Source organism: Microbacterium hominis (genome assembly GCF_013282805.1).
GTDB classification, from domain to species: domain Bacteria; phylum Actinomycetota; class Actinomycetes; order Actinomycetales; family Microbacteriaceae; genus Microbacterium; species Microbacterium hominis_B.
In genome coordinates, this window is the sequence record NZ_CP054038.1 from 3,266,998 (window position 1) to 3,382,340 (window position 115,343).

General features: G+C 68.1%; 95 protein-coding genes, 2 tRNA genes and 1 pseudogene (2 of these 98 only partly in view). 29 read left to right on the plus strand and 69 right to left on the minus strand.

Translation table 11 applies throughout. From position 1 onward, the window contains the following. From HQM25_RS14775 to HQM25_RS14795, 5 genes are all read left to right on the plus strand, one after another. A protein-coding gene (locus HQM25_RS14775; RefSeq protein WP_172990918.1) for a purine-cytosine permease family protein crosses the window boundary here: on the plus strand, positions 1–839 show its 3' portion. Its footprint begins 577 nt before the window's first position; the window shows 839 of its 1,416 coding nt (coding positions 578–1,416); its start codon lies beyond the left edge, outside the window; the stop codon is at positions 837–839. A gap of 71 nt (positions 840–910) precedes the next feature. Further along, complete coding sequence (locus tag HQM25_RS14780; protein WP_172990919.1) at positions 911–1,558, plus strand: IMPACT family protein; 648 nt, start codon at positions 911–913, stop codon at positions 1,556–1,558. A gap of 71 nt (positions 1,559–1,629) precedes the next feature. Continuing rightward, complete coding sequence (locus HQM25_RS14785) at positions 1,630–2,580, plus strand: hypothetical protein (protein WP_172990920.1); 951 nt, start codon at positions 1,630–1,632, stop codon at positions 2,578–2,580. Between the two features lie 118 nt (positions 2,581–2,698). Continuing rightward, a complete protein-coding gene (locus HQM25_RS14790; protein WP_172990921.1) occupies positions 2,699–2,869 on the plus strand; it encodes a CsbD family protein in 171 nt (56 codons plus the stop codon). A 219-nt stretch (positions 2,870–3,088) separates the two neighbouring features. Then, positions 3,089–4,570, plus strand: coding sequence for a DUF1254 domain-containing protein (locus HQM25_RS14795; protein ID WP_172990922.1), 1,482 nt, complete (start codon positions 3,089–3,091; stop codon positions 4,568–4,570). A 331-nt stretch (positions 4,571–4,901) separates the two neighbouring features. Here the strand turns inward: HQM25_RS14795 and HQM25_RS14800 are convergent, their stop codons facing one another. The 7 genes from HQM25_RS14800 to HQM25_RS14830 all read right to left on the minus strand — a co-directional run bounded on the left by HQM25_RS14800 (position 4,902) and on the right by HQM25_RS14830 (position 13,108). After that, positions 4,902–6,353 (minus strand): glycoside hydrolase family 32 protein, encoded by a 1,452-nt coding sequence (locus tag HQM25_RS14800; protein ID WP_172990923.1) that lies wholly within the window; start codon positions 6,351–6,353, stop codon positions 4,902–4,904. Beyond that, on the minus strand, positions 6,350–7,387 hold the full coding sequence (locus tag HQM25_RS14805) for an ATP-binding cassette domain-containing protein (protein WP_172990924.1): 1,038 nt from the start codon (positions 7,385–7,387) through the stop codon (positions 6,350–6,352). Before HQM25_RS14805 ends, HQM25_RS14800 begins: the two co-directional genes overlap by 4 nt. Beyond that, on the minus strand, positions 7,384–8,301 hold the full coding sequence (locus HQM25_RS14810) for an ABC transporter ATP-binding protein (RefSeq protein WP_172990925.1): 918 nt from the start codon (positions 8,299–8,301) through the stop codon (positions 7,384–7,386). The genes HQM25_RS14805 and HQM25_RS14810 overlap by 4 nt, the downstream gene beginning before the upstream one ends. After that, positions 8,298–9,281: an ABC transporter permease gene (locus tag HQM25_RS14815; RefSeq protein ID WP_172991694.1), complete on the minus strand. Its 984-nt coding sequence runs from the start codon at positions 9,279–9,281 to the stop codon at positions 8,298–8,300. The genes HQM25_RS14810 and HQM25_RS14815 overlap by 4 nt, the downstream gene beginning before the upstream one ends. A gap of 41 nt (positions 9,282–9,322) precedes the next feature. Beyond that, positions 9,323–10,300, minus strand: a complete 978-nt coding sequence (locus HQM25_RS14820; protein ID WP_172990926.1) for an ABC transporter permease — start codon at positions 10,298–10,300, stop codon at positions 9,323–9,325. Positions 10,301–10,362: 62 nt separating this feature from the next. Further along, on the minus strand, positions 10,363–12,036 hold the full coding sequence (locus HQM25_RS14825; RefSeq protein ID WP_172990927.1) for an ABC transporter substrate-binding protein: 1,674 nt from the start codon (positions 12,034–12,036) through the stop codon (positions 10,363–10,365). 64 nt (positions 12,037–12,100) lie between these two features. Next, positions 12,101–13,108, minus strand: coding sequence for a LacI family DNA-binding transcriptional regulator (locus tag HQM25_RS14830; RefSeq protein WP_217275155.1), 1,008 nt, complete (start codon positions 13,106–13,108; stop codon positions 12,101–12,103). Between the two features lie 124 nt (positions 13,109–13,232). Here HQM25_RS14830 and mmuM point away from each other — a divergent pair, with 124 nt between their 5' ends. Beyond that, complete coding sequence (gene mmuM, locus HQM25_RS14835) at positions 13,233–14,144, plus strand: homocysteine S-methyltransferase (RefSeq protein ID WP_172990928.1); 912 nt, start codon at positions 13,233–13,235, stop codon at positions 14,142–14,144. 684 nt (positions 14,145–14,828) lie between these two features. Here the strand turns inward: mmuM and HQM25_RS14840 are convergent. The 9 genes from HQM25_RS14840 to HQM25_RS14880 all read right to left on the minus strand — a co-directional run bounded on the left by HQM25_RS14840 (position 14,829) and on the right by HQM25_RS14880 (position 32,395). After that, entirely contained in the window at positions 14,829–17,399 is a 2,571-nt protein-coding gene (locus HQM25_RS14840) for a family 78 glycoside hydrolase catalytic domain (RefSeq protein WP_172990929.1), read from the minus strand. Beyond that, positions 17,396–19,843 carry a glycoside hydrolase family 3 N-terminal domain-containing protein gene (locus HQM25_RS14845; protein WP_172990930.1) on the minus strand — a complete coding sequence of 816 codons (2,448 nt, stop codon included), beginning with the start codon at positions 19,841–19,843 and terminating at the stop codon, positions 17,396–17,398. The genes HQM25_RS14840 and HQM25_RS14845 overlap by 4 nt, the downstream gene beginning before the upstream one ends. After that, on the minus strand, positions 19,843–21,120 hold the full coding sequence (locus HQM25_RS14850) for an MFS transporter (protein WP_172990931.1): 1,278 nt from the start codon (positions 21,118–21,120) through the stop codon (positions 19,843–19,845). Before HQM25_RS14850 ends, HQM25_RS14845 begins: the two co-directional genes overlap by 1 nt. 111 nt (positions 21,121–21,231) lie before the next feature. Then, the gene (locus HQM25_RS14855; protein WP_172990932.1) at positions 21,232–22,218 is read right to left on the minus strand and encodes a LacI family DNA-binding transcriptional regulator; all 987 of its coding nucleotides are present in this window, start codon (positions 22,216–22,218) and stop codon (positions 21,232–21,234) included. 315 nt (positions 22,219–22,533) lie between these two features. Next, the gene (locus tag HQM25_RS14860; RefSeq protein ID WP_172990933.1) at positions 22,534–24,954 is read right to left on the minus strand and encodes a hypothetical protein; all 2,421 of its coding nucleotides are present in this window, start codon (positions 24,952–24,954) and stop codon (positions 22,534–22,536) included. Further along, positions 24,951–27,182: a glycoside hydrolase family 3 C-terminal domain-containing protein gene (locus tag HQM25_RS14865; protein WP_254359386.1), complete on the minus strand. Its 2,232-nt coding sequence runs from the start codon at positions 27,180–27,182 to the stop codon at positions 24,951–24,953. Before HQM25_RS14865 ends, HQM25_RS14860 begins: the two co-directional genes overlap by 4 nt. Before the next feature lie 20 nt (positions 27,183–27,202). Further along, positions 27,203–29,635, minus strand: coding sequence for a glycoside hydrolase family 2 TIM barrel-domain containing protein (locus tag HQM25_RS14870; RefSeq protein ID WP_172990934.1), 2,433 nt, complete (start codon positions 29,633–29,635; stop codon positions 27,203–27,205). 3 nt (positions 29,636–29,638) lie between these two features. Continuing rightward, positions 29,639–30,880, minus strand: a complete 1,242-nt coding sequence (locus tag HQM25_RS14875) for a glycoside hydrolase family 1 protein (protein WP_172990935.1) — start codon at positions 30,878–30,880, stop codon at positions 29,639–29,641. 72 nt (positions 30,881–30,952) lie between these two features. Further along, on the minus strand, positions 30,953–32,395 hold the full coding sequence (locus HQM25_RS14880) for an MFS transporter (protein WP_172990936.1): 1,443 nt from the start codon (positions 32,393–32,395) through the stop codon (positions 30,953–30,955). A 133-nt stretch (positions 32,396–32,528) separates the two neighbouring features. On the opposite strand from HQM25_RS14880, the gene HQM25_RS14885 reads away from it, so the two are divergent. Then, entirely contained in the window at positions 32,529–33,485 is a 957-nt protein-coding gene (locus HQM25_RS14885; RefSeq protein ID WP_172990937.1) for a LacI family DNA-binding transcriptional regulator, read from the plus strand. 120 nt (positions 33,486–33,605) lie between these two features. On the opposite strand, the gene HQM25_RS14890 is transcribed toward HQM25_RS14885, so the two are convergent. After that, complete coding sequence (locus HQM25_RS14890; protein WP_172990938.1) at positions 33,606–33,968, minus strand: DUF2255 family protein; 363 nt, start codon at positions 33,966–33,968, stop codon at positions 33,606–33,608. 428 nt (positions 33,969–34,396) lie between these two features. Between HQM25_RS14890 and HQM25_RS14895 the strand changes: the two genes are divergently transcribed. Continuing rightward, the gene (locus tag HQM25_RS14895; protein WP_172990939.1) at positions 34,397–35,650 is read left to right on the plus strand and encodes a DUF6880 family protein; all 1,254 of its coding nucleotides are present in this window, start codon (positions 34,397–34,399) and stop codon (positions 35,648–35,650) included. A gap of 69 nt (positions 35,651–35,719) precedes the next feature. Here HQM25_RS14895 and HQM25_RS14900 read toward each other — a convergent pair whose 3' ends face one another. From HQM25_RS14900 to HQM25_RS14920, 6 genes and pseudogenes are all read right to left on the minus strand, one after another. Further along, positions 35,720–37,384: a family 78 glycoside hydrolase catalytic domain gene (locus HQM25_RS14900; RefSeq protein ID WP_367948301.1), complete on the minus strand. Its 1,665-nt coding sequence runs from the start codon at positions 37,382–37,384 to the stop codon at positions 35,720–35,722. A gap of 48 nt (positions 37,385–37,432) precedes the next feature. Then, positions 37,433–37,866 (minus strand): annotated as a pseudogene (locus tag HQM25_RS18060) (alpha-L-rhamnosidase N-terminal domain-containing protein); the annotation flags it as partial. Between the two features lie 113 nt (positions 37,867–37,979). After that, a complete protein-coding gene (locus tag HQM25_RS14905; RefSeq protein WP_172990940.1) occupies positions 37,980–40,379 on the minus strand; it encodes a glycoside hydrolase family 3 protein in 2,400 nt (799 codons plus the stop codon). 7 nt (positions 40,380–40,386) lie between these two features. Then, on the minus strand, positions 40,387–41,217 hold the full coding sequence (locus HQM25_RS14910; protein ID WP_172990941.1) for a carbohydrate ABC transporter permease: 831 nt from the start codon (positions 41,215–41,217) through the stop codon (positions 40,387–40,389). Continuing rightward, complete coding sequence (locus HQM25_RS14915) at positions 41,214–42,245, minus strand: carbohydrate ABC transporter permease (RefSeq protein ID WP_438803605.1); 1,032 nt, start codon at positions 42,243–42,245, stop codon at positions 41,214–41,216. The genes HQM25_RS14910 and HQM25_RS14915 overlap by 4 nt, the downstream gene beginning before the upstream one ends. A 3-nt stretch (positions 42,246–42,248) precedes the next feature. Continuing rightward, the gene (locus HQM25_RS14920) at positions 42,249–43,568 is read right to left on the minus strand and encodes an ABC transporter substrate-binding protein (protein ID WP_172990942.1); all 1,320 of its coding nucleotides are present in this window, start codon (positions 43,566–43,568) and stop codon (positions 42,249–42,251) included. Between the two features lie 211 nt (positions 43,569–43,779). On the opposite strand from HQM25_RS14920, the gene HQM25_RS14925 reads away from it, so the two are divergent. Next, positions 43,780–45,912, plus strand: a complete 2,133-nt coding sequence (locus HQM25_RS14925) for an alpha-L-rhamnosidase C-terminal domain-containing protein (protein ID WP_172990943.1) — start codon at positions 43,780–43,782, stop codon at positions 45,910–45,912. Between the two features lie 29 nt (positions 45,913–45,941). On the opposite strand, the gene HQM25_RS14930 is transcribed toward HQM25_RS14925, so the two are convergent. The 8 genes from HQM25_RS14930 to HQM25_RS14965 form a co-directional block, all read right to left on the minus strand. After that, entirely contained in the window at positions 45,942–46,967 is a 1,026-nt protein-coding gene (locus HQM25_RS14930; protein WP_172990944.1) for a LacI family DNA-binding transcriptional regulator, read from the minus strand. Between the two features lie 212 nt (positions 46,968–47,179). Further along, complete coding sequence (locus HQM25_RS14935) at positions 47,180–49,435, minus strand: beta-glucosidase (protein ID WP_172990945.1); 2,256 nt, start codon at positions 49,433–49,435, stop codon at positions 47,180–47,182. A 410-nt stretch (positions 49,436–49,845) separates the two neighbouring features. Next, on the minus strand, positions 49,846–50,199 hold the full coding sequence (locus HQM25_RS14940) for a hypothetical protein (protein ID WP_172990946.1): 354 nt from the start codon (positions 50,197–50,199) through the stop codon (positions 49,846–49,848). Positions 50,200–50,305: 106 nt separating this feature from the next. Next, complete coding sequence (locus HQM25_RS14945) at positions 50,306–50,746, minus strand: hypothetical protein (RefSeq protein ID WP_217275156.1); 441 nt, start codon at positions 50,744–50,746, stop codon at positions 50,306–50,308. 105 nt (positions 50,747–50,851) lie between these two features. Continuing rightward, positions 50,852–51,670, minus strand: a complete 819-nt coding sequence (locus HQM25_RS14950; protein WP_172990948.1) for a CPBP family intramembrane glutamic endopeptidase — start codon at positions 51,668–51,670, stop codon at positions 50,852–50,854. Between the two features lie 175 nt (positions 51,671–51,845). Continuing rightward, positions 51,846–52,673 (minus strand): MarR family transcriptional regulator, encoded by an 828-nt coding sequence (locus HQM25_RS14955; protein WP_302182820.1) that lies wholly within the window; start codon positions 52,671–52,673, stop codon positions 51,846–51,848. 600 nt (positions 52,674–53,273) lie between these two features. Then, positions 53,274–54,071: a hypothetical protein gene (locus tag HQM25_RS14960; RefSeq protein ID WP_172990950.1), complete on the minus strand. Its 798-nt coding sequence runs from the start codon at positions 54,069–54,071 to the stop codon at positions 53,274–53,276. Continuing rightward, complete coding sequence (locus tag HQM25_RS14965; RefSeq protein WP_172991698.1) at positions 54,068–55,000, minus strand: ABC transporter ATP-binding protein; 933 nt, start codon at positions 54,998–55,000, stop codon at positions 54,068–54,070. The genes HQM25_RS14960 and HQM25_RS14965 overlap by 4 nt, the downstream gene beginning before the upstream one ends. Positions 55,001–55,142: 142 nt before the next feature. Between HQM25_RS14965 and HQM25_RS14970 the strand changes: the two genes are divergently transcribed. Beyond that, positions 55,143–55,352 (plus strand): hypothetical protein, encoded by a 210-nt coding sequence (locus HQM25_RS14970; protein WP_172990951.1) that lies wholly within the window; start codon positions 55,143–55,145, stop codon positions 55,350–55,352. A gap of 27 nt (positions 55,353–55,379) precedes the next feature. Here HQM25_RS14970 and HQM25_RS14975 read toward each other — a convergent pair whose 3' ends face one another. After that, complete coding sequence (locus HQM25_RS14975) at positions 55,380–55,796, minus strand: hypothetical protein (RefSeq protein WP_172990952.1); 417 nt, start codon at positions 55,794–55,796, stop codon at positions 55,380–55,382. Positions 55,797–56,115: 319 nt separating this feature from the next. Between HQM25_RS14975 and HQM25_RS14980 the strand changes: the two genes are divergently transcribed. Both HQM25_RS14980 and HQM25_RS17890 read left to right on the plus strand, forming a co-directional pair. Then, complete coding sequence (locus HQM25_RS14980) at positions 56,116–56,472, plus strand: hypothetical protein (protein ID WP_172990953.1); 357 nt, start codon at positions 56,116–56,118, stop codon at positions 56,470–56,472. An 869-nt stretch (positions 56,473–57,341) separates the two neighbouring features. Next, complete coding sequence (locus HQM25_RS17890; RefSeq protein WP_302182848.1) at positions 57,342–57,551, plus strand: response regulator transcription factor; 210 nt, start codon at positions 57,342–57,344, stop codon at positions 57,549–57,551. An 85-nt stretch (positions 57,552–57,636) separates the two neighbouring features. Here HQM25_RS17890 and HQM25_RS14990 read toward each other — a convergent pair whose 3' ends face one another. The 5 genes from HQM25_RS14990 to HQM25_RS15010 all read right to left on the minus strand — a co-directional run bounded on the left by HQM25_RS14990 (position 57,637) and on the right by HQM25_RS15010 (position 63,813). Then, positions 57,637–58,419 (minus strand): SDR family NAD(P)-dependent oxidoreductase, encoded by a 783-nt coding sequence (locus HQM25_RS14990; protein ID WP_172990954.1) that lies wholly within the window; start codon positions 58,417–58,419, stop codon positions 57,637–57,639. Position 58,420: 1 nt separating this feature from the next. Further along, on the minus strand, positions 58,421–59,389 hold the full coding sequence (locus HQM25_RS14995) for an aldo/keto reductase (protein WP_172990955.1): 969 nt from the start codon (positions 59,387–59,389) through the stop codon (positions 58,421–58,423). Positions 59,390–59,486: 97 nt separating this feature from the next. Then, the gene (locus HQM25_RS15000; RefSeq protein ID WP_172990956.1) at positions 59,487–61,415 is read right to left on the minus strand and encodes an adenylyl cyclase; all 1,929 of its coding nucleotides are present in this window, start codon (positions 61,413–61,415) and stop codon (positions 59,487–59,489) included. A 176-nt stretch (positions 61,416–61,591) separates the two neighbouring features. Next, a complete protein-coding gene (locus HQM25_RS15005; RefSeq protein WP_172990957.1) occupies positions 61,592–62,806 on the minus strand; it encodes a cytochrome P450 in 1,215 nt (404 codons plus the stop codon). Between the two features lie 38 nt (positions 62,807–62,844). Continuing rightward, the gene (locus tag HQM25_RS15010) at positions 62,845–63,813 is read right to left on the minus strand and encodes a PDR/VanB family oxidoreductase (RefSeq protein WP_172990958.1); all 969 of its coding nucleotides are present in this window, start codon (positions 63,811–63,813) and stop codon (positions 62,845–62,847) included. Between the two features lie 67 nt (positions 63,814–63,880). Between HQM25_RS15010 and HQM25_RS15015 the strand changes: the two genes are divergently transcribed. After that, positions 63,881–64,168 carry a DUF2470 domain-containing protein gene (locus HQM25_RS15015; protein WP_172990959.1) on the plus strand — a complete coding sequence of 96 codons (288 nt, stop codon included), beginning with the start codon at positions 63,881–63,883 and terminating at the stop codon, positions 64,166–64,168. 18 nt (positions 64,169–64,186) lie between these two features. Here the strand turns inward: HQM25_RS15015 and HQM25_RS15020 are convergent, their stop codons facing one another. The 7 genes from HQM25_RS15020 to HQM25_RS15050 form a co-directional block, all read right to left on the minus strand. Beyond that, the gene (locus HQM25_RS15020; protein WP_172990960.1) at positions 64,187–64,891 is read right to left on the minus strand and encodes a TetR/AcrR family transcriptional regulator; all 705 of its coding nucleotides are present in this window, start codon (positions 64,889–64,891) and stop codon (positions 64,187–64,189) included. A 4-nt stretch (positions 64,892–64,895) separates the two neighbouring features. Continuing rightward, positions 64,896–66,050 (minus strand): alpha/beta hydrolase family protein, encoded by a 1,155-nt coding sequence (locus HQM25_RS15025; RefSeq protein WP_254359706.1) that lies wholly within the window; start codon positions 66,048–66,050, stop codon positions 64,896–64,898. A gap of 14 nt (positions 66,051–66,064) precedes the next feature. Continuing rightward, positions 66,065–66,814 carry an SDR family NAD(P)-dependent oxidoreductase gene (locus HQM25_RS15030; RefSeq protein ID WP_254359388.1) on the minus strand — a complete coding sequence of 250 codons (750 nt, stop codon included), beginning with the start codon at positions 66,812–66,814 and terminating at the stop codon, positions 66,065–66,067. A 35-nt stretch (positions 66,815–66,849) separates the two neighbouring features. Further along, the gene (locus HQM25_RS15035; RefSeq protein WP_172990962.1) at positions 66,850–67,827 is read right to left on the minus strand and encodes a fumarylacetoacetate hydrolase family protein; all 978 of its coding nucleotides are present in this window, start codon (positions 67,825–67,827) and stop codon (positions 66,850–66,852) included. Position 67,828: 1 nt separating this feature from the next. Further along, positions 67,829–68,983, minus strand: a complete 1,155-nt coding sequence (locus tag HQM25_RS15040; protein WP_172990963.1) for an FAD-dependent monooxygenase — start codon at positions 68,981–68,983, stop codon at positions 67,829–67,831. Between the two features lie 33 nt (positions 68,984–69,016). After that, complete coding sequence (locus HQM25_RS15045; RefSeq protein WP_254359389.1) at positions 69,017–70,024, minus strand: cyclase family protein; 1,008 nt, start codon at positions 70,022–70,024, stop codon at positions 69,017–69,019. 105 nt (positions 70,025–70,129) lie between these two features. Beyond that, complete coding sequence (locus tag HQM25_RS15050; protein WP_172990964.1) at positions 70,130–71,149, minus strand: VOC family protein; 1,020 nt, start codon at positions 71,147–71,149, stop codon at positions 70,130–70,132. Positions 71,150–71,323: 174 nt separating this feature from the next. Here HQM25_RS15050 and HQM25_RS15055 point away from each other — a divergent pair, with 174 nt between their 5' ends. Continuing rightward, the gene (locus HQM25_RS15055; protein ID WP_172990965.1) at positions 71,324–71,665 is read left to right on the plus strand and encodes a non-heme iron oxygenase ferredoxin subunit; all 342 of its coding nucleotides are present in this window, start codon (positions 71,324–71,326) and stop codon (positions 71,663–71,665) included. A gap of 59 nt (positions 71,666–71,724) precedes the next feature. Here HQM25_RS15055 and HQM25_RS15060 read toward each other — a convergent pair whose 3' ends face one another. Further along, the gene (locus tag HQM25_RS15060; protein ID WP_172990966.1) at positions 71,725–72,654 is read right to left on the minus strand and encodes a LysR family transcriptional regulator; all 930 of its coding nucleotides are present in this window, start codon (positions 72,652–72,654) and stop codon (positions 71,725–71,727) included. A 167-nt stretch (positions 72,655–72,821) separates the two neighbouring features. Here HQM25_RS15060 and HQM25_RS15065 point away from each other — a divergent pair, with 167 nt between their 5' ends. The 6 genes from HQM25_RS15065 (at position 72,822) to HQM25_RS15090 (ending at position 78,670) form a co-directional block, all read left to right on the plus strand. Continuing rightward, positions 72,822–73,988, plus strand: coding sequence for a substrate-binding domain-containing protein (locus HQM25_RS15065; RefSeq protein WP_217275157.1), 1,167 nt, complete (start codon positions 72,822–72,824; stop codon positions 73,986–73,988). 176 nt (positions 73,989–74,164) lie between these two features. After that, a complete protein-coding gene (locus HQM25_RS15070; RefSeq protein WP_172990968.1) occupies positions 74,165–75,742 on the plus strand; it encodes a sugar ABC transporter ATP-binding protein in 1,578 nt (525 codons plus the stop codon). Continuing rightward, positions 75,739–76,764 carry an ABC transporter permease gene (locus HQM25_RS15075; protein WP_172990969.1) on the plus strand — a complete coding sequence of 342 codons (1,026 nt, stop codon included), beginning with the start codon at positions 75,739–75,741 and terminating at the stop codon, positions 76,762–76,764. The genes HQM25_RS15070 and HQM25_RS15075 overlap by 4 nt, the downstream gene beginning before the upstream one ends. Before the next feature lie 37 nt (positions 76,765–76,801). After that, the gene (locus tag HQM25_RS15080; RefSeq protein ID WP_172990970.1) at positions 76,802–77,296 is read left to right on the plus strand and encodes a hypothetical protein; all 495 of its coding nucleotides are present in this window, start codon (positions 76,802–76,804) and stop codon (positions 77,294–77,296) included. Further along, entirely contained in the window at positions 77,289–77,543 is a 255-nt protein-coding gene (locus HQM25_RS15085) for a hypothetical protein (RefSeq protein WP_172990971.1), read from the plus strand. The genes HQM25_RS15080 and HQM25_RS15085 overlap by 8 nt, the downstream gene beginning before the upstream one ends. Next, the gene (locus HQM25_RS15090; protein WP_172990972.1) at positions 77,540–78,670 is read left to right on the plus strand and encodes a tyrosine-type recombinase/integrase; all 1,131 of its coding nucleotides are present in this window, start codon (positions 77,540–77,542) and stop codon (positions 78,668–78,670) included. The genes HQM25_RS15085 and HQM25_RS15090 overlap by 4 nt, the downstream gene beginning before the upstream one ends. 40 nt (positions 78,671–78,710) lie before the next feature. Here the strand turns inward: HQM25_RS15090 and HQM25_RS15095 are convergent. From HQM25_RS15095 to serS, 5 genes are all read right to left on the minus strand, one after another. Next, positions 78,711–78,799 (minus strand) — tRNA-Ser (locus HQM25_RS15095). A gap of 110 nt (positions 78,800–78,909) precedes the next feature. Beyond that, positions 78,910–80,103: an LCP family glycopolymer transferase gene (locus HQM25_RS15100; RefSeq protein WP_254359390.1), complete on the minus strand. Its 1,194-nt coding sequence runs from the start codon at positions 80,101–80,103 to the stop codon at positions 78,910–78,912. Between the two features lie 147 nt (positions 80,104–80,250). Next, positions 80,251–80,335 (minus strand) — tRNA-Ser (locus tag HQM25_RS15105). 152 nt (positions 80,336–80,487) lie between these two features. Next, the gene (locus HQM25_RS15110; protein ID WP_172990974.1) at positions 80,488–81,396 is read right to left on the minus strand and encodes an HAD family hydrolase; all 909 of its coding nucleotides are present in this window, start codon (positions 81,394–81,396) and stop codon (positions 80,488–80,490) included. Beyond that, positions 81,393–82,667 carry a serine--tRNA ligase gene (serS, locus tag HQM25_RS15115; RefSeq protein ID WP_172990975.1) on the minus strand — a complete coding sequence of 425 codons (1,275 nt, stop codon included), beginning with the start codon at positions 82,665–82,667 and terminating at the stop codon, positions 81,393–81,395. Before serS ends, HQM25_RS15110 begins: the two co-directional genes overlap by 4 nt. A gap of 71 nt (positions 82,668–82,738) precedes the next feature. Here serS and HQM25_RS15120 point away from each other — a divergent pair, with 71 nt between their 5' ends. Beyond that, positions 82,739–83,773 (plus strand): diacylglycerol/lipid kinase family protein, encoded by a 1,035-nt coding sequence (locus tag HQM25_RS15120; RefSeq protein WP_172990976.1) that lies wholly within the window; start codon positions 82,739–82,741, stop codon positions 83,771–83,773. Positions 83,774–83,858: 85 nt separating this feature from the next. Here HQM25_RS15120 and HQM25_RS15125 read toward each other — a convergent pair whose 3' ends face one another. The 5 genes from HQM25_RS15125 to HQM25_RS15145 all read right to left on the minus strand — a co-directional run bounded on the left by HQM25_RS15125 (position 83,859) and on the right by HQM25_RS15145 (position 90,473). Next, positions 83,859–84,842 carry a carbohydrate ABC transporter permease gene (locus tag HQM25_RS15125; RefSeq protein WP_217275158.1) on the minus strand — a complete coding sequence of 328 codons (984 nt, stop codon included), beginning with the start codon at positions 84,840–84,842 and terminating at the stop codon, positions 83,859–83,861. Beyond that, positions 84,839–85,804 (minus strand): carbohydrate ABC transporter permease, encoded by a 966-nt coding sequence (locus HQM25_RS15130; protein ID WP_172990977.1) that lies wholly within the window; start codon positions 85,802–85,804, stop codon positions 84,839–84,841. The genes HQM25_RS15125 and HQM25_RS15130 overlap by 4 nt, the downstream gene beginning before the upstream one ends. Beyond that, the gene (locus HQM25_RS15135) at positions 85,801–87,174 is read right to left on the minus strand and encodes an ABC transporter substrate-binding protein (RefSeq protein WP_172990978.1); all 1,374 of its coding nucleotides are present in this window, start codon (positions 87,172–87,174) and stop codon (positions 85,801–85,803) included. The genes HQM25_RS15130 and HQM25_RS15135 overlap by 4 nt, the downstream gene beginning before the upstream one ends. Before the next feature lie 31 nt (positions 87,175–87,205). Then, a complete protein-coding gene (locus tag HQM25_RS15140) occupies positions 87,206–88,981 on the minus strand; it encodes a glycoside hydrolase family 13 protein (RefSeq protein ID WP_172990979.1) in 1,776 nt (591 codons plus the stop codon). Between the two features lie 484 nt (positions 88,982–89,465). Then, positions 89,466–90,473: a LacI family DNA-binding transcriptional regulator gene (locus HQM25_RS15145; protein WP_172990980.1), complete on the minus strand. Its 1,008-nt coding sequence runs from the start codon at positions 90,471–90,473 to the stop codon at positions 89,466–89,468. Positions 90,474–90,697: 224 nt separating this feature from the next. On the opposite strand from HQM25_RS15145, the gene HQM25_RS15150 reads away from it, so the two are divergent. Both HQM25_RS15150 and HQM25_RS15155 read left to right on the plus strand, forming a co-directional pair. Continuing rightward, positions 90,698–92,065: a cryptochrome/photolyase family protein gene (locus HQM25_RS15150; RefSeq protein ID WP_172990981.1), complete on the plus strand. Its 1,368-nt coding sequence runs from the start codon at positions 90,698–90,700 to the stop codon at positions 92,063–92,065. 68 nt (positions 92,066–92,133) lie between these two features. Continuing rightward, complete coding sequence (locus tag HQM25_RS15155) at positions 92,134–93,222, plus strand: LLM class flavin-dependent oxidoreductase (RefSeq protein ID WP_172990982.1); 1,089 nt, start codon at positions 92,134–92,136, stop codon at positions 93,220–93,222. Between the two features lie 3 nt (positions 93,223–93,225). On the opposite strand, the gene HQM25_RS15160 is transcribed toward HQM25_RS15155, so the two are convergent. From HQM25_RS15160 to HQM25_RS15170, 3 genes are read right to left on the minus strand one after another with little or no spacing between them, the layout of a single operon-like run. Then, complete coding sequence (locus HQM25_RS15160; RefSeq protein ID WP_172990983.1) at positions 93,226–93,672, minus strand: pyridoxamine 5'-phosphate oxidase family protein; 447 nt, start codon at positions 93,670–93,672, stop codon at positions 93,226–93,228. A gap of 1 nt (position 93,673) precedes the next feature. Further along, positions 93,674–94,633, minus strand: a complete 960-nt coding sequence (gene pheA, locus HQM25_RS15165) for a prephenate dehydratase (protein ID WP_172990984.1) — start codon at positions 94,631–94,633, stop codon at positions 93,674–93,676. Between the two features lie 39 nt (positions 94,634–94,672). Then, positions 94,673–95,059: an Ig-like domain-containing protein gene (locus HQM25_RS15170; protein ID WP_172990985.1), complete on the minus strand. Its 387-nt coding sequence runs from the start codon at positions 95,057–95,059 to the stop codon at positions 94,673–94,675. A gap of 180 nt (positions 95,060–95,239) precedes the next feature. Between HQM25_RS15170 and pgm the strand changes: the two genes are divergently transcribed. Both pgm and HQM25_RS15180 read left to right on the plus strand, forming a co-directional pair. Further along, positions 95,240–96,883 carry a phosphoglucomutase (alpha-D-glucose-1,6-bisphosphate-dependent) gene (gene pgm, locus HQM25_RS15175; protein ID WP_172990986.1) on the plus strand — a complete coding sequence of 548 codons (1,644 nt, stop codon included), beginning with the start codon at positions 95,240–95,242 and terminating at the stop codon, positions 96,881–96,883. A 457-nt stretch (positions 96,884–97,340) separates the two neighbouring features. Then, positions 97,341–98,243, plus strand: a complete 903-nt coding sequence (locus HQM25_RS15180; RefSeq protein WP_172990987.1) for a PmoA family protein — start codon at positions 97,341–97,343, stop codon at positions 98,241–98,243. A gap of 490 nt (positions 98,244–98,733) precedes the next feature. Here the strand turns inward: HQM25_RS15180 and HQM25_RS15185 are convergent, their stop codons facing one another. From HQM25_RS15185 to HQM25_RS15200, 4 genes are read right to left on the minus strand one after another with little or no spacing between them, the layout of a single operon-like run. Continuing rightward, the gene (locus tag HQM25_RS15185) at positions 98,734–99,465 is read right to left on the minus strand and encodes an anti-sigma factor (protein WP_172990988.1); all 732 of its coding nucleotides are present in this window, start codon (positions 99,463–99,465) and stop codon (positions 98,734–98,736) included. After that, positions 99,452–100,006 carry an RNA polymerase sigma factor gene (locus tag HQM25_RS15190; RefSeq protein WP_172990989.1) on the minus strand — a complete coding sequence of 185 codons (555 nt, stop codon included), beginning with the start codon at positions 100,004–100,006 and terminating at the stop codon, positions 99,452–99,454. The genes HQM25_RS15185 and HQM25_RS15190 overlap by 14 nt, the downstream gene beginning before the upstream one ends. Before the next feature lie 22 nt (positions 100,007–100,028). Beyond that, a complete protein-coding gene (locus tag HQM25_RS15195) occupies positions 100,029–100,709 on the minus strand; it encodes a class F sortase (RefSeq protein WP_172990990.1) in 681 nt (226 codons plus the stop codon). Then, positions 100,706–101,539: a DUF4397 domain-containing protein gene (locus HQM25_RS15200; RefSeq protein WP_172990991.1), complete on the minus strand. Its 834-nt coding sequence runs from the start codon at positions 101,537–101,539 to the stop codon at positions 100,706–100,708. The genes HQM25_RS15195 and HQM25_RS15200 overlap by 4 nt, the downstream gene beginning before the upstream one ends. 210 nt (positions 101,540–101,749) lie before the next feature. Here HQM25_RS15200 and HQM25_RS15205 point away from each other — a divergent pair, with 210 nt between their 5' ends. Continuing rightward, positions 101,750–102,343, plus strand: a complete 594-nt coding sequence (locus tag HQM25_RS15205) for a fasciclin domain-containing protein (RefSeq protein ID WP_172990992.1) — start codon at positions 101,750–101,752, stop codon at positions 102,341–102,343. A gap of 95 nt (positions 102,344–102,438) precedes the next feature. On the opposite strand, the gene HQM25_RS15210 is transcribed toward HQM25_RS15205, so the two are convergent. Next, positions 102,439–103,389, minus strand: coding sequence for a phytanoyl-CoA dioxygenase family protein (locus HQM25_RS15210; RefSeq protein WP_172990993.1), 951 nt, complete (start codon positions 103,387–103,389; stop codon positions 102,439–102,441). Between the two features lie 129 nt (positions 103,390–103,518). Between HQM25_RS15210 and HQM25_RS15215 the strand changes: the two genes are divergently transcribed. After that, positions 103,519–104,259, plus strand: a complete 741-nt coding sequence (locus tag HQM25_RS15215; RefSeq protein WP_172990994.1) for a helix-turn-helix domain-containing protein — start codon at positions 103,519–103,521, stop codon at positions 104,257–104,259. A 34-nt stretch (positions 104,260–104,293) separates the two neighbouring features. On the opposite strand, the gene HQM25_RS15220 is transcribed toward HQM25_RS15215, so the two are convergent. Genes HQM25_RS15220 through HQM25_RS15240 form a run of 5 tightly spaced genes read right to left on the minus strand, consistent with a single transcriptional unit; the run spans position 104,294 to position 111,671 of the window. Further along, positions 104,294–106,414: an alpha-galactosidase gene (locus HQM25_RS15220; protein ID WP_254359392.1), complete on the minus strand. Its 2,121-nt coding sequence runs from the start codon at positions 106,412–106,414 to the stop codon at positions 104,294–104,296. A 7-nt stretch (positions 106,415–106,421) separates the two neighbouring features. Beyond that, positions 106,422–107,750, minus strand: a complete 1,329-nt coding sequence (locus HQM25_RS15225) for an ABC transporter substrate-binding protein (protein WP_172990996.1) — start codon at positions 107,748–107,750, stop codon at positions 106,422–106,424. 56 nt (positions 107,751–107,806) lie between these two features. Next, on the minus strand, positions 107,807–108,718 hold the full coding sequence (locus tag HQM25_RS15230) for a carbohydrate ABC transporter permease (protein WP_172990997.1): 912 nt from the start codon (positions 108,716–108,718) through the stop codon (positions 107,807–107,809). Further along, positions 108,715–109,620 (minus strand): carbohydrate ABC transporter permease, encoded by a 906-nt coding sequence (locus HQM25_RS15235; protein WP_172990998.1) that lies wholly within the window; start codon positions 109,618–109,620, stop codon positions 108,715–108,717. The genes HQM25_RS15230 and HQM25_RS15235 overlap by 4 nt, the downstream gene beginning before the upstream one ends. Then, positions 109,617–111,671, minus strand: a complete 2,055-nt coding sequence (locus tag HQM25_RS15240) for a beta-galactosidase (protein ID WP_172991703.1) — start codon at positions 111,669–111,671, stop codon at positions 109,617–109,619. Before HQM25_RS15240 ends, HQM25_RS15235 begins: the two co-directional genes overlap by 4 nt. Positions 111,672–111,836: 165 nt before the next feature. On the opposite strand from HQM25_RS15240, the gene HQM25_RS15245 reads away from it, so the two are divergent. Both HQM25_RS15245 and HQM25_RS15250 read left to right on the plus strand, forming a co-directional pair. Further along, the gene (locus tag HQM25_RS15245) at positions 111,837–112,859 is read left to right on the plus strand and encodes a LacI family DNA-binding transcriptional regulator (protein WP_172990999.1); all 1,023 of its coding nucleotides are present in this window, start codon (positions 111,837–111,839) and stop codon (positions 112,857–112,859) included. 181 nt (positions 112,860–113,040) lie between these two features. Continuing rightward, positions 113,041–114,030, plus strand: a complete 990-nt coding sequence (locus tag HQM25_RS15250) for an NADP-dependent oxidoreductase (RefSeq protein WP_172991000.1) — start codon at positions 113,041–113,043, stop codon at positions 114,028–114,030. Between the two features lie 117 nt (positions 114,031–114,147). Here the strand turns inward: HQM25_RS15250 and HQM25_RS15255 are convergent, their stop codons facing one another. Next, positions 114,148–115,343, minus strand: the final stretch of a protein-coding gene (locus tag HQM25_RS15255; protein ID WP_254359394.1) for a fibronectin type III domain-containing protein. The gene runs 5,143 nt beyond the window's last position; only the last 1,196 of its 6,339 coding nucleotides appear in the window; its start codon lies beyond the right edge, outside the window; it ends in the stop codon at positions 114,148–114,150.

Below are 115,343 nucleotides of genomic sequence, written 5' to 3' on the forward strand. Positions count from 1 at the left end.
CCACCCCGAACCCCGAGGCCGGCTTCACCGTCGCCGGCTTCTTCGGGATGCTGGCGATCGGCGTCGTCTGGCAGCTCGCGTACGCCCCGTACGTGTCGGACTACTCGCGCTACCTGCCGAAGGACACCGGCCCCAAGCAGGCGTTCTGGGCGACCTACCTGGGCCTCGTGCTCAGCTCCGTGTTCGTGATGGTCCTCGGAGTGCTGCTCGGTGCCGCCGACCCGGCGAACCCGCTCGGCGCGATGGGCTCGCTGCTCGGCGGCTTCGGCGTCGTCGGACTGCTCGTCTTCGCCTTCAGCGCGGCGATGATCAACGCGGCCGAGCTCTACTCCGGCGTCATGTGCGCACTGACCGCGGTGAACTCCACCGTGCGCTCGGCCACGATCACCACCCGCACGCGTGTGCTCACCACGATCGTGTGCGGCGCGATCGCGACCGCTGCGGCCCTCGCCGGCGAGAGCGACTTCGTGACGATGTTCCAGAACTTCGTCACGATCCTCCTGTACGTGCTCATCCCGTGGTCGGCCATCAATCTGGTCGACTACTTCCTGATCCGCAAGGGCGATTACGCCGTGGAGGAGCTGTTCCAGCGCGACGGCGGCCGCTACGGGCGCTGGAACGCCATCGGCCTGTCCACCTACGGGATCGGCCTCGCGGTGCAGGTGCCGTTCATGGTGACCCCGATGTTCACCGGACCGCTCGCCGAGCCGCTCGGCTTCATCGACATCGCCTGGATCCTCGGGTTCCTCGTGAGCGGGGCCGTGTACCTGGCGCTGACGCGGGCATCCGCGGCGAAGGACAGCGGGGCCACCGCGGCCGTGGAGACCAGCGTCCGCTGAGCGCGGCCGATCACCGCCCGGACCCTGCCACCCTCGAGTTCTGTCACCCCTCGGCGTTCTATCGTCGAGGGGTGACCCGCGTCTACCCCGCCACCCTCGCCGCCGGCGTGGAGCGCGAGCTCGTCGTGCGCAAGTCCCGGTTCATCGCCCGCATCGAGCCGGTGCGATCGGTCGCGGAGGCGGAGACGGTGATCGCCGCCGTCCGCAGGCAGCACTGGGACGCACGGCACAACTGCACCGCCATGGTCACCGGGCTCCACGGCGATCAGGCGCGCTCGTCCGACGACGGGGAGCCGTCGGGGACGGCGGGCATGCCGATGCTCGAGGTGCTGCGCCGGCGCGAGCTCACGGATCTCGTCGCCGTCGTCACCCGCTATTTCGGCGGCGTGAAGCTGGGTGCGGGCGGACTCGTGCGCGCGTACTCGACCTCGGTGTCGGAGGCGCTCGACGAGGCGCGCCTCCTGCGGCGGGTCGAACTCACGCAGGTGCTCCTCGACGTGCCCCACGCCGACGCCGGCCGCTTCGAGAATCTGCTCCGCGACTGGGCCCACCGCTCGGGAGCGACCTTGGGCGGCACGGCGTACGGGGCGACCGCCACGCTGGAGGTCTGGGCGCCGGGCGACGCCCTCCTCCGGCTCCACGAGGAGATCGCGTCGGCGTCCGCCGGCACGGTCTCCGCCGCAGAGGGCGAGACGCGGGTCGTCGATGTGCGCGACTGAGCGGCATCCATCTCGGTGCGAGATCGAAATCCATACTTTTTCGCTAGCTAAACTAGCGATATAGTCGGGGCATGGATCCGGACTCAGCCTGCATCGGCACCCTCGAGCGCCCCGCCGCGACGCTTTCGACCGCAGAGCTGAGGCGGTTCGCAGCCCGCGCCGAGGCGATGATCTCGCCCGCGTCGGTGGCCGCCCTGTACGGTCGCGCCGAGATGCTCGAGCGACTGCCCCTCGCCGTGCAGCGTTGGATCGTGTCGCGCGCGCGCACCGACGACGATATGGGCTTCGTGGTCGACCCGTACTGCACCTTCCTCGCGTACGAGATCACCGACCAGGTCGCTGCGAGCCGGCTGCTGCCCGCGGGGTACCGTCTGGTGCCGACGTCGATGTTCGGCGACGGAGAGCCGCGGCTGTGTGCGATCCTCGGCGCCTTCGCGGTGCGCGCCTCGTTCATGAGCGGGGTGCGGGTCGAGCTGTACCTCATCGCGGAGAACATCCGCACCGGCATGCTCACCTGGGTGATCTGCGACTACGAGTCCAACACCATCAATTTCGACCCGGGCCAGGGGTTCTCCGCCGCGACCACGAGCCGTGCGATGGTGACGACGTCGCACGCCGGCGAGGTGCTGGTCGATGTGCGCAGCACGCATCGCCCCAACGAGGTGACGTTCACCGCGGCGGTCGGCGAGGGCGTTTTCCGGCCGCTCGACCAGCGGCTGTGGATCGACGGCAACCTCAGCGTCGATTACGGCGGCCGGCTCGCCCACGACGGCTCCGACCCGTTCGGGCTCATCTTCGACCCGGGCGAGATGACCCGCGCTCTCGACCTCCCGCTCGAGAGCGTCGAGGTGCGCACGAACACCTTCGGCGCCGGCTTCCTGAGCGATCGCCCCTTCGAGGCCGCGTGCTTCCCGTATGCGCAGCACTTCATCACGACCAGCTATCCGCAGGCGAGTGCGATCCGCGACCAGACCGCGCTCGTCGACGCCGCGCGGGAGCGCGGCGCGGCGGTGACCGAGTAGCCCCGAGTCCCCTTGTAGTCAACCCCATCGCCCCACACGCCGCACCGACCTACCGTCGATACACCGGCGATTCATCGCCGCGACGTCAAGGGACGTCAACAGTGTGAGGAGTACCGCGATGGGCATGGACGACAAGGTCAAGAACGCCGCCGAGGAGATGGGCGGCAAGGTGAAGGAGACCACCGGAAAGGTCACCGACGACGAGCGCCTCGAAGCCGAGGGCAAGGCGGATCAGGCCAAGGCGAACCTGAAGCAGGCCGGCGAGAACGTGAAGGATGCCTTCAAGTGACGCGTCGGCTCGCCTGACGAGAAGTCGCCTGTCGACCCGCGATGAGTGCTCGGCATTCATCGCGGGTCGCGTCACGCCCACCGGAGCCGGGCGCTGACCCCTCTCGCGACAGCGGGACAGCGTCACTACGATTCAGACCAGACGCCCGCTCGCCGCAGCGAACGGGACCATCGAGCGGCTCCGACCATCTCGCGGCCGCGACAGATCGCTGAGGCGGCCATGGACGCGAACGGCACTACCGGCTACAAAACGCCGATCCCGGAGTCGATCACCACCCCGGATCAGGTGCCTTCTCCGATCGGCGAACTCTCCTTCGCAGACGGGGTCCCCACCCCGGAGACGACCGAGAAGCTGTTCGATCATCTCGATTTCCTGCGCGGCGTCGAGGTGTTCCTGAACTGCATTCCGGCGGCGTCGCTGGAGGGAATCCGGCGCGGCATGCTCGATCTGGGCTGTGCGGACTGTCATCAGGCGGTCATCGCCGACGAGCTGCTCGACTCGAATCCGCTGTTCCTCACCGGCAACACCGACACCGTCTACGCGCTCGCGATGCTCGACATCGACCGCGACGGCCCCACCGTCATCGAGGTGCCGCCGGGCTCCGGCCCCGGCACGGTCGACGACGCATGGTTCCGCTTCGTCGTGGACCTCGGAGCGCCCGGCCCCGACCGCGGCGCCGGCGGCACCTACCTCATCGTCCCGCCCGGCTACGCGGGCGAGCGGCCGGAGGGCTGGTTCATCGCGGAATCCCCGAGCGCCGTGAACCTCGTCGTGCTCCGCGGATTCCTCGTCGATTCGAAGCCCGACCACGCGGTCCGGATGTTCCAGGAGGGAGTGCGGGTCTATCCCCTCTCCGCCCGTTCGGCCCCTCCCACCATGGAGTGGACGTCTCTGTCGGGGGCCGTGGTCAACACCGTGCACGCGAGCGACTCGACGTTCTACGAGGAGGTCGCCCAGGTCATCGCCAAGGAGCCGGTCGAGCTCATCGACCCGGAGACCCGTGGTCTGCTCGCCTCGATCGGCATCCGCAAGGACGCACCGTTCGCGCCCGACGAGCGCATGCGACGGATTCTCGCCGATGCGGCCGCTGTCGGAAACGGCACGGCCCGTGCGATGTCCTTCCGCCCGCGGCATCCGGAGTTCTTCCTGTATCCCGACCGCCGCTGGGTCAATCCGTTTCCCGGTGGCGACTACCGGTTCCTCCATGTCGGCGGCAGCGCCGGCCGTTTCCTGGATGCCCGCACCACGTTCTTCTACCTCGCGACGGTGAACACTCCGGCGATGGCGTTCAAGATGGTCGGGAAGGGTTCGCAGTACGCGCTCGCGACCACGGACGTCGACGGCGAGCCCCTCGATGGCGGCACGGCCTACCGGCTCCGCATCCCGGCTGACGTGCCCGCGGCTGACTTCTGGTCGGTCGTGGTCTACGATCCGCAGACACGATCCGAGCTTCAGACCGGCCAGCCGTTCCCGAGCGTCAACAGCAAGCGCGACCCGCTCGAGCAGAACGCAGACGGGTCGGTCGATGTGATCTTCGGACCCGACCGGCCGCAGCGGCTGGCGTCGAACTGGGTGCAGACGATTCCCGAGAAAGGATGGTTCGTGCTGCTCCGCTTGTACGGGCCCCTCGAGAGCTGGTTCGACGGGACGTGGAAGCCCGGCGATGTCGAGCCCGACTCCGGCACCACGTCTCGCGGGTGAGCCCCGCCCCCAGGTGACTCCCGTCCCCCAGCGACGGAGGCCACCCGCACCCGGGAAGGATCAGCCTCGTCGGATCGGTCGCTCTGGGCAGCGGGTGATGATCGGCGCGGGGATCTTCGCGCGCGTGGGGCAGGTCGCCGGGCTCCGTCGGCGTCGCCGGAGCCTGACCCATGCATGACCGATGCGTGGCGATCATGACCGGGGCGGCCGCCGCCTGAATCCGTCGGGTCGCTTCTCCACAGGAGATACGGCGGCCCGTTCAGTCACCGAGGCTGACCCCGGTCACGGGACGGATGCCGCTCCCTCCCCGCCTGGGAGGGAGCGGCCTCGATCACCTCGCGGTCGCCATGGGCCACGCGCGCAGCGCGGCGCGCCCGCGGTCGAGTGCGACGGAGACGCCGGTTGCATCGACCCGCGTCGGGTAGACCCGGGCAGCAAGCGGCACGCCGTTCGCGAACGCTTCGACTGCCGAGTGATCGACGATGATGCGCAGCCGCACCGCGCCGCCGCCCTCGAGCGGGATCGCGCCCCCGAGCGGCTGGGCGTCGGTCGTCTCGTCGAGGCTCGACGCCACTCGGTCGAGCGTGAGGTGCGCGGCGTCGCCGTCGCGGCTGAGCCGGTACACTGTGCGCTCTTCCCGGTCGGGGGTGGCGAGCACCGTGACTTCGACGGACCCGCCGTCTTCGAGCCGCACCTCCAGGTCGAGGTCGAGCTGATCGCCATCGACCCGGTCGCCGACGAGCGCCGCGTCGCCGTCGAACAGTGCGGCTCCCCGGAGCACATCGAGCTCGGGCACCGGCGCCTGGTGCAGCGTGCCGTCGGCACGCGCCGTCACGACGCGAGGGAGCGACATGGCTCCCGACCACCCCGCGTCGAGGGTCGCGGCATCCGTTCGCCCCTCCTGCATCCAGCCGAACATGATGCGCCGACCCGCCTCGTCGCGGAACGACTGCGGTGCGTAGAAGAAGCGCCCGCCGAGGTCGAGGCGGTGGAGTGAGCGCGGCTCGAACCTGTCGCCGCGGTAGTCGCCCACCCAGTACAGCGGGTGGTTCGTGACGCCGTCGTCCCACGACGAGAAGACGAGCGCGTGGTTGTCGCCGACAGGGAACAGGTCGACGCACTCCCACATCGTGCCCTCCCAGTCAGCCGCGGTCCGGTCCTGTCGCGTGTGATCGCCGACGAGGAGGGGACCGACGTACCGCCATGAGCGCAGGTCGTCGGAGTCGTACAGAAGGGCGGCGCCGCCGACGTCGCGGATCCCGGAGCCGATGATCTGACGCCAGCGGCCGTCTTCGCGCCACACGCAGTGGTCTCGGAAGGCGACGACATCGAGATCGGCGGGGGGTGCGACGAGCACGGGGTTCGCGGCATCCTTCCTCCACTCCACGAGTTCGCTGTCACCGGTGGCGACGCACGGCAGCTCGATGCCGTCGTGACGCCCCGAGTACACCAGGGTCGGCGTCCCGTCGTCGTCGACGAGGACGCCCGACCAGCAGCCCTCGCCGTCGGGTCCGGGACTCGGCGCGAGCGCGATGGGCAGGTGCTCCCAGTGCACGAGGTCGGTGCTGCGCGCGTGCCCCCAGTGGATTGCGTGGTGCACCGGCGCGTGCGGGTTGTGCTGGTAGAAGAGGTGGTACCAGCCGCCGTGCTGCGTGAGGCCGTTCGGATCGTTGAGCCACCCCGCCGGCGCGACGAAGTGGAATGCAGGACGATGCCGATCCTGCTCCACTCGGTCGAGGAGCGCGGAAGGGATCGTCACAGTGGTCAGCGGGTGCGCGGTCATGCGGCGCCTTTCTCGTGGTCGGGAAGCTCCAGCGCGGTGCCCGGCGCGTCGGCCGGCGGAGCGTACCTCCCGCATCGCACCCAGTGCTCGGGTTGGTCGCTCACGTGGTGGAAGACGGCCTTCTCCGCAGAGCAGGGCACGTCCCCCGTCTCAGCCCACGCGCACGTGGTCGGGTTCAGCACCTCACGGCGCAGCTGGGCACGCTCGACCGGGTCGAACGGCGCCGTGCGCTTCGGGTCGGGAACCGCCGAGATCAGCAGGCGCGTGTAGGGATGCGCAGGGTTCGCGAGCAGCTCCATCGCGTCGCCGCCCTCGACGAACTCGCCTGCGAACATCACGACGATGCGGTCGGCGATGTAGCGCGCGGATGCCAGGTCGTGCGTGATGTAGAGCATCGAGATGCCCTGCTCCTCGCAGAGCGACCGCATCAGATTGAGCACGCCGATGCGCACCGAGACGTCGAGCATCGACGTGGGCTCGTCGGCGAGGATGAGTCGCGGGTTCACGGCGAGCGCGCGGGCGATCGCGATGCGCTGGCGCTGGCCGCCGGACAGCTCGTGCGGGTAGCGTTCGAGCATCTCGGCCGGGAGGCCCACCTTCTCCAGGAGGCGGAGCTTGGCGCGCTCGAGCTCGGCGCGTCCGGCGGCAGCGCCGTGGATGCGCAGCGGACGCTCGAGGAAGTGGCCGATGCGGTGCACGGGGTTCAGCGACCCGAACGGGTCTTGGAAGATCATCTGCACCGCCGAGCGGTATTCTCGCGTCGCGCGCCGCTTCGAGGTCGCCATGATGTCTTGCCCCTCGAAGTGGAACGTGCCGCCCGAGGGCTGTTCGAGTCGCGCGATGCAGCGCGCGAGCGTCGACTTTCCGCTGCCCGACTCGCCCACGAGCGCCACGATCTCGCCGTGGGCGATGTCGAGGTCGACTCCGCCGAGCGCTCGCACGCGTGAGCGTGACAGCGCGCCGCCGATCATGAACGTCTTCTCCAGACCCCGGGTCGAGAGCACCGGGGTCGCGGGGGTGGTGTGCTCGCTCATGAGATCGCCTCCGTGATCAGAGAGCCGTCGCCACTCGGGGCGACCCAGTGCGTCGGTGCGACCTCCACGAGGTCGGGGATGTCGCGGAACCGCACGCCCTCGCCGAGACCTCTCAGCCGCGTGCGCGGACCCGACATGGGTGGGAAGGCGTTCATCAGGGCGCGCGTGTACGGGTGTCTCGGCGCGTCGAAGATCCCGTGCGCCGGAGCGGTCTCGACGAAACGCCCCGCATACATCACCGCCATGCGGTCCGACAGTTCGACCATGAGCGACATGTCGTGCGTGATGAAGAGGATCGCGAAGCCGAGCTCCTGCTGGAGTTCCTTGATTTGCGCCATGATCTCCTGCTGCACGACCACGTCCAGCGCGGTCGTGGGCTCGTCCATGATGAGCAGCGGCGGCCGCAGGGCCGTGGCCATCGCGATCACGACGCGCTGGCGCATCCCGCCCGACAGCTGATGCGGGTAGGAGCGCAGTCGGTCGCGGGGAATGCCCACGAGGTCGAGCAGCTCCCCGGCGCGGCCGAGCGCGGCTTTCTTCGACAGGCCCTCGTGGGTGGTGAAGATGTCGCCGATCTGATCGCCGATCGTCATGACCGGGTTGAGCGAGTTCATGGCGCTCTGGAACACCATCGCGACCTGACGCCACCGGAATGCGCGGAGCTCCTCGGCGCTCAGCCCGAGAACGTCGGTGCCGGCGAAGCGGATCGAGCCTCCCGCGATGAGGGCGGGGTCGCGCAGCAGCCGCAGGATCGCGTTCGCAATGGTCGACTTGCCGCATCCCGATTCACCGGCGAGTCCGAATACTTCGCGCTCGGCGATGGAGAACGAGACGCGGTCGACGGCGCGCACGGTGCGCGCCTCCGTCACGTACTCGACGGTGAGGTCTTCGACCTCGAGCAGTGGAGCGCTCATCGCGATGCCTCCTCGCGGGTGCGGTCGGCGACGCGCGTGGGCGCGTCAGGCGTGGTGCGACGGCGCGGCCGGCGCAGGCGTGGGTTGGTGGTCTCGTCGACCCCGTAATTGACGAGTGCGAGAGCGAAGGCGACCAGCGCGATGCAGACGCCGGGAGGGACGAACGCCCACCACGCTCCGGTGAGCAGGGCGCCGTCGTTGCTGGCCCAATAGAGGTTCGTGCCCCAGCTGACGGTGCTGATGTCGCCGAGACCCAGGAACTCGAGGCCGGCCTGCGCGCCGATGCCGAAGATCACACACGCGAGGAACGTGCTCATGACGATCGACGCCATATTCGGCAGCATCTCGCGGAACATGATGCGCAGGCCGCTCTCACCGGTCACCTGGGATGCTGCGACGAAGTCCTTACCGCGGATCGACATCGCCTGCGATCGCAGCACTCGGGCCGATCCCGCCCAGCCGGTGATGACCAGCACCAGGATGACGGTGCCGAGGCCCTGCGGCAGGAATGCGGCGAGGATCACCAGCAGCGGGAGCCCGGGAAGGAGCAGGAACACGTTGGTCACGAGCGACAGCAGGTTGTCGACGGTGCGGCCGAGATACGCCGAGCCGAGCCCGACGAGCAGGCCCACGAACGTCGAGAGGATGCCGACCGTGAAGCCGACGAACAGCGACGAGCGCGCACCCCACACGTTGAGGGCCAAGACGTCCTGGCCCTTTGCGGTCGTGCCCAGCCAGTGCTCGGACGACGGCGGCTGCGATCCGATGCCCTGGATGAGGGTGGGGTCGCCGGGTGCGATGACCGGAGCGAGGAGTGCCACCAGGATGAACACGGTGAGGATGACCATGCCGGACACGGCCTTGGCATTGCCCAGAAGTCCGCGTACGAGTCCTCCGCCGCCGCGACGTCGGCGCGGTGGCGGCACGGCGACAACGTGCCCGTCGGGGTCCGGGGGCGAGCCGAGGCCGATCTCGGCCATGGTCCGGGGATCTTGTGCGAGTGACATCTCACACCCTCCGTTCAGCTCACGCGCACGCGCGGATCGAGCCGCACGTACACGATGTCGACGAGGAAGTTCGCGATCAGCACGGCGGTGGTGATCGTGAGGAACAGCCCCTGCATGAGGGGATAGTCGAGGTTCTGCACTGCGGCGAGCAGCGTGTAGCCGACCCCCGGGTAGGCGAAGACGACCTCGGTGAGCAGGGCACCGCCGACGACGAAGCCGAGCGACATGCCGAATGCGGTCACGGAGGGCAGCAGCGCGTTGCGCGCCGCGTACTGCATCATCACGCGGTTGGGGCGGAGACCTTTCGCCTCGGCCATGACGATGTAGTCCTCGGCGTTGGTCGCGATCATCGTGTTGCGCATTCCCAGCATCCAGCCGCCGATCGAGACGAGAACGATCGAGGTGGCCGGCAGGATCAGGTGGTACGCGACGTCGCCGATGAAGGCGAACGAGAACTCCGGCATCGTGCCCACCGCGTACGCATGACGCAACGGCGCCCACCCCAGCGTCACGCCGAAGAGATAGAGCAGCCCCATCGCGAGCCAGAAGTACGGGAACGACCCGATGAAGATCAGCACGGGCGGGACAACGGAATCGAGAATCCCGCCGCGCCGCCAGGCTGCCAGGATGCCGAGCACGTTGCCGATCACGACCGCGATGATCAGGGACACGAAGCCGAGCAGCAGTGTCCAGCCGAGCACACCCGAGATCACGTCGAGCACCGGGGCCGGGAACCGCGAGACCGAGAACCCCAGATCGCCGCTGAAGATCCCACCCAGGTAGCGCAGGTACTGCTCCCACAGCGGGGCGTCGCTGAGCCCGAAGGTCTCCTTCAACGCCTCGATCTGGTCGGGGCGGATCTGTCCCTGCAGTCGAGCGACCATGCGCGACACGGGGTCGCCGGGCATGAAGCGCGGAAGGAAGAAGTTGAGGGTGATCGACACCCAGAACGCGACGAGATAGAACCCGAGCCGTCGCAGTATGTAGCCCATGATGCGTCTCCTCGGTCGTCCTGCTGCGCCACGCGGGCGGCGCAGCAGGACGACGCGATCGGTCAGTCGTTTACGACCGGCTCGAGCGTGGTGAGCACGAGCACCGTCGTCCGCGAGCGCGTCGAGAGCGTCGCGTAGGGGTTGTCTTCGGCAGGCCACCCGGTGAACCGCGCGGTGCTGGCCGCACCCCACTCCGGACCGGGGAACAGGGGCGCCACCGGCGCGGCCTCGGCGAAGAGCGCCTGCAGCTCGTCCATGACGTCGTGCTGGCTCTGCTCGTCGGATGCCGCCGCGAATTCCGCGAGCAGTGCGTCCGCCTCCGGGCTGCCGAATCGGTGGTAGTTGTCGAACGTCTGCTCTCCCACCGGCTTGACCGTCTCAGCCGACATCACGCCGCGGTAGAACTGGTACGGCGTGGGTGCGTTGGCGCTCCACACGATGCCGGAGTCGAAGGTGCCGTTCTCGTACCCGGCGACGACGTCGCCCCAGTCCTTCGCCGCGACGGTCACGGTCACGCCGAGCTCGGCGAGATTCTGCGCGATGACGTTCCCGACCGACACCCAGTCGCTCGAGGTCGAGCCGACCGAGAAGTCGAAGGCGAACGGCGTGCCGTCGGGCAGCACCCGTTCGCCGTCGACTCCGAGAGTGATGCCCGCGGCATCCAGCAGCTCCCCCGCGCCTTCGAGATCGCGCTCGGTCCACGTGCACGACTCGGCGACGGAGTCGTCGCGCCACGTGTCGTACCCGCCGCTCAGTCCGGTGCAGTCGCCAGGCGTCGTGTACCCCTGCATGCCGATCTGGGTGACCTGCTCGCGGTCGACGGCCATCGACAGCGCCTTGCGCACGTCGGGGTCGTCGAACGGCGCCTTGGTGGTGTTGAACTGCCAGTTGATCATCGACCCCGTCGGGGGGAACCAGTAGAACCGGTGCTCGGGATCCTTCTCGACGTAGGCCTTGTCGATGTTCGGGATGAACTGCGGCGCCCAGTCGACGTCGCCGTTGGCCGCGGCGAGGTTGGCACCGTCGTTGCCCGAGAACGCGAGCACCCGGATGCCCTCGATGCTCTGCTTCTCGGGCTGCCAGTACTCGGGGTTCTTGCCCAGATCGAAGGACTGCGTCTGGAAGCTGGTGATCTCGGTGTACGGCCCGGTCCCCACCGGGTCCTCGTTGGCGAACGTGGTCGGGTCGTCGACGTCGTTCCAGATGTGGGCGGGGGCGATCACCTGCTGGCCGATGTCGAGCAGTGCCGGCGAGAACGGCTCGCTGAAGTCGAACTGCACCGTGAGCGGGTCGACGGCGGTCACGGACTCGATGTAGTCGAACCCACCGCGAACCTCGCGCTGCAGGTCGAACGACACGACGACGTCGTCGGCGACGAACGGCTCGCCGTCGGACCAGGTGACGCCCTCGCGCAGGTGATAGGTGATGGCCGTGCTGTCGGGGGCCACCTCCCAGTCGGTCGCGAGCCACGGGGTCGTGGAGCCGTCGGCGGGGTTGTAGACGAGCATCGACTCGTAGATGGCCTGGTGGGTCATCGGGAAGTCGGGGTTCGCGAACGGGTTGAAGTTCCGATCGAACGTCCCCATGTCTTCACGCGGGATCGTCAGCAGCTGACTGCCATCGAGCGACCCCGTGGTGGTGCTGGTGCTTCCACCGGCGCTGCAGCCCGTCAGCGCGAGGGCCGCCGAAGCCGCGAGCGCGACCGCAGCGAACACCGCTTTGCTGGGAAATGTCATGATGAGGATGTTCCTTTCTTCTTCGTTGAAGCCGAAGGGGCTGCGCGTCGGACGAGATGTCCAGTCACACCGACGCGCGTTCGAGGAGCGGGCAGTCGATCGTCACGGTTCCCGTGGCGGTCGACTGGCCCGCGATGATGGCGGCGAGGAGTTCCACGCCGCGAGTGCCCATCTGTTCGAAGGGCAGTGCGACCGTCGTCAGGCCCGGCCTCAGGTAGCGCGCAATGAGCTCCTGGTTGTCGAAGCCGACAACGGCAACGTCGTGAGGGATGCGCAGTCCGCGCTCCTTGATCGCGTCATACGCCCCCATCGCCATGCGGTCGTTCGCGCAGAAGATCGCGGTCGGAGGCTCGGTGAGATCGAGCAGGGTGGATGCCGCGGCGTACCCGCCGTCTGCGGTCGCGTGACCCGACACCTCGAGCTCGTCGTCGAACGGGATCCCCGCTTCGGCGAGCACCTCGTGGTAGCCGCTGAGCCGCAGGACGGCGGCAGGAATGTCCGGATCCAGATTGATCAGGCCGATCCTGCGGTGACCGGCCGCCAGGAGCCGCTCCGTCGCCCGGCGTCCCCCCATTCGCTCATCCGGGACGATCGCCGGGTAACGGCCTTCTGCATCGAAGCAGTTGACAAGAACCGTCGGGACTTCTCGCGCGATCTCCGGCAGCACCACCGCGCGATGCCACGTCGCCGCATAGATGAGGCCTTCGACCCGCTGTTCCAGCAGTCGCTCGATCGCTGCCGTCTCCGCAGCCGGGTCGGACTCGGTCGACGCGATCAGCAGGTACTTGTCGCTCTCGCGGGCTCGGTCCTGCGCACCCTTGATGATGTCGACGGCGAACGGCGCGGTCACGATCTCGGTGACCAGCCCGTACCAGTCGCTCTGCTTCTTCGCGAGCGCGCGGGCTCCGGCATTCGGCCGGTACCCCAGTTCTGCCGCTGCAGCGAGCACGCGATCCCGGGTCTCATCGGAGAGCCCCATCGACGTCCGGTCGTTCAGCACGAACGACACCGCGGATCGCGACACTCCCGCCTTCTCGGCGACGTCCTTCATTGTGACGGCTCGACTGACCATGGCCTAGTTCCTTGCGCTCCCTTGAGCAAACTAACTCGCGTTAGAACCGCGATGGTTATCATCTAACCCGCGTTAGGAACGCTTGTCAACTTCCGTCGCGTCGCGGCGATGCCACGATGGTTCCATGGTCCCTTCATCCACGGTCACGGTGCTCGACGGTGGACTGTCCACGGCGCTCGAGCAGCAGGGCGTCGAGGTGGGCGGAGCGCTCTGGACGGCGAGCCTCCTCGCCGAGGCGCCCGAGCGCATCCGTCGCGCACACCGCTCGTACTTCGATGCAGGTGCCGACGTCGCCACCGCGGCGACCTACCAGGCCAGCGAGGAGGGCTTCCGGGAGGCCGGCTTCGATGAGGACGAGGCGCGGCGCCTCATCGCCCGCGGTGTCGCGCTGGCCATCGAGGCCCGCGATCAGTGCGACGCACCGGCTGGCCGGCTCGTCGCGGCGTCGGTCGGCCCGTACGGCGCGGTGCTCGCCGACGGCTCGGAGTACCGCGGCAGATATGGCGTCTCGGCGGAGCGGCTGCGGGACTTCCACGCCCCCCGCCTCGAGCTCCTCGCTGCCGCAGGCCCCGACCTGCTCGCCGTCGAGACCATCCCGGATGTCGACGAGGCTGTCGTCATCGCGGATCTTCTCGACGAGATCGGGCTGCCAGCGTGGGTGAGCTACTCGATCCGCGGACCCGAGACGTGCGCCGGTCAGCCTTTGCGTGAAGCGTACGCGGCGCTCGCGGACTGCTCCGTGCTGGTCGCCGCCGGCGTGAACTGCTCGGCCGAGGGCGATGTGCTCGACGCGGTCCGCATCGCGGTCGAGGAGACCGGCCTGCCGGCCGTCGCCTACCCGAACCGTGGCGGGCAGTGGGACCCGAGCACCAAGTGCTGGAGCCGCGATCAGCCGTTCGACGTCGATCTCATCGATGCCTGGATCGCAGCCGGAGCGACCTACATCGGCGGATGCTGCGGGTCCGGCCCGTCCGACATCGAGAAGCTGGCCAGGCGGGTCGCCCTCAGCGAGCCACCCGCACCGCCGGGGGCGTGACCAGCCGGCTCGACACCGGCATCACTCGGTCTCCGCGCCGATCGCGCGCGGCCGCGGATTCGTGACATCAACCCTCGGTCGGGTTCGCCTTGAGGCTACGACCTTCTGGGCGTCGAAGCTGTGGGCTGTCGCGGACACCAGACGTGTGCTGCACGTGTCCACTTCCCGAGCCCGCGGGGAAACGCTGGCGCCGAAACGGCGGGGGTCACTTCGCGCGAGAATGCGCCTCCGGGCTGAGTCTCAACGCCGGCAGCAGCAACTCGAACACACCCGTTTACCTGGGTTTTCCGGCGGAGACGGAGGGATTTGAACTCTGACGGCACGTCATTTCCGTTATTTCGCCGGCGGACGTCCCGCGAGATTCCGCGGGATCTCTGCTGTCCTCGCTGTGCTCAGTGACGCTCGTTTGCGGTCGGGTTTCTCAAACCTTTCCCACGTTCCGAGGCCCTTCCTGCATGCGACTCCGCGACACCCCTGACGCAACCCCGAATCCACCCGGGGACGAACTCCTGCCCCCAGCACCCCTGCGCCGAGGGCGCGATCGATGTGCGCGAAGTGATGGTCAGCGGTCAGAATCGTGACGTCGTTGACGTTGGTCTTGCGCCCGAGATCATCGCCGCGCTCGAGGTGAACGGGATGCAGTGGTCCACTGGTCACACGGACCACTCACCACGCACTCGGTGGTCACGCGGCGGTCGGCACCGATGCGACCTCGTCGATGACGCACGCGAAGTGGTGTACTCCGCTGGCGACCTCGCGCTGCGTGCCGTCGGGCAGGACGACGGTGCAGCGTGTCGAGACCGGCACCTCGACGCGCAGCGAGAACTCGCCGTCCGCGATGGTCCACGACGAGGAGGCGCGCCCGTACGGGGTCTCGACCACACCCTCGGCCGACGTCAGCCCGCCGCCGGGCAGAGGTGCGACCTGGAAGGTCCTGTAGCCGCCGGTGAGCGGTTCGATGCCTGCGACCCGGGTGTAGAGCCAATCACCCACAGCGCCGGCGGCGTAGTGGTTGAACGACACCATGCCACCGGAGCCGTCTTCCTTGCCGGTCTGGAGGTCGGCGATGTTGACGGTGCCGTCTTCGCGCAGCGCGTCCCAGCGCTCCCAGATCGTGGTGCCGCCGGCATCCACCATGTAGAGCCACGAGGGCGAGCCGGATTGGAGGAGCAGGTCGTAGGCCTCCTCGAGGCGGCCGTGGTCGGACAGGGCGAACAAGATGTAGGGCGTGCCCGGGAAGCCGGTGTTGAGGTGCCCGTCGTTCGCGTCGATGAGGCGCACAAGGTTGTCGGCCATCGCCCGCGTCTCGGCACCCTCGGTCATGCCGAAGTGCAGGGGCAGCACGTACGCGGTCTGGAAGTCGCCCTTGCCCTTCAGCGTGCCCATGCCGTCGGTGAAGACATTGCGGTACGCGCGGATGATGTCTGCGCGCAGTGCGCGCAAGCGCGCCGCCTCCTCCGGCTCGCCGAGGAGATCGGCGATCTCGGCGACGATGCCGCACGAGTTGGCGTAGTAGGCCGTTCCGACCCACTTCCCACGCTGGACCCATTCCTTCGCGCCGCCCTCGGGTGCGGCCCAGTCCCCGAAATGGAACGGGAAATGCCAGATCAGGCGGCGGTCGCCGGTCGCCAGCAGCTTCGACCACCAGCCCGCGGCCTTCAGGAACTTCTTCATGACGGGGTAGTTGGCGCGCAGCATCCCGAGATCGCCGCGGGCGCGGTACTCGGCCCATGGACCCAGCACGCACACGTCGCCCCAGCACGAGGTCGCCATCACGGGGAACCCGTTGCCCGATCGCGGGACGACCATCGGGATGCCGCCGCCCTTGGTCTGCTCGGCGGCGACGTCTCGCATCCATTTTCCGAGGAAGCGGCCCATGTCGAAGTTGTAGCTCGCGGTGGTCGCGAACACCGCGTAGTCGCCCGTCCAGCCCTCGCGCTCGTCGCGCTGAGGGCAGTCTGTGGGGATGTCCACGAAGTTCGACCGGCCGCCCCACTCGATCGCGGACTGCAACCTGTTGAGGCGGTCATCCGACGACGTGAAGGTGCCGGTGCGCCGCAGGTCGCTGTGCAGCACGAGGGCGGTGAGCTCGAGGTCGGCGTGATCGACGCCGGTGACGCCGACGTAGCGGAAGCCCATGTAGGTCTGGCGCGGCGAGTAGGTCTGCTCGCCGTCGACGGCCGTATAGGTCGCCGTCGCCTTCGCCGTGCGAAGGGATCTCACGAACAGCTCTCCCTCGACGAGCACCTCCGCGTGCCGGAACACGACGGTCTGCCCGTCGCTGCCGCGCAGTCGGGCGTGGATCACGCCGGCGAAGTTCTGCCCGAAGTCGTAGACGATCTCGCCGCTCGGGGCGACGGTCTGCGACACCGGTGCGAGCACGTCCTGCACGCGCACGGGGGCGCCGTACTGGGCGGTGATGGTGGGCTGCGTGCGCGGCGCCGTGAGGTCGGCGCGCTTCCAGGTCATCTGCGCGGCGGTGACGCGTGCATCGACGGTCTCGCCGTCGTACCACTCGGCCATCCGCACCGGGCCGTCGGTCGAGACCTCCCAGTCGGTCCCGGTGGCGATCACGTCGCGGGTGCCGTCTGCGAATTCGAGGTGCACCTCGGCCAGCAGCGCCTGCCGGTCGGCGTAGATCTTGTTCTTGCGCGCGAACGTGAACGAGCCCACCGCCCAGCCGCCGGCGACCGTGGCGACGAGCTCGTTGCTCGCGCCCAGCATCCCGGTCACGTCGTACGACTGGTACTGCAGCTGGTGACCGTACGAGGTGAAGCCGGGGGCGAAGTAGTCGCTCCCCACCTTCGAGCCGTTGAGGTCGAGCTCGTACACGCCGAGCGCCGTGGCCTCGATCCAGGCGCGGCGCACCGGCTTCTCGGGGGCGAACCGGGTGCGGAACACCATCGGCACGGGCGAGAGCTTCTTCGGCGTCTCATATGCCGCGTCCGTGATCCAGCGCGCCACCCACGGCGTGTGCATGCGGCCGGTGCGGAACGACGTGGTCGCGGTCGCCGTCGCGCCGCTCGTGCCGGTCGCCGTCACCTCGAGGACGTACACGCTGTAGGGCTCGAGCGGGCCGTCGTAGCGGATCCCGACCTGCTCGGTGGTCTCGAGCGACCAGTCGCCCACCCGCACCGTGGCCGATGCGAGATCTTCGCCCGCGACCTCGGAGGCCAGGCTGAACGCGAAGACCGGCGGCTCGTCGGTCAGGCAGCCGGACTCGAGTCCGTCGACGGTGAGGCGGGTGATGTTCATCGGGTCTCCTGGGGTTCGGGCGTGCCGGCGAGTCGGCGGATGCCGCGGATCGGGTGTCCGGCGGCGAGGAGTTCGAGGCCCTCGGCGATGTGGAAGGGAAGCTCACCGGCGGAGGACATCGCCATCGAGCGCAGCGACATCGACGGCATCATCCGCAGCACGAAGTGCGTGCTCTTCACCCGGGCGTCGCGCTCGAGCGAGTCGGGCAGCGCGAGGGCTGCCTCGAAGTCCTTCTTCACTCGGCCGATCACGGCACGGAGGAAGATCCCGCCGAGGATCGAGCGTCGGGCATCGCCCAGGCGACGCTCCAGACCCAGGCGGCGCGACCGAGCGAGCACCGGCACCGGCCGGCCGAGGAGTTCGGCGAAGACGGCGGGCACGGAGGCGGGTGGCGTGGCGTACGCGTGGTCGACGGCCGCCGAGTAGGGCGACCGTGAGACGCGACCCTGATCGACGACGAGCGGCGCCGTCAGCCGGATATCGGATGCCGAGGCCGCGACCAGGATCTCGTAGGAGCCGTTCTCGAGCACCCAGGCGTGGTCCTCCACATCCCAGTAGGCGAGGTCGTCGAGCTCGAACGACAGCGCGACCCGCATCGAGTCACCCGCCGCGACGCGCACCTTGGCGAATGCGCGCAGCTCCTTGTCGGCCTTGAAGACCTCGCCACGGTTGTTCCGCACGTACAGCTGCACGGCCTCCGCGCCGTCGCGGTCGCCGGTGTTCACGGCCGTGACGGTCGCGGTGACCCGGCCGCCCTCGACCGTGACCTCGAGGTCGCGGTACGCGAAGGTCGTGTACGACAGGCCGTGACCGAACGGGTAGCGCAGGTCGGTGCCGGCCTTGTCGTGGAACCGGTAGCCGACGTAGATCGACTCGTAGTAGGCGGCGACGCCCGAGCGGTTGAAATCCCCGGCGCAGCTCGCGTCGGCGGCGCTGCGCGTCCAGCTCTCGGTGAGCTTGCCCGAGGGGTTCGCCTCGCCGAACAGCAGCTGCGCGGCAGCCTCGCCCCCGTTCATGCCGGGCAGCGACAGCAGCAGCACCGCGGCGAGCTCGTCGTGACGGGGAATCTCGACCGGCGACCCGGTCGACAGCACGAGCACGACCCGGGAACCGGCATCCACCAGCCCGTTCAGCAGGCGCACCTGCGCCTCGGGCAGCGCCATCGACGTGCGGTCGAAGCCCTCGCTCTCTTCGAGATCGCCGAGTCCGCCGAAGAACAGCACCGTGTCGGCATCGGATGCCGCGGCCAGGGCTTGACGCTCCAGCGTCTCGTCGATGCGGGGGTCGAGCGCCCGGTAGCCGCGGGCGAACGTGTACGAGACGTCGCGACGGTCGAACGCGTCGCGGGGCGACACCGTCGCGGGCGGCGAGATGAGCGACGACCCTGCGCCCTGGTAGCGCATGCGCTCGAACTGCTCGCCGATCACGACCAGCCCGCTGCGCTTCGCGTCGAGCGGCAGCGCGCCGTCGTTCGCGAGCAGCACCGCACCCTCGATCGCGACCCGCTCCGCGAGCGCCGCGTGACCTTCGGCGTCGACCGCTCCGGCGGTGTGGTCGGCCGAGCAGCGGTCGACGAGGGCGAGGACGCGCGCGACCGCCTGGTCGAGCAGCTCTTCCGGAAGTCGCCCGTCGCGGGTCGCGGCGATGATCTCCGCGCGGTTGTGGGCGACCTCGCCCGGCATGTCGAGGTCGCAGCCGGCGACGATCCCGGCTACGCGATCGTGGGTGGCGCCCCAGTCGGTCATCACCAGCCCGTCGAAGCCCCACTCGTCGCGGAGGATATCGGTCAGCAGCTCGCGATTGTCGGAGCAGTATGTGCCGTTCAGCTGGTTGTACGCGCACATCACCGTGGCGGGCGCGGCATCCTTCACGATCCGCTCGAACGCGCGCAGATAGATCTCGCGCAGCGCTCGCTCGTCGACGACACTGTCGCCGACGAACCGGAAGTCCTCGTTGGAGTTGGCGGCGAAGTGCTTGACCGAGGTCGCGACGCCCTCGCTCTGCACGCCCTGGACGAACGCGGTGCCGAAGACGCCCGAGACGAGCGGGTCCTCCGAGAAGTACTCGAAGTTGCGTCCGCACAGGGGGCTGCGCATGATGTTGACGCCGGGCGCGAGGAGCACGTCGACCTCCAGGGCCGCACTCTCACGCCCGATCGCGGCGCCGACCTGGCGCGCAAGCTCGGGGTCCCACGTCTTGGCGAGGGTGGTGGATGTGGGGAACGAGGTGGACGGCTCCGCCTCGGCGAGGCCGAAGGCACCCGCGTTCGCGCGCACCTTGCGCACGCCGTGGGGTCCGTCGGTGACGAACAGCTGACGGATGCCGAGCCTCGGCACCCCGTTGGTGTTCCAGGCGCCGACGCCCTCCAGCAGCAGCGCCTTCTCTTCGAGGGTGAGCTGCGCGACGAGCGTGTCGACCGATGCGGGGGGCGTCGGCGCGGACATCAGCGGACCCCGCGTACGAAGCTCGTGACCACGCCGGTACCGAGCGTGATGACGGCACCCGCGAGGAACAGCGCCGTGTAGTTGCCGCCGGCAGGGTCGCCCAGCAGCAGCAGGCCCGCGCCGATGAGCGGCGCGATCGCGCCGGGGATGGTTGCGCCGAGGTTGTAGATCGACATCCAGCGTCCGGCCTGGTCGCGCTCGGGGATGAGGTCGCTCGCCATGGCGACGTCGGTGGAGCCGAACATCCCGGCGGCGCCGAGCACGAACATCACGGCTGCGAAGAACAGCCCGAAGCCGTCAGCGAAGGCCATCAGGGTGAGGCCGATCGCGCTGAGCGCGGAGGCGGTGAGGATGAACACCTTGCGTCGACGGAGCTTGTCGGACAGCATCCCCGAGGCGACGGCGAAGCTCATCGTGACCAGGATGCCGATGCCGCCCGCGAGTGCGAGCTTCTGGCCCGCCTCCTCCGCCGTGAACCCGAGCCGATCGGCGAGGAAGTACAGCTGATACGTGGTGAGGAATGCGAGCGCCGTCTGCATGAGGAATTTGCCCAGCCACACCAGCGAGAAATCGGGGTGCTTGCGCGGGTTGAAGACCAGCATCCGGAACGTCTCGCCGACGGTCGACTGTTCGACGGGTGCCGTCGAGTCGGGGTAGACGAGCGTGTAGATCAGCGCGAAGACCGCGAGCACGATCACGGGCAGCACGAACAGCAGCACGAGGTTGCCGGTGAGCAGCCCGCCGATCGTGTAGCCCATCACGCCGCCGAGCTGGGTGGCGACGCCCACGATCGCTCCGACCGTGCCGCGCTGCGCCTCGGGCACACGCTCGGCGACGACCGGAATGATCGCCGCGCCCGCACCGGCGCCGCCGATGCACACGACGACCCAGCCCACGATCAGCAGCGGCACGGACGGTGCGACGGCGACCAGGACGGAGCCGGCGAGAACCACGACGATGCCGCCAAGCAGCCACGGACGGCGACGTCCCCACCGCGACCGGGTGTGGTCGCTGAGCACGCCCGCGAGAGGGCCGGTGATGATCGACACCACGGCGCCGATCGTGGCCACCAGACCCAGGGTGAGTGCCTTGTCGTGGGGGGCCAGCAGCTGCACCTTGTAGGGAAGGCTGAACAGCGCCGGCATCATGACCGTCAGATACAGGCCGAAGTTCATCAGACCGAAAAGGGTCAGGAACAGGCCGCTGACCTTTGTCGGCGCCTCGACGGAGGGCTGGTGCGGGTCGACGACCGTAACGGTCTCGTCGGTGGGGGCCATGGGCGGACTCCGATGTCTCGTGGAACAGCGCTAGCGCGCGCTACCAACGTATGTCATTGAGCTAGCGCGCGCAAGTAGCCCCCAGCCGAGACAAGCTGCCGAACGCGTGCGTCAGGTTGTCTCGCGCGCGATGAGCTCCACCCTCGCCCGCGGACGATCGGCGGGAACGGGCGCGCCGGCCGCGGCAGTCAGCGCCATCTGCGCGAAGTAGCGCCCGAGACCCGCGATGTCGACCCGGACCGTGCTCAGCGACGGAACCAGGAGCGACGCAATAGGGGTGTCGTCGTGGCCTACTATCGCAAGCCGCCCCGGCACCTCGACGCCGGAGCGGAGCGCGGCACCGAGGAGCCAGGCCGCCACATCGTCGTTGTAGGCGATCACACCGTCGACGCCGGCCGCGAGCAATTCGCCCAGCCGCTCGGCGGCATTCACGGCATCGACCTCCACGGAAGCCACCAGCTCGACTCCAGGGCTGACCGCGACCTCCGAGGCCGCGGCGTGGTGGCGGAGCTCCGTGAGGTCGATGAGACGCGGGTCGGCCGCGCCGGCATATGCGAGCCTGGCCCTTCCCCGACCGATGAGGTGGCGAACCTGGAGCACCGGGCCGTCGCTGAGTTCGTCGAGCACCGAACCGTCCTCGAGGGCCGCGTCGGGCACGATGTGTTCGACGCCGGCCGCACGGAATCCTGCGATCTGGTCGCGCGTGAAGGGAGTAAGACCCATCACAACGTCGGGGTTGAGCGTCTCCCAGAGGGGCTGCGCCTTGCCACCCGCGTGCGTGGTCATGGTGACGAGCGAATAGCCGGCCTCGTCGAGCGCCAATGATGCCTCGTCGAGGTTCGTGCGGAGGTTGTGATCCAGCGGCCAGTCCGGCATGACGAGGAGCACGATCCTGCTGTGCCCGCTCGCGAGAGCACGAGCCGCGGAGTTCGCGCGGTAGCCCAGGCGCTTGGCCTCAGCGATGACCCGCTCGCGCGTGGCGTCCGAGATCTTCTGACCCGGGGTGTCATTGAGCACGAACCCCACCGTCGCTCGCGACAGCCCCAGCGATCGCGCCACATCGGCGGCGGTGACCCGCTTGGCAGTGGTGGCGGGCATCGGACCTCCTGGCTTGCACGCGCTAGCACGGCCACGGTAGCACCCGACTGCCGTCACGCCCCCCGATCTCGTGCCGATCTCGCCGACGTGACCCGTTCTGCCGCGGAATCGCGCGGCTTCCAGAGCCTGACCAGATTTCTCGACCGCGACAGGCCGCTCGCGACACACGCGACGCACTCGGCTCTCATCAGCGCACGCGACCCTCGGCATGCTCGGGGTCACCTGGGGGTCACCCGGCGCGATCCCATCAGACCCCTATCGTCCCGAAGACCAGCCGTGCGGGACTTGATCGCGCGGCCCTGTCGGAGACCAGCCTCAGTGGCCAACGCCTGCCCCGGCATCTGCGTTCGCGGCGGCGACCAGGCCGTCGATCGCGGACTCGGGAAGCGCTCCGTTGCTCATCGCGACCAGCTGCGTGAGGGGAGCTCCGCGCAGCGGTGCCAAGCTGGACGACGTCGCCCCCATTCGGGACAACAGGCCTTCGAGGACCGATCCTCCAACCGGGTGATCGAGCCATTCGCCGATCGTCGACTGCGCCGAAAGAGGGCGCGCCGGTTGCGGTGCAACAAGTTCTCGCGGCGGTTCGACACGGAAACGACGCGCGTCGAATGCGCCGCCTTCGTGCGAGGGGGCGAAGCCCTCGAGGGTCGCGTTCCAGCCTGGGGTATCGAAGCAACCTGCTTCGGCGAGCAAGGCCACGGCGAGGAGCAGTCCGCCGTTGCCGGGGAGATAGAGCGGAAGCATGCTCCCCATCTGCGGGTTGTGGCCCACTGCTGTGTACCGGTTCTTGTCTTCCGACCGCAGGAGCGCGTCGATCGCGAGCGCCGGTTCGTCCAAGCGTGCAGCGGTCATCGCCATCACCGGGAAATCCCATCCCCATGCGGTGGGCCAGTCCCACGAGCCCCAGATATCGGCGAGCGTCGCGCGCATGATCTCCGGATCGATCAGCGGCGTTGCCGGGACGACGCCGTACGCCATCAACAGAGAGGGGTGGTCGTCGCGACGCAGCGGCTCCCGCGACGCGACGGCGGCATATCGCCCACCGTCGACGTACGGTGCGTCGAGCCCGTCCTGTACGCGGGCCCAGTGGTCGTTCCTCGCGAGGCCTGCCCGCTCACGCCACCGCTGGGCGATCTCCAGCCCGAACCACCAGTAGGCGAGCTCGAACGTCGGGTCTGTTGTCGCGCGGGGGTCGTAGAACTCCTGCGCCGGCATGATGGGCGGGCCGAGATGGAAGACGCCGGCGCGCTCCTCGGTGAACGCCGCCATGAAGGCAGCAGTTTCGAAGACGACCTCTGCGTAGTCGTTCAGCAGTCGACGCCTGTCGACGTCCGACGACGCGTTCCAGACCGATTCGAGCATGTGCAGGATGTGGGGCTGCTGCCAGGCGAGGAGCGATCCGATGTCGCTGGGCGATTCCTCACCTTCCGGTCCCGTCTGCTTCGGCCATCGGGCGCCTGGGTAGTTCTGACGGGCGGCCGTGGCACGTGCCTGGTCGAGGATCGTGGGATACCAGGCGAGGCTGCGTTCGAGAAGGTCGGGGCGCCCCCACGACGCGAAGTGCGCGCCGTGCCAGAGGTGCATCTCGAGGTGGAACTTGCCCTGCCAGGAGTTGGTGACCAGTCCCGTCTCCGCCGGGGGCAGGTGACCAGCCGAGTGGACACGGGTGAGGTACTGCGAAAGGACGACGCGCCGCTCAAGTTCGTGTGCGCGCGGGTCGGTGCTGCCTGACAGATCGATCGCCGCGCCGCTGAGCCAGAACGCCGCCCAGGACTCCGCGGACGACGCGCGAACTACGTCGAACGACGGCAGCGGCTCAGTGTCGGCGTTGTCCGAGAAGCGAACCACGACATCGATACGCTCTGCCGACGTCTCGATCACGAAGTGGTGAGCGGAGTCCCCGCGGACGACCGAGCCGTGAGACACGGCGATGTCGGTGACGTACTGGGTCGTGTCGAGGGTCCTGCGAATGCGAGCGGTGCCGTCGGGTTCGACAGACAGATCGCTGCGGTGCGCGTCAACGGCCGACCAGTCGTCGGTCGTGAAGAAGCCATCGCTCGCGTACGGGAACCGGACCACGATCCTCGCCCGCCCGCTCACGAGCAGGCGGGTCTCGATACGGAACGCGACGATCGCGCCGTCGGCTGCACTGACGGTCTCGACCTGAACCCGCTCGCCGGCGTAGGTGAACTCGCTGGTGAGCACGCCGGTCCACAGGTCGAGCTCTTGGTGCGGCTCGCCCAGCACGCGCGGGTCGGTCTCGCAGTCCGACCCCGCGTGGCTGCGAAGCTCGACGCCGATTCGGCCGAGGTCGATGCGTTGCGGGTTCGCGTTCAGCCAGGCGCCGGGCTTGAACTCATCGGTCACCGCTCCCGTCATCGCGCCCATCATGTCGTGCTTGTCGGGGTAGATGACGGGGCCGCGAGCCGTCTCGTACGTCGTCATCGCGTCGCCCAGAACGTACCCCTCAGGATTGGGCATCGAATGCCAGCCCCACGAGCTCATGGTCGTCGTGTTGACGACGGTGCGACCCTCGCGGTGGCCGGCGACGGGGTCGTGGAACGCGGAGAAGGACTGCATGCCGGTCAGGTCGGCGTTGAACGCGAAGTCACCGTTCCCCACCGAAACAACGTTCTCGGGGTCGGCGCCGTGAAGAATCACCTTGTGTCGGCCGACGACCGCGGCCCGGTCGATCGACACGCCGTCGCCGGTCAGCCGGGCCTGTTCGGTGGTCACTCTCCGCCCCCTCCGGCGTTGGCCATCGCCAGCATGCCGGCGATCTGCTCTGGCCCGATCTGCCCGCCGCTGAACGCGACCATGCGATTCAGCGGAATCTGCGCCATCATCATCGCGGTGTCACTGCCCATCGCATCGTCGTTGCTCGCCCCTTGTGTGGCCTGGCGCGCGCTCATCGAGGCGATCATCGGCCCCGCGACAGGGTGCTGCATCAGCTCCCCGAGCGTCGATCGCTCGCTCAGCGGGCGGCGAGTCTCATCTCCGACGATCTGCGCGCCACCGATGACACGGATGTCGCGACTCGATGCCCCGACCGACACCTCGTAGTCGCCACCTTCGACCACCCACGCCGAGACGCTCTCGTCCCAGTACGCAAGGTCCGCGCGCGGAATGTCGAAGACGACCGCCTCGGATGAGCCAGCGGCGATCGCGACATTCGCGAACGCCTTCAGCTCACGAGGCGCACGGGGGACGCGGGAGCCTCGCTTGCCGACGTAGGCCTGGACGACCTCGCGTCCGTCCCTGTCACCGGTGTTGTCGACGGTCACCGCGATACGCAACCCTCCGTCGACAGCGTCGACAGCGTCGACAGCGATGTCACGGTAGCGGAAGGAGGTGTACGACAGGCCGTGCCCGAAGGGGAATGTGACGTCCAGGTCGCGCGCGTCGTACCACCGGTAGCCGACGAAGACTCCTTCGGTATACCGCACCTCGGAACCCGTCCCGGGGAAGGAGAGGAATGCGGGGACGTCCTCGAGCCGCTGCGGAACGGTCTCACTGGTACGGCCCGACGGATTCACGACGCCGAAGAGCACATCCGCGACGCCTCCGCCGAACGCCTGGCCGCCCAGAGCACCGTCGATGATCGCGGGAGCCGACCTTTCGATCTCCGCCAGACGTACGACGCCACCATGGCTCAGAACCGCCACGGTACGAGGCTGGGCAGCCACGACAGCTCGGAGGAGTTCGACCTGGTCGCCCGGGATGTCGATGTGGGCGCGGTCGAAGCCTTCAGACTCGTCGTGCTCCGCCAGACCGAGGAACACGATCGCCGTGTCCGACGCTCCTGCAGCGATGACAGCCTCGTCGCGCAGAGCGGTGGAGTCGCCCGACGCCCCGAAGCCTGCGGCGAACGTGAGCTCGGCTGCGGGTGCGAGCTCCCGGATCTCATCGAGCGGGATGTCGACGCGGATCGCATTGACGTGCGAGCTGCCGCCACCCTGGAACCGGGGCGCTCGAGCGAACTCGCCGATCACCGCGATGCGTCCGTCGAGTGCGAGGGGCAGAAGATCACCGTCGTTCTTGAGCAGCACCATGCTGCGCGCGGCCGCCTCGCGGGCCAGGGCGTGATGAGCGTCGAACTCCACGACGGGAGCGCGGTCTGCTGAGGCATCCCGAGATCGCTCGAGCAGGCGGGTCACGTTCGCAGCAGCCTTCGCCACGTCTTCGGCATTCAACACTCCCGCCTCGACCGCAGCGACCACCGCGCTATCGGATACGGCGTGGCCACCGGGCATTTCGAGATCCATGCCGGCAGCGACCGAGGAGACGCGATCGTCGACGGCGCCCCAGTCACTGAGGACCGCCCCGTCGAAACCCCACTCGGTGCGCAGGACATCCGTCAACAGCCAGTTGTTCTCGCAGGCATACTGGCCGTTCACACGGTTGTACGCCGCCATCACGGTCCACGGCTTCGCCTCGCGGACGACCTTCTCGAACCCGCGAAGATAGATCTCGCGCAGGGGCCTCTCGTCGACCACGGAGTCGGACCGCATCCGGTCAGTCTCGGAGTTGTTCGCGGCGAAGTGCTTCACGGACGCACCGACACCGCCCGACTGCAGGCCTTCCACCCACGCCGCGCCGAGTGTTCCCGTCAGATGCGGGTCTTCGGAGAAGTACTCGAAGTTGCGCCCCGCACGAGGGTCGCGCTTGATGTTGATCCCGGGGCCGAGCAGCACTCCGACGCCGTAGTGCCGTGCCTCGGCTGCCAGAGCCTGACCGACGCGCGCGACGAGTTCGGGATCCCACGACTGGGACAGTCCCGCTGCGGGCGGGAAGCAGGTGGCGGGCTGGCTGGGCGCGATACCGACGTGGTCGACGGCGGCGTCCTGAGCACGCACACCGTGCGGACCGTCGGAGAGCACGATTGCCGGGAGGCCGGGTGCGGCCTTCGTCTTCCAGAAGGACGCTCCGCTGCCGAGCGCTGCCTGTTCCTCGAGCGTATTCACGATCAGAATCTCCTGGGTGATCAGTGGGTTGCGGCGAGTGCGGGCGAGAGGACGACCGTCGCTTCGCCGTGATGTGTGCTGCGGGCGGTCACCACGATGTCGCCGACGTCGGCGGTGCGGCGGATCGCCGCGAGCGCTCGTCCGCGGTACGTCGTCTGCGTCGGGCTCGTGAAGCGCTCCTCGGTGATGGGTCGGGCGGTTCCGAAGCCGGCAATCTCTCCCGGACCCTCGATCGCAAGGGTGATCACGTCGGTCGTCGCCGAGTCGATGGTGCCGTCAGTATCGCCGAGTCCGACCTGCACGAAGGACAGCTCGTCACCGCCGGTCGACTGCTCGGCCCGCAGCTGAACGGCCACCTCGGAAGCGCTGCGCAGGGTGGACCGGCCGATCTCTGCGCCGTTGCGGTACGCGACGGCCGTCAACTCGCCAGGCTCGTAGGGGGTCCGGAACCGTGCGACGAAGGATTTCTTCACGCCTGCCCGCTTGCGCCCCAGCGTGCGCCCGTTCAGCAGCAGCTCGACGTGATCTCCGTGCGAGTAGACCTCGACATCCGCCGTCCCCCGCAGCGCACCCCACGACCAGCTCGGCATCGCGTCGGTCGACAGCCACGGCGTCCTGTTGGCGCGCTGGCCTGCCTTGTCCAGCGGCCGCACCGCGATGCCGGGTGTGTCTGTGGTCTGCCAGACGGCCTGGGCGAGGGACAGCAGCGCACCGGGGTGGCCGGTGATGTCGAACACGCCGGCTCCCGCGAGGATGCCGGGGAAAGGCTTGCTGATACCCCCGACCTCGCTTCCGTAACTCCAGTAGCCGAGGCCGACCTCACCCAGGTAGTCCCACCCGGTCCAGTTGAAGTCGCCGATGACACCCGGAACCTTCGTGACACGCTTCCAGATCGCGGGGAGGTCACCGGGCATCGACTCGGTGCCGAGGATCACACGGTTCGGATAGCGCTTGCGGGCGCCGGGGTAGCTCGCGTAGGCGTAGTTGTAGCCGGCGACGTCGACCGCGGCGAAGGCATCCCGCGTCGCGTGGTCTGCGGCAGGGAGCAGTGAAGCCCCCACCATCAGTCGACCGAGCTTGGCAGTGATCAGGTTCGCTGCCGTGCTCGTCGCCTCTCGACGCTCAGGCGGTGCATTCTCCGCGCCGGCGTCTGCTCCGGTCTTGGCCGCAGCCTTCGCATTGGCTGCAGCCGCCTTCGTCGACATCATCGCGAGCAGAGGATTGACAGCGAGCGTGGTGGGTCGAGTCGGGTCGCTCGCGTAAACGTACGCGTGGATGTCCCGGGCCAGAGCGGCGCCCTCGGCAGTGGCGGCTTCGGCGATCTCGTTGCCGATCGAGTACATGATCACCGACGGCCGGTTGCGGTCCTTGGCGATCATCGAGTCGACATCGTCTCGCCACTCGTCGCGGAAACGGGCCGAGCCGTCGCCGGCGGTCTTGCGGGCGAACCACACGTCGGTGAGTTCATCCATGACGTAGAGGCCGAGTTCGTCGCAGGCGTCGAGGAAGTGGCGGGACAGCGGGTTGTGGGCGCTGCGGATCGCGTTGTATCCGGCATCTTTCAGCGCACGGGCGCGGCGGTGCTCAGCGGTGGCGTAGGTGGCGGCGCCGAGGATGCCGTTGTCGTGGTGCACAGCTGCGCCGCGCAACAGCACAGTGTGACCGTTGATGCGCAGGCCATGCTGCGGGTCGATGGAGATCGTGCGCAGGCCGAGGCGCAGGGATCGCTCATCCCCGGTCACGCCATCGGATACGAGCGCCACCTTGACGTCGTACAGCGTCGGAGATTCCGCGGACCACAGCTGCGCAGCCGGCACCGTGAACCGAATCTCACCGTGTCCGGTCGCCGGGATCGGCGCCTCCGCCTGCAGGATGACCGCACCGTCGAGCGAGAGCTCCACGACCGCCACCGCACCACCTTCACCGATGCCCTCCGCATCGATGAACACGTCGACCTCAGCATCCTCGGCAGCAGCGGTGGTGACGAACCGAAGACCGTCGCGGGCGATCCGCACCGGCCCCTGCGCCTCGAGCCACACCGGCCGGTAGATTCCGGCACCGCTGTACCACCGGTCCGTCGGTACAGCGACCATGTCGACAAGCACCTCGATGACAGCCTCTGCGCCGGGTCGGACACCGGTCAGCGGTGCGGTGAACTCCCGGTAGCCGTTGCGATTGGCGGCGACCTCGCGACCATCGAGCAGGACCCGGGTGTCTCCCTGGACGCCTTCGAACAGAAGCGAGTATCGGGTGGTCGCGGCATCGGCAGGAACGCGCCACGTCTTGATGTACCGATACGTGCCGCCGGGGAAGAAGCCCCCATGGCCCTCGGTCGCAGCATCCGCCGCTCGCTGCTCTCCGATCATCGCGTCGTGCGGGAGCGCGACCGAGACGGCGTCACCCTCCGGCGTGCGTGCGAAGGCCCAGCCGTCGTGGAATCGGGTGGTGCTCATGGTTCAGACCTGCAGTTCTTCAGCGACAGTGGGGAGGTCGGCACCGTTGCTCTGCGCGATCGCGCCCAGCCACGCCAGACTCGTCTTCGGTGTGCGCACGAACGTCTCACGGTCGACAGCGATGAGACCGAATGTCGGCCCCCAGTGACCCCATTCGTAGTTGTCCAGGAGCGACCAGTGCAGGTATCCGCGGACGTCCACCCCGTCGTGCATGGCCTCTTCGAGGTGCGTGAGGGCTTCTGCGGTGTAGGCGATGCGTCTCGCGTCGTCGGGGGTGGCGATGCCGTTCTCGGTCACCAGGACGGGCACGCCCGAGACTGCGGCGGCGTGACGGACCGCGGTCGCGAGAGAATCGGGGCGGTAGGCGGTGCCGACCATCGTGTTGTCGGGATGGCCGGGATGGGGAACGAGCCCGTTCTTGTCGACGCGCTGCGCCGAGTAGGACTGCACGCCGACGAAGTCGTCGCCGCGGGATGCCTCGAGGTAGACGTCTTCGTAGGCGTAGCGCACTTCGACCAGCTTCTGCTCGTCTTCCGGATCGGCATAGAACGCGCCGTTGGCGATCGACCACCCGACCTTCGCCGACGTACGCTCACGGAGGATGTCGCGCGCTGCCTGATGTGCGGCGATCAGCGGTGCGGCGTGGCCGATGGTCGGCACGGGCAGTGCGGCGGCGATGCGGTCGCGGTCGGAGTCGGCCTCAACGGTCGGGCTCTGCCAGTCGGGCGCGGCGTCCGATCGCATCGCCTCCATGACCATGGTCATCATGGCGAGCATGTTGGGCTCGTTGATGGTGACGACCCATTCAACGCCGTCGAGGATCTCCGTGACCTTCTCGACGTAGGCGCTGAAACGCTCGGTCGCCTGGGGCGACGCCCACCCGCCCTCGTGCGCGAACCATGCAGGCATGCTGAAGTGGTTCAGAGTGACCACGGGCGTGACCCGGGCCGCGAGGCAGGTGTCGATCATGCGCCGGTAGTGCGCGAGTTCTGCACGGGAGAAGCTGCCCTGGCGCGGCTCGACCCTCGCCCACTCGATCCCGAATCGGTAAGCATCAAGGCCGGCTTCGGCGAGCAGAGCGATGTCCTCGGAGTACCGGTGGTAGCTGTCGACGGCGTCACCGCTGAGCTCCATGCCGGGCATCATGCCTTCGCGGGCCCACCAGTCGCTGGTGGTGTTGTTTCCTTCGATCTGGTGCGGTGCCGTCGAGGCGCCCCACAGGAACTCGTCGGGGAAGGAAGTCATGCGTCACTCTCATTCACAGATGCGGAGATTCGGGATGGGCGGCAGGGGTGTATATCCCTGCCGCCCAGACGGTCAGATCTTGATCGTGCTGGTGTCCGAGTGGACTCCGGCAGCAAGGTCCTCCTGAATGGCCGGCAGGTGCTTCTCGACCTTGTAGAGGTAGCTGAGGGCGAACATCGCCACCGTGACGATCAACGGCATCACCGAGTACAGGCTGATGATCGCGCCGCTCGCCTCGGTCGACTGCGCGTCGAGCAGACCGTTGTAGCCGACGACTCCCATGGTGATTCCCACGATCGCCGAGGCGAGCCCCTGGCCCACCTTGCTGGCGAAGCCCTGGATCGAGTTGGTGACCGCATCGACTCGCCTGCCGGACTTCCACTCGCCGTAGGTCATCGCCTGGATCATGAAGAACCCGACGAGCATCGTCACGACCGTAGTGAACGAACCGAGCAGCTGTCCGATGACGACCATCGGGAGCGACGTGGGCGCGACGAGCACCATGAGGTAGCCGACGGCGGCGAGACCGAGTCCGATGCGAACGAAGTTCATCGCGCCGATCGTGCGCACCGCGACCGGGAACATCAGGTAGACCAGCGGGATGATGATGCCGCCGAGCGACACCAGAGACAGCAGCCCCAGGTCGCCGAGGATGTACTTGAAGAAGTAGGCGCCGACGATCGCGTTCGCTCCGATGACGATGTTCGCGAGCAGCACGATGGCCGAGAAGATGAAGACGAACTTGTTCTCGAACACCGCCCTCACCGTGCCCTTGAAGCCGAGACGCTCCTCGGTGACGTGGTCGGTCTCGTCCTCCGGGAGTTCCTTGATCGTGAAGAACCGGATGAGGCCGACGAGCATGAGCGGGATGCCGTAGACCGCGGCGATCAGGGTCCACCCGCCGGGCTGGGTGCCCCAGGATGCCATGAGCTGCGGCAGCATGATGCTCGCGATCGCGGCGACGAGGATGATGAAGACGCCCTGACGGGACAGCACCTTGGCGTACTGCACGTCGCCGCGGATCGAGCGCTTCAGGTAGACCGCCTCGGACGCGTTGAGGAACGTGGCGCACACGGAGTTGATCAGCGCGTACAGCACGAAGAGGTAGGTCGCCTGCCAGAACGTCTTCATCTCGGGCGTCGAGAAGATGGCGATCGTGAGCAGCCACAGCGGGATGAGGAAGAGCTCGTACGGGCGAGCCTTGCCCCATCGCGTGTGGGTGCGGTCGATGACGAAGCCCGCGACGAGATCGGTGATCCCGTCGAAGATCTTCGCCGCGAGGAACAGGCCGCCGACGAGCGCCGGGGCGAGTCCGACGATGTCGGTCGCGTAGAACGTGAGCTGCAGCATCACGACCACGTTCACGGCGAGCGCGAACCCTCGGGTCGAGAACCGCAGGGAGAAGAACGGGGGAAGCTTTCTGCTTGTCGGCAGTGCCGTCTGCGGGTCAGCGCCGGCGACGTTGACCTCGCTCGGCTCGGCGGCGCCGGCAGTACCGGTTCGGGTGTCAGACATGTGCACTCTCCGTTGAGGGGTGGATGTTGCGTGATCGCGTTATCACGTGACAACGGTCAGTAGAACACGTAGGGTTATCACGTGTCAACCCTGGTTGGGTAGGTAGGATTTCTTCGATGGAGAGGATCTCTTCGTGAATGCGACCAGCTCCGACGTTGCAAAGCACGCAGGCGTCTCCCGTGCCACGGTCAGCCAGGTCCTCAATGGCTATGCCGAACGCTTCGCTCCGGAGACTGCGGCCAAGGTGTTCGCCTCCGCGACCGCGCTCGGCTATGAGCCCTCAGCGGCAGGCCGCGCGCTCCGCCGTGGATCGAGTGACTTCGTCGTCGCCCTCCTGCCGCACACGACCTTCGGCGGCAATCTGCAGGACCTGTTCGAGCAGATGACCGTCACGCTCGCCGACCACGGCTACACGCTCGTGCTGCGGATGTCCGGGTCGGCGGCATCCACCCTCGACAGGATGATCGCCGGCATGAAGCCCGCAGCGGTGTTCTCACTCACGCCGTTCACGGCCACCGAGAAGGCTGTGCTGAACCGTCGAAATGTGCTCGCCGTCGACCCACCCAGCGTGTCAGCCGTGGATTACAACCGGGCGATCGGCCGGATGCAGGGACTCGCGCTCGCGGACGCAGGGCACCGACGTCTCGCGTTCGCCCACTTGCGCGATGAACGCCAGGACCCGTTCGGCTTCGCTCGAGAAGAGGGACTCCGAGACGTCGCCCATGAGCGCGAGCTGGAGGAGATAGAGGTCATCGATGTGATGATCGACCTCGACTCCGCGCTCGCCGCATTGGACTCGCTGACCACACCGGGCATCGCGGTCGCTTGCTACAACGACGACGTGGCAATGGCTCTGCTGGCCGCGGCACGTGTGCGAGGCCTCGATGTTCCTCGCGATGTCGCCGTCATCGGAATGGACCGCAGCGACCTTTCGAGAATTGCCGTACCGCGCCTGACCACGATCGAATATGACATCGCGAGCGCCGCGAGCGCCGGCGTAGCCAGCCTTCTCCAGGCGTTGGGCGCCGGCACTCCTCAACCCGCCTCTGCTCCAGCGTTCCTCACGTTGGTTCGAGGCGATACCGTCTGAGACCGAATCACGCCGCCGCAGCAGAGACCTCGACGTCGAAATCCTCGAGCGCGATGCCACGGAAGTCGGGGCCTGGCACACCGAGCGAGAGGCCCGGACACAGGAGCGGTGAGGCCCGGGTCAGCGGGGCTCGACGCGCAGCGTTGTCTTCTTCGCCGTAGGGCTGGTGATGGCCTGGCTGGGTGATCCGGTGCCGTACTTCGCGAAGTAGGCGGCGTCCACGGCGTCGTCTCGGCGGGGATCGAGAATGTACTTCACCTCGCGAGTGGTTGCTCCCCATCGGAGGAATCCCTCGAAGTGGCGCGCGACGCCTTTGTACCACTCCCCGGACTCGCCTTTGACCGAACGCAGGTACAGCACTCCATCGACAACGACATGCCACACGATCGTCAATGTCCGTGACGATCCATCGGCGCGGCGCCCCGCAACTCGCACCTCGCCGGCGCGGTCGAGTTCACTGAGCTCGGCATCGGTCCAGTTCATGGTCTCTTCTCCCCTTCAGCTGCAGGCGCGGTCTCGCGTGTCGCCGCCCAGGACGCCGGCATCCCCAGGCCGTCCGCGGAAGGCGTGCCGGCGGTAACGGTGTAGACGTTGAGGAAGAGGGCCTGGTTCGCTCGGCAGCCCTATGGACTCGAAGTTCAGGTCGAGACCGCCCACGACGGGGTGATGCGCTGGTGCCGAAATTGTCGTGCCGACCGTTGCGCGCCCACGCCGGTGCTTCTGTCATCGCGTGCCCCACCTGCTGAACGGCCGGGCGCACTGCGGTCGACATCTTGCGCGTGGAGAGGAACCCTTTCACCCCGGCCCGCATATCTCCCATGGGACCACGGTATGCGGCGACACGTCGAGATGGGAGGCCCGGTGGCTGGCAACGCGCCCATGGGGCTCTCGGGCGGTGGCATCCTGGACGGATGTCTTTGGCCCGCGACATCCCGAACGTTCTCGCCTCGTTCCGCACGACCAGACGCGACATGTGGGACTGGCGATCGGTGCAGAACTACGCCTTCGAAGCCGAACAAGGGGTGTCGCTCCTGGCGGACATGGCCGACGACTACGGCGCCGAGGGCGTGATCCCCGTTGTGCAGAAGGCGATCGCGAGCACCTTCCGCGTCCTCATGCGCGCCGACGACTCCGGCGGACTCATCCAGCTCGTCATCCAGGAACTGCTGAACCTGCATGCCGAGCTGTGCACTCAGAGCCCGCCAGCGCCGGCCACACTGACCGGGTGGATCCAGAAGCAGCAGTTCGGCGAACTCGGCGAGTACTTCTCGGTGGACGTCGTCGACTACGCCGACGCTCTCGGCCCAGCCGGCATCGTGAGGTTCGAAGCGCACCTCGACAAGCGACGACAGGTGCTGACCACTCCTTTCGACGGGCGCCCCGACCCGGAGTTCACGCACGACGACGAGTGGCATGCCCGCCATGCCGTGCTCTACAACCTGCAGCGCCTCGCCGTGCTGCGTGGTGACGAGGAAGCGATCGTCCGCGCTTACGGCGGAGACATGCCGCGCGCCCATACGCACGCCGCCGCCGCGAAAGCGCTCCGTGAGGCCGGACTGCTTGACCGCGCGACCGTCATCGCTCACGAGGGCATGACCCTCCCCGGCGGCCCGCACCAACAGCAGGAGTGCGGCGAACTCTGGGCCGCCCTGGCCATCGACACAGGCACGGATGCCGCGGACGCAGCCTCCGAGGTGTTCGAACGATGGCCCAACGCGGCCAATGCGCAGGCGTGGGAGTCCGCTTCAGGACCAGGCTGGCCAGCGATCCGCGAGCACGCGATCGATCGGATGCGCGAACGCCCGTGGGAGCTGATCGCCTACCTGATCGACGCGCACGACATCCCCCGCGCATGGGCAGAAGGACTCCGCGCGGCCGAGAACGGCGCGTCGATTCACCCCCAGCAGTGGGATGACCTGGTCGACCGGTACAGCAAGATCGATCCTGTGGCCGTACTCCCCGTGATGGCGCAGCTCATCGACGACCGGCTGATCGAGGCGAACACCCGCGCCTACCCCGGCGCGGTACGCAGGATGAAGAAACTCCGCGCCGCCGCACGAGCAGCCGGCCGCCCAGAGATCGCCGACGAGTACCTCGCCGAGGTGCGCCGAAGGAACGCCCGGCGCCCGTCCCTGATCCAGCGAATGGATGCCGCCGGGCTCTGACGCGAAGTGCGAGTCCGATGGCGGACCCGGCGGTGACCGCCCGGCGGAGGCGAGTTGCACGGCAACACGTCAGATATCGATGCGGTGCCGACCCGCTCCGAGTTCGCGGGCCTGGCCATCGACGCCTCGGAACTCTGCCGAGGTTCCGTCCGGGATCTCGACCGTGAGCTCGATCCGGTTGTCCCGTCGCTCCCACTTCGCTGTCGCCCGTCCGTGTGGTGTCTCGAGGCTGCTGGTCGCCCAGTCGAGGCCGGGGCCTGGGCGGGGTGCGACGAGGATACGCCGATAGCCCGGGTCGAGGGGCGCGAGCCCGCCGACGACGCGATGCATCCAATCGACGACGGCCCCGAGGGCATAGTGATTGAAGCTCGTCATCTCGCCGGGGTTGATGGTTCCGTTGGGGAGCATCGAATCCCATCGCTCCCACACCGTGGTCGCCCCCATTGTGACGGGGTAGAGCCAGGATGGGCACTCCTGCTGGAAGAGCAGCTGATACGCGGTCTCGATGTGCCCAGTGGAGGTGAGGGCGTCCATGATGTAGGGGGTGCCGGCGAAGCCCGTGGAAATGTGGTGCCCGCTCAGGGTGACGAGGTCGGCCAGTCTGCGGCCTGCCCACGCCTCCTGCTCGGCGTCGAGCAGTCCGAAGACAATGGCGAGCGAGTAGACGGTCGTGCAGTCGCTGTGGATTCTCTCGTCGGCGACATACGCCCGGTGGAAGGCATCCCGGATGGCGGATGCGGCGTCGGCGAACTCATGCGCGACGTCGCTGTCTCCCAGGATCTCCGCGGTGGCACGCACGATGCACGCTGTGCGGTACGCGGATGCGGTGGCGACGACAGCGGGGTCGGCCTTGGCGGCGTCCGCACGATCCGGCGGTGCGTCGGGGTCGAGCCAGTCGCCGAATTGGAAACCGCCCTCCCACACTCCGCGCTCCGACAGCTTGGTCTGCACGCGACGTGCGTGGGAGAGCATGGCGGGGAAGGCCTCGGCCAGAGCCTCGCGATCACCGTATGCCTGCCAGGTCGCCCAGGGAACCCATGCGGCGGCGTCACTCCAGATCGCTGTGGAGTCCAGTGGTGCGAACGCCTCGGGGATTCCCATGTACTTGAGGATGTCCGGGACGACGAACGGGACGATGCCATCCTGGTGCGCCTGCTCGAGCGCGAGGTCGCGCAACCAGTCACGCAGGAACGGTCCGACATCGAAGAGGTATGCGGCCGAGGGCGCGAACACGGCGATGTCCCCCGTCCATCCGAGACGCTCGTCTCGTTGCGGGCAGTCGGTCGGCACATCGAGGAAGTTCCCGAGCATGCCCCACACGACGTTCTCGTGGAGCCTGTTCAGGAGTGGGCTGGACGATTCGAAGGTGCCGGTGCGGCGCAACTGCGAGCTAACGACGACAGCCGTCAGGTTCTCGGCCCTGACAGCATCGACGCCGCCGGGCCAGCCGTCGATCTCGACGTATCGGAAGCCGTGGAAGGTGAGGGTGGGCTCGAAGGTATCGTCCCTGCCGCTGAGGGTGAAGACATCCGTCGCCTGCGCGGTGCGCAGCGGCCGGGTCCCGAGCTCCTCATGTTCGAGGACCTCGGCGTGTCTGATGGTGACGACGTCGCCGGCTTCACCGCGCACCGACACTCGAACCCAGCCGACCAGGTTCTGCCCGAAGTCGACGAGGGTCTTCCCTGCCGGGCTCGTCCACACCTTGACAGGCGCAAGCGTGGCTTGGCGTCGCACGGGTGGCCCGATGTACGGTTCGAGCTTCTGCCAGTCGACGTCGACGACGTGTGCGCCGCTCCATGATGTGTCGTCGAACCCGGCGCTGTTCCATCCGGAAGGCTCTCGGCGGGCGTCGATGTGCTGGCCGTCGTACAGGCTGTTGAAGGTCGTCGCGCTGGGGGCTGCCTTCCATGTCGGATCGGTGCCGATGCGCTGTTCGTGGCCGTCTTCGAATGTGATGGTCAGGTCGATGAGTGCGGCGAGTTCGGGTCCGTAGGGCGGCTTGTCCCCCAGCCGAGTCGCCCGCGGTACCAGCCGTTGCCCAGGGCCGCGGCCAGCACGATGTCGCTCTGCTCTGCCTGGGCGAGTTGGGCGGTCACGTCATACTCCGCGTAGCGGAGTCGCCACTCGTAGCTGGTCCATCCGGGCGTGAGGACGTCCTCCGACACCGGCTGTCCGTTGATGAACGTCTCAATGACTCCGAGCGCGGACACTCGCATGCGGGCGCTCACGACGCGGCCGTGCGTTGCGCCCAGGCGCACCTGTTTGCGCAGGAGCGGTGCCCCGTCGAAGTCGTGGTCGGGGGCGATGAACCTGCCGACCCAGTGTTCGGTCACGTGTTTTCTCCTGCGTTGCTGTCGAAGGTGCGAGCGCCGAGCTCGACGGTTGCTTCGGAATGGATGTCGGTGACGGACAGTCCGGCTTCGAGTCGGTACGAGCCACCGTGCACGCGGTACTGGCCCAGGTCCGGGTCCCACGTGGCGAAGTCCCGGTGAGGGAGCCGTATCGTCAGAGTTTCGGTCTCGCCTTCAGCGACCTGCCGTGTTGCGAACCCGATGAGGGTGCGCGCCGGGCTCTGCGCTGCATGAGGGCGGGTGACATAGACCTGCACAACCGCGCGCCCGCCTCGGGCTCCCACGTTCGCAACGTGCACGTCTACGATCACGTCGGACTCGGTCACATGTGCTGTCGTAGCGGTGATGGTGTGGGTGGTGTACCCGAGACCGTGTCCGAAGGGGAAGAGGGGACGGATGCCGTGACCGTGGTACCAGCGGTAGCCCACGAGCAGGTCCTCGGAGTAGTCGACGACCTCGTCGATTCCGGGGTAACGCTCGGGTGTGCTCACGGGTGTGTGGCCCTCGTCCGTGGGAAAGGTCAGCGGAAGCCGCCCACCGGGTTCAGCCTCCCCAAGCAGAAGCCGAGCGAGGCCTGGGCCGAATCGCTCTCCGGGGTTCCAGACGTGGAGGATCGCCGCGACATCGTCGGCCCACGGCATGGTGATCGGCCCCGCACCGCACGTGACGACGATGGTGTTCGCATTCGCCGCGGCCACCGAGCGAATCAGTCGCTCTTGGTCCCCGGGGAGCGCGAGCGAATCCACATCCATCGCCTCTCCGCTGACGCGTCCGACCACGATGACAGCGACGTCAGCGCGAGCTGCCGCGTCCGCTGCATCCGTGATCGCCGTGTTCGGCGCGAGGACTCCGACCTTGAACCCGGGCACGACAACACCCGGGATGCGGAACGCCGCACCGGTCTGGTACTCGACGGAAACAGCGACGGGCGTTCCTTCCGTCAAGTGCACCTCGGCCTGGACGGGGTACTCCGGTCCCTGGACCATTGGTGAAGCCTCGCGCCACGCCGTGACGACGGAGACTCCCTCGACCGACAGCTCAGCCTCGCCCGTGCACGTTAACGAGAACACATGCGGACCGGACTGGGTCGGCGTGTACACCGCTTCGACCCGTGCGGACCAGTCGCTTCCCTCCCGCTCAGCCGTCTCGCTCGTCTCATACAACTCGAACGCATCAAGGCCGACGACAGTCTCCCCTGCGTGGTCGCGTACTTCCGCACGTGCATCGACCTGCCATGTGGGGAAAGGCTGGTCGCCGAGCGTACCGGCGACAGTCGAGATGTCGAGGCCCGACGACCGTGCGAGCGCAGCCGCCACAGTCTCGATGCGCGACGGCGTCAGCGTGACTGCCGCCGATCCCCCCATTACGAGCAAGTGATCGGCATCCTCCACCCCCACCAGAGCGACGGTGCGAATACGTTCCGCATGGAGCGGCAGAATCCCGTCGTTGGAGAGCAGCACCGTTCCGCGCTCGAGGATCTCCTGGGCGAGCTGTTGCGAATCCGCATCATCCAACGGCTCGGTGGTCGCAGGCGCGACCGGAACGCCGACTCCCTCCAGCGCCCACCGGGCGTGTGCGACGATGCGATCCAGCTCGCGTTCCGGAACCTGTCGAACCATCTCCTCCGTGCGGTTCGCCGTTCCGCCGAGCGCCGGGAAATCGAGGCCTGCACGCAGCGCCTGTTCGTCATCTCGGACGGCGTGCAGGAAGTCAGGTGTGACGAACCCCTCCCAGCCCCACTCGTCGCGGAGGATGGAGAGAACCTCGGCACTCTCTGAGACGTACTCGCCCGCGATCCGGTTGTATGAGCTCAGCACGGCGCCCGCCCCACCGTGCAGGAGCGCGCGGCGGAACGGCTCCGCGTAGATCTCTCGCAACGCACGCGGCGAGAGACGCACGTCGATGGCCGGGGTTCGCCGTTCGAGGCTGCCCCGCCCCGTGCGCAGGCGTTCGAAGTTGTTCGCGACGAAATGCTTGGGCACCGCGAGCACTCCCACACTCTGGATGCCGATGACGATGGCCGCACCGATGTCACCCACGAGCACGGGATCTTCCCCGAGCGCCTCTGCGATTCGCCCCGCCCAGGGCACACGCGCGATATCGAGTCCTGGCCCGAGGATTCCGTTGCGGCCTGCTGCCAGGCTCTCCCGACCGAGCGCCTCTCCGAATCGCTCGGCGAGATCCGGATCGAATGCTGCCGCAATGGCGAGCCCCGACGGGAACGCCGTGGCGCCGATCGCACCCCGGATCCCGTTGGGTCCGTCGGTGTAGATCAACTCCGGCAATCCGATGGCGGGGAGATCGTTGAGAGCAACCGCCACCTTGTCTTCGTAGCTGATCGTGTCGGATTGTGCCGAATCCGTCGTCCGCGGTCTCATCGACCGACTACCCCTTCACCGCGCCGGATGTCATGCCGGAAACGATCTGCCTGTTGAAGAAGATGTACATCACCAGTGGCGGCAACGTGATCAGCAGAATGTTCGCGAACAGGAGGTTCCACTGACTGAGATTCTGTGCCGAGAAGTTGTACAGCGACAACTGGACCGTTGCATTCTCATCCCCTGGGAGGAAGTACAGCGCATATGTGAAGTCGTTGAAGACGAAAACCGACTGCACAACGATGATCGTGAGCATCACCGGCCTCAGCAGCGGCAGAATCACCGAGAAGAAGAGCCGGAGCGGACTGGCGCCGTCGATGATCGCAGCCTCATCGAGCTCACGCGGCACGGTGTTCATGAATGCACGAAACAGCAGGATGCCGAATGGCAGACCGAACGCGAGATGGATGAAGATCAACCCTGGCATCGTCTTGAACAGCCCGAGCGCCTGAAGCACCCAGATCGTGGGGACAACAGCGGGGGGAATGATCAGGCCCGCGAGCACGAGACCGTTGATGACCGGATTCCACTTCGATCGGCGGCGTTGCAACACGAATCCGACCATCGCCGACAGCACGGTGATGAGACCGACCGACACGACTGTCAGGACGACGCTGTTGAAGAACGCGCGGACCAGCAGGAAGTCGCGTGTCTCGATCACCGTGACGATGTTCTGCCAGATCTGCCACTCGGTCGGCCAACTGAACTGCAGCAGCGACGCCTCGAGAGGGGTCTTCGCAGCGGTGAACAGAATGAAGGCGAACGGCACCAGGAAGATGACAGTCGCGACGATGATGGCGGCGATGCCGCCGCCCCAGCGGAGTGTGTTGTTTCTCATGAGTCCTTCTCCCCGCGGTTGAGCCAAGCCGAGAGCGGGAAGATCACCGCGGCCACGACAATGAACAGGATGACGTTCGACGCCGTCGAGAGGCCGAAAAACCCGGCTTGGTATTGCTTGTAGATCATCGACGCGATCACGTCGCTGCTGAACCCGGGACCGCCACCAGTCATCGCCCAGATGAGGTCGAACGAACGCAGTCCACCGATCAGCGAAAGCAGTACGACTGTTGCGGTCGCAGGGCGGACCAGCGGGAGTGTGATGTGACGGAAGGTGTGCCAGCCGTTTGCGCCGTCTACGCGTGCCGCCTCGTAGTACTCCTGCGGTATGGCGACCAGCCCCGCGATATAGATGAGGACGGCCAGACCCACGCCCTTCCACACATCGACCATGGCGACGGTCAGGAGGGCGAGGTTGGGATCGGTCAGCCAGCCGGGTCCTGCGACGCCCATCCAGCCGAGAACCTGATTCACGATTCCATCGAACGGATCGAGCAACGCCTTGAAGGTGACTCCCACCCCGATGGTGCTGACGAGGACAGGGAAGAAGATCACGCTGCGGAGAAAGCCGCGTCCGACGATCTGCTGGGTGAGGAGAACGCCGAACAGCAACCCGAGCACAACCTTCGACCCGGAGGTCACGAACGCGTAAATGAGGGTGTTGATGAAGCTTCCGAAGATCGCCTGCTCATTGAAGAAGGCGATGAAGTTGTCGAATCCGATGAACTCCACGTCGAAGAGGGTCCATCGGGTGAACGCGAAGTAGAACGACGCCCCGGTAGGAATGAGGAAGAGCACGAGGTAGAAGATGCCGGCCGGCATGTAGAACCACGCAGGGTATGAGCTGTGCTTCCGACGTCGGCTTCCCGCCGACTCCTTTGACTCCCGGCGACGGTCGCGCTTCCGGTTCGGCGATTCTGCGGTGACCAGCCGCTCGGTATAGGTACTCATGTCATCTCCATTGATTGGCGCGATCGCTGTGGCAGGGCGGGCCGACGTGCCATCCGCCGGCCCGGCCCCGCCGATCACCAGTTACCAGCCCTCGAGTCCGAGCTGCTGGGCCTGCTTCTTCACGTCCTCGTCATACTGCGCAGCACCCACCTCGGCAGAGCTGATCCCGGAACCGACCGCCACCGTGATCTGCTCCAGCGCCGGCCCCTTGATCGGCGACAGGAACTCGAGCGCAAGACCGGTGTCCCCTGCGTCGAAGTAGGGCTGCATGTCCGAAACGATGGCCGGCACATCAGCGGGCAGCTCGCAGCCATCGACCACGAACGGGCCTGTCGGCGCGACCTGCTCACTCAGCACCTCGCACGCCTCCGGAGTGGTCATGTAGGCCAGGAACTCCTTCGCCGCGTCGAGCTTCGCGCCCTCGGTCGACGTCGGGATGTAGAGGGCGCTGGGCATCCAAACGGTGAGGCCGTTGGCATCCGACACCGAGCTCGGGATCGGGAACGTTCCGACTGTCTGCGCTGCATCCGGGTAGTTCGCAGCAAGGGCGGTCGCCGCGAACGTGAGCATCGGGTAGTGCGCACCCTCACCCGTCGAGATCATCCGGATGCCGTCGTCGTACGTCGCCGACGCGTAGTCGACATTGAGGAACCCCGCCTCGAACACATCCTGGAGGTGCTGGAAGCCTGCCAAGGCGGGCTCGTCGGCGAACTTCGCCTCGTTCGCGGTGTACTGCTCCGCCCAGTCCTGGTCGACGGACTGCACGTTGAAGAAGTCTCCGAGGACAAACAGCTGTGATGACCAGGTGTCGGAGAAGGTCTGGATGACGGGCGCGGCAACCCCCGAGTCGAGGATCTCCTGGTTGTTCGCCATGAACGCGTCCCAGGTCCTGGGGATCTCGAGCCCTAGTTCCTCATAGATGTCCTTGTTGTACAGCATGACGCCGCCCATGGACTGGCCGCCCGGGGCGCCGTAGAAGCCGGAATCGGTCGACACCGTCGTGACGAAGTTCTCATCCAGCGACCCGACCCAGTCCTGATCGGACAGGTCCACAAGCGTCTGATCGGGATTGATGGCCTGCAGGAGCGAACCGGAGTTGTAGAAGAACACATCCTCCATTTCTCCCGTAGCGAGCTTCGTCTTGATGAGGTTGTCCCCCTCAGCTCCCGGCGGGCGGGTCTGAAGTTCGACGGTGATGTCGTCCTGCTGCGCTTCGAAGGCTTCGATGATCGCATCGAAGAGCACGGTGGTCTGCTCACCGTTGTCGACGAGGAAGGTGAGTTCGACAGGGCCGTCGGACGACCCTTCGTCCCCACCGGCGGAGCATCCGGCGAGGGCGAGAGCGAGCGCGGAAACGCCAGCGGCGGCGAAGACGGCCGGGCGCCGTTTCGTGGTGAGCATTCTTACCTCCATGTAAGCGCAACCTCATTGTTGATCGTTGCTGTGGTGTTCGGTGTGAAGCGGCCGGCGGTGTTCGAGTCGCCTGCCACTTCCGCGGCCAGTGGCTCGCATGGACAAATGTAGACCGATCTACTAACTTTGTAAACCGATCTACCATTACGGTGGGTAACAAATCGGCAACAGCCCCAGGAACTCGACGAGGAGTAAAGACATGCGCGATGGCGACGCGACGGACGCGCGACACGCGATGCTGGAGACGGCGACCACGTCGAGCCACGCACTCGAGCTTCTGAGAAGGTCTCGCCTGGAGTCCCCCGATCCCCTCCCTGATCTGCCCGCTCCCGGTCCCGCAATCGACGCTTGGGTGTACCGGCGTTCTGACTACGAGCTGGCCGTGCTCGGGCAGATTGTTCGCGACGGGTTCGCCGCGAACAAATTCGTCCACTACGCCGACAACTACGGCCGCCCCGCCTCGCGTGTTGAGTTCGCCTGCGACCTCCCCGGCGAGGCATGCAAGGTTCGGATCGCAGCGGAAGCGAATGTCGCAGTCTCCGTTGACGGTGCGACGAGTACCGCCTCCGAGTCGAACGCATCGCTCATTCTGGACCTGCCCGCACAAGGGCGACTGACCATCGACGTACGGGCCCTCGACGGAAACCCCGCCACGTTTCGGATCGTGGGCGGCGACAACGCACTCGGCAGTGCGAGCTGGCGTGCTCGACGCCACGACGAGAGCGAATGGGAGGCAGTGCTGCTACGCCCGGGGGGAACGGAGGCCCCACACCTCGAACCACTCCCCTCCACTGTGGTCCGTGCGGAACACAAGGACGGCGTGTATGCGCTGACGGCGCCCGTTCTGGGTCGGGTGGTGATCCGGTCAGCGTCGCCGGCCACCCTCAGCGTCGGAGAGACCATTGAGGAGGCGCTGGCCCCACCCACACTGGTCGAGTCGAACTCCGAACTCGTACCCGTCGGAGAAGGGGAGTGGTGGTCGCAGCACGCTCTCGGCTTCAAGTACCTGAGCATCGATGCGCCGCCTGACGCGGTCGTCGAGGTTCACGCGAGCACCCCGGCCGTCGCCACGCGTGGCGCATTCTCCTGCTCGGATGCCATGCTCAACCGCATCTGGGCGGTGAGCGCCTACACCCTGCGTCTGAACATGCAGAAGCTGATGGTCGACGCCATCAAGCGCGACAGAATGCCGTGGGCAGGCGACCAGGCCATCACCACCTTTGCGAACGCATACGCATTCGGTGCTGGCGCCATCGCCCGAGACAGCAGCGTCGCGCTCGGGCAGCCCACACATGGATACGTCAACGGAATCTCCGATTACTCACTCTGGTGGCTCATCAACGCCGACCTGTACCACCACTACTTCGGCGACTCCGACCATGCCCGCCGGGAGGCTGCAAGCATCCACCGCTTCCTCACAGCAATCGCCGGCCACGCCGACCGGCAGGGACTGTTCCACCCCGCCGATCAGCACGACGGGTTCGCGGATGCTGGCCGAGGCGCGGTGTTCATCGACTGGGGGGTCGAGGTCGAGCCCGAACGCGTGTACATCCCCCTTCAGATGCTCTGGTACTGGGCTCTGAGCAGCGGCGCCAGAGTGCTCGAGCGCGCCGACCACCCCGCCGCACCCGAATGGAAGGCGCGCGCGACAACTGTTGCCACCGCGCTGGAGAAGACAGGGTGGGATGAGAAGGCGTCGGCATGGCGTGAGTATGCCGACGGTCCGGTCAGCGAAGCGCCTCACCCTCACTTCCTCGGCGTGCTCGCGGGGTTGACGCCCCACCACGCCCACGCCGATGCCGCGAGGCAGCTGAGACGTCACCGCCGAGCGGGTACACCGTTCATGACCGGGTTCCTCCTTCGCGCTCTCGCCGCGTGCGGCGATCCCGACGGCGCCATCGTCCGCCTACGGTCCCTGTGGGGCGAAATGATCGATGCAGGGGCGCAGACGTTCTGGGAAGAGTTCGCCGACGGCCTGGACAGCCCCTGGTCCATGTATGGGCGCCCCTTCGGAAAGAGCCTTTGCCATGCCTGGAGCGCCAGCCCAGCCGGCACTCTCCCCGAGGTCGTCTTGGGGCTACGCCCGACCTCAGACGGGTGGGCAAGTTTCAGTGTGGCGCCCGATCTCGGTGATCTGCAGTGGGCTCAAGCCGCCGTCCCGACACCCCACGGACTGATCACCGTCAGCGCTGATCTCCACGCGGTCACCGTCGACATCCCCTCTGGCACACGAGCCTGCATCGCGGGTGAAGCCCACGTCGGACCCGCAGTGGTGGCCGTCAGCCTCGAGCGATCAGAGCCTCCCGGACCCACTGCGTCGCAGGTAGCATGACGCACGCACCGATCGCGCTCAAACGGCGGTCAAGGCGGTGGCGGCTTGGTTGAGCCACGGACGACAAGGCTTGGCTCGAAAATCTCATGAGCGGCTTCCGTACGGCCCTTCAGCCGCTCCAGGAGCATATCCATCGCCCGCGCGCCCATCTCCTCGCCCGGCTGCCTTGAGGTGGTCAGCGAGATGCCCGGGTGGCTTGCGATGGGAATGTCGTCGAAGCCGGCAACCGAGACATCGGATTCGCGTTCCATGATCGCCCGGAGTGCGCCGATTGCGTGGGCGTCGTGCCCCGCAAGGATGGCAGTCGGTCGCTCGCGGCCGTCGAGTTCTTCCACCGTCGCCAGGTACGCTGCTTCCTCACCCTCGGCTGCACGCACGACTCGCTCGTGGGTCACCAGCCCTGCGCGTGCCATCTCCTTGCGATACATCTCGAGACGGATGCCGTGCGGCGTGCGCCGCTCCACCGATCCACCCAGCTCACCGATGCTCAAGTGCGTGATGCGTGTGTGCCCCAACTCGAGCAGGTGACGCATGAGTTCGCCAGCCCCTCGCTCGTCATCTGCCGCCACGGTGTCGTAGAAGTCGGATTCGTCGTGACGGCCGAACATGACCACCGGCGTGCGACGGGCTATCCGCTCCAGGCTCGACTGATCAACGATCGGAGACACGGCAACGACACCATCGACCTGTCGATCCAGCAAAGCCTCCAGGGCGCGAGCACCTTCCTGCGGGCCGGGATCCGCCGGAGCGATCATCAACTGGTAGCCGGTGCCCGTCAACGCAGACTGGGCGCCGAACAAGACGCGCGTGAAGAACGAATTCCCGAAGTCAGGGATCTCGATACCGATCGTGTAGGTGCTTCCTCGCATCGCACGAGCTGCCACGCGGGGCCGATAATCAAGAGACTCGATCGCAGCGTTCACCCGCTGCCGCATGGTCGGGCTCACTCCGTAAGCGTTGCGGAGCACCTTCGAGACGGCCGCGCGAGACACTCCCGCAGCGTCGGCGACGTCCTGAATCGTCGCGTGCCCGCGCGCGGTCGACGCATCAGACATCAGCATCCTCGCTTCCCCAACATTGCCCGCTCGCGCGCCACACCCGCGCGAACCGCACCGCGTGGTGCGTGGCACCCACGATAGACCGCTCTACGACCAGCCTCGCTCTCGGCGCCCCGCGCACAAAGCTGAGTCACGAGCACGGAGTGCAACAAGCCGACGGCGGAGCGGAAGAGGCACTGCCTTCCCGCTCCGCCGCGCATGCGACATGGCTAGTCGACGGTGATCGTTCCGATGAGCGGCAGGTCACGAGACGACGAACCGACCGAAACGGTGAAGTCGCCTTCCACAATGCTCCACTCGTCATCCTCGACGTCCCAGATAGCGAACGGCTGGTTGCTCGCCGACGAGTCGATGACAACCGTGACCTTCTGCTTCTTGCCCGGGTCGAGCGCGATGCGGTCGAACGCCACCAGGCGCTTGCCCGGCTCCCCCGCTGCGGCCGGCAGGGTCAGATACACCTGGGGCACCTCTGATCCGGCCACCGCACCGGTGTTCTGAACGAAGAACGAAACTGTCGATTCGACCTGTCCCGTCTTGGGATCGGTCGTGGTCTTCACCTTCAGCTTCGAGTACTCGAACGTGGTGTACGACAGTCCGTGGCCGAACTCGAACAGAGGGTCGATGTCCTGCGCGTCGTACCACTTGTAGCCGACTTCGAGACCTTCCGTGTAGTTGACCTGACGAATCTCGTCCGAGCCAGCGGGGCGCTCGACCGAGCCATCCGCGAAGATTCCCGGGTAGCGCTCATCCACACCACCGGTCGGCGTGTCAGATTCGGAAACCGGCAACGTCATCGGCAACTTGCCCGACGGATTCACATCGCCCCACAGCAGAGACGCGATGGCCGGCCCCATCTGCTCACCGGGATACCACGCATGCAGGACCGCGCTCACCTCGTCGATCCACGGCATCTCGACCGCGCTACCCGCCTGCAGCACCACCACCGTGTTCGGATTCGCCGCAGCGACCGCGGCGATCAGCGCGTCACCGTTGCCGTCGAGACTGAGGTCCTCGGGGTCGACGAACTCACCCATCATCTTGTAGCCGAAGACGATCGCAACGTCGGCGGCGGCAGCAGACGCGGCGGCAGCCGCGACGTCGTCGCCGGCATCGAAAGCGACAACCGCACCGTACTCGCCTCCGCGAGCCGCGATGGCACTGTCGGGGGCCACGAGATCCTCGCACAGCAGGGTGTTGCTGCGCCGGTTGAACATGCTGCATACCGAGTTGGCGCTCACGCCGTTCGTCGCGGTCGCCGATGCCGTCGGGCCGAAGACGGCGATCTGACCGGGCTGGTCCTCCGACAGCGGGAGCAGACCATCGTTCTTCAGCAGTACGGTTCCCTGCTCCGCAAGCGCGCGAGCGATCGCCTTGTGCTCCGCCGTGGAGGAGTCGGGGTTCGGTGATGTCGGCATCGGAGTATCGAACAGACCCTCCTCGATGTACGAACGCACAACACGGAATGCCGCCGTCTCGACATCATCGAGAGTGATCTCCCCCGCGTCGATCGCGGCGTCAATCAGATCTGGCGTGAAATAGGTCGGATCGTTCAACTCCTGATCCAGACCGGCCGCAATGGCCGGACCAGTCGAGTGGACAGCCCGGAAATCACTCATCACATAGCCGTCCCACCCGATGGACTCCCGAAGCGTGCCATCGAGGATCTCCTCGTTCTCGCACGCATAAACGCCATTCACGAGGTTGTAGGAACACATCACGCTCTCGGGGTCGCCCTCGGCGAGCGCGATCTCATACGGGAGCGCGTAGACCTGGCGGAAAGTGCGCTCATCGATGTTCGAGGAGCTCGTGTTCCGGTCGAGTTCTTGCTCGTTGGCCACGTAGTGCTTCGCGTTCGCGAGGACGGCGATGTTCTCATCGTTCTCCTCGAAGCCGCGACTTGTTGCCGCACCGAGAAGCCCCGACAGCAGAGAATCCTCGCCGAAGTACTCCGAGTTCCTCCCCGACAGCGGCGTCCTGCCACTGGCGAGCCCCGGACCCAGAATGACGTTGTGTCCGGTCTCGAACGTCTCGACCGCCTGCGCGACACTCTTGTCATAGACGAGGTCGAGGTTGAAGGTCGCCGCCATCGCAATGGGTGCCGGAAAGGCCGTCGTTCCCGGCTCGCGTCGGACTCCGTCGGCACCATCGGTATGGAACACCACCGGAGTGCATTCCAACTGTGCTGGATAAATCACCCCCGCGAAGTCAGTCTGCTGAGCCCGCTCGACCGCGGCGACGTTCAACCACCGGTACATCTGATATCGGCTACTTGCGTCGAGGAGAGCGTCAGCGCGTTGAGAGGATGACTTGGACGTATCCATCCAGGGCTTGTCCGAGCAGTCGCCCGCAGTGGCCGCGCTCGGGACCGCGACGATCCCGCCGATTGCCACAATCGCGCCGATCCCGACTCCGATCACTCTTCGAAGGCGATTGCTCGCGTGTTCGCTTCGCTTGTCGTGACTCATTTGGTTCTTGCTCCTCTTCCTTGAGGTTGGGAGTGCCATGGCCAGCGATCCGCCAGTTCGACCTCACTCTGGCATGCCGTTGTGCATCGATCTACATTCTGTAGATCGATGCACAGCCTATGGTGGATCGATCCACAAGCGCTACCCCAAGTGGATCATCAGCGCCGCGACCCCGCCGAGAGACTGGCCCGTGCGGGGGAGCGAAAATCGGCGGGGACCGCTGGGGACCCCTGACCCAGGTTTGAGGCCACCCAAGGGCAACATGCTCTTCTGACCCAAACGCGAAAACCCCCGGTTTGCCGGGGGTTTTTCTGCGGAGACGGAGGGATTTGAAATCGCGCCGATGCTAATCAGACTCAACCGAAGCCGCGCGATTCCGCGGATTCTGACGTTGCCGACCTACTCCTGGATCAGGTCAGCCGTGTTCGATTCCTGGCAGAAACGTGGCGGCGCTGTGGCGCTCCCGGACGCTTCGCTGAGGTCGTGGAGAGGGCCGCAATGACCAGATCCGCAGCACGTTGCTCGATGGCGCGGTCATTGGCAACCATCAGCATCCAGGCGCGGTGGCCGCTGTCGGCGAGTTGGCCGAATGTAGGATGCAGGTGCTGCTTGTCGCGTCGGGTGAGTCTGTCCAAGCCAAGCCCCCGCCGACCGCCCGCGGCGGCGAGCAACACCGCGAGATCATCGAGGTGTCGGCCTCTGTCGCGCTGGTCGACGGCGTATGCGGCAGCCTTCGCGACGATCGCGCCGAGTGCATCCGGCACGGCGACGCGAAGGCGCGCGCCCTCGATCGCGCGCGCGAGTCGGTCGCGTGGCGCGTGGGCGCGAGCCGGGCGACGGTGGGACTTCCGTCGTCGACGCGGCGGGTCGCTACCCGGCGAGGATGGCGCGGAGTTCGTCGATCGCGGCGGCCTCCGCCGGCGATACCTTGTCCGAGCCGCCCTTGTCCTTCGATGCCTCCGCGACGTGTTCGGCGACCCCGAGCAACCAGGTGCGCACGTTCGCGGCAGCATCATCGGGAAGCGCACGAAGCACGGGCAGCACACCCTGGACGTAGGCGCGGCCGGTGGAGATCATGAGGCCTTTGTCGGTCGCATCGATATTGGGACCGGAGTCTCCATCGCCGGACAGGTGGTCCCTTGCCGCGCGAATCAGGTCCTGACCGGGACCTGCAGGGATGTCACCGGCGGCGCTGCGCATCGCGAGCGCTTCCTTCAGCATCCCCCATTTGCCCGTGCTGTTGTGCCCCATCACGAACTGGGTACATCCCATCGCGGCAAGCGCGACCCTCTTCACATCGTTCTCCGGCATGTTCACCTCTCAGATTCGTTCGTTTCAATTTACGGCCACCCGGAAGCGATCACCGGATGCCGCCCATGGTGGCCGGCAACCTGGCTTGGACACACGCCGACACGATCACGCGTCGGATTTCGACGGAGCGCCGAGGCGCTCGTTGGCTCCCTTGATCGCCCAGATGAGGCCGACGATCACCGCCACGTAGAGCGCGATGGTCAGCAGCTGCACGATCGAGCTCGGTTGGCCGTGCTGGCCGTTCGCGAAGGTGGCCCAGTCCCACAGTGCGTGCAGCAGCATCGCCCAGATCAGCGAGCCCGTCGCCCGGCGCATCAGGTAGAAGCCTGTCCCGAACACCAGGGTGAGCCCCACTTGCTGCGCGGTGGACATGATGCTCTGGCCGAAGAACGCGTTGATGCTGTGCATGGCGCCGAACAGCAGGGTGCTGAACAGCCACACCCATACCTCTGAGAAGCGGCCGCGGAGGCCGACGATCAGCAGCCCGCGCGTCGTCAGCTCCTCGCCGAAGCCGACCATGAGCATGCCGACGGTGAACACGATCAGATAGGTCGCGTCGAACGCGCCGAGGTCGGTGTTGACGATGTTCACGACACAGATCGCTGCCATGATCAGTGGTGCGATGATCACCCACCGCGGTGCATGGTGTCGGTCGCGCAGCGCGGGCCGCCACCAGCCGAGCCATTGAGCGAGGACGACGATGCCGATGATCCCTGCACCGATGGGCGCGACGATTCCGCGCAGGATGTTCTCGGTCGAATCGGCGATCTCGGTGTAGTCGGGGCCGATCGCGATCTGGACGAGGACGAGGAGCGCCACGTAGACGAAGTACGCGAGCAGACCGTAGATCGGCTTCGCTTCCTTTCGCAGGCCCCCTAGGCCCCGCCGGCTGTTCGCCATGCCCGTCGATGTTGCGTCTGTCATTACAGTCCTCTCGTTGTCTTCGGTCGGTCCGCTTCAGCGAACGTCGGATCGAGAAACCCCGTCGCGCGGTTGCCGCTCGCGCAGTCAGCACCCTACACGTTAGTTCGAATTTGTCTCGAACTTTTCGCCAGAACATCCTGATCCCCGTAGTCGGATGCCGGGGCGGCGGGGCACCCTATGCGGTCTGCGAGGTGGATGCGTCCGTCGCGTCCGCGAATGCGGCGATGTCGTTGAAGAGGGCCGTGATAGGGCCCCGGTTCGCAGCGATGGCGTCGGTGCGCTGACTCGCGATGCGAGCCCCCTCCGGAGTCAAGTCGAGGCCGACTGCGCGCGCGTCGCCGGGAACGGTACCTCGCCGCCGGACGACGAGTCCGGCGGCGCAGAGCTGATCGATGACGTAGGCCGCACCCCCACGCCCCAGGCCGAGGGAGGGCGACAGCTGAGAGGGGCGGATGCCCGGGTTGTTGTGGATCTGCGCGAGGGCGACGCTCTGCCGGCCGAGCGGGGGCCCACCGGGCGCGCTGTCGCGCATGTGGTCGATGATCCCGGTACCGGTCAGCGCGACGCGGCGCAGCACCTCGAGCGGTTCAATGGGGCCCTGGACGTGCTGCGTGCCGCCGAGGTTGGCAACGATCTCCCGGGCCTCCGGGGCCCACACCTTCAAGCGCTCCGCGAGATGACGTGGCAATGCGCGCACCCGGCTCCGCCCCAACGGCGTCAGCAGCACGACGATCGCGCGGGCATCGACGCTCGACCGTTCGACCGTGACGATTCCTTCGTCCCGCAGATGGTTGACCAGGCGACTGAGCGCACGCCGATCCAGCCCGCTGGCTTCCGCAATCGCTCGGGTTGTCGATCCATCGACGGTCGCGATGCGCACAAGCGCGAGAACCTCTTCGTTCGAGACCCAATTCGTACCGAACGTGCGGTCGACCAGGAGGGTCAACTCCTCGCTGAACCCGCGAATGAGTCGCGCTGCCTCGAGGTCCGCACTTCCAGCCATGGGCGATACTCCGAACCGGCGCGCACCACAGTCTGCACCGCCGGTTCGACGCTACATCGCCATGCTCGGATACGCCTGAGTACGCGTCGCCACCGAACCGACGTCAGCTCGCCCGCGGCGCGGGCATTTTCGATACCCATCTGGCTGCCAACCCCGTCATCGCGCACCTCCAGTGTGCTCGATGACGCGGAGCTCTCAGCTTCCTGTCACCCGCGACGGAGATCGCGGGTGACAGGAAGCGTCTCAGGCGCTCAGAGCTCTCGGCTGGTGCGCCACTCGATGTAGCGAGCGACGAGAGCGAACATCTGCGCACCCGCCCACGCGACGATCACCGACACGCCGATCGAGAGCGCCACGACGACTCCCGCCAGAATGCCGGTGAGAACGTCATCTGCTGCGGCGATCGCCTGGATGAAGCCCGCGACGACGGCGATGGCGCCGACGATGAGGACGATCGCGGCGATCGTGCCGTAGATGCGGCCAACAGCTGCGGCGCGGCTGGTCAGCTGGTCTTGTCCATGGTGTGTGCCTTCCTTCTGTTCTTTCCGGTCGATTCGGCCAGGCAGGTGACGGGCGGGCGTTGCTCGGGCGAGGGAGTTCTCACGCGTCGCGGTTCTTCATCGCGGCGGCGGCTCCGAAGAAGGCGACCGCCGTCCACGCCAGCAGCACCGCGGCTCCGCCGAGGACGCCCAGGTCGTCGGTGGTGGGTCCGAACGCGCCGGCGCCCACGATCGAGTCGGCCGCTCCGGTCGGGAGGTAGGAGATCAGGTGACCGATCCACTCCATGCCGAACAGGCTGAACGCGCCCGCGAACGGGAGCACCGCAAGCAGCCCGATCACGATCGTGACCGCGACACCGCTCGACCGCACGAGAGCGCCGATGCCGACGGCCAGGAACGCGGTGACGAAGAACACCGCGGGAACCCCGATGATCACCTGCCAGGTGTGCGGCAGCGACCAGTCGATGCTCGCCCCGTCAGCAGAGAAGCGCAGCAGCACCGCCGGCGCGGAGGTCACCAAGACGAGGAGCGATACGACGGCAGCGTATACACCCTGCGCGGTGGCCTTCGCGGCCAGCCAGAGCGTGCGGCGCGGGACCGTGGCGAAGGTGACCCGGTACTGGCCAGAACTCCACTCCCCTGTGGTCTGCAGCGCGTTGAAGCATGCGACGATCACCCAGGAGACGGACAACACGCTGCTGATCGTGGTGATCGTCCAGAGCGGCAGGTCCTCGGTCACCGCCTGAGCGCTGGTCGTCAGATGGGTGACCAGGGTGATCACCACAGCTGTGATGGCGATCCACCACATTCCACGCATGGTCGACAGCTTCAGGAACTCCGAGCGGACAGCGCCGCCGTAGGTCAGGCGAGCATCGGTCGCGACGGTCGGGACGCTCATGCGGCCGCTCCTTCCTGCGCGGCAGAGGCGTCGGTGGCGTGATACTCGACGGCGTCGGCGGTCAGGCGAAGATACGCCTCCTCGAGCGTGGCCGCTGACGACACCAACGTGTGAAGGTCCAGCCCAGCGCCGACCGCGAGCTGCGCGATCCGCGGACCCGGGATTCCCTCGACGGTCAACGTGTCGCCGGCCGGGGTCGCGGAGCCGCCCTCGGCGGCGATGAGTTGCGTGAGCCTTTCGTTGTCGTTGGTCTTGACGGTGACCGCGCCGGATGCCGCCTCGGCGGTGAAGGCGGCGACCGAGGTGTCCGCAAGGATCCGTCCGCGTCCGATCACGACCACACGGTCCGCGGTCAGCTCGACCTCGCTCATCAGATGGCTGGACAGCAGCACCGTCCGACCCTCGGCGGCGAAGTGCCGCGCGAGGTTTCGGACCCAGAGCACCCCGTCCGGGTCCAGCCCGTTCACCGGCTCGTCCATGATCAGGGTCGAGGGGTCTCCGAGCATCGCCGTCGCGATCCCGAGACGCTGACCCATGCCGAGCGAGAATCCCTTGGCCCGCTTGTCGGCGACGGTGTCCAGTCCGGTGAGGTGGATGACCTCGTCCACCCGCTGATCTGAGATGCCGTGCGTCGCCGCCAGCACGCGCAGATGGTTCCGCGCGGTGCGACCCGGCGCGACCGACTTCGCTTCCAGAAGCGCACCCGCGACCCGCATCGGTGCGGCATGTTCGCGCAGCGGCTTTCCGTCGATCCGCGCGGTGCCGGCATCCGGGCGATCCAGGCCCATGATCATCCGCATCGTGGTCGACTTGCCCGCACCGTTCGGGCCGAGGAATCCCGTCACCGAGCCTGCTCGAGCCGTGAACGAGATATCGTCCACCGCCCGCTTGTCGCCATACGACTTGCTCAGTCCCGCGATCTCGATCATGGCTCTCCCGGTTCGGCACGTAGGGCACAGCCTAGGGGTCGCGCGACGCGGATTGAGACAATTTCGAACATTACTATGGTCAATTTCAGGGGTCTCCGACGAGGTCCTCGCTCGCACAAGCCGTCGACAGATGGGTTTCTCCATGCTTCCTCGCACCCGTACCACCCACATCGTGTTCTTGATCGTCGGGCTCGCGTTCATCGGGTTCGGCCTGTGGTTCGTGGTCAGCGGCGGGAGCTTCCTGATGTGGCTGTGGCCGGCGGCCGGCCTCTTCCTCGTCGTCCGTTCGGCGCTCGCGCTGCGCAAGCTCGCCGCCGGCAACGACGAGTCGGAACCTCCCGCCGGGTCCTGACCGCGGTTCCTGCGAGCCGGCGCCCGGTCAGCTGGTCGCGAAGCGGGCGAGCAGTGCGTCGGGGTTGCGGTCCAGTGCCCCACCCGCGATACGGATCGCGATGATCGCCACGACGACCGCGATCACCAGGCTCACGCCCGCGATGGCGGCCAGTGGGGCGACGGCATCCAGCGCCGTCCACGCGTACGCGCAGCCGATCACCACGGCGTAGGCGAGCAGGATCGCGATCAGGACTCCGCCGATCGCCCGTCCACGGGACGATAGAGCCCTCGACTGGTCGAACGCGTTGAACGTGCTCGAGAACGCGCAGATCGCGACCGTGACCGCCAGTGCTGCGCAGCCCGCGATGAACGCGACCCACACGTCGCTCCACGTTCCGGTGATGGCCGCTTCGACCAGCACGACCCCGGCCAGCAGGGATCGTCGTCGTCTGACCCGCCCCATTCGGACCCGCGATGCCGTAGACCGACCCCCGCGGGATGCTGAGATCCAGACCATCGACCACACGCTTGTCACCGAACGCCTTCGAGAGCCCCCGAACCTCGATCGCCGTCATACTCTCGCCATCCCCGCCCACCGTCGGCCGCCGTCCCGGCGCGCTGGCCAGCACCAAAGCAGTCAGTGACGAAATGTTCAGAAATGTCGCACAAAGTCGCCTGCGCTGTGTATCGTGACGAACCGAGCACCCGTTCACAGGAAACACTCAGGCTTGGTGGACGCGTAGAAATCGAATCCGGCACCCCGACAGAAGGAGCACGAAACCATGGCAGGTCAACGCCCCGGCGGCGTCACGCTCGTCGCCGTACTCGCATGGCTTAACGGAGCCGTCGCGATCGTCAGCGGCATCATCCACCTTTTCGGCGACGGTTTCGGCTCGCTTGCCGCATGGCTCACGATCATCATCGGCGCCATCACCATCGCCGTAAGCCTGGGCCTCTTCCGCGGCAGCAACACCTCTCGGATCATCATGACCGTGGTCTTCGTGCTGAACATTGCGGTCGCCGTCTACGGCGTCTTCACGTTCGGCAATGGATTCTGGGGACCGCTAATCCAAGGCATCATCGCGTTGATCGGCCTCGGCCTGCTATGGACGCGCAGGGCCAACGACTTCTTCAGCTAGGCGCGCTTCGACGGCCCCTTCGCCAGTTCGTCCTCACGATTGCCGAAATCACGAGAACTGGAGACCCCCGCAGACCCAGGAGGACCGAGGGGAAATCGAGCTCTCCGTCTTCGCTGCGGCGGCTCCGATTCGCGGAGTGATCAAGCTGAGCTCATAGCAGAGTGATCAGGAGGCAGTCGCAGCATTGCGCGGATCGCTCAGTGCGCAACTCGCGGTACTCGAGGCAGAAATGGCAGAGTGCGTGGCAGAAACGAAGTAAACATGTTCTGACCAGGGGTTTTTCTGCGGAGACGGAGGGATTTGAACCCTCGGTCCCCTTGCGAGGACTCCACCTTAGCAGGGTCAAACGGCCCGAACCTCTGGCCGACCCGGCATCGCCCATTTCGCCGCGGAATCACGCGAGTTTTCAAGATTGATCTGGCTCTTTTCGATGTCAATCCAATCGCTCGCAACGCACTCCACACACTCGGCACTCATGATTTCTCCCGTCCCTCAGCATGCTCGGGGTCACCTGGGGGTCACCCCACGCGAGACCGTATCCACCCCCATCTGCGCCCGAACGAGCCAACCCCGCGGCACGCATCGATTGCACTCGACGGATCCCCTCTTGCGGGCAGCGTTCACTGATGGCTCCGCATGGCCGGTCAGCGCCCCGATCTCCACTCGCCTCCGCGCCAATGCGTTCGCCGTCATGGGACCCTCACTGAACACAGCCGTCCGGCAGTGATCGTCACACACCCGAGGTTCGGCGCGCTCGCTCTGATCAAGCTGCAATCCTGGCGACTCAGCAGGCTTCAGCCGCAGTAGCTGCTGGATCGCGAGTAGATGCATCTCGTGACCCCGCACCGGGAGACATTCGGTCGCTGCTCATCGTCCAAGGGCTCACCCCGCGCGAGGTCGAGATCCTCACCGAGATCGCCCGCGGTCGATCCAACGACGAGATCGCCATGGACCTGTTCATCTCAGCGCACACGGTCAAGACCCACATTAACCGCATCATGGCCAAGCTCGACGCGCACGACTGTGCCCAGCTCGTCATCCACGCGTACGAGGCCGGGCTCGTCACCCCGGGGTCGTAATGCCGCCTCACGCGAAGCGGTGCGCCTCACGTTGCATCGGTGACACCGCCGGATGGTCTGCACTCGTCTGTCAAGGGACACACGTTCAGTCGGCGACGATCGTGCCGCCGTCAATCACGATGTTCTGCCCGCTGACGAAGGCTCCCGCTGGGGAGGCGAGCCACACGACGGCGCCGGCGACTTCCTCGGGGCGACCGAACCTCCCTAGCGGAGTCTTGGCCAGACGCGCCCGCGCGGACTCTTCGTCGGCGGTGATCGGTCGTGCGAACTCAGTGTCGATGACGCCAGGAGAGATGGCATTGGCTCGAATCGCGCGGTTGCCCCACTGAACCGCGATGTTGCGCGCGACCTCGGCGTTGGCTGCCTTCGTCGCGCCGTACCCCGAGAGGACGCGATTGCCGCGTAGTCCTGCGATGCTCGACATCACGATGAACGCGCCGCCGCCCGAGTCGGCCATGAGTGGCAGTGCGAGGCTCGCGAGCTCGACCACCGAACGCACGTGCAGCGCGTACATGCGGTCCATGAGCTGCAGCGGGTCCCGAGCTCCAGGCTCGTCCAGCGCAGCACCGGCGTTCGCGAGAACTGTGTCGAGCCGGCCGTACCGCTGCCGCACGATCTCGATCGTCGCGGCGAGCGCTGCGGAGTCGGTCACGTCACATGCGACGCCGAGGGCGTCCAGCCCTTCGGCGCGCAGGTCGCCGGCGACGGCCTCGATGTCGCCGAGGCCGACGAGCACGACGCGTGCGCCGGCGTCGCCGAGGGCGCGCGCGCACGCGAGGCCGATGCCGCTTCCTGCGCCGGTGACGAGGGCAACCGTTCCCTCGCACGAGAACAGCGATCGAGCGGATCCGCTCCCCACGCCGGCCATGTCAGTACCCCGCCGGGGCGCGATGGCTGTATGCGGCTTCGAGCTGTGTGCGTTCTTCCTCGGTGAGCTGGAGGTCCAGTGCCTCCACCGCATCGGCGAGGTGCTCTGGCCGCGTCACCCCGATCAAGGCGCTGGCGACGACGTCGCGGGCGAGTACCCACGCCATCGCGACCTGTGCCATCGAGACAGCGCGGACCGAGGCGGCCTGCGCCACGGCGTCGATGATGGACGCGTCGCCGTCGCCGAAGTACGCGCGGCCAAACCGGTCGGCGTCGAATCGGGTTGTGCTGGTCCGGTGCGGCCGGGCGAGACGGCCCTGTGCAAGCGGGCTCCACACGATCGATCCCACGTCGAGGTCCTCCAGGAGGGCGAACATCTCGCGCTCCTCCTCGCGGTTGAGCAGCGAATAGTGGTTCTGCATCGAGATGAACTCGGTCCATCCGCCGAGGCGCGCGGTGTACTGGAGCTTGCTGAACTGCCAGGCATGCATCGACGAGGCGCCGAGATAGCGCACCTTCCCCGAGACGACGAGCTGATGTAGCGCCTCCATCGTTTCTTCGACGGGCACGGCGGGGTCGAATCGATGGATCTGGTAGAGGTCGATGTAATCGGTGCCGAGACGCCGCAGCGACGCCTCCACCTGCGCCGTGATCGCGGCGCGAGAGAGCCCGGAGTCAGTGGTGCCCGGCCCCATGGGATAGAACAGCTTGGTCGCCAGAATGATGTCCTCGCGACGGGTGAAGCGGTCTATCGCCCGACCGACGATCTCTTCGGACGTTCCACCGCCGTACACGTTAGCCGTGTCCCAGAGGTTGATGCCCGCTTCCACTGCGGCGCGGAACACCGGCGCCGCAGCCTCCTCGTCGAGCGACCATTCGTTGAAGCCGGGGTAGCGGGCGCCGAAGCTCATGCAACCCAACCCGATCCTGCTCACGACGAGATCTGATGAACCCAGGGTGCGGTCGTGCATTTTCCTCCTCATTGTCGCCGTGGGCGGGGCGGGACCGAGAGGGCGGACGAATCCCGGCAACCCGCCGGCATCCGTCCGCCCGTCGATCACTACAGACTCACCGACCCGAGAACATCGTGATTCGGGTGTTGACCGTCAGGCCGAACACGTCCGACTGCGGGTACGCCGAGGTGCCGTAATACGGCGCGGCGTCGACCCCGATGCCATCTGTGTTGATGACGTTGCGGAAGCCGCCGTTCGAGTTCGGGAAGTTGATGACGCCGGCCAGCACCCCGTTGAACACGACGTTCTTCGCCACCGGGGTCTCGATCGCGCTGGACATGTAGCAGAGGCAGTTGTTGCCGCCACCGGTGAAGCGGGCGTAGGTGTGGAATCCATCAACCCGGAAGGACGTCACATTGTCTGCGACCTTGAGGTTGGGGTAGCCCTCCTTCGTGCCATTCATCCAGCCCGGCTGGTTCGGCGGGTCGTACGGCGGCTCGTTCTGCAGGAAGACCACGCGACCGTCCTGGCCGTTCCAGAGAATCTGGGTCTTCTGGTAGTGCTCGACCCACAGGCCGAGTCCGGTGACGCTGTCACCGTTGACCACCAGGCCGTGATCAGCGAGCGAGGTTGTCCAGCCGCTTCCGCCGCGGCGGATCCAGGCGCCGTCGATGATCACGTGATTCTGGTTTATCTCCTCCGACACTGTTGCCCGGCCAGGGTTGGCGACCGAGATGTGGACGTCGGTAAGCGTGGTCGGGTTCAGGCGATCACCGCTGTTCTTGCCGGCGGCCGTGTTGCTGCCGATCCGGACCAAGACGTCCGAGTTGACGGTGCCCGCACGGACGCTGAAACTGGACAGAATCACGCCGGGGACGTCGCCGACCTCGACAGCAGCGGTTCCGGCGGTCGGGGTCAGGGTCGCGAATCCGAGGCCGAGGACCACGGAGTCGGGACGCGTGATGCGCAGGGGCTCGGTGAGTGAGTACTGACCTGGGGTGAGGATGAGGTTCTTTCCTGCTGCGAGCTGCGCATTCAACTCGGGTGCCGTGGCCGTCGGCTTTGCGATGAAGAAGTCGTTGAGCGACAGCGACGCTCCACCACCACCGTTGATGTTCCAGTCGACGCCGCGGCTGTTGTTCTCGGACCGCGGTACGAAGACCTTGTAGTGGCCGTCGTCCAGGTAGAGGAACGGTGCTTCGCGGGTCACTGGCGTCGTCGGCAGCGTGATGTTCGCACCCGACGGAGCGGTCGCCGTCTCCGGGCCGAAGTCGTTCTTCGGCGCGCCCTTGACGCCGGAGAAGACGAAAGCGCCGCCGAATCCGCTCCAAGTTCCGCCGATCTCGCTGTCGCGGACGAAGTACATCGCCTGTGCCCACTCGCCCGGGCCTTCGGAGGTGTTGCGTCCCTCGCCGCCGCGGACGTCACCGCTGATCCGCGTGTTCACGAAGTGGTTGCCGAACGCCGGATTGGCCGCCGGCACACCTTCGAGATCCAGGTTGCCTGTGATGTCTATCCGCCGGAACGGCGCGGTCTGCGAGGTGATCCAGTTCATGGTGTGCGGTGCCACGCCGGGCTGGATCGGGTTGATGCTCAGATTCGTCAGCGACCGCGCGAAGGTTCCCAGGGTGGAGAAGCCGGAGCCGTTGACATAGAGGGCTCCGTTGATCCGGGTGTCGGTGGGCGAAGCGGCCAATCCTGCGATTGCGGTATTGGCAGGGACCGACGCGAGGACGATATCCGTGGCGGAGTTCGGGTCGTCCTGCCCGCTCGCACTTCCGTAGGTGCCAGGCTTGAACAAGATCTGCCGATTGGGGTTCCCCGGCTGTGGTGCGATGAGCGCGTTGATCTGCGCAGAGGTCATCGTCGGATCGACGATGACAACGTTCGGGCCGAAGTCCGGGTTGGTGTCGTTCGCGGCCGCTGCAGCTGGGGCTGGGGATGCGAATGCACCCACGAGGGTCAGCGCGGAAGCGGTGAGTGCAATGCTCAGCGCGCCTCCGATCGAGCGTTGAAGTCGCAGCCTTCTGGTGGTTTCCATCATTCTCCTCTTCGTTGGCAGCTCGCCCCGCGCCATCGCGATGGGTCTGAGCTTCCCTCTGGTCGAGGCCTTTCTCGACCAGGCACCCGTCTGTGTGCGGGCACGTCGAATAGCTCGACCGGCTGGCCGAGCAGAATCGGGGGTGATGTCAGCAGGCGGACATCACCCCCGATGTGCGCTTATTTCTCGGCGAAGGTCGCGCGGAACTGCTGGATCATGTTGAATCGCGGGTTCGGCGGACGAAGCAGGTCGGCCGTGACAGTGATGTCATCGACGCGTTTGATGAGTTCCTCGAGGAAGACCTTCATCTCCCGGCGACCAAGGTGCTCACCGAGGCACTGGTGCGGGCCGCCGGCGCCGAAGGCGACCTGCTTGCTGGAGTCGCGCGTGATGTCGAACGTCTCCGGGTCAGAGAACACGGTCTCATCGAAGTTCGCCGATTCGTAGTAGAGCACCACCTTGTCGCCGGCCTTGATCTTCTGTCCTCCCAGCTCGACATCCTCCAGAGCGGTGCGCCGGAAGTTGACGACCGCGGACGTATAGCGGCAGAACTCGTCCACCGCCTTGTTGATCAGCGAAGGGTCATTCTTGAGCAGCTCCCACTGGTCCGGATTCTTGCCGAGCTGCCACAGCCCGGTTGCGATCGAGGACCCCGTCGTCTCGGCGCCGGCACCGATGAGCAGCGAGACGAATCCGCCGACTTCGATGTCGGTGAGCAGACGCCCCTCGTACTCGGCCGTGACGATGCGACTCATGACGTCGTCACCGATGTTCTGCCGACGCGACGCTGCGAGATTCACGCCGTACTCGATCAAGGCGTGATGCGCGGCGTTGCCTTTGACCCTGTCGGGCCCGAACGCGTAGTAGGTCCATTCGACGAACTGTTCGTGGTCCTCCTTGGGCATGGCGAGCATGTCCGCGATGATCTTCACCGGGTAACGGTTGACCAAGGTCGACACGACGTCGACGTCGGGCTGCGCCACGAGTGCGTCGATGACCTCGTTCGCGTTGCGACGAATGGTGTCGAGCATGCTGTCGAGGTAGCGCGGAGCGAACGCGGGACCGACCATCTGCCGCCAGATCCGGTGCTCGGGATCGTCCATGTGCAACATACCCAGAGCCGCGACGCGGGTCTGCGGCCACTCCTCCGGCTGAGTGCCGAACTTGTTGCTGTACACCTTCGTGTTGCGCGTGACGTCCTGTACGTCCTGGTAACGCATCACCGCCCAGAAGCCCGGCCCTCCCTCGGGCGCCCACGGGGCTGCGACCTCGGGATGGAATGTGACGGGCGCTTCGTCTCGGAAGTGCTTGAACACCTCGTGGCGATCCGGTCGCGCCCAGAACTCCGGTCGGGTGAGGAGGACGTCGTCCTCCGTGCCAATGATTGCGGACATTCGCTATGACTCCTTCGTCAGTTTCGTTGGGTTGGGATTCAGAGATCGAGTACGAGTCGGGGGCATCGCGCCCTCGAGATGCAGATCATCATCGTGGTCGAGGCCTCGCGCTCGGCCACGCTGAGCACGGAGTCGAGGTGAACCACTTCGCCGGACATCAGAGGCGTCTCGCACGTGCCACAGGTTCCCTCGCGGCATGAGGTGGGCACCTCGATCCCCGCGTCCTCCGCGACCTGCAGGATGCTCTGGCCCGGTCCCACGTGAGCTTCGATGCCGGAGTAGTCGAAGTACACGTCGAACTCGTCGTACCCGTGGTCTTCGCCTACCGGCCTCGGGACGAAGCGCTCGACATGCGCATCGATTCCTTCGTGTCGGATGCCGAGTTCCTCGACGGCCTCCATCAGCGCCTCGGGGCCACAGCAGTAGGCATCGACGGGTAGGGAGCGGAGCAGGATCGACTCGATGTCAGGACGATCGGTCGTGTCGCGCGGATAGAGGGTGACGCGGCTGCCATACCTGGCGAGGTCTTCGGTGAACGCCATGTGCTCACGTGCACGACCGATGTAGTGGAGTTCCCAGTCGGCGCCATCGATCTCTGCTTGCTCGATCATCGGGAGCAGCGGCGTGATGCCGATCCCGCCGGCGACGAAGACCTTTCGAGGGGCACCCGCTCCGGAGTATTCGAAGTGGTTTCGGGGTGCGCTCAGTGTGAGTTCGGCTCCCTGCACAGCCGCTTCGGACAGCCAGCGGGATCCGCCGCGGCCTTCCCGCTCAATGAGAACCCCGAGCACCCACCGGTCCGGCACCGACGGCGAGCCGGCGAGAGAGTATTGCCGGGAGTCGCCGTCCGGAAGCACGACGTCGACGTGCGAACCCGGGGTCCACACGGGGAACGTCTCTGCTACGGCCGCAAGCTCGATCCGCAAGACATCTCGTGCGACTTCGCGACAGCCGACCACTGTGGCGGCCAGATGGGTGATCTCCAACACGCTCTCCTTCGAGCTCATACTGAGAATGCTAATTGCATTACTGTTATAATGCAAGCATTCACCGACCACGAAGGAGTTGTCGACGATGGCATTCGAACCTGACGTCATCCAGGCGATCTGCGACTACATGAACAACGATCCGATGGAGAGCAATCTCACGATCGTCCAGGGCATCACCGGCGACCGTAGTGTCGCGAAGGTCGACCTCGTGTCGTTCGACGAAGACGGCGCAGACTTCCGCGCGTTCGCGACGGACGGGGCAACGCGTGAGGTTCGCATCCCGTGGCAGCGACGGATCAGCGAGCGCCCGGAGGTGCGCCAGCAGCTGTTTGCGCTGCTGGATCAGGCGACGGATGCCTTCGGCAAGGCATGACGGCGCGCAGGGAACGAGTCAACCGCCGGGAAACAGAGCCTTCTCAGCCATGCGAGTAAGTCGTGCGAGGAAGTCGCCGTAGCTCTCCGGCCCGTGGCTGAGCCACTGATCGCCGTACATCGACCGGAAGACGCACTCCTGGTGCAGCATTCGTGCGACATCCCGGCTGACGACCGGGTCGGGGCCGGCCAACAGCTCCGCCACTTGATCGACGAGTGCGAGCGACTCCTGCGCCCCCCGGGCTCGGAGGGCGTCATCCGAAGTCGAGTAGTTGACAATCGGGTGGAGGAAATCGACGTTCGACTCCCACGTGTCTGCCATCGCGAGGACGATGCGATCAACGCGCTCTCGTGATCCGGCCGGCAGCTCAGCTGCCGCCGAGAGGCCTTCGCGATAGCTATGGACAACCTGCTCCATGCCGCGGTCGTAGATCGCCCAGAACAGGCCGGCCAGACCGTCGACGCGTCGGTAGATCGCCGTGGGAGCGACACCGGCTCTCGCGCATACCGCCGCGATCGTCAGTGCATCGCGACCCTCGTTTTCGAGAATCCACGTGCCTGCTTCCAGGATGTTCTCCCAGCCCTTTCGACTGCGCACTTGCATGGGCGGCCGGATACGGTCGCTCTCTGCAGCGGGCTGGGACATCTCCCCATCTTCCCAGGTTTGATCGGGCACGGTTCGCGCGACCGGCGGGACCAGGCGAAGATGAGTCTTCTTCCTCATGGGATCACGCGAGTTCGACGAAAGTCTCGGCGATCCAGTCGGCGATGATTCCGGCGACGTAGGGCATGTTGTCGATGGAGATGTGCTCCGTGCCGCCCTCGGGATCGTCGAACAGCCGGAGCTCGCGCTTGGGTGCGTTCACGGCCTGCTCGTATGTCTGGTGGGCGTACTTGACGTTGATCTGACGGTCGCCCACACCGTGGGTGATGAGCAGCGGCGCCGTGATCTGATCGGCGACCCCGTTGAGGTGCATTCCCCTGGTCTTCTCGATGAAGTCATCCATGTCGGAAGCGCCCCACACCCAGAACACGTGATCCCAGTAGTGCGGGACGGGGTTCTCGCCATCGCGCTGCCGGCGACCCTCCTGCACCTCGAACCAGTTGTGGTTCGCGCCCCACGCGACTCCGAGTTTGAGTCGCTTCTCGAACGCGAGCGCGCGCGGCGCGTAGTAGCCGCCCAGCGACCAGCCGACGATGCCGATCCGGTCGACGTCCGCGTCCAGGTCGACCGCGTTCGTTTCGAGCCAGTCGATCATCGCGGCTGCCCACACCTCGGTGTCGTGGCGGGCGGTGAGGCCGCGCAGCCGCAGTGCCTCGCCCGAGCCGGGTGTGTCGATCATGAGGGTCGAGATGCCCCTCTCGGCGAGCATCTTCGGGAAGCCCGAGTAGTACATCATCTCTTTCGTCGAATCCAGGCCGTTCCACTGGATCACGACGGGGTGGGGCCCGTCACCCGGGGCACGGTAGTAGTAGCCCGGAAGCGACGATCCCTCGTATGGGACCTCGACGGGCGTGAGCGGGATGCCGGACAGCTCGACGTGCTTGAGCAGCAGATCGATCGACTTCTGGTAGGCCGCGTTGCGGCCCTCCCACTTGGGCGACTGCAGTCGCTCCGCCTGCGACGTGTACAGCGACGCGCGGTAGTAGGTCTCCCCCGCGCCGATGCGCCGACCGCGGGCTTCGTCATCCTTCGCCTTGGCGATCAGCCGGTCTGCCACAGCCGCCCACGACGCATAGAGCTCTTCGGTGCCGGCGTCGTCGCCACGCTCGGCGGCCAGCAGCACCGGCTTGCACGCGCGGTCGACCTCGTCGATGAAGCCTCCGTTGTTGAGCGTTGCGACGACCGAGAGACTCCACACGTAGTTGGTGGGGAAATACATGAACACGATGGCTCCTAAGAGTTGTGGGAATGGTCGGAGGCGATACGGTCCGCCATGTATTTGGCGCCGGCCGACGACGAGAACGCTCCGTCGACGGGCAATTCTGCGCCCGAGACGTAAGCGGCGGCATCCGAGAGCAGAAACGCCGCGACGTGCGCGACCTCGTCGACGTGGCCCATCCGCTCCATGGGTGTGAGAGCGAGCTGCGCGTCGCGCATCACCGCCGGCGCGGTCGCAGTCATCTCGGTCTCGATGAATCCCGGGTGGATGACGTTGACACGGATGCCGCGGGGCCCGAGCTCCGTGGCAGCAACGTGGGTGAGTCCGCGCAGCGCCCACTTGGAGGTCGTGTAGGCGACGGGGTAGTGCGCGGAGCGTGCCGCGACAGAACCGACATTCACGATCGACGATCCGTCGGACATCAGCGGTGTGAGCGCCTGGATCGCGAGGAAGGCACCCGTCACGTTCACGGCGAGTACTCGGTCCCAGTCCGCGCGGGAGGTGTCGCCCAGTCGGGAGCGGTGGGTGATGCCGGCGTTGTTGATCAGCCCGCGTAGTGGCGGCTCGTCGGAAACGGCCCGCAGCGCGGCGGCGAGCTCCTCCCACTGCTGCTCGTCGGTGACGTCGAGCTGGCGGTAGACGATGCCGGCGCTGTCGAAGTCGTCGGGCGCTTCCGCCACGAGGTCAGTTGCGATCACGCGCGCGCCGTTGCGGGCCAGCAGCCGCGCCTCAGCTGCGCCCATGCCGCGTGCGGCTCCGGTCACCACGACAGTGCGGCCATGGAGTCCCTCGTATACAGTCACGTCGCACTCCCCGCGCGGGTGCGCGCCCGGGTCGCGGGGCGGGCGGGCGGCAGCGTCGGGGCGGGCGAGCTCGCACCCACCATCGATGTGAGTTCACCGATGCCCTCGACGACCATCCGAACGACGTCGCCGTAGCTCAGCGGTGCAGGGTCGATCCGGCCCCGACGACCCCAGAGCTCGGCGAGGCAGCCGCCGTTGCCGGTAGTGCCCGAGCCCAGCACGTCGCCGGCGACGACGCGTGAGTTGCGCGAGGCGTACGCGACGAGCGTCGGGAACGACCAGCCCATATTCGAGACGAGATCTTCGCCGATCAGCACGTCGTTGACGAACACCTCCGCGCGCACGGCGAGGAACCCGTCGCCGTCGAGGAACGGCTGCAATTCGTCCGCGGTCACGATCCACGGGCCAAGGCTCGTGGCGAAGTCCTTGCCTTTCGCGGGCCCCAGGCGCACTTTCATCTCGCGCGACTGCAGGTCGCGGGCCGACCAGTCGTTCATTATCGTGTACCCGAAGATCTCGTCGGCCGCCTGCGCCTCGGTGAGGTCAGTGCCGCCGTCACCGCCGATCACGACCGCCACTTCGAGCTCGAAGTCGAGCCGCTCGGTGACCGGAGGCGCGACCGGCTCTCCGGGGCCGAGGATCGTGTGGGGATTGGTGAAGTAGAACGTCGGCGCTTCATACCACTCGGGTACGACTTCACTGTGTCCGTCCACCGCGGCACTCACCCCTTCGACATGCTCCTCGAACGCGACGAAATCGCGCACCGCGGCGGGAACGAGTGGCGCTAGCAGGCGCACGTCGGCGAGCGAACGGCCCGATGCGCCGGCGATCGCGTCATGTCGGCGCTGCGCCGCAGCAAGACCGTCGCGGAGCACGTCCGCAACGGTCTCACCGTCGGCGAACGCCACAACCCGGTCCCCGACGACGAATCCCTCGCCGAGCACCCCGTCATGTATCCATCGCGCGAGTCGCATGTCAGGCGGGGGTCGCCATCTGCTGGGCGATCGCGAAGATGAGCGCGCCGGGGTCCGCGTCGCGGTTGCCCTCGAGCTGCCACTGACCCAGCTGCACCGACGCGTCGACCACGGTCTTGGCTCGAGGAATCCGCCGACCGTGGAAGTCGTCCCACAGCTGCTGGTCGAGCTCGTCGCGCGCGACGAGCAGCTCCGTGAGCACGAGGGCATCCTCGAGCGCCTGGGCAGCGCCCTGTGCGATCGTGGGTGGGCACGAGTGCGCGGCGTCGCCGATGATCACGACGCGCCCGCGGTTCCACGGCTCCTCGACGAGGTGCTTCGTGAACCACGTGTAGTTCGCGTGCGCACCGTTCTCAAGGTCGGCGCGGATCGAGTTCCACGGACCGTCATACGCACGGGACTCCTCGAGCATGATGCGGGTGGCCTCCTCGTCGGAGATCCCGAATCGATCCTGCGCCGCCTCGACCAGGATCGCGTACATGCTGTTCTCGCCCGTCGGGGTGTAGCCCGCGATGAACACCGGGCCACCGTAGTACAGCTCGCTCGAGAGCACCTCGTTGGGGCGCGACACGAATGTCCTCCAGATGCCCATCCCGGTCGGCTCCGGCTTCGTCTCGATGCCGATGAGCCGCCGCACTGTCGAGTTCAAGCCGTCAGCGCCGATCAGCAGGTCGTACACGCCCGCGGACTCTCCGTTGACGATCACCTCGACCGAGTCGTCGTCGCCCGACTGCTCGGCCCGGTGATGCTCGATCCCCGTGACTTCGGACGCGAAGCGCACGTTCGCTCCGGCCTTCTGTGCGTGCTTCAGAAGGATCCGGGCGAGCTCGGGGCGCGGCATCCCCATCGTCGACGGGTAATCTGGCCCGCCGTATTTCAGATCGGGTAGCGTGGCCACGACGGGCGCTCCGGGTCCGGGCGCGCGCATCGTGAGCCCGACGAAGGGAAACCCGGCGTCGCGGATGTCCTCCCACGCGCCGAGCGCGTCGAACACGCGCAAAGCATTGCCCTGGATCGTGATCCCGGAGCCGAGTGCGCTCAGCTCCGGCTTCGCTTCGAAAACGTCGACGTGCACGCCGGCCTTCGCGAGCTGGATCGCCGCGGCCAGTCCGGCGACACCGCTGCCGACGACGGCGACCTTGTTCACTGCTGTCATTGTTGAACCTCCTTGTTCGTTGAGTTTTCGTCTCTAGAGAACGGCAACCGGGTTGATGGGCGAGCCGACCGCCCCAGTGATCGGCAAGGGCGCCGCCGAGAGCAAGAAGTCCCACTGCCCCCGGGACGAGCACATCTGCGCGAGCGCATCGAGATTCCACATCTCCCCGACCGTGAGCCCGATATTCGGGATCACGACCTGATGCAGCGGCTGGAAAGCCTGCACGTCGAACTCGTTGGGGCGCACTTCGAACCCCCACGTGTCGGTGGCGATCGCCGCGATCTCCGTGCGGTGCAACCATCCTGCCGTCGTCAACGACAGCCCCGGCGCCGCACCCCCCGCGTAATCGCGCCATCCCTCACGCCGGGTCCGCGCATACTGTCCGGTCCGGATCAACACGATGTCGCCACGCCCGATGAGGCTCCCTTGTGCGGACGCCGTCGCCTCGAGGTCACCGGCTGTGATGGCGTACCCGTCAGCCAGTTCACAGGTCTCAGGTACCAGGTGGCGGCCGACGTCGAGCAGCACACCTCGTGACACGATGACGGATGCCGCGTGCTCGATGCCCGTGACGAGGTCTCCGTCGCTGGTGACGACATCACCCGCACGGCGGCCGTTCCAGGCGAGCCCGTGGTCGAAAATGTGCCCCAACCCGTCCCATTGCGTGGAACACTGCAGCGGCATCGAGATCACATCGTCGGCGCCACCGAGCCCGTGCGGAAAGCCCTGACTTCCTCGCTCAGCGTCCGTGCCCGTGTCCGTCATCGTGTGCACCGGGTTTGTGCGTCGCCGCCAGCCTTTCTGCGGGCCGTCGGTATCGAAGGATTGGGCGAGCGACACGACTTCACCCGTCTGGACGAGCGCGGCAGCCTGCAGCCGCTTGGCTGGGTCGATGAAGTTCAACGTGCCGAGCACATCCGACTCGCCCCATCGTCCCCAGTTCCGGTAGGCAGCAGCACGCGCCGCGATCTCTCGCTCGGGGTCGTTACGGTCCAAGTCCGCCGGATCCTCGCTCGGCGCGTCGCGGCTCACGTCACCCACAGCAACTCCTGGGGCACACGCGCGGTGACCGACCGGCCCGCGGTGCTGCCGGGCCGGACGGGGCGTTCCTGAGCAGGCGAATGGAGCATCGCTGGTCGAGCCAGCTCAACCGCGACCGTGCTTGGCGTACGGATTGATCAGCGCGTCGCGGATCTCGTCGGGCACGCCCTCCTCCGTCGCCGACGGTCCATCGGCAGCAGGGAACGACTCCGTCATCGACATCGGCATCGCACTGTTCCGATAGAAGTTGCTGGAGCCCTGCGACGGGGTCCAGGTGTTCGCCTCCCAGTCGGGCACATAGTTGCGGTAGCCACCCGTGTTCAGCTCGATGCGCAGGGTCGAAGGCTCACGGTAGTACAGGAAGGTCTGCTCCCCGATGCCATGGATGTTGGGGCCGTACTCGATGGGGATGCCGTTCTCCATCAGCGTGTCGGCAGCGATGAGCAGCTCCTCGCGGGTGTCCACCCAGAACGCGTAGTGGTTGATTCGTCCCGCCCGCGTCGAGCCGTCGAGGACGACGCCGAGGTCGTGGGACTTCTCGTTCGTGGTGAGGACGGAGAACACCGAGATCGGAGCCTCGTCGAGGACGGTGCGAGCCATGAAGCGGAAACCGAGCACATCGACGTACCACTGGACAAAGGCGTCGACGTCGCTCGTGGCAACCGTGACGTGATCGAGCTGGCGGGGAGCTCCCGCGACCTTGCTGCGGCGCGCCGGACGGTCGGGGTAGATCGATGCGGAGTCGCCTTCGGTCTCCCGGTAGTGCTCGACATCCCAATGCAGGGTCATGCTGTGCCCACCCGGGCCGATGAACCGGAACGCGCGGCCGAGCGTGTGCCCCTCGAACCATTCGCCTTCGGCGCCGGCCTCGAGCACACGACGAGCCGCCTCTTCCAGCGCCTCGGGCGAGGAGGTGCGCCACGCCATCGTGGCAAGGGACGGCTCCGACCCCGGAACCACCACAACGCTGTAGCGGTAGTAGTCACCCCAGCAGCGCAGATACACCGAACCATCGATGCGGTCCACGACAGTGAGCCCCACCTGCTCCTCGTAGAACTTGACGGATGCCTCGACGTCCGGCGACGTGATCGCCACGAACGACAGGTGGGAGAGCAGATTGATCATCTTCGATCCTTTCGAGATTCTCGGGGCGTGTCCCCGTCGGCGACACGAACCGGAGTCCGCCTCGACCACTTGAAAGCTAATGCTAATGCAAATACCATTTTGCTCAAGTGCCAGAATGGACCGGCTTTGCCTGGTGCATTCGCTCGAGGTTCATCGACGAACATGGAGGTTCGCATGCAGGAAGGGATCGTGGTCGCGAGCGTTGGCGATATCGACGAGGGCTGGGCGATCAAGGTGGACGCCAGCGTGCTCGGGACCGTCGATGACGTGGCGGTATTCAATGATCGAGGCGAGTACTTCGCACTGGACGACAGCTGCTCTCACATGAACGGCTCTCTGTCCGACGGATACATCGACGCTGGAGTGGTGGAATGCCCCAACCATGCGGGGCGGTTCTGCCTGCGGGACGGTTCGGTCGTTTCAGAGCCTGCCACCGAGCCGATGGCAACGCACCGGGTGACCGTTGAAGGCACGGAGATCCGGGTTACACCCAACCCGGCGCGCATCGCTCCGTAGAGCGTCGTTATCGACGGCGCGCAAATCCGCGTCATCCCCGATCCTGAGCGCCTCGCCGATTAGCAGACGTCACCATCATCTGCCTCGACGGATTCCGCGAACGTCTCGAGTAGTCGTTCGCGGAACCACACGTGGGCGGGGTCACTGTCACGGCTTTCGTGCCACCACAGCAGCAACTCGATACCAGCCGGCTCGAACGGCGCCGCGACGAACACTGTCCTCGTCGGCGGGCCCAGACGCTCGGCCAGCACGCGAGGCACCACCGCGACGAGATCGGTGCCCGCGACCACCGACGGTAGCGACAGGAACGCTGCGCTGGTCACACGGGGCGCCGCCCGCTCCCCGGGGAGCTCGCGCAGTCGCCGGTCGGCGGGCGTGAAGTGAATGCGGCCGAAGTCCGCGACGGCGCTGGGCAAACGCGCGAAGTCCTCGAACGTCAGCTCCCCGTCCGCGATCGCCGGGTTCGCGGGGTCGAGCAGGCAGACGTACTCGTCGGCGAGGAGGGGTGCGCTGCGTCCCTCGATGCCCACCTCGGGTACTGTGACGACGAAGTCGTGCGTGAACAGATCCCGCTCGCTCTCAATCGGCCGTTCCGGTAACGGGATCACATCGACCGCGAATCCAGGCGCTTCGGCGACCGCAGCAGCGATGGCTTCGTGGAGCCGCATGGCGCCGTAGTCCGTCATCATGATCGAGAAGCGCCGATGGTGCTCCGAAGGGTCGAACCGGGCATCACCGGCAAGCACCCGCTCGATCCGGGGCACAGCGGCCTGCACCTGCGGCAGCAGCACACGCGCGAGGGGCGTCAGGGCATACTCACGACCCACCCGCACCAGCAACTCGTCGTGGAACACCGCGCGCAGCCGCGCCAAAGCCGAGCTCATGGACGACTGACCCATCTGCACACGCTGTGCGGCACGGGTGACGTTGGCCTCTTCGAGCAGCGCGCGCAACGGCACGAGCAAGTTGAGGTCGTGGTCGGCGCCCATGAGTGGATGGTACCGGCCAAGGTGTCGACCGCCCGATGCAAGCCATCGGCAGCTCGATGTTCCCGATCCAGCGCGTGAGCGGTGAGATGAGCCCGTTGGCGACGACGCCAGCACCAGAGCGAGGCAATGAGGCCGTGCATAGGTCGACGCCTCCAGACACAGCAGGAGTGTGCCAGGTGAAGACGACAGTCAGAAGCATCCAGGTCGTGATGGTGGGTGCCGCGATCGCATTCGCGATCACGGCGTGTTCGGACGGCGGGGCGACTCCCGACGAGACAGGCGGGAGTACCACTGCCGAAATGAGCCCCGAGGCGCAGGCGGCGCTCGAGCGAGCGTATGAGGGCATCGGCTCCGATCTGGCCGATCTGGCGCCGACCGCTTCGGGCGACGCGCTGAACCTGTACGTCGTTTCTTGCGGCGAGCAGATCCCCGGCTGCGCGGTGCCGGCGGCCGCCGCCGCCGAGGCCGGCGAGATCGCCGGATGGACTGCCACCGTCGCTGACGGCAAGCTCAACCCCGAGGGCTTTGCCACCGCGATCCGGCAGGCAATCGCAGGCGGCGCGGACATCATCGTTCCGATCGGTATCGGCTGCGGCATCGCACAGGCGGCATTCCAGGAAGCGGTCGACGCGGGCATCACGATCGTCGGCGGCGGCGGAGTGGACGACTGCGAACCGAAGCTCTGGGCTGCCCAACGGCTGTGGCTGTCGGACTACACCCCGATCGAGCAGTGGAACGCCTTCGGTCAGCTGCAGGCGGACTACGCGTTCGGCAAGACCGACGGCGATGTGAAGCCGGTTGTGCTGAACTTCACCGGGCAGGTGTGGGGGCCCTGGATCACCGACGGCTTCCTCGCGGAGCTCGAAGAGCTGGGTGGCAGCGGAGAGGCACTGGCCACCATCGACATCTCCGACCCCGAGGTCGCCGACGGTTCGTTTGTCCAGAAGGTCACCACGGCGCTCCTGGCAGAGCCGGACGCCAACGTCCTGATCGTGCCGATCGATGCGTGGCTGACCAACGGCCTCGCGGCCGCGATCGTTCAGGCAGGCCTTGACGAGCAGCTGCTCGTGGTCAGCCGCGCAGGCGATGCGCCGGCACTCGACCTGATCCGCCAGGGAGGTTCGGGTATCGATGCGACCATCGGTTCAGCCGTCGAGTGGGGTGCTTGGGGCTCGATCGACACGGCTCTGCGAGTGCTTGCGGGCGAGCAGCCGGTCGACATCGGCGAGTCGATGCAGGCGATCGACGCGGACCACAACATGGTCGATTCCGGTTCGTATCAGGGATCAGTCGATTTCCGCGACCTCTTCAGCACCGCGTGGGGCGCGAACTGACGCGCAGCCTCGCCGCAACGGGCTCCGCGCCATCGAGCGCGGAGCCCGTTCGTCGTCCATGGCGTCGGCGAGGCGGATCCGATAGCAGCCATCGTCACGACGACGTTCTCGCCGAACGCGCTGCATGGTTGCATCAGGGCCAGTGGCAGAGCGGCCACTGCGACGAAGGAGTCCTCATGAGCGCATCGGCCAGCCCGGACCTCGCTCTCGAGGTGAGCGCGCTGACCAAGTCTTTCGGTGGCACGCGAGCGTTGCGGGGCGCGACCCTGTCTGTGCGCGTCGGCACCGTGCACGCACTGCTGGGCGGCAACGGCTCGGGCAAGAGCACGGCGATCAAGCTGCTCGCGGGCGTCTACGACGCCGACGCGGGCGACCTGCGCGTCTTCGGCGTCCATCACCCGCTCGACAGCTGGTCTGCGTCGGCCGCGGCCAATGCAGGGCTGCGCTTCGTCCACCAGGACCTCGGGCTGTTCGAGCAGCTGTCGATCGCCGAGAACTTCGCCATCGATGCCGGGTATCCCCGCAACGCACTGGGCGGGATCGATTGGCGGATGCTGCGCCGTGACGTCTCTCGCGTGCTCGCCGAGTATGAACTGGACGTCGATCCGACCATGCCGGTCGGACGACTGCGGCCATCCGACCGCGCGATGGTCGCGATCGCACGTGCGCTTCAAGGGAGCGAGGCGGGACGCCTCGTGCTCGTCCTTGATGAGCCCACCGCCACTCTGGCAGCGCACGAGTCGCGGATCCTGCTGGACCGTGTGCGGCGCCTTGCCGACCGTGGACAGACCGTCGTCATCGTCAGTCATCGCCTACAGGAAGTGCTGTCGATCGCGGATGACTTCACCGTCTTCCGCGATGGACGCGTCGCCGGCGCCCTCGTGGACTCCCAGCCGAGCGAGGAGGAGCTCATCGGGATCATGGCCGGCGGCTCCACCGTCGCGCTGCGGCCCACCGGTGAGACGAGCCATTCGACCGGGGCGGTCACGCTCGAGGTGCGCGGCCTGGTCTCAGGTCCGCTGCGCGGGGTCGATCTCGCCGTGCACCGCGGCGAGATCGTGGGCATCGCCGGCCTGGTCGGCAGCGGCCGATCCTCGTTGCTCAAGGTCCTCTTCGGTGCGGTCTCTCCCCAGGCGGGCGTGATGGCGATTGATGGCGAGGCATACTGCCCGCGTCACGTTCCCGATGCCATGGAAGCAGGGGTGGCGCTGGTTCCCGAGAACCGAGTGCGTGAAGCCGCCTTCATGGACCGGTCAGTGCGAGAGAACCTCGCCGTAGCGATGCTCACCGAGTATTTCCGGGGTCGATGGATGCCGCGCCGCCGTGAGCGCGTGGCTGCGGCATCCCTCATTCGGTCCTTCGGTGTCAAGGTCGCCGGACCCGACTCCCTGTTCAGTTCGATGTCGGGCGGCAACCAGCAGAAGGTGGTCCTCGCGCGCTGGTTGCAGCGCACACCGCGACTACTCCTGCTTGACGAGCCCACCCAAGGCGTGGACGTGATGAGTCGCGCTGACATCTACACCACCATCCGTGCCGCCGCGGGCGAGGGCTGCGCCGTGGTCGTCGCTTCGAGCGACATGACCGAGTTGCATGCCCTGTGCGACCGCATCGCGTTTCTGGCCCGGGGACGCATCGTCGACGAGGTGGCCGCCGCCGACACCGACATCGACGAACTGACCGCTCTGCTGCTGAGAACCGACGGTGCCGCATCGGCGGCCTCCAGCCTCAGCCGTCCCGAGGAGACATCATCATGACCAACACCACCGCCCCTCCGACATCCGTGACAGACACCGACGTCGTCCCGACACACCGCAGGCCGTCGCGCGTCGGGAGGTTCTTCGAGAACTACGCGTTGGTCATCCTCACCGTCACGGTGTACGCATTCTTCAGCGTGCTCCCCGCGTCCAGCGCCGCTTTCCCGACCGTGAACAACCTCAACGTGATCCTCGGCAGTCAGGCGGTGGTTGCGACAATCGCGCTCGCGGCTCTCTTCCCTTTGGTCGCGGGATACTTCGACTTCTCGCTGGGCGCGATCGCCGCGATGGCGCAGGTCCTGTCAGCGGGTTTCATGGTCAACGCTGGTCTTCCGTTGTGGGCAGCGGTGATCTTGCCGATCCTCATCGCCGGAGTCGTCGGGCTGCTGAACGGCTACTTCGTCACCCGCCTGCACATGAGCCCGTTCGTCACGACTCTCGCGATGGCGATGCTGATCTCGGGCGTGACGCTGTGGTACACCAGCGGACAGACGATCGTTGCCGGGATTGATCCGGCCATCACCCGGTTCGGCTCGGCGCGCTTCCTGGGCCTCCCTGCGGTGGTGTACGTCGTTCTCGGGCTCGCCGCGGTGGCGTGGTACCTGCTCACCCACACGCCCTTCGGCCGCTCGCTGTACGCCATCGGCTCGAACGCGGCTTCGGCCCGCCTCGTCGGTGTGCGGGTGGACCGCAACGTGTGGTGGACATTCGTCGTCTCGGCTGTCATCGCGGGTGGCGCGGGTGTCATGCAGCTCTCACGTATGGGCAGCGCCACCGCCTCTGCCGGTAACGAGCTGCTCTTTCCGGCTCTCGCCGCCGTCTTCCTGGGTGCCACCACCATCGTCCCGGGGTTCTTCAACGTGGTAGGGACGATCGTGGGTGCGGTCTTCGTCTCCATCTCCGTCTCCGGCCTCACGCTGTCAGGGGCGAGCGGCTGGGCAGCGAACGTCTTCAACGGCATCGCACTGCTCGGCGCCGTCGCGCTGTCGACATACCTCGGCCGCCGCAGACGGCGCGGCTGATCGAGGCAGCCGCGCGCAAGGCTGAGAGGATGTGCTCGTGAGTGACGTGCGCAAGCTCGACCTCAACCTCGTGGTCGTCCTCGATGCCGTGCTGGCCGAGCGCAACCTCAAGGCGGTCACAAACATCGCCACCCGCGACGATGTCGAGGTGAACTACCCCACCGTCGCGAAGGTCGGGATGCAGGCGATCGTGCAGGCCGCAGCCGTGCGATGCATCTTCCTCACCCTTGAGGAGGAGAGCGATCCGAAGGCTGTGTGGCTCTCGGTCGATCAGCTGACGGCATCCGAGGGTCGCATCCTGCCGCCGCTCGTAGCCGCCGAGGTCATCAAGCGCGGAGGCAGTGCACTGCGTATGGAAGTCGTGGAACTGCTCTACGGCAGTGCGGCACTGGCCGGACTGCCGCCGGCGAAGCGAATCCAGCACGAACTCGGGATCCCCCACCGCACCGCATCGCAGTGGATCATCGACGCACGCAAGGCGGGGCGCCTGGATGGCATGAACTACAACGCCGGCCGCCCCGCAGGTGCTTGAGTACTTCGAAACACAGACTGAAGAGATCGTCGACGAGGCGGACGCACCACCGGTCCCGCACGACGATCACCTTGAGTGCTTCTTCTACTCCGAAGCTGAGGCCGCCGATCGCCTCGGGATCCACCGGACGACCCTCCGCGCCCTCGCCCTGCAGGGCAAGTCACCGGTCGAGCCAATCCCGCTCACGGATCATCGCCGCGTCTACCGCCGGATCGACATCCACAGACTCGCCGGCATCGAGCCGTGAGCATCGAGGTCCGCAAGACAGCTGATGGGCGCACGTACTACAAGGCGCGCGTGAAGTCTGGCCGCGAACTCATCGCCACCCGCGCGTTCGATACACGCCGCGAAGCGGAAGCGTGGGAACGCGACCAGAAGCATCGGATTGAAACCGGGAAGCCGCTACCCCCGAAGCGCACCTTCACACTCGGAAACCTGGTCGAGATGTTCCTCGAGGCACGCGCGAGCGGAAACCCTCACACAGTCGACACGGATCGACACAACATCGCCGCCCTTCCCAAGTCGCTGCTCATTCGTCCGCTGGCGTCAATACATGCCGAGGACATCCGCGCACACCTCATCCGGCAGCTTGTGAAGAAGAAGCCGTCCACGGTCGCGCGCGAGAAGACCACTCTGAGCGCGCTCTTCACGTACGCGTCGGAGCAGGGCCTTCTGCACCAGGCGCACCCCGTCCGGACGATGAAGAAGATCCCCGAGCTGAGCGCGTCCACCCAGCGCGCGATCAGCCCGAAGGATGTGCCCACTCCTACGCGTCTGGCCGAGGCGATCGCCACCGTAAGGGACAAGCGTCCCGATATCGCTGACGTGTTCGAGTTCATGTCGTTGACGGGCATCCGCTGGGGTGAGGCGCGAGCGCTTCGTGCCGAATCGATAGCTCTCCTGCCGTTCCCACAACTGATCGTCGAGCGATCTCACTCGGACCGCTACGACGAGAAGAACCCCAAGTCGTGGCGCGGCAAGCGAACCCTCCCTCTGTCACCACGAGCGCACGAGATCTTCCAGAAGTACGCGGCGCGCAAGCACCCCAACGACTACCTGTTCACCAACAAGCTGGGCGAACAACTCAGCGTCGGCGTCGTGCGAAAGTTCCCCCTCGGCTTCGAACGACACAACCTCCGCCACTACGCCGCGTCGACGTGGCTGCGCCTGGGCACTCCGGTCAACGAAGTTGCCGAGTACTTGGGTGACGAGGCTCGCACCGTCCTCGCCGTCTACGCACACGTTCTGGGCGAGGATCAGCGGCGCGATCACGCCGAGAGATTGGCCCGCGCAGAGGGCGAGATTTCAGCGGGGGACCCCTGGGGGACCCCGGACCCGAACTTGGGGCCTTCGACGCGCAACATGCTCTTCTGAGCCGAACGCGAAAACCCCCGGTTTACCGGGGGTTTTTCTGCGGAGACGGAGGGATTTGAACCCTCGGTCCCCTTGCGAGGACTCCACCTTAGCAGGGTGGTGCACTAGGCCTGACTATGCGACGTCTCCAGGCGCCCGACAGCCGAAGCCGCGCGGACGCGCTCAGCAATCATAACCGGTCGGCGCGGATATCCCGAACCGACCGAGTGTGCGGCGCCAGCCCGGCGGGATCCCGACTCTCAGCCGCCGAACCCGCGCAGGTTTCCGTTGGAGCAGGTGGCCTCCGCGGCGGTGGAGCCCTTGACGTTCTCCGGCAACGCGACCGAGGTCGGCGCGGGCGTCGGCGAAGCGCTCGGGGATGCCTCGGGCGACGCCTCGGCAGGTGTCGGCGTGGGGGTCACCGCCGCGTTGGGGTCGGCGACGGTGCCGTCGAAGGAACCCGCCTCGTTGGTGAAGCTCACCGACTCGTTCGCCTCGAGCGCCGCCCACAGGGCGGCGGCGGAATCCTCGTCGGGCACCACGCGGTTGGTGTCGAACGGGTCTTCCAGCACGGGGTACTGAACGAAGGCGATGTCCTCGAACGGCACGTTCTTCACGGCCAGCGCGATCTGCGCGAGCGTCATCGGGTTGGTGAGGCTGCGGCTGGGCGTGATGTTCTCCACGGCCGTGCGCGCGAGCGTGAGCAGCGTGGTGGGGTTGGTGAGCGTCTCGGCGCTCACCACCTTGCGTGCCAGGCGCGACATGTACTGCTGCTGGTTCGCGATGCGGCCGAGGTCGGATCCGTCGCCGACGCCATGGCGGGTGCGCAGGAACTGCAGCGCGTCGACGCCGACGACCTCGCGGGTGCCGGCCGGCCAGTCGATGCCCGTGAACCGGTCGCGGATGCCGCTGGCCAGACACACCTCGACAGGACCGATCGCGTTCGTGATCTCGATCACGCCGCCCCAGGTGATCTTCGCGGCGAACGGGATGTTCTGACCACTGAGCGCAGAGACGGTCTTGGTGACGCAGGCGAGCCCGCCGATCCCGTAGGCCTCGTTGATCTGCGCCTTGGTGATCGCCTCCGTGGTCGTGCCGTCTTCGTCCGTGCACTCGGGGATCGGCACCATGAGATCGCGCGGGAAGGAGATGACGGTGACCTTGCGCGGCTCGTCCGAGATGTGCACGAGCATGTTCACATCGTTGAGCTCGACTTCGGCATCCGGTCCGGTGCAGCGCTCGCCGAAGATCGAGGCGTACTCGGGCTCGCAGGCGTCGGTGCCGGCGAGGAAGAGGTTCACGCCGCCCTCGATCGCGCCGATGTCGGGTGGCACCGACTCCTGCCCCTCGAGGTCGACCGCGTCGGAGGTGAAGCTGGTGGTGAAGTCGATCGCGGCATACGCGGCGACGCCGGCGCCGGAGACGAGCAGAACCGCGGCGATGATCCCGACCACCCTGAGGAGCATCCCGAACGGGTGCGGCGACCGCAGCTCACCGTGACGCGCGACAGTGCGTCGGCGCCTCCTGGCGTGCGTGGTCGTCTCGTTCACAGGGCCTCTCAGGGGTCAAGATCTCTGGGGTCCCCCGACCCGTTGCATGAGCGGAGGGTGTGGGATTCGAACCCACGGGACATTGCTGCCCACTGGTTTTCAAGACCAGGTCCATCGGCCGCTCGGACAACCCTCCCGACGGGATGCCGGAGCATCCGTCGAACAAGCGTCGAGTCTAGCCGACAGCACTGCCGAGCCATTCTTCCAACGGCATCTGTGGGTGACCTGAACGGCGCGCCGATCGCCTTTCGAGCCCGACGGACCGCTGAAGCGTGCGGTTGCGGGCCGTCAGAGCGCGCGCAGCACCGCCGCGACCCCGCCCGCCTCGACCGACGCGGTCACCTCGCCCGCGGCATCCCGGACCTCCTGCGGGCCCTGAGCCATCGCCACCGCACGACCGCCGTTGTCGAGCGCCCAGCGGAACATGCCGACGTCGTTGCGGCCATCGCCGATCACCAGCACGTGGGCGGGGTCGATGCCCAGCTCGGAGCGCACGATCTCGAGCCCTGTGCTCTTGTCGACGCCCATTGGGGCGATGTCCAGCCATGCGGTCCAGCCGACGGCATACGAGACCTGGTTGAGGCCGATGCGCGAGACGAGCTCGAGGAAGTCGTGCTCCCCCTGCTCGGGCGCGACGACGACGACGCGGCAGACCGGCTGCGCCGACAGCTCGGCGAACTCGACGCGGCGCGCCTGGTGGAGGTTCCAGTCGTCGAGGTACTCGGTGTAGAGGCGTCGTCCGTCGGGAAGCTCGACGAGGTACCGGGCGTCGGGGAGATGCTCGCGCAGCAGAGTGAGCACTTCGTGGGCGTCGAAGGTCTCGACGTGGTCGCGCTCGTATCGCAGCTCCGCGGCATCCACTCGCTTGAGGACCACCGCCCCGTTGGAGCACACCACGTACTCGGGCGCGATGCCGAGCACACGCAGGATGCCGCGCGTGCCCTCCCAGCTGCGACCGGTGGCGATCATCACCTCGTGCCCGGCGCGGTGCGCGTGCTCGACGGCTTCGACGACGCCGGGGCTCAGCGACTCGTCTTCGAGCAGCACCGTGCCGTCGATGTCGAGCACGATGAGCAGGCGCTCGGTGGCGACGGAGGGATCCTCGGTCTCCCGCGCCACTCGCTCGACGATCTTCGCGGCCTTCTTCTGGCCGACGACCTTGATGCTGCCGGTGGGCGGGAGATGAGGTTCGGTCACGCGATAGGCTCCATCACTTCCAGGCCGCCGAGGTAGGGCCGCAGCACCTCGGGCACGGTCACCGACCCGTCGGCGCGCTGGTGGGTCTCCAGCATCGCCACGATCCACCGCGTGGTGGCGAGCGTGCCGTTGAGGGTCGCGACGTGCTGCGTCTTGCCGCCCTGATCGGCGGGCAGCCGGTGTCGGATGTCGAGCCGGCGCGCCTGGTAGGTGGTGCAGTTCGACGTGCTCGTCAGCTCGCGGTACGAGCCCTGGGTGGGCACCCACGCCTCGACGTCGTACTTGCGCGCGGCGCTGGACCCCAGGTCGCCGGCGGCGACGTCGATGACGCGGTAGCTGAGGCCCAGATCCTGCAGCATGCCCTCCTGGAGGGCGACGAGGCGCAGGTGCTCGGCCTCGGCGTCTTCGTGCGTCGTGTAGACGAACATCTCGAGCTTGTTGAACTGGTGCACGCGGATGATGCCGCGGGTGTCTTTGCCGTACGAGCCGGCTTCGCGCCGATAGCACGTCGACCAGCCGGCGTAGCGCTTCGCGCCGCCGCCGAGGTCGAGGATCTCGTCCATGTGGTAGCCGGCGAGGGGCACTTCGCTGGTGCCGACCAGGTACAGGTCGTCCTCTTCGAGGTGGTACACCTCGGCGGCGTGCTGGCCGAGGAATCCGGTGCCGCGCATCACCTCGGGACGCACGAGCGTCGGCGGGATGAGCGGGGTGAAGCCCGCCTGCAGGGCCCTGTCGAGCGCGAGCGTCATGATCGCGAGCTCGAGCCGGGCGCCGATGCCGGTGAGGAAGTAGAACCGGCTCCCCGAGACCTTGGTGCCGCGCTCCATGTCGATGGCGCCGAGCTTCTCGCCGAGCGCAAGGTGGTCGAGCGGCTCGAAGTCGAATGCGGGCACCTCGCCGTGGGTGCGGAGGGTGACGAAGTCGTCCTCGCCGCCGGCCGGCACACCGTCGATCACGATGTTCTCGATCTTCGAGAGCGCCTCGCTCGCCGCCTCCTCGGCAGCGGTGACCGCGTGCTGGGCCTGCTTCACCCGCTCGCTGAGCTGCTTGGCCTCGGCCACGAGTGCGGCCTTCTCCTCCTTGGGCGCCTGCGCGACCTTCTTGCCGTGCGCGTTCTGCGCGGCGCGCAGCTCTTCGAACGTCGTGATGGCGCCGCGGCGGTCGCGGTCGGCGGCGAGGGCGACGTCGACGGTGTCGGCAGACTCGCCGCGCGCCTCCTGCGAGCGCTTGACCAGCTCGGGATTCTCGCGAAGAAGGACGGGATCGATCACCCGTCAATCCTAGTCGCGCCGGATTTCCCGGCATCCCGCCCGCTCAGGGCCCGCGGCAATAGGGTGTACGCATGACGAAGGCCCCCTCCCCCGACAGCAGCAAGCCGTCGCCTCGGGGGCAGGGCGGAGCGGCGCGTGCCGCCCTCGTCTACAACCCCACGAAAGTGGATGCCGCAACCCTGCGTGCCGCCGTCGAGAAGGCGTCGGCCAGGGCAGGGTGGGCCGAGCCGCTCTTCTACGAGACGCGCGTGGAGGACCTCGGCGACGGCGTGACCCGCGAGGCGCTGGATGCCGGCGCCGACGCCGTGCTCGTCGCCGGCGGCGACGGCACCGTGCGCGCGGTCTCCGAGGCCATGAGCGGTTCGGGTGTTCCGCTCGCGATCGTGCCGAGCGGCACCGGCAATCTCCTCGCCCGCAATCTCCGGCTCCCCCTCGTGAATCGCGACGCGATGATCGCGGCGGCGTTCGACGGCGACCGCGTCGCCATGGACGTCGGCTTCGCAGAGATGGCGCGACCCGACGGCTCCAGCGAGGAGCGCGCGTTCGTGGTCATGGGCGGAATGGGGCTGGATGCCGCGATGATCGCGAACACCAACCCGGCCCTCAAGAAGCAGGTGGGCTGGGTGGCCTACGTCGACGGCGCGGCGCGTTCGCTGCCGAACGCGAAGCCGTTCCGGGTGATGTACCAGCTTCCCGGCCATCGCCTCCACACCACCCGCGTGCAGAGTGTGCTGTTCGCCAACTGCGGCAAGCTGCCGGCGGGGCTCGACCTCATTCCGGAGGCGTCGATCTCCGACGGCGCCCTCGACGTGGTGATCTTCCAGCCGAAGGGACCGCTCGGCTGGGTGCTGGTGTGGCGACGGGTCGCGTGGGACAACTCCGTGCTGCGGCGCTTCCGCGCCGGCCGTCAGGTGCTCTCGCTGCGCACGAAGGACAGCTCGGTGCGCTACCAGCGCGGGGCCGGCATCGAGGTCGCTGCGTCGGAGGGAAAGCCGGTGCAGCTGGACGGCGACGAGTTCGGGCTGGCGGTGCGGGTGCGTGCCCGCGTCGAGCCGGGCGCGCTGCTGGTGGCCCTGCCCAAAGGCCACGACGTCTCGCGCCTCTGACCGCACGTCAGGCCGCTCGACTGTCGCAATCGGCCGGATGAATGGCCGATCGTGACAGCGGAGCGGCAGGACTCTGCCTGACCGGTCAGCCCTTCACCGCTCCCCCGAGACCGGCCGAGCGCAGGAACACCGACTGGAACACCAGGAACATCGCGATCGGGATGAGCGTCGCGATGGCGAGCGCGGCGAGGAACACGTCCAGTTCGGTCTGACTCTGCACGTCGGGAAGGCGCACCGACAGCGGCTGCACCGCCGGGTCGGGCAGCACGAGCTTCGGCCAGAGATAGTCCTTCCACGCCGCGATGATGGCGAACACCGACACCACGCCGAGGATCGGCTTCGACATCGGCAGCACGATCGACCAGAACAGCCGGAACGGTCCCGCCCCGTCGGTCCTGGCTGCCTCGAAGATCTCCCTCGGCAGATTGTCGAAGAACCGCTTCACCAGCAGGATGTTGAACGCGTTGGCGGCCATCGGCAGCCACACGGCCGCGTAGGTGTTGAGCATGCTCGCGTCGCGACCGAGCAGGGGCGGCGACACGATCGTGAGATAGAGCGGCACCAGCAGCACGATTCCCGGGATGAAGAGGGTCGCGAGCACGAGGGCGTTCAGCACCGGCGCGTACTTGGGCCGCAGCACCGACAGGGCGTAGCCGCCGGTGGTCGCGACGAACAGCTGCGTGAGCCAGGCGCCGGCGGCGATCACGATCGTGTTGAAGAAGTACTGATCGATGTGGATGTCATTCCAGGCCGTCGACAGGTTCGCCCAGTCGATGCCGTTCGGCCACAGCGCGAAGGGCTGCTGGATGGTGTCCTGCGTCGGCGTGATCGCCGCCTTCGCCAGCCACAGCACCGGGCCGAGGCCGGCCACCACCAGCGAGACGAAGAGGAACACATGCACGGCGGCCATGCCGAATCGGGTCCCCGGCCGACGGTGCTCGGAATCGGAGATCACCGTGCGCTCGGCATCCACCAACTCCCGCCGCGCGGCGGACCGGCGCGTGCGCAGGTCGGCGAGCAGTCCGCGCATCCCCTCCTTGCGCTGGGCGTTCTCGATCGAGGTGGTCATGAGGTGCTCCAGCGGTTGGTGAGGCGGAAGTACACCCACGACAGCAACGCCAGCACGATCGCCAGCAGCACCGAGACCGCCGTGGCCTCGCCGTAGTCGCCGCCGAGGCTGTTCCGGAACGCCTTGTCGTAGATGTAGAGGAGGATCGTGCGGGTGGCGCCGGCGGGCCCGCCGCCGGTGAAGAGGAAGGGCTCCAGGAACACCTGCGCGGTGGCGATCACCTGCAGGATGAGCATGATGAAGAGGATGCCGCGCAGCTGCGGCAGCGTGACGTGCCACACCTTGCGCCAGATGCTGGCGCCGTCGACCTCGGCCGCGTCGTAGAGCTCGGGCGGCACGCTCAGCAGCGCCGCGAGGTAGATGATGATCGACCCGCCGGCTGCTGCCCAGGTGGCCTCGAGCACGAGGGAGGGCATCGCCTGCACGGCGGAGGAGATCCACGGCTGCGGCGGGATGCCGACCCACCCGAGCACCGTGTTGAACACGCCGGAGGGGTCGGCGCTGTAGAAGAACTTCCACAGGAGCACCGCGACCACCGGCGGGATCACGACCGGAAGGTACGCGAGCGCCGAGTACAGCCCCTTGCCGCGGCGCACCTCGCTCATGAGCACGGCCATCGCCAGCGGCAGCGGAAAGCCGAACAGCAGCGCCAGCACTGCGAAGTACACCGTGTTGATCACCGCGCGGCCGAGCAGCGGGTCGCCGAGCACCGCGATGTAGTTGTCGAACCCCACCCACTCCGAGACGATCAGGTTCGTCTTCTGCAGGCTCATGATCACCGACTGCACGATCGGCGACCACGAGAAGAAGAAGAACACGAACACCATCGGGGCCACGAACAGCAGGTTCGCCAGGCCTCCGCCTCGCAGCCACGTCAGCGGCGTGCGGCGAGGGCGACGGGCGGGCGGAGCGGGCGGCGGGGTGGATGCCGCCGCCGCCCGCTCCGGAAGGGTGGCCGTCACTGGTCGAGGATCGCCTGCGCGTCGGACTGCGCCTGGGACAGCAGGGCGTCGATGTCGGCGTTCTCGTCGGTGAGCACCGCCTGCACGACGGGGTCGAGCAGCGCGTACACCTCCTGCGTCGACTTCTTCGGCTCGCCCACGGGGGTCTGCTCCCAGATCGTGTCGGTGAACGGCGCCATCTGGTCGCGCGGCACGTTGATGTACGGCTCGATCCAGGTGAGCGACTCCTCGTACAGCTCCCGGCTGAGCACCGGCAGCAGCGGCGTGCCCACGGCCTGGTCCGATTCGCTCAGCGTCTTCGCGTCGGCGACCGCGGCATCCTCGTTCATCAGCTTCTGCATGTAGTACCAGTCGATCCACTCGACGGCGGCCGCCTTGGTCGCGTCGTCGACGGTCGGGCTGATCACGGCGATGTCGCCGCCGCCCAGCGTGCCCGGGTCGTCGCCCTCGATGGGCACGGTGCCCAGGCCGTAGATGTCGGGGCTCATGCCGAAGTCGCGCACGAGAGCGGTGTACACGTCGGAGCCCGACGTGTACATGCCGATGTTGCCGGCGGCGAACTCCTGGTTGATCGTGCCCCAGTCGAGGTCGATCTTCGAGCCGAACGAGTCGTCCTCGAAGCGCAGCGCATGCAGGAACTCCAGCGTCGAGCGGGTGCCGTCGTTGTCGATGGTCGACTGGGCGCTGCCGTCTTCGGCGTCCATCTGCGTGCGACCGCCGCGGGCGACCGTCTGCGCGGTGAGCTGCCAGCCGCCGGTGTTGTTGATCGCCATCTGCGCGTAGCCGGCCTTGCCGGTGGCGTCGTGGATCTGCTTCGCGTACTCGCGCACCTCGTCCCATGTGGTCGGCGGGCTGTCGGGGTCGAGCCCGGCCTGCTCGAACAGGTCGCGGTTGTAGTGGAGGCCCATCGCGTACGCCTGGCGGGGGAAGCCGTAGATCTGCCCGTCGTCGCCGGTCACGCCGTCGAGGACGATGGGGTTGAAGCTGTCGGTGTAGCCGAGCTCCTCCATCTCGTCGGTGACGTCCATGAGCTGGCCGTTCTCGAGCAGCGTCTTGGAGTCGGTGAACGGCACGGTGAACACGTCGGGCAGGCTCCCGCCGGCCAGCTGCACGGCGAACGTCGGGCCTTCCCACTCGTACTCGACGCCGATCACATCGATGTCGGGGTGCTCCTCCTCGAACTGCGCCTCCTGCGCGGCGAAGGCCTCGTAGGCTGCGGCGTCGGCGCCCGGCGGGAACGTCGCCACACGCAGCTCGACTTTCCCGTCGGCGGAGCCGTCGTCGCTGCCGCCGGCGGAGCAGCCGGCGAGCGCTCCGATCGTGACCGCGGCGGTGACGCCGACGAGCAGGACCCTGGCTGGTGACTTCATCGTCTTTCCTTTCGTGGGTGCGGGCGTCGCGTCAGCCTCTCGGCGCGTCGCCCTCGGGGGTGGTGGGCAGGGACGGGATTCGGGATGCCGCGCCGGCCGTCTCCGGCAGCAGTCGCAGCCACACCGCGGCGTTGCCGGGGAGGCGCCCGTGCTCGAGTGCGGTGCTGGCGATCAGCACCTCGGCGCCGGGTGGCAGCGGGATCGACGCGTCGCCGGTGTTGACGATGCACGCAAAGGCGTCGCCGCGGCGGAAGGCGAGCACGTCGGCTGCGGCGGCTGCGGCGGCTGCGGCGGGCGCGGCATCCATCCACTCCAGCGGTTCGTCGCGCAGGGCGACGAGCTCGCGGCGCAGGCGGAGGGCGCTGCGGTAGAGGTGGAGCGTCGATGAGGGGTCGGCCTCCTGGGCCTCGACGGTGAGGGCTCCCCACTCCGCCGGCTGGGGCAGCCAGGGCTTTGCGGCTGAGCCGGTGTCGGCGCTGAAGCCGAAGGGCGGGCGGTCGCCGCTCCAGGGCAGCGGGACGCGGCATCCATCCCGCCCCGGATCGGTGCCGCCCGAGCGGAAGTGCATGGGGTCCTGGATGAGTTCGAGCGGGAGGTCCTCCACCTCGGGGAGGCCGAGCTCGTCGCCCTGATAGATGTAAAGACTCCCCGGGAGGGCTGCCACCAGCAGCGCGGCCGCGCGGGCCCGATGCAGACCCAGCTCGGGGTCGGTCGGAACGCCGAACCGCTTCTTGAGGAACGCGAACGCCGTGTCTTCGCGGCCGTAGCGGGTGACCGGGCGCGTCACGTCGTGGTTGGAGAGCACCCAGGTCGCCGGCGCGTCGACCGGCGCGTGCGCGGCGAGGGTCGCATCGATCGAGGTCCGGAAGGATGCGGCCCCCCAGGGACGGGCGAGGAAGTCGAAGTTGAAAGCCGTGTGCATCTCATCGGGACGCAGGTACGCGGCGAAGCGGTCGATGTCGGGCAGCCAGATCTCGCCCACGAGCACACGGGTGCCCCCGTAGCCGTCGGCGATCGCGCGCCACGAGCGGTAGATGTCGTGCAGCTCGTCGCGGTCCTCGGTCGGATGCTGGCCGGGGCCCTGCTTCTCGCCGACCTCGGGCAGGTCGGGATCCTTGATCAGCAGGGCCGCGGAGTCGATGCGCACACCGGCGACGCCGCGGTCGAACCAGAAGCGCAGGATCTCCTCGTGCTCACGGCGCACGTCGGGGTGGTTCCAGTTGAGATCGGGCTGCTCCGGCGTGAACAGGTGCAGATACCACTCCCCCGGCGTGCCGTCGGGGTTCGCGGTGCGCGTCCATGTGGTGCCCTGGAAGTTCGACACCCAGTCCGTGGGCATCCGGTCGCCGTTCTCGCCCTTGCCCGGGTGGAACCAGAACCGCTCCCGCTCGGGGCTGCCGGGACCCGCGGCGAGCGCCGCCTGGAACCATTCGTGCTGGTCGGAGATGTGGTTGGGGACGACATCGACGATCGTGCGGATGCCGAGGGCGAGCGCCTCCCGGATGAGCGCCTCGGCCTCGCCGAGCGAGCCGAACCGCGGGTCGATCGCGCGGTAGTCCTGCACGTCGTAGCCGCCGTCGGCGAGCGGACTCGGGTACCACGGCGTGAACCAGATCGCGTCGACGCCGAGCTCCTTGAGGTAGCCCAGGCGCGATCGCACGCCGGCGAGATCGCCGGTGCCGTCGCCGCTGCCGTCGGCGAAGCTGCGGACGTAGACCTGGTAGATGACCGCGGACCGCCACCACTGCGGGTCGGCGTCCGACGGCGCGCTGGGGTTCGCGCGTCGGGTGAGGACGTCGGTGTCCACGGCACTCCCTCATCGTTGAAAGGACTCGATGCGTCGAATGTATTCGCGCGCTCGTCATCGCGCAAGTATTGGACTGTTCCCTGCAAGATCACGATTATGCAACGGCGCGAGGCGCCGAGCGCGGCATCCATCGCCTCTCACGCGGCGCGGTGCGCGGCATCCACCCCTCGCCACCGACCGAGAACAGCTGATCCGCCGAGAACAGGACGATGGATGCCGCGCCCGGCCTGTCTCCGCCGGATCACCGGTTTTCGGCAAGGGAATGGCCGGCCCCACCGGCAGCGCGTCGCGCGGCGTCCATCGCCTCTCCCGCAGCGCGGCGTGCGGCATCCACTCCCCTCGCCGGCGGCGCGGCATCCACCCTTCGCCACCGACCGAGAACAGGTGATCCGCCGAGAACAGGACGATGGATGCGGCGCCCGGCCTGTCTCCGCCGGATCACCGGTTTTCGGCAAGGGAATGGCCGGCCCCACCGGCGGCGGGGTCAGGCGGGGAGCGGGCCCGTCGAGGCGCGCAGGACGAGCTCGGGCTCGAAGAGCAGTTCGTCGCCGGCGTCGGTGGTTCCGGCGATCTGGGCGAGCAGCAGCTCGATCACCGTGCGCCCCATCGACTCGATCGGCTGGCGCACCGTCGTCAGCGGGGGTTCGGTGCAGCTCATGAGCGCCGAGTCGTCGAAGCCGACGACGCTCACGTCGGCCGGAACGCGCAGTCCCGCACGCCGTGCCGCCCGCACCGCCCCGAGGGCGAGCAGGTCGCTGGCGCAGACGATCGCGGTGGCGCCGTTCGCGAGCAGCCGCGTCGCGCCGGCCTGGCCCGACTCGAGCGAGTAGAGGCCCCGCACGACCAGCGCGTCGTCCAGCGGCGCACCCAGGCGCTCCAGCAGGGGTCGCGCGGCCGCGAGCTTGCGCTGCGACGGGATGTGGTCGGCCGGGCCCAGCAGCATCCCGATCCGGCGGTGTCCGAGATGGAAGAGGTGCTGCACGGCCTGCTCGGCCGCGGCAAGATCATCGGTCGACACGGTCGCGAAATCCAGCGACGAGATGCGCGCGTTGACCAGCACGGTGGGCAGATGCACCTGCCGCAGCCGCTCGTAGTGGCCGTGCGGCGCATCGGCCTGGCTGTAGTTGCCGCCGAGGAAGATGACGCCCGAGACCTGCTGCGCGAGGAGCAGGTCGACGTAGTCGGACTCGGTGATCCCGCCCGCGTTCTGCGTGCACAGCAGCGGCGTGTAGCCGTTCTGCGTGAGCCCGCCGCCGATGATCTCGGCGAGCGCGGGGAAGATCGGGTTCGACAGCTCGGGCAGCACCAGCCCCACCAGTCGCGCGCGCTCGCCGCGCAGCTTCGTCGGCCGCTCGTAGCCCAGCACGTCGAGCGCCGTGAGCACCGCCTGGCGCGTCGCGTCGGAAACTCCGGGCTTGTCGTTGAGCACGCGACTGACCGTGGCCTCGCTCACTCCGACCTTGCGCGCCACCTCGGCGAGACGCTTCGACATGCGCACAGTTTACGCAAGAACTTGCGCACTCTTGCAAGAGCACCGTACGTGCCTCGCCCGCCGCTGCACCCGCTCTGTCGCCCGCTGCTCCGCTGTCGCAATCGGTTGTGGCGCGCGCAGATTGCGACAGCGGAGCAGCGGAGCAGCGGAGCAGCGGAGGGAAGGTGCTGGACCGCCGTGTCAAGAGGCGGCCGGGTGCGAGGACGAAACGGCAGGATGGGGGGATGCCGTCCCCGTCGATCGTGTGGTTCCGAGACGACCTGCGCCTGGCCGACAACCCCGCTCTGCGCGCCGCGCTCGATCGCGGCGAGCCGGTGATCGCGCTGTACGTGCTCGACGAGGAGTCCTCGGGGGTGCGCGCGCTCGGGGGCGCGGCACGCTGGTGGCTGCACCACGCGCTCGCCGCGCTCGACGAACGCCTCCGCGACCGGGGCGGCCCGCTCGTGCTCCGCCGCGGAGAGGCTGCCCGCGTGATCGCCGAGACGGTGCGGGATGCCGGGGCCGGCGCCGTCTTCTGGAACCGCCGCTACGGCGGACCGGAGCGCGAGATCGACGCCGCCCTCAAGGCCTCCCTGCGCGACGACGGGGTCGAGGTGGCGTCGTTCGCGGCATCCCTCCTCTTCGAGCCGTGGACCGTGAAGACAGGCGGCGGCACGTCGTACGCCGTGTTCACCCCGTTCTGGAAGTCATGCCTCGCGATGCCCGCACCGCGTGCGCCGCTGCCCGAGCCGCGGGATATCCCCCGACCGGCCCGCACCCCCGCCTCCGCCGACCTCGACGAATGGATGCTGCTGCCGCGGCATCCCGATTGGGCGGGCGGCCTGCGGGAGACGTGGGAGCCGGGCGAGCTCGCCGCGCGCCTGCGCCTGCGGGACTTTCTCGCCGATGACCTCGCCGACTACGACCGGGCGCGCGACGAGCCGGCCGCCGGGGTCACCAGCGGACTGTCGCCGCGGCTGCGGTGGGGCGAGCTCAGCCCGCACCAGGTGTGGCACGAGACGCTGTCCTCGCCTGCCGCGCAGCGCCATGCCTCGGCCGCGCAGCGGTTCCTCTCCGAGCTCGGCTGGCGGGAGTTCGCGTGGCACACGCTGTTCCACTTCCCGCAGCTCGCGACGAAGAACCTGCGCCCCGAGTTCGACGCGTTCCCGTGGCCGCGGCTGCGCCCGACGCAGCTCGAGGCCTGGCAGCGCGGTCGCACCGGCATCCCGCTGGTCGACGCCGGCATGCGCGAGCTCTGGCACACCGGCGTCATGCACAACCGGGTGCGCATGGTCGCCGCGTCGTTCCTCGTGAAGAACCTGCTCATCGACTGGCGACGCGGCGAGGAATGGTTCTGGGACACGCTGGTGGATGCCGACGCGGCATCCAATCCCTTCAACTGGCAGTGGGTCGCCGGCAGCGGAGCGGATGCCGCCCCGTACTTCCGCGTGTTCAACCCGCTGCTGCAGGCCGAGAAGTTCGACCCGCAGGGCTCTTACGTCGCGCAGTGGGCACCCGACAGCGCCGAGCGCGAACCGCTCGTCGATCTGAAGCAGACACGGCAGGCGGCGCTCGACGCGTACGAAGAGGTCAAGCGGGCCGCGCGGCGCTGAGCGCGGCATCCCGCCCGCAGCCGCAGGCCCGGGAATACGCCGCCCGTTCACGGCGGTTGTCTTCCGGGATGAGCACTTCCCCCGCCCCGGCCCTGTCCGTCCTCGATCTGGTGCCGGTGCGCACCGGGCAGACCAGCTCCCAGGCGATCGCCGCGTCGCTGGCTCTGGCGGCGACAGCCGACCGGCTCGGGTATCGGCGCTACTGGTTCGCCGAGCACCACAACATGCCCGCGGTGGCCTCGACGACCCCGCCGGTGCTGGTGGCGGCGACGGCCGCCCGCACGACGCGCATCCGGGTCGGATCCGGTGGCGTGATGCTGCCCAACCACTCCCCGCTCGTGGTGGCCGAGCAGTTCGCGGCGCTCGAGGCCCTCGCGCCCGGGCGCATCGACCTGGGGCTCGGCCGCGCGCCCGGATCCGACCCCGTGATCACGCAGCTGCTGCGGCAGAGCGGCACGACCAGCGACGTCGAGCGCTTCCCCGACCACGTGCGCGACATCGCCGCGCTCGTCTCGCCCGAGGGCGCGTCGCTGCGGTTCACCAGCGGCGGCACCTACGACGTGCACGCGACGCCGGCGGCCACGAGCGCCCCGGAGGTCTGGCTGCTGGGGTCGAGCGACTACTCCGCCCAGCTGGCCGCGTCGTTCGGCCTCCCCTACGTCTTCGCGAACCACTTCTCGGGCCAGGGTCTGGAGCGTGCGCTCGAGCTCTACCGCACCCAGTTCCAGCCGACCGAGACGCGGCCGGCGCCGCGCACCTTCCTCACCGTGAACGTCGCGGCCGCGCCCACGCACGACGAGGCCGAGGCGCGCGCCGTGCCGTACCTGCGCTCGATGGCGCGCCTGCGGATGAACAAGCCGCTCGGCCCGTCGGAGACGGTCGAGCAGGCGCTGGCCGGGGCGGACGAGTTCGACGGACTCGGCGCGCAGATCATGGCCGGCGCCCGCGCGGCGTGGTTCGTCGGCACGGGCGAGGAGGTCGCCGCCGAGGTGCGCGCGTTCGCCGCGAAGCACGACGTCGACGAGGTCATGCTCTCGCCGATCGCGGGGGCGTATGAGGCGGAGCCGATGGATGCCGCACCCGGCCGCACCCAGACCCTCGAGCTCGTCGCCGCCGCGCTCGCGCAGCCGGCCGACGCGCCCGTCACCGGGCGGTGACCCTCACCAGGCGATGAGCTTGTGCGGGGTGACCTCGATGACCGTCGAGTAGCCGGCGGCCATCGACTCCATCGTGAGGCCGAGGCGCAGCATCCACTCGCCGTACTTGGCCACGTACGCGGGGCCGATCTGCTCCGCGAGGGCGGTCGACGCGTCGTCGTGCAGCGTCGCGACGCCGCGCAGCACCAGCAGCTGCTCGCCGTCGGCACCCGCCTCGAGGTTGAGTGCCACGTGCGGGTCGGCGCGGAGGTTGCGCACCTTCGCGGTCTCGGGCTGGCTCAGGATGAACGCCTTGCCGTCGCGCCACAGGAACCACACCGGCACGGTGTGCGGGTAGCCGTCACGGCCGATCGTGGCGATCCAGACGACCTGCTCGGCGTCGGACTCCAGCCGCGCGAGAGCCTTCGCGTGCACGGCGTTGCCGGGGTCGAACGCGAACGGCTGGGTCATCTCAGTCCTCCGGCTCTCCGCTGATGATCCCGCGCAGCCAGTCGCGCGCCTCGACGAAGATGTCGTCAGCGTAGCGGTCGTGGTAGTGCACGAGGGTGCGGTCGGCCCGCGGGTAGGAACCCAGGAAGATCACGCGGGGGCTGAACCGGCGAAGTCCCATGAGGGCGTCCGCCATGCGCTCGTCGGCCACGTGCCCGTCGGCGTCGATGACGAACCGGTAGCGTCCGAGCGCGTCGCCGATCGGCCGCGAGGCCAGGAGCGACAGGTTCACGCCTCGGGTGGCGAACTGCTCCAGCATCTCCAGCAGCGCACCGGGGTGGTCGTCGGGCAGCTCCACGATGAGCGAGGTCTTGTCGGCGCCGGTCGGCGGCTGCGGGGCGACCGTGCGGCTGACCAGCACGAAGCGCGTCACCGCGTTGGCGTTGTCGCCGATTCCGGAGGCGAGCAGTTCGAGGTCGTGGTGGTCGAGGATGCCGGGCGGGGCGATCGCGGCATCGGCGTCGCTCGACCCGTCGAGCAGGCCCATGGCGCTGGCGACATTGCTCGCGGCGGGGATGTGCGCGTGGGCGGGGAGGGTGCGGGTGAGCCACTGCAGGCACTGCGCGTACGCGACCGGGTGCGCGGCGATGAGCGACACGTCGTCGAGCGCGGTGCCGGGGCGGGCAACGAGGACGAAGTCGACGGGAACCAGATACTCCCCCACGATGCGCAGGCCCGGGATCGTCGCAAGGGCATCCTGCGCGGTCGAGACGCCGCCGTCGACCGAGTTCTCGATCGCGATCATCGCCGCGTCGGCGCGCCCCTCGACGACGTCGGCGAGCGCTTCGCCGACATTGCGGACGGGCCGCCAGATCTGGCCGCGCGCCTCGGGCACCTGGGCGAGAGCCGCCTCGGTGAACGTCCCGGCCGGCCCCAGATAGCTGTAGGTGCGGCGGGTCGGGGCGTGGGGCTCGGCGGTCACGCGTTTCAGCCTAGCCGGGGCGCGTGAGGACAGCCCGGCTCAGGCGGCGCGTGCGCGCTCGACAGTGACGGCGTGCGTGACGGTGGCGGTGGTGCCGGCGATGTCGCGGACCGTCGCGCGCACGGTGTAGACCCCGTCGGGCAGTCCGCTCGGGATCGTGAACGAGCCGCGGTCGTCGGCGCCCCACAGCGTCTGCGTGCCGAGCGATCTCACCATCACCGTCGAGGTCGCGTCATACAGGTTCGCCGCGATGCGATCGAGCTCCCGCGTGTGCGCGGCCACGAACTCGACGATGCGCGCTCCCGACGGGAGGGTGCGCGCCGAGGCGAGCGTCAGTCGCGGGCGCTCGTGGGTGGCGGCGCGGGCTCGGCGGACGGTGCGGATCGGCGCGGTGTCGGGCACGCGGACGGGGGCGGTGGAGGGCATGACGATGTGACCGTTGTTCGGGGGTGCGGGATCGAGTGGATCGCGGCGGGAACGCCCGCGCGGAGGTCCTCTACCATTCTGAGGGTAGTCCTGTGGTCAGACCATTCACTGTGAGGACGCCGACAGCCCGCCGACGACATTTCCCGGCGCGGCCGGGCACCGGGATGACAGACTGAGCGCATGAGTCGCGCAGGACAGCCCGCCGAAGCATCCGACCTCATCGACATCGATGAGGTGATCAACGCCTACTACGACCGCAGACCCGATCCCTCGATCCCCGAGCAGCGCGTCGCCTTCGGCACCAGCGGACACCGCGGCTCGAGCCTCTCGTCGAGCTTCAACGAGGTGCACATCCTCGCGACCACGCAGGCGATCGTCGACTACCGCGCCGCGCAGGGCATCACCGGCCCGCTCTTCCTCGGCCGCGACACCCACGGCCTCTCGCTGCCCGCCGAGCGCACCGCGATCGAGGTGCTCGTCGCCAACGGCGTCGACGTGCGCGTGGATGCACGCGACTCGTACGTGCCGACGCCCGCGCTCTCCCATGCGATCCTCACCTACAACAAGGGCCGGGATGCCGCCGACCCCGGTCGTGCGGACGGCATCGTGGTCACCCCCAGCCACAACCCGCCCCGTGACGGCGGCTTCAAGTACAACCCACCCCACGGCGGACCCGCCGACACCGACGCGACGGGGTGGATCGCCGACCGCGCCAATGTGCTCATCGCCGCGGGCCTCGACGGCGTCAAGCGCACCCGCTACGCCGACATCGACGGCGACAGCCTCGGCGAATACGACTTCCGCGACGCGTACGTGCGCGACCTCGCGAACATCATCGACGTCGAGGCGATCCGCTCCGCGGGCGTGCGCATCGGCGCCGACCCGCTCGGCGGCGCCTCCGTGGACTACTGGGCGCTCATCGCCGAGGTGCACGGGCTCGACCTCACGGTGGTCAATCCCGACGTCGATCCGACGTGGCGGTTCATGACCCTGGACTGGGACGAGAAGATCCGCATGGATCCGTCGTCACCTTCGGCGATGGCATCCCTCGTCGCCCGCCGCGACGAGTACGACATCCTCACCGGCAACGACGCCGACGCCGACCGGCACGGCATCGTCACCCCCGACGCGGGGCTGATGAACCCGAACCACTACCTCGCGGTCGCGATCGAGTACCTGTACTCGCACCGCCCCGGGTGGAGCGCCGATGCCGCCGTCGGCAAGACACTGGTGAGCTCGATGATCATCGACAAGGTCGTGGCCGCGCTCGGCCGGAAGCTGCTGGAGGTTCCGGTGGGCTTCAAGTGGTTCGTGCCCGGACTGCTCGACGGCTCGGTCGCCTTCGGCGGCGAGGAGTCGGCCGGCGCCTCGTTCCTGCGCACCGACGGCTCGGTGTGGACCACCGACAAGGACGGCATCCTGCTGTGCCTGCTCGCCGCCGAGATCCTCGCCGTGACCGGCAAGACCCCGTCGCAGCGATACGCGGAGCTCGATGCCGAGTTCGGAGCCTCCGCCTACCAGCGCGTCGACGCCCCGGCATCCCCCGCGCAGAAGGCGGCGCTGTCGAAGCTCGCCCCCGAGGCCGTGTCGGCGACCGACCTCGCCGGCGAGCCGATCGTGGCCAAGCTCTCGCACGCCCCGGGCAACGGTGCAGCGATCGGCGGGCTCAAGGTGCAGACCGAGCACGCGTGGTTCGCCGCGCGACCGTCGGGCACCGAGGACGTCTACAAGCTCTACGCCGAGTCGCTGCGCGGCCCCGAGCACCTCGCGCAGGTGCAGGCCGAGGCCCGCGCGGTCGTCGCGGAGGCCCTCGGCGGCGCCTGAGGTCCCGCGGGCGCTCGGAGACCCTCGGGGCGCCCGCCCACGACCACACGTTCGCGCCACGTCGCGGCATCCGCGCCACCCCGCGGCATCCGCGCCACACGTTCGCGGCAGGTCGCGGCATCCGCGCCACGTCGCGACACCCCCGACCACACGTTCGCGCCACGTCGCGGCATCCGCGCCACCCCACGGCATCCGCGCCACACGTTCGCGGCAGGTCGCGGCATCCGCGCCACGTCGCGACACCCCCGACCACACGTTCGCGCCACGTCGCGGCATCCGCGCCACCGATATCTGCAGCGGATGCCTCAATGTGCCGCGCGCGTCACGGACACGCGAGCGCAGGCGGACTCGACTCGACCGGAACGGAGTGGATGCTCCGCCCGGCCGCGCGATCCTGATCAGGGATCGACGGGCCGACCGGGAAGCGCTTTCCAGCGATCTGCGCCAGAATGGACGCGTGGCCGACTTCACCCTCCGCACGACCGACACCGATCTGACCGTCACCGCCGCGGGCGTCGACATCGCGCAGTACGCGTTCGACCCGGGCGGGCCCGCGTCGGAGGGCCCGAAGCCTTACTTCCACCCCGTGCGGGCGCTCGACGGCGCGCCGCTGACCGCCCTGCGTCCGTGGGACCACCGCTGGCACAAGGGCCTGCAGATGACGTGGACCTCCGTGTCGGGGCAGAACTTCTGGGGCGGGCCGACGTACGTGCAAGGCACGGGGTACACGCCGCTCGAGAACGTCGGTCGCATGCGCCACGACGCGTTCGCCGACGTGGTGGATGCCGGACCGGCAGCGTCATTCACCGAGCGGCTCACGTGGATCACGCAGGCGGGCGACGAGTGGATCGCCGAGGCGCGCACCCACCGCTTCCACGGTCTCGACCTCGACCGCGGGCTCTGGATGCTGGACTTCGACACCACCCTGCGCAACGTGAGCGACCGCGACCTCGAACTCGGCAGCCCCACCACCAACGGCCGCCCGAACGCGGGGTACACCGGCTACGTCATCCGGATGCCCCGCGCCTGGACGGGCGGCCGCGTGCTGTCGGAGGACTCCGACGACGCCGAGGCGCTCATGGGCGCCCAAGCGCCGTGGCTCGCCTTCTCGGGCCAGCACGACGAGGCCGACGGCGGAGGCACGGTGATCGCCTACGCGGGGCGGTCCACCGGCATCCCGCCCATCAAGTGGTATGTGCGCAGCGAGCCCTTCCCGATCATGAGCCCGTCGGCCTCGTTCGACGAGCCGATCATGCTGGCGCCCGGCGCCGAGGTCGCGCTGTCGCACCGGCACGTGTTCATCGACCGCATCCTCGACACCGACGCGACCCGGGCGCTCGCCGCCGAACTGGCGCCGTAGCGACGGCGCGGCGACTCGCGCGGTGGCTCGCGCGGTGGCGCGCCCTTGCCGAGAACAGGTGATCCGGCGGAGACAGGCCGGGCGCGGCATCCATCGTCCTGTCCTCGGCAGATCACCTGATCTGGGCAACGCGGCGGGCAGCGCGGCAACCGGGCGGGCAGCGCGGCGACCGCCTGCGCGGCGACCGGGCGGGCAGCACGGCAACCGGGCGGGCCGCGCGGCGACCGCCCGCGCGGCGGCGCGGTCTTGCCGAGAACAGGTGATCCGGCGGAGACAGGCCGGGCGCGGCATCCATCGTCCTGTCCTCGGCAGATCACCTGATCTGGGCAACGCGGCGGGCGGGGCAACGCGCAACGCAGGGCAACGCGCAACGCAGGGCAACGCGCAACGCGGGACAACACGCGGGGCCAGAGCGGCGACGCGCGCGACGCGGCGCGACGTCGCGACGCCGCAGTGGCGGCCGCTCGACGTCGCCCCGGCGCGGCAGCGTCTACACCTGGTCGAGCTCCCCCCGCACGATCGAGTCTCCCGAGTGCGCGGGGTCGCCGTCGATCGGCTCGACCGACACGTCGACGAGGCTGTACTCGGCGAGGTCGACGCCGTCGGGGATCGCGAACGACCCCGTGTCTCCCTCGAGCACCCCGAGGCTGATGAGCGCCCCGGCGTCGTTGCGGATGAGCCACACCTCGCGGTACGTGTCGGGCACAGCGTCGCTGCCCACCGTCACCACGAGCCGGCGCGCGCCGTCGCGCGACTCCTCGACATCGGCCGTGCCGGTCGCACCCGGGTGGTCGGGGAACGGATCCAGCGCGGCGGTGGCGATGGATGCCGGGCTCAGCGAGCTCGTGACGACCCAGGCTCCGATCCCGACGCCCGCGACGAGCACGAGCGAGGCGGCGAGCGCCCACATCGTGCGCATCCGCCCGCGACGCGGTGCAGCGTCGTCATCGGCCGCGGTCGTCGGCGGCGCCTCCGCCGGGGCCTGCGCAGGATGGGCCGGATCGATGCCGAGCTCGTCGGCGATCGCGCCCCACACCCGGTCGGGCGGCGATTCGAGGTCGCCGTCGGCGACCACGGTGCGCGCGACCTGCACGGTCTCCTGCAGCTCGGCGAGCTCGGCCGCACAGGCCGGGCAGGAGCGCAGGTGTGCGCAGTCGGCCAGCGAGGCCACCGACTCGCCGAGGGCGAGAAGGGCCATCTGTTCGGGGTCAAGGTGCGACATGGGAGACCTCCAATCTGTCGCGCATGCGGGTGAGACTTCGTCGGATGTGGCTCTTGACGGTGCCGAGGGGCATATCGAGCCGTTCGCTGATCTCGACGTGGGTGAGATCGTCGAAGAACGCCATGCGCACCACGGTCTGCGCATCGGGTTCGAGCTGTTCGATCTCGTTCGCGACCAGCAGCGTGTCGGCGAGATCGGGGGGTTCGCGCACGAGGTCGTCGGGGCGGGTGGTGCGCAGCACCTCCTCTTCGACGGCGCGCACGCGGGCGCGGGCTTCGTGGGCGTCGGCGATGCGCCGCCGCGCGATCACCATGAGCCACGTCGAGAGCTTCGCCTTGCGGGCGTCGAAGGAGGCGCGCGAAGTCCACGCGGACACGAACGTGCGCTGGGTCACGTCTTCGGCGTCGCCGCGGTCGCCCAGCGAACGCAGTGCGAGCGTGAACACCACCGGCGACCACCTCCGGTACAGCTCGGCGAGCGCGCGCTCGTCGCCGCGGCGGAACCGCTCGGCGAGCTCCGCGTCGGGACCTTCATCGACCATGTGCTTGCGTCTTCCTCGTCGCTCATGCCGGTCGCGCGACGGCGACCACGTTGTCACGGTAGCGGCCGGTGGCCGCGTCGAACGGACCGCCGCACGTGATGATGACCACGGCGGGGGCGCCCTCTCGGGCGAATATGTCGTCGACCGGCAGGTCGGTCTTCGGGTAGTACGTCACGGACTCCACGATGTACGACCGGGCCTGCCCGGTCTCGTCGGTGAGCGAGACGGCGGCGCCGGGTGCCACCTCCCGCAGCCGGGCGAGCGGGCCGATCGGGTACTGCGGGGCATCCACGTGGGCCGACAGCACGATGTGCCCGGAGGTCGACGGGGCGTCGGGGCCGAAGCGGTACCACCCGGCCACGGCGGGGTCCACCGGCAGCGCCATCTGCGTGCCGTCCACTCCGACCGGCTCGACCGGCATGTCGACGCCGATCGCGTCCAGCCGCAGTCGGCTGGGCGCGACAGGTGCCGCCACCGGCGCGAGCGTGCTCGAGACGACCGGAACGTCGACGGCGGGCGTGGGCGCCGCAGTCGGCGTGGGGGTGGGGGTGGATGCCGGTGGCTGCGGTGCCGCGGTCGTCGGGGCTCCGCACCCCGCCAGCAGCACACCTGCCGCCACCAGCGCGGCGGCGAGCGGCGCCGCCGCGCCCGCGATGCGGGCCCGGCGGCGCCTCTCCCGTCCCCAGTGGGTGGCCGCGATCATGCGCGGTCGGCGGCCTCTCGACGACGGCTGACGAGCACACCGGTCACGGCGGCGGCGGCGACGATGGCGCCGACCCCGACGATCCACAGCGCGGTCATCTGCGTGTCGCGCTCGGCCAGGTACCCGGCGGTGCCGGAGGGCACGCCGTCAGGGCTCGAGTGCATGCCGGTCACGTTCTGCACGGCGAGAGCGAGGTTGCCCGCCTCGGCGCTGCCCCACGCGTAGACGATGGTGAGGGCGCCTTCGCTGACCGTCACATCAGCCGGGCCGATCACCGGATCGGTGGTGCCCTCGAGCGCGACGGCGGCCTCGATGGTGCCCGCGGCCAGGTCGAGGCTGGATTCCTCGGGGTTCACCAGACCCGTGATGACGGGCGAGCCGCCCGCGAGGATGTCGACGGCGGGCGCGGCCGCGACGTGGCGCACCGTCAGGCGGCCCTCTCCGGCCGCGGTGGCCGAGGTGTCGTTGACGAACGGCGTGAGGGTCGGGTCGCCGCCTTCGCTCAGGTGGGCGACGGCGGTGTAGTTCATTCCGGCCTCGAGCGTGAGCGTCGCCGGTCCCAGCACGGGCGAGCTGGCGTCGGCCGCGTCGGTGGCGGTGAGCGCGACCTCGTAGTCGCCGGCGGCGAGTTCGAGCGGGCCGGCCAGGTCGCCGGGGGCGAAGTCATCGAGTGTGAGTTCCCCGTTGACGTAGACGTCGACCGGGGTGTCGGGGATGCCGTGAAGAACCGAGAGCATCGCGGACTCTGCGGTGCTCGCAGAGGCGGGCACGGCGAGGCCGAATGCGGCCACGAGGCCGGCGGCGATGCCGGCGGCGGTTGTCTTGCGCATGTGTCTCCTCCTGATCTCAGCGGATGGTGTCCGCTTCGGGACGCCACCGGTTGGTGCCGTCACAGGGTTCCTTCCGCCCATCGCCGCGGCGCGGATGCACCCGCATCGAATTGACTCTCGATCGTGCCGGCTGCATCCGCGGCGCCGGGTGGGGCGGAATACCCCTGTGCCGGCATCCACCGGCACATCGGTCACCGAAGGAGATGAGCAATGAAGAAGACCCCGAAGCTGGTCCTGGCCGCAGCCGCAGCCACCGCGCTCGTGCTCGGCATCGCGCCGGCCGCCCAGGCCTCCGGCGGGAGCGCGCCGGGCTCGATCGTCGACGTCGCGGTCGCCGCGTCGGGCGGAGGCACTCCCGACGCCAACCCGGCGGACTACGACATCCTCGTGCAGGCGCTCATCGCCACCGGACTCGATGCGGCACTGGCCGACACGAGCCAGACCTACACGGTGTTCGCCCCGAACGACCGCGCGTTCCTGCGGCTGGTCGGCGACCTGACCGGCTCGATGCCGGCTTCCGAGGCCGATGCGCTGGCGACCATCACGAGCAGCTTCACCGGGGAGCAGATCTCGAACGTGCTGCTCTACCACGTGGTGGCCGGACGCGAACTCGGGCCGGTGAAGGTCATCACCTCGAAGTCGCTCACGATGGCCAACGGCGGCATCGTCAAGCCCCGCGGCATCAACCTCCGCGACGAGACGCCGGCGCTCGCCGACCCGCGTCTGGTGATCCGCGGACTGAACATCGACGCCTCCAACGGCGTCATCCACACCATCGACCGGGTGCTCGTGCCCGCGATGTGAGGCTTCCGAGACGGCTGACCCAGTATCAGCCGGGGCGGGGAGGATGCCCGTCAGCAGCGCCCGCTCGTCGTGCGGCGGGCGCCGCATCCTCCCCGTCACCCATCGCCCCGCGGGAGCGCCCCCGCGGGGCGATGTTCTGCCGCCGGCACGCTGCCGGCCGAGCAGTACGAACCGGGCGAGTGCACGCCGTGCGCGATGCGCAGCTCCTCGGCGTCGTCGAGCCCGGCCGCCGGCCGGAAACGCTCCGACGGCGCCCACGCGAAGCCCTGCTCGCCGGGGTGTCGCTCGGCCCACGCGCGCAGGGCCACCGGCAGCAGGCGCATGCGCCGGTCGATCCACCCGGCGTCCCACGGCCCTTCGTCGACGATCTGCTCGGCGGCCCGGAACTCGTAGTAGACCGTGCGGCGCAGATCGCCGCCGGAGGTCGGCTCGGAGCCGTGCACGATCATGACGTCGTGCACGAGCACGTCCCCGGGCTCCATCTCCACCTGCACCACACCCGGCGCATCCCAGCCGTACTCGTCGCGCAGCGCGCAGATGTCGACGGGTCGGCGCTGCGAACCGGGTGCGACGCGCAGGGCGCCGTTTCCGATGCGGGACGCGTCGAGGTACACGTCGATGTTGAAGATGCGGTGCGTGCGAGGATGCACCGCGTCCTGGTGCCACTCGATCGGCGCGCCGTCGCCGGCCGCCTTGAACACGAGCGACTCGTATGTGGGCACGAAGGAGTCACCCGCGAGACTCGCGGCGATGCCGAGGATCGCCGGGTCGCCGAGCAGCTCGAGCGAGGCATCCTCCCCCTTCGCGTGCAGGTAGTTGACCCGGAACAGCACGTCGCGCTCTCCGCGGCGGGCGAAGTTGTAGTCGGGGTCGTCCCCCGCTGCGCGGGCGCTCGCCTGTCCGTCCGCGATCCATCGATCGGATGCCCGCTGCAGCCGCTCCAGAAGATCGGCGGGCACTCGGTCACGCAGCACCAGGTATCCGTCGCGGTCGAAGCTCGCCACCTGCTCGTCGGTCAGCAGGTGGGGCGCCAGGGTCGATTCCATGTCATGTCCTTTCCACGCTCGACGCTACGTGCGAGAATTCCGTGATTGTTACGCGCAAGGAGCGGATAAGTCCTGATTTCACACAACGACAGCTTCGGCCTGGCCTGCTGGAGCGGAAGCACGCGCGAGATGGCCGATGCGCATCGCCACGACGATCTGGAGATCAACCTGTCTGCGCACGACCTCGACTACGTGATCGGCGGGCGGGTCGTGTCGATCCCGGCGCAGCGGCCGGCGGTGTTCTGGGCGGGGCGCCCGCACCAGCTGGTGGGCGGAGGCGGCGGCACCGCCACCTGGATCACGATCCCCACCCCCGTCCTCCTGTCGTGGGGCGCCGGCCGGGAGGCGCTCAGTCGGCTGCTGGGCGGCGAGGTCATCGTCGGGTCCGCCGCCATGACCGTGAGCTCGGAGTCGACCGAGCGCTGGGGGCGCGAACTCGCCGCGGATGACGCGGCGGCACGCCGGCCGGCGGCGCTCGAGATCGAGGCGCTGCTGGCCCGGCTCCTCCAGGTCGCCCCCGCCGTCCCCGTCGAGCGTCCGGCAGCGGGCATCGACCGCGCCGGCGAGATGGCGCTGTTCATCGCCGCTCACCTCGGTCGGGCGATCGGTGTCGCCGAGGTCGCCGCGCACGTTCGTCTGCATCCGCAGTCGGCCACACGCGTCTTCCGGGAGGCCACCGGCGTCACGATCTCCGAGTACCTCCTGCAATGCCGGATCTCCGAAGCGCAGCGGCTGCTCATGACTGGCGACGAACCGGTGGATGCCGTGCGGGTGCGCGCGGGGTTCGGGTCGTCGTCGGCCTTCCACGCCGCGTTCCAGCGGGCGACCGGGAGCACGCCGCTGGCCTTCCGGCGCGCGCGCTCGGGCTGACCCGCGCGCGGGGCGTCTCCGCGGTCGATGCGACTCAGAGCCGCGTGAACTCCAGCAGCAGGAGCTGCTCGGGTGCGAGCAGCGGCATCGGCAGACCCGTCTCGGCCAGCAGTCGCCCGGGCAGCTCGATGCCACCGTCGCGGTACCACGGCGGATCCTGGTCGGCGATGATGCGCGGCCCGTCCGCGATCGGCACGGGCGCTACCCGGTAGCGGGCGTCGGCGTCGAGTCCCGGGAATCGGAGGGCGGGCGGCAGCGCCGCGGCGGGCGTGTCGACCGTCGCCACCGAGAAGAGCGCCTCGGAGCGGTCGTGGGCCACGACCCCGTGCGCGACGACCGCGGGATCATCGGTGTCGATCCGCACGACACGGCCGGAGTGCAGCAGATCCCGCCTTCGGCGGTACTCATCCGCCCACGCGGCGAGCTGCGCCCGTTCGCCCTCCGAGGTCTGCGCGACGTTCCACTCGATCCCGGCGCTGCCGAACAGCGCCGTGCCGAGGCGGAACGACGTCGCCGCGGTGCGCCCGGTGGTGTGGGCCTCCGGCGCGCCGACGTGCGCCCCGAGGTACTCGGGCGGCAGCAGGAGGGTCGTCCACGCGTGGATGCGCTGACGTTCGACCGGATCGTTGCAGTCGCTCGGCCACACGCGATCGACGTGCGGCAGCATCCCGATATCGAGGCGGGCGCCCCCGGAGGCGCAGGATTCGATCTCCACTCCCGGATGGGCAGCGCGCAGGCGATCGATCAGGGCGTACACCGCCGCGGTCTGCGCGTGGGCGCGCGCGTGCAGCAGGTCGCGGTTGTGGTCCCATTTCAGGAACGCGATGTCGTAGGTGCGCAGCAGCGCGTCGAGGCACTCGAACACGTGGTCCGCGGCGCCGGGTGCGCTGAGATCCAGTGCGCGCTGGAACCGCCACTCGAGGTCGCCGCCACGACCCAGCATCCATTCGGGGTGCTCCCGGGCGAGTGCGGAGTCCGCGCTGATCATCTCGGGCTCGACCCACAGACCGAACTGCATGCCGGCGGCGTGGACGCGCTCGACGAGCGGTCCCAGCCCCTGCGGCCACACCTGCGGATCGACCGTCCAGTCGCCGAGGGCCCGGCGATCGTCGCGGCGCCCGAGGAACCAGCCGTCGTCGAGCACGAATCGCTCGACCCCGACCTCGGCGGCCGCGGCGATGAGCGGCTCGAGCTTCTCCAGCGACTGGTCGAAGTAGACGGCCTCCCACGTGTTGAGGGTGAGCGGCCGAGGGCGCGGCGGCGGCGCCTGCCAGGAGCGCACCCACGCGTGCGTGCGATCGGAGATGCCGTTGAGCCCCTCGGCGGAGTACACCGCGACGCTCCAGGCGCCGGTGTGCCGGCGCCCGGCATCCACGACCACCTCGCCGGGGGCCAGCAGCTCCTGCGCGGCGAGGGTCGACGGACCGAGCGCCGACCGCTCGGCCCACACGGCCGTGTCGCCGCTCCAGGCGGCGTGCACCGCCCACACCTCGCCGGCCTCGAAGGAGAACCCGGGGGTGCCGGCCGCCAGCACGAAAGCGTTGTCGTGCCCGCCGCGGCCGTGGCGGGATTCGCGCGCGTGGATGCCGTCGCGCAGGGGCCCGCGGATCGGGCGGCGCTCGCGCGCCCACAGGCCGGTGAAGTCGAGCAGGTCGCCCGCCCGCGCCGGGATCGGGAGGAGGATGCCGGCGGCAGCGAGATCCAGCGGTTCGACACCGTCGTTGTGCACGGTGGCGCGCGAGCGCAGCAGTCCCTGTGCGGTGAGCTCGAGATCGAGCTCCACTGTGACAGCCGCCTCGTCATCGCGCACGGTCATCCGCAGCGCCGAGGCCTCGGCGCGATCCTCGCGACGCTCCCTCACGGCGCGCAGCCGCGGGGCGCGGGCCGCCCGGGCCGCAGGAGTGTCGCCGCGCCGGGAGAACTGCAACGCGGGGCGGCCGGTCCAGCCGTCGCCGAGCCCGGCGGCCAGCGTCAGCCGGAACGGCACGTCGATCGACGACGGCGGCACGGCGGGAGTGGATGCCGCGGCCAGCGCGGCGAGGTCTTCGTCGTCGAGCGGGCCGAGGTCGCGCCCCCAGTGGAGCACGACCGGCACGCCCGCGCCGCGGGCGTCGACGACGACGCTGACGCCCGCGGCACGGAGGTGATGGATCACGCGGAGGTCACTCCGCGACGGGGATCGACGCGGCCTCGAGCGCATCGATCGTGGACTGCTGTCCGTTCTCGAGCGCGTCGGCGAGGGTCTGCGACCCCGACACGGCCGACTTGAAGCCGTCCGACACGTCGGCGTAGGTCTGCGTCATGGTCGGGCCCCACACGAAGTCGGGGCTGACCTGGGTCGCGGCCTCGGCGAACACGTCGTAGATGGCCTGGCCGCCGTAGAAATCGACGCCCTCCTTCAGCACCGGCAGCTCGAGCCCGGCCGTGGTGGCGGGGTAGATCTGCGCGGTCGTGTTGAGCGAGGTGAGCGCCTCTTCCGAGGTGTTCAGCCAGAGCGCGAACTTCGCGGCCTCATAGAGGTGGTCGGTTCCGTTGAAGACCGCCACCGAGGAGCCGCCCCAGTTTCCGGCGGCGGCGCCGCCCTGCTCCCATTGCGGGGCCAGTGCGACCGACCAGTTGCCGGCGGTGTCGGGCGCCCCGCTGAGGATCGAGTTGGCGCCCCACACGGCCGAGTTCCAGGTCCAGACCTCACCCGAGTTGTAGGCGTTGTTCCACTCGTCGGTCCACGCCGGGTAGGTCGCGACCAGGTCGTTCTCGATGAGGTCCTGCCAGTAGTCGGCCACCATCACCGAGGGATCGCTGGTGAGCTCGACGTCCCACGCGTCGCCGTCGTTGGCGAACCACTCGCCGCCGGCCTGCCAGACGAAGCCGGCGAACTGGTTGATGTCGGTCTGCGAGAAGTTGGTGATGTAGCCGCCGAGCTCGCGGATCTGCACCGCCGCCTCACGGTACTCCTCCCACGTGGTCGGAACCTCGATGCCGTTCTGCTCGAACAGGTCGGAACGGTAGAACAGGCCCATCGGGCCCTGGTCCTGCGGCACGCCGTAGACCTCGTCGTCGGTGCCGAGGGTGACCTGGCCCCACGTCCAGTCGAGGAACTCGTCCTCGGCGGCCATGACGTCCTCGCACGCGGCGAGATTGGCGAGGCCGTCCTGCACGCGGAAGTTCGGCAGCGCGTCGTACTCGATCTGGCCGAGGTCGGGGGCGTTTCCCGCCTCGAGCTGGTTGAAGAAGTTCTGGTAGGTGCCGGCGTTGCCCGAGGGGCCGGTCTGAACCTCGACCTGGATGTCGGGGTTCTCCTCGTTCCACATGGCCACGGCGTCCTCGATGCCGGGGATCCACGACGTGAACGCGAGCGTGACGTCTTCACCCGCGGGCTCGCAGGAGCCGGCGGCGGCGCCGTCGTCGGAGGAACCGGCCGCGCAGCCCGCGACGGTGAGTGCTGCGGTCGCGAGCAGGGCTGCGGTGACCGCTCGTTTGCTGTTTCGCATGGTGTCTCTCTCGTGATGGTGGTGGGGGTGGACCGTCCGACGGACGCGGACGGGGGTCATTTGAGGGCTCCGGTGCCCAGGCCCGTGCGCCAGTAGCGCTGCAGGAGGAGGAAGGTGATGATCAGCGGCACGATCGAGATCAGCGAGCCGATGAGCACGTAGGTGCGCAGCTCGGGGAACTGGTTGATCGTGGAGTTCCACGCGTAGAGGCCGTAGGTGACCGGGAACAGCTCTTCGCTGCGGAGCATGATGAGCGGCAGGAAGAAGTTGTTCCAGATCGAGACGAACTGGAACAGGAACACCGTGATGAGCGCGGGGAACATCAGCCGGATCGACACCGTGAAGAACGTGCGCACCTCGCCCGCCCCGTCGAGGCGGCTCGCCTCGAGCAGCTCTTCGGGAACCGAGGCCTCGGCGAACACGCGGGACAGGTACACGCCGAACGGGCTCACGATGCTGGGGAGGAACACAGCCCAGAAGGTGTCGGTCAGCTGCACCTGGCTGAACAGCAGGAACAGCGGGAGAGCGAGCGCGGTCGCCGGCACGAGCACGCCGCCCAGCACGACGTTGAACACGGTCTCGCGGCCGGGGAAGCGGTACTTGGCGAGCGCGTAGCCGCACATGCCCGCCAGCACCGTGGCCACCAGCGCGCCGATGCCGGCATAGCCGGCGCTGTTGACCAGCCAGCGCAGGTACACGCCGTCGCGGTAGGTGACCAGCCCGGTGAGGTTCTCGAAGAACCGCGGCTCGGCGAACCACAGCGGGTTGGTCGAGAACAGATCGCCGCGCGACTTGGTGGATGCCACCAGCAGCCACCAGATCGGGGTGAGGAAGTACAGCGTGAAGACGGTCATCACCAGGAAGGCGGCCGCGCGCGGCACGAAGCCTTCCTTGGGACCGCGGGAGCGGTCGGAACCGCGGGAGCGGCCGGTGACGACGGCGCGCGTGTCGAGGCTGGAGGTGGTCATGATGCCGCCTTCCGTCGGGTGAGGCGCAAGAAGGTGAAGGACATGATGAAGGTCGCCAGCGCGAGCACCACCGACATCGCCGCAGCCAGATTGACGTTGGGGATGGAGCTGGTGGCGTAGATGGTCATGTTCGGCGTGTAGGTGCTGGTGACGGCCGAGCTGAAGGCCCGGAAGGTCTGGGGCTCGGCGAGCAGCTGCAGAGTGCCGATGATCGAGAGCACCGCCGTCAGCACGAGCGAGGGACGCACGAGCGGGATCTTGATCGACCACGCGATGCGCACCTGACCGGCGCCGTCGAGACGCGCGGCCTCGTAGATGTCGGAGGGGATCGCCAGCAGCGTCGAGTAGATGATCAGCATGTTGTAGCCGACGAACACCCACGTGACGACGTTCGCGATCGACCAGAGCACGAAGTCCGCCGAGAGCAGGTCGACCCGAGAGGTCACCGCCGTGAACGGCGAGAGCTGCGGCGAGTAGAGGAAGCCCCACATGATGGCCGCGATGACTCCCGGCACCGCGTAGGGCACGAAGAAGGCGAGGCGGAAGAACTTCTTGCCGCGCAGCAGCGGCGAGTCCAGCAGCAGAGCGAACAGGAGCGCGAGCCCGAGCATGACCGGCACCTGCACGACGCCGAACAGCAGCACGCGGCCGACGGATTCCCAGAACGCCTGGTTCTCGAAGACGCGCGCGTACTGCGCGAATCCGCCGAACACCTCCTGCGCGGGCCCGAACGTGCCGTCGCGCTCGACCACGAGCAGCGACTTCCACACCGCGTACCCGATGGGCACGAGGTAGAAGGCGATGAACAGCGCGGCGAACGGCGCCACGAACACGGCGATCGCACCCTTGTGATGCACTCGTGCCCGGCGACGGGTGGGTGTCGCCTCGACGGTTGCGGTCATCGGCGGGCCTCCTCTCGGATCACCCCGACGCCTCCGCCGGGAATCTCAGTGGTGCCGGTCACCGTCGCACCGGTGATCAGCTCGATGCCGTCGACGGCGATCCCCACCGCGTCGGCGCCGTGGTTCACGACGAACCGCCAGGTCGTGCCGTCGTCGGAACGGCGGCGGACGATCTCGACGTCGCGACCTGCGCCCGGCTCCTGGCGCACACCCGCGGCCTCGGCGATCCGTGCGACGAGCATCGCGTAGGCGCCCGGCTCGAGCAGCGTCGCGAGGTACCAGGCGTCGCCGGCGACGCCGGTGCCCGTGCGACGGGTGAGGGCCGGCATCCCGGCCGCCGGGCCGTCGGCGAAGCGGTCGGCGACCATCGCGTCGGTGGCGACCAGCCGCTCCGCCCAGAGGCGGCCGCGGCCGCCCGAGGCGAGCATCACGTCCGCGCCGGGCATCGCCGGGGCGAACTCCTCCACCCGCACGCCGAGCAGGTCGCGCCACGGCGCGGGGTAGCCTCCCGGCCGCACGCGGTCGTGCTCATCGACGATGCCGCTGAAGAAGGTGACCAGAGTGTGCGCGCCGACGTCGACGGCATCGCGCAGGCGCTGGGCCGCGGCATCCGTCACCACGTGCAGGCCGGGCACGACGACCAGTCGGTAGCCGGTGAGGTCGGATTCGGGGTCGACGACGTCGGCGGTGATCCCGGCATCGCGGAGGGCCCGGTGGGCGGCGTGCACCTGATCGAGGTAGCCGACCGCCGACGACGGCGTGTTCTCGGCGTCGGTGGCCCACCACGACGGCCAGCTGAAGAGCACGGCGGCCTCGGCGACGACACGGCTGCCCTGCACCTCGTCGAGCGCCGCCACCGCGGCACCGAGCTCCCGCACCTCCCGCCACTGCGCGGAGTCGGGGCCGGCGTGCGGCAGGAGCGCCGAGTGGTACTTCTCCGAGCCCTGCAGCGATGCGCGCCACTGGAAGAAGCACGCCGCGTCGGCGCCGCGGGCCACATGCACGAGCGTGTCGCGCAGCATCTGGCCTCGCGCCTTGGCGGGGTTCACGGGCTGCCAGTTCACCGCTCCCGTGGAGTGCTCCATGAGCAGCCACGGCTCGCCGCCGGCGAGTCCGCGCACGAGGTCGGCCGAGAACGAGAGCTCGCCGTGGGGATCGCCCAGTCGATGGTCGAGGTAGTGGTCGTTGGCGATGACGTCCATGTCGGCGGCCCACGTCGCGTAGTCGAGGGCGTCGATGTGCGCGGTGACCATGAAGTTCGTCGTCACGGGCACGTCACTGTGCCGGCGGATCACCGCCGCCTCGGCGCGGTAGTAGTCGAGCAGCGCGTCGGAGGAGAAGCGACGGTAGTCGAGCATCTGCCCGGGGTTGCGCGTGGAGAGGGTCTCGCGCGGGGTGAGGATCTCGTTCCAGTCGCTGTAGCGCTGGCTCCAGAAGGCGGTGCCCCAGGCCTGGTTGAGCGCATCGATCGTGGCGTATCGGTCGCGGAGCCACTCGCGGAAGGCCCGCGTGGACACGTCGCAGTGGCAGTGCGCGTTGTGGCAGCCGATCTCGTTGGACACGTGCCACAGCGCGACGGCCTCGTGACGGCCGTAGCGCGCCGCCACCGCCTCGACGAGCTCGAGCGCCGCGGCGCGGAACACCGGCGAACTCGGACACCATGCCTGGCGACCTCCGGGGTAGCGGCGGGTGCCGTCCGCGGTCATGGGGAGGATCTCGGGATGCCGCGTGGTCAGCCACGGCGGCGGCGACGAGGTGCCCGTGCCGAGGTTCACCCGGATGCCGGCGGCGTGGAGGAGCTCGATGATCTCGTCGAGGTCGTCGAAGCGGAACGAGCCGTCGGCACTCTGGAGCTGGGCCCACCCGAAGATGTTGATGGCGACGAGGTCGACACCCGCCTCGGTCATCAGCGCGATGTCCTCGCGCCACGTCTCGCGCGGCCACTGCTCGGGGTTGTAGTCGCAGCCGAAGGCGATGCCCCGGTGGGTGAAGCGCGGCGCGGCGGCCGGGGCCGCGGTCTGGGTCGCGGCGATTACGGTGTGCGTGGCCATTTCGGTCACGTTCCTCCATATCGGCGTTGACATGTCATATCGACAGTGATGTGTGAACGTGCACACATTTGCCCGGAGAGTTTCGCTCGACAAAATGTGTGAACGTACACACACTGACAGAGCATTCGCGGATCTGTCAACCCCTCGCCCGCTACAGTGAGGGGCGTGGCCCAGCCCCCGCCCCGCAAGAAGCGCGCGACCGTGCATGATGTCGCCGTGCGCAGCGGGGTCTCGCGCGGCACCGTGAGTCGCTTCATCAACGGCGAGGGCTACGTCTCGGCGGCCGCGCGGGAAGCCATCGAAGAAGCCATCCGCGCCGTGGGTTACGTGCCCAACACCGCCGCCCGCAACCTCAAGATGCAGCGGAGCCAGTCGGTGGGCTTCATCGTCCACGAGCCGGGCTCCCTCTTCGTCGAAGATCCGAACATCGGCGAGATCCTCCTGGGCGCGAACGCCGTGCTCTCGGAGGCCGATCACCAGATGGCGGTGCTCGTGGTCGACTCCGAGCGCGACACCGACCGGGTCGCCCGCTATCTGTCGGGCGGTTTCGTGGAGGGCGCGGTGATCGTCTCGGCGCGCTCGCGCGACCCGATCTCGGCGGCCATCGAGCGCCTCGAGCTGCCGGCGGCCTACGTCGGACACCCACCCGGAGCACCCGCGACCGCCTCGTTCGTCGTGATCGACAACCACGCGGCGGCGGCATCGATCACCAGACACCTGATGGATGCCGGCCGCGGCCGGATCGGAATGATCGCCGCGGCGCTGGACCGCGACTCGGGCGCCGACCGCCTGTCGGGCTTCGCCGCCGCACTCGGCGAGAGATTCGACCGCGACCTCGTCGAGGAGATCCCGCTCTACAGCTACGCCGCGGGCCGCGATGCGGCCGAGCGTCTGCTCGCGCGGCATCCGGAGATCGACGCGGTCTTCGCGGCATCCGATGCCGTCGCCGCCGGCGCCGTCGAGGCGTTCCGCGCTGCCGGGCGCCGCATCCCCGATGACATCGCCGTGGCCGGCTTCGACGACTCGACCTGGGCGCGCCGCACGATCCCCCCGCTCACGACGGTGCACCAGCCCGCCCGTCGCCTGGGGGAAGAGGCCGCGCGCCTGGTGTTGGCACAGCTGCGCGGCGACGAGCCGCCACGACAGGTGCAGCTCGAGTGCGAGATCGTGCGGCGCGCATCGGCATGATCAGCCCCGACTGACGCGCCCTCGCAGGGCGAGGATGCAGAGCGTGAACGCCACCACGGCGTCACGATATCGCTCGTCAGACGAGCAATCCAGATCCATTCTGGTGCATCCGAAAAGGCCGTCGGCGCCGAATACCCCTCCGACAGCCCACCGCGTGGGTGGACCCGACGAAGGGATCGCCATGAGAGTTCAACCCGACGCATTCGCGTACCGCTTCACCCACTATGGCGACGCCGATGTGCTCGCGCGGCACCAGTTCCCGGTGCCGAGACCGCGCGACGGAGAGGCCCTGGTCGAAGTCGTCGTCGCCGCGATCAACCACATGGATGCGTTCCTGCGCAACGGCAGGGAGTCCACCTGGCACGATGACCCGTGGCCTCGGGGCTCCGGCAGCGACTTCGCCGGCATCGTCCGGGCCGTCGGCCCCGGCGTGACCGGGTTCCGCCCGGGTGACGAGGTGATCGGCCACGTGCGTGCGGGCGCCCACGCGAGCCACCTTCTCGTGCCCGCCGCCAACCTGGTCCGAAAGCACCGCAGCATCGAGTGGGAGGTCGCCGGCGGCCTGTTCCTGGCCGGGGCGACAGCCCTCGAGACGCTCGATGACCTCCGCATCGGCGCCGACGACACGGTCGTGATCTCCGCGGCCGCGGGCGGGGTCGGATGCATCGAGGCGCAGGTGGCCAAGCACCGCGGCGCACGGGTGATCGGCACGTGCGGAGACCGCAACTTCGACTACCTGCGCCAGCTCGGCATCCACCCGGTCCGCTACGGCGACGGCATCGTCGAGCGGATCCAGAAGGCCGCCCAGGGCCCGGTCACGGCCTACATCGACAACTTCGGGAAAGACGGACGGGACGTTGCCGACGCGCTCGGGGTTCCGAGGGAGCGCTATCGGTCCAGCGAGGACCGCCGTGAGGTCGAGCTTCGCCTGCTGCGCGACGATCCCGAATCGGTCGCCCACGCGACCGGGGTGCTGCAGAAGGTGGCGGACCTGGCCGCCGGCGGCGCCTTCCGTCTCCTGGTCTCGGGCTTCTACCACGTCGACGACATCGTCGAGGCCTTCGAAGATCTCGAGCACCTCCACGCCCGCGGCAAGATCGTGCTCGCGACGCATCCGGTGACCCGCATCCGCACGCTCCGCGCGCGCGAAGTGTTCGAGGCGATGCCGTAGCCGCGCAGCACGACCGCTATCGGTCATCGGCGGTGCGACGACGGCCCTCCGTCTCGCTGCGCTCGCTCAGGAACCTGAGCGGGGCGGCGTGACGAAGGGCCGTCGCTTCGTGCGGTGCTACTTGACGGTGACGGTCACCGCCTTGGATGCGGTGGTGCCCGCCGCGTTGGCGAACTCGGCGACGTACGTGTACGTGCCCGGTGCCCGGCCCGCGATCGCGGTCGACGCGTGCTGCGCGTTCGGGGATGCCGCCACGAGCGGCTGCTCGTCGATCAGCACACCGTTCTCGAACAGCGTGTAGCTGGTCGCGTTGGTGCCCCACCACAGGTTCGCGGTCACCGTGTAGTCGCCGTCCTTGTCCCGGTTGTCGTGCGAGAGCACGGGGGTACCCGGGGTCGCGTCGACCACCTTCACCGTCACCGAGGTGGTCGCGGTCGACCCGACGGCGTTGATGAGCTCACCGGTGTATACGTAGCTGCCGTTGTCCTTGCCGGCCACCTCGACGGTGGTCAGCTGGGCGGTCGGGCTGTTCGCGTCGAGCAGCTTCGTGGCGATCAGGGTGCCGTTCTCGTAGAGCCGGAACACGCCGCCGTTGACGCCGTGCCACAGGTTCATCGAGATGGTGAACGTGCCATCGTGCAGCCCGTCCTCCCACCCGGAGTCGCTGGAGAGCACTCCACGACCGGGCACCTGGGTGGCACCCTCGTCATCGAACACCCGCAGCTGCACGGAGGCCGCGGTCACGTTGCCGGCGTGGTCGACCGCGTTGACCGACAGCGTGTGCACGCCCACCTTCTCGGCCAGCTCGATGACCTCGCCGGGTGCGACCGGGACACCGTCGAACGCGATGTCGAGGTTGCGCACCCCGGACTCCGCATCCGTCGCCGCCACGTCCACGCTGAACGACCCCGTGCTCGGAAGCAGGGTGCCCTCTTCGGGCAGACCCGTCACCACCGGTGCGGTCGTGTCGGCCGAGCCCGTGGGGGCGCCGGTGACCGCGATCTGCGGCAGGGGCGCGGCATCCATTCCGTCGCCGATGAAGAACGACGGCCACGGCGGCTGGTTGTAGCCGGTGTTCTGCCACGCCACTGCCACGCGGTACTGCATGTCGTGCATCAGCGTGGGGATCCGGTACTCCGTCGCCTCGGTGGTCGAGTAGATCCGCAGCTCCGACGAATCCGCGGAGCGCCACGCGATCTCCTCACGCCAGTCACCGAACAGATCGCCCTGGATGTTCGGCGTGCCCTTCGTGCCGTTGTTCGACCGCGCGCCCTCATCGGCGAGGATGACCTCCTCGTGTTCGGTCTCCCAGT

Coding starts and splice junctions, on each gene's coding strand:
- HQM25_RS15060 (WP_172990966.1), bottom strand. CDS start 72,654: ATGGGCGCCGACCACGACCTCAACTTGCTCGTGCCGTTGCGCGCGCTG.
- HQM25_RS14950 (WP_172990948.1), bottom strand. CDS start 51,670: ATGACAGACGCAACATCGACGGGCATGGCGAACAGCCGGCGGGGCCTA.
- HQM25_RS14825 (WP_172990927.1), bottom strand. CDS start 12,036: ATGACATTTCCCAGCAAAGCGGTGTTCGCTGCGGTCGCGCTCGCGGCT.
- HQM25_RS14970 (WP_172990951.1), top strand. CDS start 55,143: ATGCTTCCTCGCACCCGTACCACCCACATCGTGTTCTTGATCGTCGGG.
- HQM25_RS14890 (WP_172990938.1), bottom strand. CDS start 33,968: ATGAACTGGACCGATGCCGAGCTCAGTGAACTCGACCGCGCCGGCGAG.
- HQM25_RS14895 (WP_172990939.1), top strand. CDS start 34,397: ATGTCTTTGGCCCGCGACATCCCGAACGTTCTCGCCTCGTTCCGCACG.
- HQM25_RS15000 (WP_172990956.1), bottom strand. CDS start 61,415: ATGATGGAAACCACCAGAAGGCTGCGACTTCAACGCTCGATCGGAGGC.
- HQM25_RS15075 (WP_172990969.1), top strand. CDS start 75,739: ATGACCAACACCACCGCCCCTCCGACATCCGTGACAGACACCGACGTC.
- HQM25_RS14850 (WP_172990931.1), bottom strand. CDS start 21,120: ATGGCCCCCACCGACGAGACCGTTACGGTCGTCGACCCGCACCAGCCC.
- HQM25_RS15235 (WP_172990998.1), bottom strand. CDS start 109,620: ATGACCGCAACCGTCGAGGCGACACCCACCCGTCGCCGGGCACGAGTG.
- HQM25_RS14790 (WP_172990921.1), top strand. CDS start 2,699: ATGGGCATGGACGACAAGGTCAAGAACGCCGCCGAGGAGATGGGCGGC.
- HQM25_RS14785 (WP_172990920.1), top strand. CDS start 1,630: ATGGATCCGGACTCAGCCTGCATCGGCACCCTCGAGCGCCCCGCCGCG.
- HQM25_RS14870 (WP_172990934.1), bottom strand. CDS start 29,635: ATGAGCACCACCCGATTCCACGACGGCTGGGCCTTCGCACGCACGCCG.
- HQM25_RS14935 (WP_172990945.1), bottom strand. CDS start 49,435: ATGAGTCACGACAAGCGAAGCGAACACGCGAGCAATCGCCTTCGAAGA.
- HQM25_RS15210 (WP_172990993.1), bottom strand. CDS start 103,389: ATGGAATCGACCCTGGCGCCCCACCTGCTGACCGACGAGCAGGTGGCG.
- HQM25_RS14975 (WP_172990952.1), bottom strand. CDS start 55,796: ATGGGGCGGGTCAGACGACGACGATCCCTGCTGGCCGGGGTCGTGCTG.
- HQM25_RS15005 (WP_172990957.1), bottom strand. CDS start 62,806: ATGTCCGCAATCATTGGCACGGAGGACGACGTCCTCCTCACCCGACCG.
- HQM25_RS14845 (WP_172990930.1), bottom strand. CDS start 19,843: ATGTCCGCGCCGACGCCCCCCGCATCGGTCGACACGCTCGTCGCGCAG.
- HQM25_RS15190 (WP_172990989.1), bottom strand. CDS start 100,006: ATGGTCGATGAAGGTCCCGACGCGGAGCTCGCCGAGCGGTTCCGCCGC.
- HQM25_RS14995 (WP_172990955.1), bottom strand. CDS start 59,389: ATGCACGACCGCACCCTGGGTTCATCAGATCTCGTCGTGAGCAGGATC.
- HQM25_RS15250 (WP_172991000.1), top strand. CDS start 113,041: ATGAGAGTTCAACCCGACGCATTCGCGTACCGCTTCACCCACTATGGC.
- HQM25_RS14920 (WP_172990942.1), bottom strand. CDS start 43,568: ATGCTCACCACGAAACGGCGCCCGGCCGTCTTCGCCGCCGCTGGCGTT.
- HQM25_RS15035 (WP_172990962.1), bottom strand. CDS start 67,827: ATGCGACTCGCGCGATGGATACATGACGGGGTGCTCGGCGAGGGATTC.
- HQM25_RS15160 (WP_172990983.1), bottom strand. CDS start 93,672: ATGACCCAGCCGTTCGCGTTCGACCCCGGCAACGCCGTGCACGCGAAG.
- HQM25_RS14840 (WP_172990929.1), bottom strand. CDS start 17,399: ATGAACATCACCCGCCTCACCGTCGACGGACTCGAGTCCGGCTGCCTG.
- HQM25_RS15010 (WP_172990958.1), bottom strand. CDS start 63,813: ATGAGCTCGAAGGAGAGCGTGTTGGAGATCACCCATCTGGCCGCCACA.
- HQM25_RS15145 (WP_172990980.1), bottom strand. CDS start 90,473: ATGTCGAAGCGTCTCGCCGAGGTGGCGCGCAAGGTCGGAGTGAGCGAG.
- HQM25_RS14930 (WP_172990944.1), bottom strand. CDS start 46,967: ATGTCTGATGCGTCGACCGCGCGCGGGCACGCGACGATTCAGGACGTC.
- HQM25_RS14875 (WP_172990935.1), bottom strand. CDS start 30,880: ATGACTTCCTTCCCCGACGAGTTCCTGTGGGGCGCCTCGACGGCACCG.
- HQM25_RS15150 (WP_172990981.1), top strand. CDS start 90,698: ATGCCGTCCCCGTCGATCGTGTGGTTCCGAGACGACCTGCGCCTGGCC.
- HQM25_RS15055 (WP_172990965.1), top strand. CDS start 71,324: ATGCAGGAAGGGATCGTGGTCGCGAGCGTTGGCGATATCGACGAGGGC.
- HQM25_RS15230 (WP_172990997.1), bottom strand. CDS start 108,718: ATGACCACCTCCAGCCTCGACACGCGCGCCGTCGTCACCGGCCGCTCC.
- HQM25_RS15040 (WP_172990963.1), bottom strand. CDS start 68,983: ATGACAGCAGTGAACAAGGTCGCCGTCGTCGGCAGCGGTGTCGCCGGA.
- HQM25_RS14810 (WP_172990925.1), bottom strand. CDS start 8,301: ATGAGCGCTCCACTGCTCGAGGTCGAAGACCTCACCGTCGAGTACGTG.
- HQM25_RS14960 (WP_172990950.1), bottom strand. CDS start 54,071: ATGAGCGTCCCGACCGTCGCGACCGATGCTCGCCTGACCTACGGCGGC.
- mmuM (WP_172990928.1), top strand. CDS start 13,233: ATGGTCCCTTCATCCACGGTCACGGTGCTCGACGGTGGACTGTCCACG.
- HQM25_RS15195 (WP_172990990.1), bottom strand. CDS start 100,709: ATGATCGCGGCCACCCACTGGGGACGGGAGAGGCGCCGCCGGGCCCGC.
- HQM25_RS15225 (WP_172990996.1), bottom strand. CDS start 107,750: ATGCGAAACAGCAAACGAGCGGTCACCGCAGCCCTGCTCGCGACCGCA.
- HQM25_RS15155 (WP_172990982.1), top strand. CDS start 92,134: ATGAGCACTTCCCCCGCCCCGGCCCTGTCCGTCCTCGATCTGGTGCCG.
- HQM25_RS15020 (WP_172990960.1), bottom strand. CDS start 64,891: ATGAGGAAGAAGACTCATCTTCGCCTGGTCCCGCCGGTCGCGCGAACC.
- HQM25_RS14990 (WP_172990954.1), bottom strand. CDS start 58,419: ATGGCCGGCGTGGGGAGCGGATCCGCTCGATCGCTGTTCTCGTGCGAG.
- HQM25_RS15015 (WP_172990959.1), top strand. CDS start 63,881: ATGGCATTCGAACCTGACGTCATCCAGGCGATCTGCGACTACATGAAC.
- HQM25_RS15200 (WP_172990991.1), bottom strand. CDS start 101,539: ATGCGCAAGACAACCGCCGCCGGCATCGCCGCCGGCCTCGTGGCCGCA.
- HQM25_RS15185 (WP_172990988.1), bottom strand. CDS start 99,465: ATGTCGCACCTTGACCCCGAACAGATGGCCCTTCTCGCCCTCGGCGAG.
- HQM25_RS14805 (WP_172990924.1), bottom strand. CDS start 7,387: ATGAGCGAGCACACCACCCCCGCGACCCCGGTGCTCTCGACCCGGGGT.
- HQM25_RS14815 (WP_172991694.1), bottom strand. CDS start 9,281: ATGGCCGAGATCGGCCTCGGCTCGCCCCCGGACCCCGACGGGCACGTT.
- HQM25_RS14820 (WP_172990926.1), bottom strand. CDS start 10,300: ATGGGCTACATACTGCGACGGCTCGGGTTCTATCTCGTCGCGTTCTGG.
- HQM25_RS15070 (WP_172990968.1), top strand. CDS start 74,165: ATGAGCGCATCGGCCAGCCCGGACCTCGCTCTCGAGGTGAGCGCGCTG.
- HQM25_RS14945 (WP_217275156.1), bottom strand. CDS start 50,746: ATGCCGGAGAACGATGTGAAGAGGGTCGCGCTTGCCGCGATGGGATGT.
- HQM25_RS15205 (WP_172990992.1), top strand. CDS start 101,750: ATGAAGAAGACCCCGAAGCTGGTCCTGGCCGCAGCCGCAGCCACCGCG.
- HQM25_RS15240 (WP_172991703.1), bottom strand. CDS start 111,671: ATGGCCACGCACACCGTAATCGCCGCGACCCAGACCGCGGCCCCGGCC.
- HQM25_RS14980 (WP_172990953.1), top strand. CDS start 56,116: ATGGCAGGTCAACGCCCCGGCGGCGTCACGCTCGTCGCCGTACTCGCA.
- HQM25_RS14905 (WP_172990940.1), bottom strand. CDS start 40,379: ATGAGACCGCGGACGACGGATTCGGCACAATCCGACACGATCAGCTAC.
- HQM25_RS14965 (WP_172991698.1), bottom strand. CDS start 55,000: ATGATCGAGATCGCGGGACTGAGCAAGTCGTATGGCGACAAGCGGGCG.
- HQM25_RS15050 (WP_172990964.1), bottom strand. CDS start 71,149: ATGATCAATCTGCTCTCCCACCTGTCGTTCGTGGCGATCACGTCGCCG.
- HQM25_RS15135 (WP_172990978.1), bottom strand. CDS start 87,174: ATGAAGTCACCAGCCAGGGTCCTGCTCGTCGGCGTCACCGCCGCGGTC.
- HQM25_RS15025 (WP_254359706.1), bottom strand. CDS start 66,050: ATGTATTTCCCCACCAACTACGTGTGGAGTCTCTCGGTCGTCGCAACG.
- HQM25_RS14955 (WP_302182820.1), bottom strand. CDS start 52,673: ATGGCTGGAAGTGCGGACCTCGAGGCAGCGCGACTCATTCGCGGGTTC.
- HQM25_RS14880 (WP_172990936.1), bottom strand. CDS start 32,395: ATGTCTGACACCCGAACCGGTACTGCCGGCGCCGCCGAGCCGAGCGAG.
- HQM25_RS15125 (WP_217275158.1), bottom strand. CDS start 84,842: ATGACCACCTCGATCGAGAACGCCCAGCGCAAGGAGGGGATGCGCGGA.
- pgm (WP_172990986.1), top strand. CDS start 95,240: ATGAGTCGCGCAGGACAGCCCGCCGAAGCATCCGACCTCATCGACATC.
- HQM25_RS15170 (WP_172990985.1), bottom strand. CDS start 95,059: ATGCCCTCCACCGCCCCCGTCCGCGTGCCCGACACCGCGCCGATCCGC.
- HQM25_RS14800 (WP_172990923.1), bottom strand. CDS start 6,353: ATGACCGCGCACCCGCTGACCACTGTGACGATCCCTTCCGCGCTCCTC.
- HQM25_RS14855 (WP_172990932.1), bottom strand. CDS start 22,218: ATGCCCGCCACCACTGCCAAGCGGGTCACCGCCGCCGATGTGGCGCGA.
- HQM25_RS14795 (WP_172990922.1), top strand. CDS start 3,089: ATGGACGCGAACGGCACTACCGGCTACAAAACGCCGATCCCGGAGTCG.
- HQM25_RS14830 (WP_217275155.1), bottom strand. CDS start 13,108: ATGGTCAGTCGAGCCGTCACAATGAAGGACGTCGCCGAGAAGGCGGGA.
- HQM25_RS14910 (WP_172990941.1), bottom strand. CDS start 41,217: ATGAGAAACAACACACTCCGCTGGGGCGGCGGCATCGCCGCCATCATC.
- HQM25_RS15120 (WP_172990976.1), top strand. CDS start 82,739: ATGACGAAGGCCCCCTCCCCCGACAGCAGCAAGCCGTCGCCTCGGGGG.
- HQM25_RS14925 (WP_172990943.1), top strand. CDS start 43,780: ATGCGCGATGGCGACGCGACGGACGCGCGACACGCGATGCTGGAGACG.
- HQM25_RS15215 (WP_172990994.1), top strand. CDS start 103,519: ATGGCCGATGCGCATCGCCACGACGATCTGGAGATCAACCTGTCTGCG.